This window comes from Spirillospora sp. NPDC048819, from assembly GCF_040650055.1.
In the GTDB taxonomy this organism is placed as follows: domain Bacteria; phylum Actinomycetota; class Actinomycetes; order Streptosporangiales; family Streptosporangiaceae; genus Spirillospora.
Window position 1 is genome coordinate 1 of sequence record NZ_JBEZGN010000033.1, and the last position, 114,391, is coordinate 114,391.

At 70.8% G+C, this 114,391-nt stretch carries 101 protein-coding genes and 1 rRNA gene (1 of these 102 cut by a window edge); 56 read left to right on the plus strand and 46 right to left on the minus strand.

What is annotated here, in order from left to right; genetic code table 11:
- Positions 1-93, plus strand: a 5S ribosomal RNA gene (gene rrf, locus AB0C35_RS33605); the annotation flags it as partial.
- A gap of 50 nt (positions 94-143) precedes the next feature.
- Here the strand turns inward: rrf and AB0C35_RS33610 are convergent.
- From AB0C35_RS33610 to AB0C35_RS33620, 3 genes are all read right to left on the minus strand, one after another.
- Positions 144-599: a GNAT family N-acetyltransferase gene (locus AB0C35_RS33610; RefSeq protein WP_358465000.1), complete on the minus strand. Its 456-nt coding sequence runs from the start codon at positions 597-599 to the stop codon at positions 144-146.
- 202 nt (positions 600-801) lie between these two features.
- On the minus strand, positions 802-1,692 hold the full coding sequence (locus AB0C35_RS33615) for a MarR family transcriptional regulator (RefSeq protein WP_358465003.1): 891 nt from the start codon (positions 1,690-1,692) through the stop codon (positions 802-804).
- Positions 1,693-1,770: 78 nt separating this feature from the next.
- The gene (locus AB0C35_RS33620; RefSeq protein ID WP_358465006.1) at positions 1,771-2,289 is read right to left on the minus strand and encodes a DUF523 domain-containing protein; all 519 of its coding nucleotides are present in this window, start codon (positions 2,287-2,289) and stop codon (positions 1,771-1,773) included.
- A gap of 207 nt (positions 2,290-2,496) precedes the next feature.
- Between AB0C35_RS33620 and ctaD the strand changes: the two genes are divergently transcribed.
- The 3 genes from ctaD (at position 2,497) to AB0C35_RS33635 (ending at position 5,722) form a co-directional block, all read left to right on the plus strand.
- Positions 2,497-4,158: a cytochrome c oxidase subunit I gene (ctaD, locus tag AB0C35_RS33625; protein WP_358465009.1), complete on the plus strand. Its 1,662-nt coding sequence runs from the start codon at positions 2,497-2,499 to the stop codon at positions 4,156-4,158.
- A 216-nt stretch (positions 4,159-4,374) separates the two neighbouring features.
- Complete coding sequence (locus AB0C35_RS33630; RefSeq protein WP_358465012.1) at positions 4,375-4,620, plus strand: hypothetical protein; 246 nt, start codon at positions 4,375-4,377, stop codon at positions 4,618-4,620.
- Between the two features lie 10 nt (positions 4,621-4,630).
- Entirely contained in the window at positions 4,631-5,722 is a 1,092-nt protein-coding gene (locus tag AB0C35_RS33635) for a transposase (protein WP_358465015.1), read from the plus strand.
- On the opposite strand, the gene AB0C35_RS33640 is transcribed toward AB0C35_RS33635, so the two are convergent.
- The 4 genes from AB0C35_RS33640 to AB0C35_RS33655 all read right to left on the minus strand — a co-directional run bounded on the left by AB0C35_RS33640 (position 5,686) and on the right by AB0C35_RS33655 (position 10,099).
- On the minus strand, positions 5,686-6,504 hold the full coding sequence (locus tag AB0C35_RS33640) for an SDR family oxidoreductase (protein WP_358465018.1): 819 nt from the start codon (positions 6,502-6,504) through the stop codon (positions 5,686-5,688). The two genes, AB0C35_RS33635 and AB0C35_RS33640, sit on opposite strands and share 37 nt — an antisense overlap.
- A 154-nt stretch (positions 6,505-6,658) precedes the next feature.
- Positions 6,659-8,233: an NAD(P)/FAD-dependent oxidoreductase gene (locus AB0C35_RS33645; RefSeq protein ID WP_358465021.1), complete on the minus strand. Its 1,575-nt coding sequence runs from the start codon at positions 8,231-8,233 to the stop codon at positions 6,659-6,661.
- A gap of 2 nt (positions 8,234-8,235) precedes the next feature.
- The gene (locus tag AB0C35_RS33650; RefSeq protein WP_358465024.1) at positions 8,236-9,237 is read right to left on the minus strand and encodes a diiron oxygenase; all 1,002 of its coding nucleotides are present in this window, start codon (positions 9,235-9,237) and stop codon (positions 8,236-8,238) included.
- Between the two features lie 79 nt (positions 9,238-9,316).
- Positions 9,317-10,099 (minus strand): TetR/AcrR family transcriptional regulator, encoded by a 783-nt coding sequence (locus AB0C35_RS33655; RefSeq protein ID WP_358465027.1) that lies wholly within the window; start codon positions 10,097-10,099, stop codon positions 9,317-9,319.
- A gap of 189 nt (positions 10,100-10,288) precedes the next feature.
- Between AB0C35_RS33655 and AB0C35_RS33660 the strand changes: the two genes are divergently transcribed.
- The 3 genes from AB0C35_RS33660 to AB0C35_RS33670 all read left to right on the plus strand — a co-directional run bounded on the left by AB0C35_RS33660 (position 10,289) and on the right by AB0C35_RS33670 (position 14,911).
- Positions 10,289-11,071: an ABC transporter ATP-binding protein gene (locus AB0C35_RS33660; protein WP_358465030.1), complete on the plus strand. Its 783-nt coding sequence runs from the start codon at positions 10,289-10,291 to the stop codon at positions 11,069-11,071.
- On the plus strand, positions 11,068-13,578 hold the full coding sequence (locus AB0C35_RS33665) for an FtsX-like permease family protein (RefSeq protein ID WP_358465033.1): 2,511 nt from the start codon (positions 11,068-11,070) through the stop codon (positions 13,576-13,578). Before AB0C35_RS33660 ends, AB0C35_RS33665 begins: the two co-directional genes overlap by 4 nt.
- Before the next feature lie 121 nt (positions 13,579-13,699).
- Positions 13,700-14,911 (plus strand): pyridoxal phosphate-dependent aminotransferase, encoded by a 1,212-nt coding sequence (locus AB0C35_RS33670; RefSeq protein WP_358465036.1) that lies wholly within the window; start codon positions 13,700-13,702, stop codon positions 14,909-14,911.
- A 48-nt stretch (positions 14,912-14,959) separates the two neighbouring features.
- Here the strand turns inward: AB0C35_RS33670 and AB0C35_RS33675 are convergent, their stop codons facing one another.
- A complete protein-coding gene (locus AB0C35_RS33675) occupies positions 14,960-17,011 on the minus strand; it encodes an ATP-dependent DNA helicase (RefSeq protein WP_358465290.1) in 2,052 nt (683 codons plus the stop codon).
- 221 nt (positions 17,012-17,232) lie between these two features.
- On the opposite strand from AB0C35_RS33675, the gene AB0C35_RS33680 reads away from it, so the two are divergent.
- A complete protein-coding gene (locus tag AB0C35_RS33680; protein ID WP_358465039.1) occupies positions 17,233-18,186 on the plus strand; it encodes a DUF4192 domain-containing protein in 954 nt (317 codons plus the stop codon).
- 1,422 nt (positions 18,187-19,608) lie between these two features.
- Here AB0C35_RS33680 and AB0C35_RS33685 read toward each other — a convergent pair.
- Positions 19,609-20,088 carry a hypothetical protein gene (locus tag AB0C35_RS33685; protein ID WP_358465042.1) on the minus strand — a complete coding sequence of 160 codons (480 nt, stop codon included), beginning with the start codon at positions 20,086-20,088 and terminating at the stop codon, positions 19,609-19,611.
- Positions 20,089-20,344: 256 nt separating this feature from the next.
- On the minus strand, positions 20,345-20,716 hold the full coding sequence (locus tag AB0C35_RS33690; RefSeq protein ID WP_358465045.1) for a hypothetical protein: 372 nt from the start codon (positions 20,714-20,716) through the stop codon (positions 20,345-20,347).
- 175 nt (positions 20,717-20,891) lie between these two features.
- Between AB0C35_RS33690 and AB0C35_RS33695 the strand changes: the two genes are divergently transcribed.
- The 4 genes from AB0C35_RS33695 to AB0C35_RS33710 all read left to right on the plus strand — a co-directional run bounded on the left by AB0C35_RS33695 (position 20,892) and on the right by AB0C35_RS33710 (position 25,525).
- Positions 20,892-21,701, plus strand: coding sequence for a polysaccharide deacetylase family protein (locus AB0C35_RS33695; protein WP_358465048.1), 810 nt, complete (start codon positions 20,892-20,894; stop codon positions 21,699-21,701).
- A gap of 36 nt (positions 21,702-21,737) precedes the next feature.
- Positions 21,738-22,265, plus strand: coding sequence for a DUF1707 and DUF4870 domain-containing protein (locus AB0C35_RS33700; protein WP_358465051.1), 528 nt, complete (start codon positions 21,738-21,740; stop codon positions 22,263-22,265).
- Between the two features lie 542 nt (positions 22,266-22,807).
- The gene (locus AB0C35_RS33705) at positions 22,808-24,175 is read left to right on the plus strand and encodes an FAD-binding oxidoreductase (RefSeq protein WP_358465054.1); all 1,368 of its coding nucleotides are present in this window, start codon (positions 22,808-22,810) and stop codon (positions 24,173-24,175) included.
- A gap of 84 nt (positions 24,176-24,259) precedes the next feature.
- Complete coding sequence (locus AB0C35_RS33710; protein ID WP_358465057.1) at positions 24,260-25,525, plus strand: class I SAM-dependent methyltransferase; 1,266 nt, start codon at positions 24,260-24,262, stop codon at positions 25,523-25,525.
- A gap of 71 nt (positions 25,526-25,596) precedes the next feature.
- Here the strand turns inward: AB0C35_RS33710 and AB0C35_RS33715 are convergent, their stop codons facing one another.
- Together AB0C35_RS33715 and AB0C35_RS33720 are read right to left on the minus strand one after the other, a co-directional pair.
- The gene (locus AB0C35_RS33715) at positions 25,597-26,091 is read right to left on the minus strand and encodes a cupin domain-containing protein (RefSeq protein WP_358465060.1); all 495 of its coding nucleotides are present in this window, start codon (positions 26,089-26,091) and stop codon (positions 25,597-25,599) included.
- Positions 26,092-26,215: 124 nt separating this feature from the next.
- Positions 26,216-26,587: a DUF4267 domain-containing protein gene (locus AB0C35_RS33720; RefSeq protein WP_358465063.1), complete on the minus strand. Its 372-nt coding sequence runs from the start codon at positions 26,585-26,587 to the stop codon at positions 26,216-26,218.
- Between the two features lie 88 nt (positions 26,588-26,675).
- On the opposite strand from AB0C35_RS33720, the gene AB0C35_RS33725 reads away from it, so the two are divergent.
- A complete protein-coding gene (locus AB0C35_RS33725) occupies positions 26,676-27,248 on the plus strand; it encodes a TetR/AcrR family transcriptional regulator (RefSeq protein ID WP_358465066.1) in 573 nt (190 codons plus the stop codon).
- 74 nt (positions 27,249-27,322) lie between these two features.
- Positions 27,323-28,357, plus strand: coding sequence for an ATP-dependent DNA ligase (locus tag AB0C35_RS33730; protein ID WP_358465068.1), 1,035 nt, complete (start codon positions 27,323-27,325; stop codon positions 28,355-28,357).
- A gap of 67 nt (positions 28,358-28,424) precedes the next feature.
- On the opposite strand, the gene AB0C35_RS33735 is transcribed toward AB0C35_RS33730, so the two are convergent.
- Positions 28,425-29,315, minus strand: coding sequence for an alpha/beta hydrolase (locus tag AB0C35_RS33735; RefSeq protein ID WP_358465070.1), 891 nt, complete (start codon positions 29,313-29,315; stop codon positions 28,425-28,427).
- A 177-nt stretch (positions 29,316-29,492) separates the two neighbouring features.
- On the opposite strand from AB0C35_RS33735, the gene AB0C35_RS33740 reads away from it, so the two are divergent.
- Both AB0C35_RS33740 and AB0C35_RS33745 read left to right on the plus strand, forming a co-directional pair.
- On the plus strand, positions 29,493-30,869 hold the full coding sequence (locus AB0C35_RS33740) for an aspartate aminotransferase family protein (protein WP_358465072.1): 1,377 nt from the start codon (positions 29,493-29,495) through the stop codon (positions 30,867-30,869).
- A gap of 133 nt (positions 30,870-31,002) precedes the next feature.
- Positions 31,003-32,250 carry a cytochrome P450 gene (locus tag AB0C35_RS33745; RefSeq protein ID WP_358465075.1) on the plus strand — a complete coding sequence of 416 codons (1,248 nt, stop codon included), beginning with the start codon at positions 31,003-31,005 and terminating at the stop codon, positions 32,248-32,250.
- Positions 32,251-32,378: 128 nt separating this feature from the next.
- Here the strand turns inward: AB0C35_RS33745 and AB0C35_RS33750 are convergent, their stop codons facing one another.
- Positions 32,379-33,923: a long-chain fatty acid--CoA ligase gene (locus AB0C35_RS33750; RefSeq protein WP_358465078.1), complete on the minus strand. Its 1,545-nt coding sequence runs from the start codon at positions 33,921-33,923 to the stop codon at positions 32,379-32,381.
- Between the two features lie 244 nt (positions 33,924-34,167).
- On the opposite strand from AB0C35_RS33750, the gene AB0C35_RS33755 reads away from it, so the two are divergent.
- Positions 34,168-34,761 carry a hypothetical protein gene (locus AB0C35_RS33755; RefSeq protein ID WP_358465080.1) on the plus strand — a complete coding sequence of 198 codons (594 nt, stop codon included), beginning with the start codon at positions 34,168-34,170 and terminating at the stop codon, positions 34,759-34,761.
- A 181-nt stretch (positions 34,762-34,942) separates the two neighbouring features.
- Positions 34,943-37,411: a leucine--tRNA ligase gene (gene leuS / locus AB0C35_RS33760; RefSeq protein ID WP_358465083.1), complete on the plus strand. Its 2,469-nt coding sequence runs from the start codon at positions 34,943-34,945 to the stop codon at positions 37,409-37,411.
- 98 nt (positions 37,412-37,509) lie between these two features.
- Here the strand turns inward: leuS and lexA are convergent, their stop codons facing one another.
- Positions 37,510-38,208 carry a transcriptional repressor LexA gene (lexA, locus tag AB0C35_RS33765; RefSeq protein WP_358465086.1) on the minus strand — a complete coding sequence of 233 codons (699 nt, stop codon included), beginning with the start codon at positions 38,206-38,208 and terminating at the stop codon, positions 37,510-37,512.
- Between the two features lie 176 nt (positions 38,209-38,384).
- Between lexA and AB0C35_RS33770 the strand changes: the two genes are divergently transcribed.
- From AB0C35_RS33770 to AB0C35_RS33780, 3 genes are all read left to right on the plus strand, one after another.
- The gene (locus AB0C35_RS33770) at positions 38,385-38,720 is read left to right on the plus strand and encodes a LysM peptidoglycan-binding domain-containing protein (protein ID WP_358465089.1); all 336 of its coding nucleotides are present in this window, start codon (positions 38,385-38,387) and stop codon (positions 38,718-38,720) included.
- 427 nt (positions 38,721-39,147) lie between these two features.
- Entirely contained in the window at positions 39,148-39,621 is a 474-nt protein-coding gene (gene nrdR / locus AB0C35_RS33775; protein ID WP_358465092.1) for a transcriptional regulator NrdR, read from the plus strand.
- Positions 39,622-39,743: 122 nt separating this feature from the next.
- The gene (locus AB0C35_RS33780) at positions 39,744-42,554 is read left to right on the plus strand and encodes a vitamin B12-dependent ribonucleotide reductase (protein ID WP_358465095.1); all 2,811 of its coding nucleotides are present in this window, start codon (positions 39,744-39,746) and stop codon (positions 42,552-42,554) included.
- A 63-nt stretch (positions 42,555-42,617) separates the two neighbouring features.
- On the opposite strand, the gene AB0C35_RS33785 is transcribed toward AB0C35_RS33780, so the two are convergent.
- Positions 42,618-43,313, minus strand: coding sequence for a DoxX family protein (locus AB0C35_RS33785; protein WP_358465098.1), 696 nt, complete (start codon positions 43,311-43,313; stop codon positions 42,618-42,620).
- A gap of 180 nt (positions 43,314-43,493) precedes the next feature.
- Complete coding sequence (locus AB0C35_RS33790) at positions 43,494-44,459, minus strand: pirin family protein (protein WP_358465101.1); 966 nt, start codon at positions 44,457-44,459, stop codon at positions 43,494-43,496.
- A gap of 120 nt (positions 44,460-44,579) precedes the next feature.
- Between AB0C35_RS33790 and AB0C35_RS33795 the strand changes: the two genes are divergently transcribed.
- From AB0C35_RS33795 to AB0C35_RS33810, 4 genes are all read left to right on the plus strand, one after another.
- Positions 44,580-45,038, plus strand: coding sequence for a helix-turn-helix domain-containing protein (locus tag AB0C35_RS33795; protein WP_358465104.1), 459 nt, complete (start codon positions 44,580-44,582; stop codon positions 45,036-45,038).
- Positions 45,031-45,399, plus strand: coding sequence for a DUF4180 domain-containing protein (locus tag AB0C35_RS33800; RefSeq protein WP_358465107.1), 369 nt, complete (start codon positions 45,031-45,033; stop codon positions 45,397-45,399). The genes AB0C35_RS33795 and AB0C35_RS33800 overlap by 8 nt, the downstream gene beginning before the upstream one ends.
- 125 nt (positions 45,400-45,524) lie before the next feature.
- Positions 45,525-46,574 (plus strand): biotin/lipoate A/B protein ligase family protein, encoded by a 1,050-nt coding sequence (locus AB0C35_RS33805; RefSeq protein ID WP_358465110.1) that lies wholly within the window; start codon positions 45,525-45,527, stop codon positions 46,572-46,574.
- Positions 46,575-46,711: 137 nt separating this feature from the next.
- On the plus strand, positions 46,712-48,136 hold the full coding sequence (locus AB0C35_RS33810) for a TerD family protein (RefSeq protein ID WP_358465113.1): 1,425 nt from the start codon (positions 46,712-46,714) through the stop codon (positions 48,134-48,136).
- An 87-nt stretch (positions 48,137-48,223) separates the two neighbouring features.
- On the opposite strand, the gene AB0C35_RS33815 is transcribed toward AB0C35_RS33810, so the two are convergent.
- From AB0C35_RS33815 to AB0C35_RS33825, 3 genes are all read right to left on the minus strand, one after another.
- Complete coding sequence (locus AB0C35_RS33815) at positions 48,224-48,856, minus strand: endonuclease (protein WP_358465116.1); 633 nt, start codon at positions 48,854-48,856, stop codon at positions 48,224-48,226.
- A 70-nt stretch (positions 48,857-48,926) separates the two neighbouring features.
- Positions 48,927-49,622, minus strand: a complete 696-nt coding sequence (locus tag AB0C35_RS33820; RefSeq protein ID WP_358465293.1) for a ribonuclease HII — start codon at positions 49,620-49,622, stop codon at positions 48,927-48,929.
- Between the two features lie 108 nt (positions 49,623-49,730).
- Positions 49,731-50,639: a haloalkane dehalogenase gene (locus AB0C35_RS33825; RefSeq protein WP_358465119.1), complete on the minus strand. Its 909-nt coding sequence runs from the start codon at positions 50,637-50,639 to the stop codon at positions 49,731-49,733.
- Between the two features lie 155 nt (positions 50,640-50,794).
- On the opposite strand from AB0C35_RS33825, the gene AB0C35_RS33830 reads away from it, so the two are divergent.
- The 3 genes from AB0C35_RS33830 to AB0C35_RS33840 all read left to right on the plus strand — a co-directional run bounded on the left by AB0C35_RS33830 (position 50,795) and on the right by AB0C35_RS33840 (position 55,368).
- Positions 50,795-53,428, plus strand: a complete 2,634-nt coding sequence (locus AB0C35_RS33830) for an AAA family ATPase (RefSeq protein WP_358465122.1) — start codon at positions 50,795-50,797, stop codon at positions 53,426-53,428.
- 55 nt (positions 53,429-53,483) lie between these two features.
- Positions 53,484-54,569, plus strand: coding sequence for a winged helix DNA-binding domain-containing protein (locus AB0C35_RS33835; RefSeq protein ID WP_358465125.1), 1,086 nt, complete (start codon positions 53,484-53,486; stop codon positions 54,567-54,569).
- Positions 54,570-54,645: 76 nt separating this feature from the next.
- Positions 54,646-55,368, plus strand: a complete 723-nt coding sequence (locus tag AB0C35_RS33840) for a histidine phosphatase family protein (RefSeq protein ID WP_358465128.1) — start codon at positions 54,646-54,648, stop codon at positions 55,366-55,368.
- A gap of 15 nt (positions 55,369-55,383) precedes the next feature.
- Here AB0C35_RS33840 and AB0C35_RS33845 read toward each other — a convergent pair whose 3' ends face one another.
- From AB0C35_RS33845 to AB0C35_RS33890, 10 genes are all read right to left on the minus strand, one after another.
- Positions 55,384-56,232 (minus strand): biotin-dependent carboxyltransferase family protein, encoded by an 849-nt coding sequence (locus AB0C35_RS33845; RefSeq protein WP_358465131.1) that lies wholly within the window; start codon positions 56,230-56,232, stop codon positions 55,384-55,386.
- Entirely contained in the window at positions 56,229-56,843 is a 615-nt protein-coding gene (pxpB, locus tag AB0C35_RS33850) for a 5-oxoprolinase subunit PxpB (RefSeq protein WP_358465134.1), read from the minus strand. Before pxpB ends, AB0C35_RS33845 begins: the two co-directional genes overlap by 4 nt.
- Positions 56,840-57,592 (minus strand): 5-oxoprolinase subunit PxpA, encoded by a 753-nt coding sequence (locus tag AB0C35_RS33855; RefSeq protein ID WP_358465137.1) that lies wholly within the window; start codon positions 57,590-57,592, stop codon positions 56,840-56,842. The genes pxpB and AB0C35_RS33855 overlap by 4 nt, the downstream gene beginning before the upstream one ends.
- Positions 57,593-57,624: 32 nt before the next feature.
- Complete coding sequence (locus AB0C35_RS33860; RefSeq protein WP_358465140.1) at positions 57,625-57,993, minus strand: hypothetical protein; 369 nt, start codon at positions 57,991-57,993, stop codon at positions 57,625-57,627.
- Complete coding sequence (locus AB0C35_RS33865; protein ID WP_358465142.1) at positions 57,990-60,128, minus strand: SseB family protein; 2,139 nt, start codon at positions 60,126-60,128, stop codon at positions 57,990-57,992. Before AB0C35_RS33865 ends, AB0C35_RS33860 begins: the two co-directional genes overlap by 4 nt.
- A 61-nt stretch (positions 60,129-60,189) precedes the next feature.
- Positions 60,190-62,397: an SseB family protein gene (locus AB0C35_RS33870; RefSeq protein WP_358465145.1), complete on the minus strand. Its 2,208-nt coding sequence runs from the start codon at positions 62,395-62,397 to the stop codon at positions 60,190-60,192.
- Positions 62,398-62,496: 99 nt separating this feature from the next.
- Positions 62,497-64,035: a hypothetical protein gene (locus AB0C35_RS33875; protein WP_358465296.1), complete on the minus strand. Its 1,539-nt coding sequence runs from the start codon at positions 64,033-64,035 to the stop codon at positions 62,497-62,499.
- Between the two features lie 153 nt (positions 64,036-64,188).
- Positions 64,189-64,437, minus strand: coding sequence for a hypothetical protein (locus tag AB0C35_RS33880; protein ID WP_358465148.1), 249 nt, complete (start codon positions 64,435-64,437; stop codon positions 64,189-64,191).
- A gap of 140 nt (positions 64,438-64,577) precedes the next feature.
- Complete coding sequence (locus AB0C35_RS33885; RefSeq protein ID WP_358465151.1) at positions 64,578-65,372, minus strand: cytochrome b/b6 domain-containing protein; 795 nt, start codon at positions 65,370-65,372, stop codon at positions 64,578-64,580.
- A complete protein-coding gene (locus tag AB0C35_RS33890) occupies positions 65,326-65,997 on the minus strand; it encodes a molybdopterin-dependent oxidoreductase (protein WP_358465153.1) in 672 nt (223 codons plus the stop codon). The genes AB0C35_RS33885 and AB0C35_RS33890 overlap by 47 nt, the downstream gene beginning before the upstream one ends.
- 128 nt (positions 65,998-66,125) lie before the next feature.
- Between AB0C35_RS33890 and AB0C35_RS33895 the strand changes: the two genes are divergently transcribed.
- From AB0C35_RS33895 to AB0C35_RS33905, 3 genes are all read left to right on the plus strand, one after another.
- Entirely contained in the window at positions 66,126-66,707 is a 582-nt protein-coding gene (locus AB0C35_RS33895) for an HhH-GPD-type base excision DNA repair protein (RefSeq protein WP_358465156.1), read from the plus strand.
- Between the two features lie 346 nt (positions 66,708-67,053).
- Entirely contained in the window at positions 67,054-69,237 is a 2,184-nt protein-coding gene (locus AB0C35_RS33900; RefSeq protein WP_358465159.1) for a SpoIIE family protein phosphatase, read from the plus strand.
- 252 nt (positions 69,238-69,489) lie between these two features.
- Positions 69,490-71,175 carry an RNA polymerase sigma factor gene (locus AB0C35_RS33905; RefSeq protein WP_358465162.1) on the plus strand — a complete coding sequence of 562 codons (1,686 nt, stop codon included), beginning with the start codon at positions 69,490-69,492 and terminating at the stop codon, positions 71,173-71,175.
- Positions 71,176-71,259: 84 nt separating this feature from the next.
- On the opposite strand, the gene yaaA is transcribed toward AB0C35_RS33905, so the two are convergent.
- The gene (yaaA, locus tag AB0C35_RS33910; RefSeq protein ID WP_358465164.1) at positions 71,260-72,003 is read right to left on the minus strand and encodes a peroxide stress protein YaaA; all 744 of its coding nucleotides are present in this window, start codon (positions 72,001-72,003) and stop codon (positions 71,260-71,262) included.
- An 11-nt stretch (positions 72,004-72,014) separates the two neighbouring features.
- Between yaaA and AB0C35_RS33915 the strand changes: the two genes are divergently transcribed.
- Positions 72,015-72,836: a GNAT family N-acetyltransferase gene (locus AB0C35_RS33915; protein WP_358465166.1), complete on the plus strand. Its 822-nt coding sequence runs from the start codon at positions 72,015-72,017 to the stop codon at positions 72,834-72,836.
- 113 nt (positions 72,837-72,949) lie between these two features.
- On the opposite strand, the gene AB0C35_RS33920 is transcribed toward AB0C35_RS33915, so the two are convergent.
- The 3 genes from AB0C35_RS33920 to AB0C35_RS33930 all read right to left on the minus strand — a co-directional run bounded on the left by AB0C35_RS33920 (position 72,950) and on the right by AB0C35_RS33930 (position 75,272).
- Complete coding sequence (locus AB0C35_RS33920) at positions 72,950-73,180, minus strand: hypothetical protein (protein ID WP_358465168.1); 231 nt, start codon at positions 73,178-73,180, stop codon at positions 72,950-72,952.
- A gap of 119 nt (positions 73,181-73,299) precedes the next feature.
- Complete coding sequence (locus tag AB0C35_RS33925; protein ID WP_358465170.1) at positions 73,300-74,373, minus strand: ABC transporter permease; 1,074 nt, start codon at positions 74,371-74,373, stop codon at positions 73,300-73,302.
- Positions 74,370-75,272 (minus strand): ABC transporter ATP-binding protein, encoded by a 903-nt coding sequence (locus tag AB0C35_RS33930; RefSeq protein WP_358465173.1) that lies wholly within the window; start codon positions 75,270-75,272, stop codon positions 74,370-74,372. Before AB0C35_RS33930 ends, AB0C35_RS33925 begins: the two co-directional genes overlap by 4 nt.
- 228 nt (positions 75,273-75,500) lie before the next feature.
- Between AB0C35_RS33930 and AB0C35_RS33935 the strand changes: the two genes are divergently transcribed.
- From AB0C35_RS33935 to AB0C35_RS33945, 3 genes are all read left to right on the plus strand, one after another.
- Positions 75,501-77,591 carry a DNA topoisomerase IV subunit B gene (locus tag AB0C35_RS33935; RefSeq protein WP_358465176.1) on the plus strand — a complete coding sequence of 697 codons (2,091 nt, stop codon included), beginning with the start codon at positions 75,501-75,503 and terminating at the stop codon, positions 77,589-77,591.
- A 295-nt stretch (positions 77,592-77,886) separates the two neighbouring features.
- On the plus strand, positions 77,887-79,026 hold the full coding sequence (locus AB0C35_RS33940; RefSeq protein WP_358465179.1) for a histidine kinase: 1,140 nt from the start codon (positions 77,887-77,889) through the stop codon (positions 79,024-79,026).
- Positions 79,027-79,042: 16 nt separating this feature from the next.
- The gene (locus AB0C35_RS33945; protein WP_358465182.1) at positions 79,043-79,708 is read left to right on the plus strand and encodes a response regulator transcription factor; all 666 of its coding nucleotides are present in this window, start codon (positions 79,043-79,045) and stop codon (positions 79,706-79,708) included.
- Between the two features lie 58 nt (positions 79,709-79,766).
- Here the strand turns inward: AB0C35_RS33945 and AB0C35_RS33950 are convergent, their stop codons facing one another.
- Positions 79,767-80,333, minus strand: a complete 567-nt coding sequence (locus tag AB0C35_RS33950; RefSeq protein WP_358465185.1) for a thioredoxin family protein — start codon at positions 80,331-80,333, stop codon at positions 79,767-79,769.
- Between the two features lie 53 nt (positions 80,334-80,386).
- Here AB0C35_RS33950 and AB0C35_RS33955 point away from each other — a divergent pair, with 53 nt between their 5' ends.
- From AB0C35_RS33955 to AB0C35_RS33965, 3 genes are all read left to right on the plus strand, one after another.
- Complete coding sequence (locus tag AB0C35_RS33955; RefSeq protein WP_358465188.1) at positions 80,387-80,749, plus strand: nuclear transport factor 2 family protein; 363 nt, start codon at positions 80,387-80,389, stop codon at positions 80,747-80,749.
- Positions 80,750-80,897: 148 nt separating this feature from the next.
- On the plus strand, positions 80,898-81,815 hold the full coding sequence (locus AB0C35_RS33960) for an alpha/beta fold hydrolase (protein ID WP_358465191.1): 918 nt from the start codon (positions 80,898-80,900) through the stop codon (positions 81,813-81,815).
- A complete protein-coding gene (locus AB0C35_RS33965) occupies positions 81,806-82,669 on the plus strand; it encodes an SDR family NAD(P)-dependent oxidoreductase (protein WP_358465194.1) in 864 nt (287 codons plus the stop codon). The genes AB0C35_RS33960 and AB0C35_RS33965 overlap by 10 nt, the downstream gene beginning before the upstream one ends.
- Positions 82,670-82,828: 159 nt before the next feature.
- Here AB0C35_RS33965 and AB0C35_RS33970 read toward each other — a convergent pair whose 3' ends face one another.
- Both AB0C35_RS33970 and AB0C35_RS33975 read right to left on the minus strand, forming a co-directional pair.
- Complete coding sequence (locus tag AB0C35_RS33970) at positions 82,829-83,401, minus strand: G5 domain-containing protein (protein WP_358465196.1); 573 nt, start codon at positions 83,399-83,401, stop codon at positions 82,829-82,831.
- 146 nt (positions 83,402-83,547) lie between these two features.
- Positions 83,548-86,031 carry a DNA topoisomerase IV subunit A gene (locus AB0C35_RS33975; protein ID WP_358465199.1) on the minus strand — a complete coding sequence of 828 codons (2,484 nt, stop codon included), beginning with the start codon at positions 86,029-86,031 and terminating at the stop codon, positions 83,548-83,550.
- Positions 86,032-86,230: 199 nt separating this feature from the next.
- On the opposite strand from AB0C35_RS33975, the gene AB0C35_RS33980 reads away from it, so the two are divergent.
- The 5 genes from AB0C35_RS33980 to AB0C35_RS34000 all read left to right on the plus strand — a co-directional run bounded on the left by AB0C35_RS33980 (position 86,231) and on the right by AB0C35_RS34000 (position 91,234).
- Positions 86,231-87,394, plus strand: coding sequence for a lactate 2-monooxygenase (locus AB0C35_RS33980; protein WP_358465298.1), 1,164 nt, complete (start codon positions 86,231-86,233; stop codon positions 87,392-87,394).
- A gap of 35 nt (positions 87,395-87,429) precedes the next feature.
- Positions 87,430-88,698, plus strand: a complete 1,269-nt coding sequence (locus tag AB0C35_RS33985) for an alpha-amylase family glycosyl hydrolase (RefSeq protein WP_358465202.1) — start codon at positions 87,430-87,432, stop codon at positions 88,696-88,698.
- A gap of 91 nt (positions 88,699-88,789) precedes the next feature.
- On the plus strand, positions 88,790-89,449 hold the full coding sequence (locus tag AB0C35_RS33990; RefSeq protein ID WP_358465205.1) for an ABC transporter ATP-binding protein: 660 nt from the start codon (positions 88,790-88,792) through the stop codon (positions 89,447-89,449).
- A gap of 40 nt (positions 89,450-89,489) precedes the next feature.
- Positions 89,490-90,632 (plus strand): histidine kinase, encoded by a 1,143-nt coding sequence (locus AB0C35_RS33995; RefSeq protein WP_358465208.1) that lies wholly within the window; start codon positions 89,490-89,492, stop codon positions 90,630-90,632.
- Entirely contained in the window at positions 90,629-91,234 is a 606-nt protein-coding gene (locus AB0C35_RS34000) for a response regulator transcription factor (RefSeq protein ID WP_358465211.1), read from the plus strand. Before AB0C35_RS33995 ends, AB0C35_RS34000 begins: the two co-directional genes overlap by 4 nt.
- Here the strand turns inward: AB0C35_RS34000 and AB0C35_RS34005 are convergent.
- From AB0C35_RS34005 to AB0C35_RS34020, 4 genes are all read right to left on the minus strand, one after another.
- The gene (locus AB0C35_RS34005; protein ID WP_358465214.1) at positions 91,231-91,920 is read right to left on the minus strand and encodes a class I SAM-dependent methyltransferase; all 690 of its coding nucleotides are present in this window, start codon (positions 91,918-91,920) and stop codon (positions 91,231-91,233) included. The two genes, AB0C35_RS34000 and AB0C35_RS34005, sit on opposite strands and share 4 nt — an antisense overlap.
- Before the next feature lie 39 nt (positions 91,921-91,959).
- The gene (locus AB0C35_RS34010) at positions 91,960-92,709 is read right to left on the minus strand and encodes a glucose 1-dehydrogenase (RefSeq protein WP_358465217.1); all 750 of its coding nucleotides are present in this window, start codon (positions 92,707-92,709) and stop codon (positions 91,960-91,962) included.
- Between the two features lie 83 nt (positions 92,710-92,792).
- Complete coding sequence (locus AB0C35_RS34015; RefSeq protein WP_358465220.1) at positions 92,793-93,374, minus strand: TetR family transcriptional regulator; 582 nt, start codon at positions 93,372-93,374, stop codon at positions 92,793-92,795.
- Between the two features lie 33 nt (positions 93,375-93,407).
- Positions 93,408-93,986 (minus strand): hypothetical protein, encoded by a 579-nt coding sequence (locus tag AB0C35_RS34020; protein WP_358465223.1) that lies wholly within the window; start codon positions 93,984-93,986, stop codon positions 93,408-93,410.
- 327 nt (positions 93,987-94,313) lie between these two features.
- On the opposite strand from AB0C35_RS34020, the gene AB0C35_RS34025 reads away from it, so the two are divergent.
- The 8 genes from AB0C35_RS34025 to AB0C35_RS34060 all read left to right on the plus strand — a co-directional run bounded on the left by AB0C35_RS34025 (position 94,314) and on the right by AB0C35_RS34060 (position 101,855).
- Positions 94,314-95,249, plus strand: a complete 936-nt coding sequence (locus AB0C35_RS34025; RefSeq protein WP_358465226.1) for an STM4015 family protein — start codon at positions 94,314-94,316, stop codon at positions 95,247-95,249.
- A gap of 70 nt (positions 95,250-95,319) precedes the next feature.
- Positions 95,320-96,249 carry an STM4015 family protein gene (locus AB0C35_RS34030; protein ID WP_358465229.1) on the plus strand — a complete coding sequence of 310 codons (930 nt, stop codon included), beginning with the start codon at positions 95,320-95,322 and terminating at the stop codon, positions 96,247-96,249.
- Positions 96,250-96,321: 72 nt separating this feature from the next.
- Entirely contained in the window at positions 96,322-97,251 is a 930-nt protein-coding gene (locus AB0C35_RS34035) for an STM4015 family protein (RefSeq protein ID WP_358465232.1), read from the plus strand.
- 78 nt (positions 97,252-97,329) lie between these two features.
- A complete protein-coding gene (locus AB0C35_RS34040) occupies positions 97,330-98,409 on the plus strand; it encodes an STM4014 family protein (RefSeq protein WP_358465235.1) in 1,080 nt (359 codons plus the stop codon).
- Positions 98,406-99,197, plus strand: coding sequence for an STM4013/SEN3800 family hydrolase (locus tag AB0C35_RS34045; protein ID WP_358465301.1), 792 nt, complete (start codon positions 98,406-98,408; stop codon positions 99,195-99,197). Before AB0C35_RS34040 ends, AB0C35_RS34045 begins: the two co-directional genes overlap by 4 nt.
- A complete protein-coding gene (locus tag AB0C35_RS34050) occupies positions 99,194-100,477 on the plus strand; it encodes an STM4012 family radical SAM protein (protein ID WP_358465238.1) in 1,284 nt (427 codons plus the stop codon). Before AB0C35_RS34045 ends, AB0C35_RS34050 begins: the two co-directional genes overlap by 4 nt.
- Positions 100,477-101,370 (plus strand): STM4011 family radical SAM protein, encoded by an 894-nt coding sequence (locus AB0C35_RS34055; RefSeq protein ID WP_358465304.1) that lies wholly within the window; start codon positions 100,477-100,479, stop codon positions 101,368-101,370. Before AB0C35_RS34050 ends, AB0C35_RS34055 begins: the two co-directional genes overlap by 1 nt.
- A 98-nt stretch (positions 101,371-101,468) precedes the next feature.
- Positions 101,469-101,855: an ATP-binding protein gene (locus AB0C35_RS34060; protein WP_358465241.1), complete on the plus strand. Its 387-nt coding sequence runs from the start codon at positions 101,469-101,471 to the stop codon at positions 101,853-101,855.
- A gap of 91 nt (positions 101,856-101,946) precedes the next feature.
- Here AB0C35_RS34060 and AB0C35_RS34065 read toward each other — a convergent pair whose 3' ends face one another.
- The 3 genes from AB0C35_RS34065 to AB0C35_RS34075 form a co-directional block, all read right to left on the minus strand.
- Positions 101,947-103,014: a DUF6745 domain-containing protein gene (locus AB0C35_RS34065; protein ID WP_358465244.1), complete on the minus strand. Its 1,068-nt coding sequence runs from the start codon at positions 103,012-103,014 to the stop codon at positions 101,947-101,949.
- A gap of 12 nt (positions 103,015-103,026) precedes the next feature.
- Complete coding sequence (locus tag AB0C35_RS34070; protein ID WP_358465247.1) at positions 103,027-103,353, minus strand: hypothetical protein; 327 nt, start codon at positions 103,351-103,353, stop codon at positions 103,027-103,029.
- A gap of 90 nt (positions 103,354-103,443) precedes the next feature.
- Entirely contained in the window at positions 103,444-104,868 is a 1,425-nt protein-coding gene (locus AB0C35_RS34075) for a threonine/serine exporter family protein (RefSeq protein ID WP_358465249.1), read from the minus strand.
- Between the two features lie 141 nt (positions 104,869-105,009).
- Between AB0C35_RS34075 and AB0C35_RS34080 the strand changes: the two genes are divergently transcribed.
- Positions 105,010-107,103, plus strand: coding sequence for a RecQ family ATP-dependent DNA helicase (locus AB0C35_RS34080; RefSeq protein WP_358465252.1), 2,094 nt, complete (start codon positions 105,010-105,012; stop codon positions 107,101-107,103).
- Between the two features lie 464 nt (positions 107,104-107,567).
- The gene (locus AB0C35_RS34085; protein WP_358465255.1) at positions 107,568-108,593 is read left to right on the plus strand and encodes a LysR family transcriptional regulator; all 1,026 of its coding nucleotides are present in this window, start codon (positions 107,568-107,570) and stop codon (positions 108,591-108,593) included.
- Positions 108,594-108,612: 19 nt separating this feature from the next.
- On the opposite strand, the gene AB0C35_RS34090 is transcribed toward AB0C35_RS34085, so the two are convergent.
- Positions 108,613-109,536, minus strand: a complete 924-nt coding sequence (locus AB0C35_RS34090; protein ID WP_358465258.1) for a sugar kinase — start codon at positions 109,534-109,536, stop codon at positions 108,613-108,615.
- 168 nt (positions 109,537-109,704) lie between these two features.
- Here AB0C35_RS34090 and AB0C35_RS34095 point away from each other — a divergent pair, with 168 nt between their 5' ends.
- Positions 109,705-112,188, plus strand: a complete 2,484-nt coding sequence (locus tag AB0C35_RS34095; protein WP_358465261.1) for a GNAT family N-acetyltransferase — start codon at positions 109,705-109,707, stop codon at positions 112,186-112,188.
- 6 nt (positions 112,189-112,194) lie between these two features.
- On the opposite strand, the gene AB0C35_RS34100 is transcribed toward AB0C35_RS34095, so the two are convergent.
- Positions 112,195-112,524, minus strand: a complete 330-nt coding sequence (locus AB0C35_RS34100; RefSeq protein WP_358465264.1) for a hypothetical protein — start codon at positions 112,522-112,524, stop codon at positions 112,195-112,197.
- Positions 112,525-112,667: 143 nt separating this feature from the next.
- On the opposite strand from AB0C35_RS34100, the gene AB0C35_RS34105 reads away from it, so the two are divergent.
- Both AB0C35_RS34105 and AB0C35_RS34110 read left to right on the plus strand, forming a co-directional pair.
- Positions 112,668-113,261 (plus strand): DUF5998 family protein, encoded by a 594-nt coding sequence (locus tag AB0C35_RS34105; protein ID WP_358465267.1) that lies wholly within the window; start codon positions 112,668-112,670, stop codon positions 113,259-113,261.
- A gap of 19 nt (positions 113,262-113,280) precedes the next feature.
- Positions 113,281-114,391, plus strand: the 5' portion of a protein-coding gene (locus AB0C35_RS34110; RefSeq protein ID WP_358465307.1) for a nucleotide pyrophosphatase/phosphodiesterase family protein. Its footprint extends 2 nt past the window's final position; the window shows 1,111 of its 1,113 coding nt (coding positions 1-1,111); the start codon lies at positions 113,281-113,283; the stop codon is cut by the window's right edge — 1 of its three bases falls inside, at position 114,391.

Sequence of the window (114,391 nt, forward strand, 5' to 3'; positions counted from 1 at the left end):
ACACCCGGTCCCATCCCGAACCCGGAAGTTAAGCCCTTCAGCGCCGATGGTACTGCATGGGAGACTGTGTGGGAGAGTAGGACACCGCCGGACTCATATTGCAGAAAGGGCCCCGCCGACACCGGCGGGGCCCTTTCTCATTTCTACGGTCGCCACATGTATCGAATGTCGGGCTCGTTCTCTTCGTTGTGGCGTCCATCGGTCCACTCGACGGCGACGAAGCCATGCCGCTCATAGAAGCGTCGCGCCGGCCCGTTGACCTGGAACGTCCACAAGTGCAGGCCGTCCGGGCGTTGCCGCTTGGCCAGGTCAACGAACCGGTCGCCGAGGCCCTGACCACGCCATTGCGGGTCTAGATAGAGCTGCTCCAACTCGCTGTGATCGAGGACGAGGAGCCCGACGAGGCCGCCGTCGGCGACCGCGACCCAACTCTCGTGCGCTGGGACGACCACGCTTGCGAACCATTCTCTGACCTGGGCGTCGTCATGGGGACGCTGCACGGTCGGTAATGCGGCGGTGAAGGAACGCAACCATACGTCGGCCATCTCGGCCGCATCCGAGTCTCCGGCACGGCGAATGACGACATGGTCGGTGCCCATGTCCACGACTCTGACAGGCAACGCCTTGTGACGCATCGGGGTTTGCGCGAGCAGTCAGGTGCATGGTCGCGTTGCCCCCTCAGAGGGATGCCCCTCATTCGGGAGAAGGCGGTGCCTTGTGCGGTGAGGGCGGGTGAGGGCCCTGAGCTGGGGGCCATCGGGGCCCGCCCTCGTGTGGGATGCCGGGTTGCGTTGTGCGGAATCAGACGTCCTGGCGCAGGCGGTCGGCCCGTTCCATGACCGTCGTCAGGACGCGGTGGGCGACGGCCAGATCGTCCGGGGTGAGACCGTCGTAGAGCTGGGCGGCGGTGCCCTGGACGGCGGTGGTCAGCCGGGTGTGCAGGTCCTCGCCTTGGGCGGTCAGGGTCACCGGGTCTCCGCCGTTGATCAGTTCTCGCTGCTCCAGTTCGTTGAGCAGCCGGTCCGCGGCGGCATCGTCCAGTCCGAGCTGAGGCTGGTCGCAGAGGTGGTCGCGCAGTGCGGTCCGGCTGGCCCACGGGCCTCGGACGGCTATCACCTTCAGGGTGATGTGCTGGTTCGAGGTGGTTCCGGTGTCGTGAAGTATCTGTTCGTGCAGTTTGCGGACGGCGCCGTGCGCCTCGGAAATGTCCTGTCCGGTGAGTACGGGTGTCTCGGTCATTGGTTCGTTCCTGTCTGAGGGATCGAGCAGTGCCTGCAGGGTGCGGACGAGCTCACGGTTGCGGGGGCCGGCGCTGCCGCCGATCGGTGCGGTGAGCTCGTCCTGGAGGGCGTGTACGACGGTCACGGCCTCTTTGATGACAGCCAGGCCCTTGTCGGTGAGGGTGAGTCGCAGCGCCCGCGGGTCGGCGGGATGTTGGTCCCGGACGACCATTCCGGCGCTCTCCAGTGCGCGGATGAGTTTGGAGACATAGATCGGTTCGAGCCCGGCGAAGTCGGCGAGCTCGCGCTGGCTGGGCCGGGTGCCCGACTGGGAGAGGCCGTACAGCGAGCCGAGCAGCGTGTACTGGGCGTGCGTGAGGCCGAGCGGTGCGACGGCGCGGTCCACCGCGGCCCGCCACCGGGTTGTGACCTGCCACAGCAGCCGCCCCGTGGCGGCGTCATCCAGCATCATGAAGCATAGTTTACTTGGAAATAGTGGCCATGGAAACTATTGGATTCGATCGTTGACGGGTGGCGCTCAGGTTCCGGGTCATGCGGGCAAGGGGCCGCTCGGCGGAGTCGTCTCCAGGCTTCGCAGGAGGGAATCGACGGCGGTGAGGTCCTTCTCGCTGAAGACCTGGATGCCTGCGCGTTCGAGGAGTGCCGTCGTGACGCCGTCCCCGGCGACGGGCGTCCCCGTGAAGGTGCCGTCGTAGATGCGGTGGCTGGCGCAAGATGGGCTGCCCTCTTTGAGGAGGGCGATACGGGCACCGGAGCGCTGAGCGGCCGCGAGGGCGAGTTCGGCGCCGCGCAGGAACTCGGCCGTCACGTCCTCGCCCGCGTCCGTGAGGACCTGGGCCGTCCCGTCGAGGACGGCGTGTCCGTCGCCGCCGACGATCTCGGCGGGTGGGCGAGGGACGGCCAGGCCGCCCGACACCTCGGGGCAGAACGGGACGAGGCGGCCCTCGGCGCGCCAGCGTTCGAATAGGCCGCCGGCGACCGGCCTGGCCGCGCCGTCGTAGCGGACGGGGCGGCCCACCAGGCAGGAGCTGACCAGAATGCGTTCCACATCCTCCAGCCTATGCGGGCGATTCCGTGTGCCCTTCCGCGCGGGGCTGCGGCTACCGGTGCACGTCGCACCGGACCATCGAAACCATCGGCACCATGGCCGGCTGGCGCGGAGGACGGTACCACCGGGCTGTCTGACGGTGATGGCTTGCGCCCTTCGAGCGTCCGGCGAATAGTGGGGGAATCCCCCGTCTGCAGGGAGCACGGCATGGTCCTCATCGGCCGTCCACTTCCCGAGGCGACCCGCACGCGTCGCCCGCGCGGCCCAGTCCTGGTGTCCTGGCTGACCACCACCGACCACAAGGTGATCGGTTACCTGTATCTGGTCACATCGTTCGTCTTCTTCCTGCTGGCCGGTGTGATGGCCATGGTGATCCGCGGGGAGCTGGCGGAGCCCGGTCTGCAGTTCGTGAGCAACGAGCAGTACAACCAGATGTTCACGATGCACGGCACGATCATGCTGCTGCTGTTCGCGACGCCGCTGTTCGTCGGGTTCGCGAACGTGATCATGCCGCTGCAGATCGGGTCGCCGGACGTGGCGTTCCCGCGGATGAACATGCTGAGCTACTGGCTGTTCCTTTTCGGCGGGCTGATCGTGATGGCCTCGTTCATCTCGCCGGGCGGCGCCGCGAGCTTCGGCTGGACGGGATACGCGCCGCTCAGCAGCGAACTCCGGACACCCGGCGTCGGCGCCGACATGTGGATCATGGGGTTGGCGCTGTCGGGGTTCGGGACGATTCTCGGCGGCGTCAATTTCATCACCACGATCGTCGGGATGCGCGCCCCGGGAATGACGATGTTCCGGATGCCGATCTTCACCTGGAACGTCTTCTTCACGAGCCTGCTGGTGCTGATGGCGTTCCCCGTCCTCGCCGCCGCGCTGCTCGGGCTGGAGGCGGACCGCCGGCTCGGCGCGCACATCTTCGACCCGGCGAACGGCGGGGCGCTGATGTGGCAGCACCTGTTCTGGTTCTTCGGGCATCCCGAGGTCTACATCATCGCGCTGCCGTTCTTCGGCATCGTCACCGAGGTCATTCCCGTCTTCAGCCGCAAACCGCTGTTCGGCTACTTCGGGATGGTCGGCGCCACGATGCTGATCGCGGGACTGTCAATGGCGGTGTGGGCGCATCACATGTTCACGACCGGCCGGGTCCTGCTGCCGTTCTTCTCGTTCATGTCGTTCCTGATCGCGGTGCCGACCGGCGTGAAGTTCTTCAACTGGGTCGGGACGATGTGGCGGGGGAGTCTCAGTTTCGAGACGCCGATGCTGTTCTCCGTCGGGTTCCTCGTGACGTTCCTGTTCGGCGGGCTTACCGGCGTCATCCTGGCCTCACCGCCGCTGGACTTCCATGTCCAGGACTCCTACTTCGTGGTCGCGCACTTCCATTACGTCGTCTTCGGGACGGTCGTGTTCGCGATGTTCGCGGGCTTCTACTTCTGGTGGCCGAAGATGACGGGGAAGCTGCTGCACGAGGGTCGGGGAAAGGTGCACTTCTGGACGCTGTTCATCGGCTTCCATACGACCTTCCTCGTCCAGCACTGGCTCGGGGCCCAGGGCATGCCGCGACGCTACGCCGACTATCCCGAGGAGTTCCTGACGCTGAACCGGGTGTCCAGCGCCGGGGCCTTCCTGCTGGGCGTGTCGACGTTGTTCTTCCTCTACAACATCTACCGGACGGCCAGGCACACCGCCCCGGTGGAGGCCGACGACCCCTGGGGGTACGGCAATTCGCTGGAATGGGCCACGTCCAGCCCGCCGCCGAGGCACAACTTCAAGTCGATCCCGCAGATCCGCTCCGAACGCCCGGCCTTCGACCTGCACTACCCCAAACGCCACCACCTCGAGGTGGCGGAGGGAACCGGCCGGTAGGAGGGGCCCTCGTTACCGGCCGTTTCCGAGAAAGCCCCGGCCTTCAGGCCGGGGATGAATCGGACTCCTGCGGAGCAGGTCAGGGATAGCATCCGCCCACGGGCGGATGGTCGTGGCGTGCGCGATGCGCCTGTAGTCCCGGGGGGTGAGGTGATGCCGACCACCCGGCGGTGACGTTGAGTGATTCCGTCGGTGGTCGCCGTTATTGTCCTGATCATGCCCTCCGCCACCCCTGCGGCCCCTGTGGCCTCCGGCCCGGCCCCTGAGCAGGAGGATCCGGGTCATGCCCGGTACACCTACCGGGCCCGGCTGTCGGGCACGGCCGAACGGGCGCTGCTGGCCGAGTGGGACCGCTGCCGGTGGGTGTGGAACATGTGTGTGGAGACCTCCAAGGCCGCGCACGCCGCGCGGGAGAAGATCGGCCCGCGGGCTGTGCAAGCTGCTGACCGGGTGGCGCGCTGAGCATCCGTGGTTGCGTGCTGGGGCGGCGGTGCCGCAGCAGCAGATCATCCGGGACTTCGGGAAGTCCCGCGCCAAGGCGTTGAAGGACATCCGGGATCGGCTGCCAATGCGGCAGCGGGCCGGGATGCCGAAGTTCAAGGCCAAGGCGCTGGCCGCGCCGACACTGAACTACAACCGGTGCGGGTTCCGCCTCAAGGGCCGGGTGCATCTGGCGGGCGGGATCGCGGTGCGGGTGGTGTGGTCGCGCGACCTGCCCGCCGACCCGGCATCGGTGCGGATCTACCGCGACAGCCTCGACCATTGGTACGTCAGCTTCGTGGTCCCCGCCCAGCCGGTCCCGCTGCCCCCGGCGAACACGATGATCGGGGTGGACTGGGGCGTGCGCGAGATCGCCACCACCACCTCCGGCCGGCACGACCTGCCGCACCCCCAGAAGAAGGCTGCCGACGGCCTGGCCCGCTACCAGCGCAAGATGGCCCGTCGCCGCCCCGTTCAAGGCCAGAAGGCGTCCAAGGGGTATCAGCGCGCCACCAAGCAGGCCGCCCGGGCGGCCAAGAAGGTCAGCCGTCAGCGGCAGGACCATGCCCGCAAGTGGGCTAAGCGGGTGGTCCGGGATCATGATCGGGTGGCGGTCGAGGACTTCCGTCCCAAGTTCCTGACCAAGACCACCATGGCGCGCAAGGCCACCGACGCCGCGATCGGCGCGACCAAGCGGGCGCTGGTGGAGATGGGCCGCAAACACGCCCGGGACGTCCGGCTGGTGGACCCCCGGTGGACAACGATGGACTGCGCGGCATGCGGTGCGAGAGCCAAGCACCGCATGCCGCTCGGAGAACGTACCTACACCTGCACCACCTGCGGCACATCCCGGCCACGGGACAAGAACTCCGCGCACGTGATGCTGGTCAGGGCCGGTTTCGTCCCTGCTGGTGCCGAGGGCATAAGACCAGATGGCCCGCCGGGGCCACCAGGCCGCCTGAGCCAGAAATCCCCACACAGCACCACCCGAGAAGGACAGGACCTGGACACGCTCCAGGCCTCCCCTCCCTTCAGGGAGGGGAGGATTCAATTGCCGGAACGGATGCGGTCGACGGCTATCTGAGCGACGCGGACGGCGGCGCCCGGGTTGAGGCGGACGCCGCGCCAGGCGATGCGGCCGTGGGCGGGGGCGACGATGAGGGCCTGGTTCTTTCCGACGCCGCGCATGATGTCGCGGGCCAGCTTCTCGGCCGTGTACAGGCGCGGGGACGCCTTGGCGATGTCGCCGGTGGCGTCTCCGCTCATGGGCGTCTCGGGCAGGTCCGGGTTGACGTTGTGGAGCAGCGGGGTGTCGACGAAGCTCGGGCACACGACGCTGACCTTGACGCCGCGTCCGGCCGCCTCGGCGCGCAGGCCGAGGGACAGGCCCACGACGGCGTGCTTGGTGGCGGTGTAGGGGATGCCGATCGGCATCGGGACGAGGCCGGCGAGCGAGGCGGTGTTGACGATGTGCCCGCGGCCCTGCTCCAGCATGATCGGGTAGGCGGCGTGGACGCCGTGCACGACGCCCTTGAGGTTGATGTCGATCGCGCGGTTCCAGTGGTCGAGGGTGAGTTCCTCGGCCAGGCCGCCGACGGCGATGCCGGCGTTGTTGAACACCAGGTCGAGGCGGCCGTGGTCGGCCTTCACGCCCTTGTACAGGTCGGCGACGGCGTCGGCGTCGGTGACGTCGAGGTGCGCGGAGGCGGCCTTGCCCTTGCCGAGGGTGTTCAGCTTGTCGGCGACCTGCCCGGCACCCTCGGCGTTGATGTCGGTGACCACGACGGTGTCGCCGCGCGCCACCAGGGACGTGGCGATCGCACGGCCGATGCCGGATGCGCCTCCGGTCACGATCGCGATGCTCATTCGGGTGCTCCGCTCGATGTTCGGTACCGGCATGTTCGACGCCGGAACCGCGGGTTTCTGCCGGGCGGCCGGAACCCGCGGCCATTAATTGGATTTGGTGTTTAATTGCGCGGAATTCTACGGGGTGCGGGGGCGCCGCCGATACACGTCCCGCCTACAAAACCGGGCTCACGGTCTCGTCCCGCGGCTCGGCTTCGTCCCGCCGCCCGATCTGGAAGTCCGCCGGGTCGAGCCTGCGGGTGCGCAGCCAGAAGGCGATGGTGGACGCCGGCCACGCCGCCCGGTTGACGCCGCTCCGGTCCAGGTACCAGCTGTCGCAGCCCCCGGCCACCCACACGGCACCCGAGGATCGGCGCTGCACCCACGCGTTGAACGAGTCCTGGACGGACGGCCGCACGGAGATCCGGGTGCCGCCGGCGCCGTCCAGCATCGCCAGGCATTGCAGGACGTACCGGACCTGCGCCTCGATCATGAAGATCATCGAGTTGTGGCCGAGACCGGAGTTGGGGCCGAGCAGCAGGAACAGGTTCGGGAAGCCCGCCACCGTGACGCCGAGATGCGCCTCGATGCCGTCCTTCCAGGCGTCCTGGATCCGCAGCCCGTTCCGTCCGACGATGTGCGCGCCGTCGAACGCGTCGGTCACGTGGAAGCCGGTGCCGAAGATGATCGCGTCGACCTCGTGCTCGCGTCCGTCCCGGGTGACGATCGAGTGCTCACGGACCTCGGCGATGCCCTCGGTGGTCAGCTCCACGTTGGGCCGCGTCAGCGCCGGATAGTAGTCGCTGGACACCAGCGTCCGCTTGCAGCCCATCGTGTAGTCCGGGGTGAGCTTGCGGCGCAGGTCGCGGTCGGGGACCTGGCGGGCGAGATGCCACCGCGCGAGCGAACTCGCCGCCTTCAGCAACCTCGGGTTCTTGAATCCGAGGACGAAGCTCTCCTGCATCAGGTAGACGCCGTTGCGGTACCCGCGCTGGACGAGCGGGACGCGGCGGAACAGCGCCCGTTCCAGCCCGGTGATCCCGCGGTCGGGCTTCGGGATGATCCACGGCGGCGTCCGCTGGAACACCGTCAGCTGCCTGACCCGCCTGGCGATCTGCGGGACGAACTGGATCGCGGACGCGCCCGTACCGATCACCGCGACGCGCTTGCCGGTCACGTCGTAGGAGTGGTCCCACTGGGCGGAGTGGAACGTCCGGCCCGCGAACGAGTCCAGGCCCGGCAGGTCGGGGATGCTGGGGTGGTGCAGCGGCCCCATCCCGGCGACGAGGGCCCGTCCCCGGACGGTCTCGCCGTCGCCGGCGGTCACCACCCAGGTGTCGGTGGCGTCGTCGTACTCGGTCCCGGTGACCTCGGTGTTGAACCGGATGTGCTGCGCCAGGTCGTACTTGTCGACGATGTCCTTGATGTACTGCAGCAGCTCCGCCTGCTTCGGGAACATCCGCGACCAGTCGTTCTTGTGCTCGAACGAATAGGAGTACAGCAGCGACATGATGTCGCAGGCGCACCCGGGGTAGGTGTTCTCCCGCCACGTCCCGCCGACGTCGTCCGCCTTCTCCAGGATGACGAAGTCGTGGACGCCGGCCTTCTTCAGCCCGATCGCCATGCCGAGGCCGGAGAAGCCCGTCCCGATGACGACGACCTTGTACGGGCCGCCCGGCCCCGCCGCGGGCGTGACCACGGCGGAGCCGGCCTTCGCGGCGGTATCCCGGCCGGCCTTCGCGTCGGCCATGCTCAGGCCGCCTTGGGGGCCTTGATCTCACGGCGCTGCTTCGGCTCGTCCCAGATGCCGAACGCCTTCCACACCTGCTTGCCGGCCGGGCCGACCACGCCGAGCTCGGCCATCAGGTCACGGATCTTGCCGACCGAGTTGGAGATCTCCGCCTGCGACACCTCGTTCTTGTACGCCTGCCGGACGACGTCCTTCGGGATGCCGAAGTGCCGCACCATCGGCCCGGGCGGGGACAGCATGATCCGCGCCATCACGCCGAGGACGACCGGGGTCGCGATGCCGAGGACCCGGCGGCGCATCGGGTTCATGTTCGGCACCCGGTGCTTGAGGTAGTGCCGGGCGAACGAGATGTGCCGGGCCTCCTCCGCGATGTGGATCTTCATGATGGTCTCTTCGAGCGGGTGCTTGATGTGCCCGCCCTTGAGGGACTTGCGCTGGACGTAGTCGATCGGGTCCTCGCCGCCGAGCACGAACACGAAGAACATCTCGGTGCTGACCAGCGGGATCCACGGGGCGGCCTGCGCGATGAAGCTGAGCGACCGCGGCATGCCGCGGATCGGCATCTTCGTCCGGTTCACGAACTCCTGGAACATCATGCCGTGATGACATTCCTCGGTCGTCTCGTGGTAGACGTACCGGAACTCCGGCCGGCCGTTCGGCAGCCGGTAGGCGTAGTTGAGCAGCCCGCGCTTCAGCAGGTTCTCGAACTGCAGGCCGATCTTCATGGCGGTGGCGACGCGCCACAGCCCGATCTGCGCCTGGATCTCCGGCGGCTGCGACTGGTACCACGCCGTCTCGCCGAGCCGGTCGAACGGCGGCAGCACCCAGCGGGGGTCGTTCTTGTCGACCTTGAACTCCGGGTCGTCCCAGGGGATGTCGACGTACGCTTCCCAGTGCTTGTCCACCGACGCCTTGTTCAGGCGGTCGATGACGCCCAGATACGACTTCTTGTCCTTGACCTGTTCGCGAACCTCGTCGGCGAGCTCGGTGGGGGCTTTGGGCATGTCGGTCGCTCCCTCGGGGTCGTGCTGTCGGACGGGGCCGACGGTGCTACGGGGGGTGGAATCAGGGTCGGGTGGGATTTCAGGGCTTGGTCGCGGCACGCGGCTCGGTGACGTCCGCGTCCGCCGGTTCGGGGCCGGCCTCTTCGGGGCGCGGCGCTGCGGACCCGGTCTCGGTCGCCGGGCCGGGGGCGGTGGTGGGCATCGGGGCGCGGGTGGGTGTTCCCTGCTCCGGGACGATCAGCTGCGCGACGTCCTTGACCTGGCGCAGCACCGCTGCCTGGTGGCCGTCGACGTCGTCGTCCAGCGCGTTCTGGACCGACAGGCCGACGAACATCGCGTACAGGCCGCGCAGCATCGTCGGGACGAAGTCGGCGGGCAGCGTGTTCTCGGGGAACAGCTTCTCGAACGTCTCCAGGATGACCTGGAGGATCCGCTCGTTGAGGTCGCGGCACAGGGGCCGCAGCTCGTCGTCGGTGCGGGCCGCCACCGCCAGCTCCATGAGGGCCTTGGCCGGACGGCCGCGGAACACCTCCCACAGCAGGTCGAGCGCGCCCGACACGTTGCGCCGTTCGGCCGGCAGCACCGCGAACGCGGTCTCGTACGCCAGCCGCTGCGCTTCCAGCAGATGCTCCAGCGCGGCCGCGACCAGCACCATCTTGGTCGGGTAGTGGTGCTGCTGCGCCCCGCGGGACACGCCGGCGCGGCGCGCCACCTCGGTGGTGGACGTCCCGGACCAGCCGAGGTCCACCAGGCACTCCATGGTGGCCTCCAGGAGGCTGGCCTGCGTGCGCGACCGGCGTTCCTGCTGCGTACGGCGGCTGGAGGGGCCGCGCCGATGACGTCGGCGACTGCTTACTGACACGCCTCAGACGGTACGAGCGAACAAACAAGCAATCAAGCCTGCATGTATGTTGGGCGCATCACAGTTGGACAACGAGTCGAAGTACTGCGGTGGTCGTAGACGCGTTGCCCGGAGTGCTGCGGACGGCGCAGTGCCAGAGCCTCTCCTGGCCCGACGACGGGCGCCATGACGGGCCGCGACGATCCCGGCATGGGAAACGCAGCAGAAGCAAGGCGAACGATCAACGAGGACCCGGGCGTCGCGAAGGGCGGCGCCCGCACGGTCCACCTCACCAAGGTGTACGGGTCCGGTGACATGGCGGTGCGCGCGCTCGACGACGTCAGCGTCGTGCTCCCCGAAGGACGGTTCACCGCGATCATGGGTCCGTCCGGCGCCGGCAAGTCCACGCTGATGCACTGCGTGGCGGGGCTGGAGGACGCGACGTCCGGCAAGGTCTACGTCGGCGGCGAGGAGCTCGGGGCGCTGTCGGACCGGCGCCTGACCCGGCTCAGGCGCGAGCGGATCGGGTTCGTGTTCCAGGCGTTCAACCTGCTCCCGACGCTCACCGCACGCGACAACATCGTCCTGCCGATGACGCTGGCCGGCACCGCCCCGGACCAGGAGTGGCTGAACACGGTCATCCGCGTCCTGAAGCTGGGCGACCGGCTCTCGCACCGCCCGTCGGAGATGTCGGGCGGGCAGCAGCAGAGGGTGGCGCTGGCGCGCGCGCTCGTCACCCGCCCGCAGATCGTGTTCGCGGACGAGCCGACCGGCAACCTCGACTCCCGCACCGGCGCCGAAGTACTGGACCTGCTCCGCAACGCCGTGGACAGCCTGGGCCAGACGGTCGCGATGGTCACCCACGACCCGGTCGCCGCCGGACACGCCGACTCGGTGGTGTTCCTCGCCGACGGCCGGATCGTCGACGTCATGGACGCGCCCACACCCGACCGGGTGCTGGACCGGATGCGGGGACTGGGGGACCACCGATGATCGGGCTCGTCTTCAAAGAACTGTGGGGACGCAAACGCCGCATGGTCGGCTCCCTGCTGGCCGTCTTCCTCGGCGTGACGTTCCTGACCGGAACGCTCGTGCTCGGCGACACCCTCGCCGGCAGCATCGACGGGTACTTCTCCAACGCCTACGGCAAGACCGAAGTCAGCGTGCGGAACTCCACGAAGGTCAGCGACGAGCCCTGGGGCTCCCGGGGGCAGATCGACGCGTCCGTCCTCGGGAAGGTCCGGCAGGTGGACGGCGTCGCGAACGCCGAACCGGTCATCCAAGGCTCAGGACAGCTGCTCGCCAAGGACGGCACGGTCATCCAGTCACGCGGCCCCCGCACCGCCGGCAACTGGATGACCGATCCGAAGCTCAACCCTTACCGGCTCGCAGAAGGCCGGGCGCCCCGCGCGCCGAACGAGGTCGTCATCAACAAAATGTTCGCCGACGAGGGCAACCTGACCGTCGGGGACCGGACGTCGGTGCTCACCCCCGAACGGATTCCCGTGACGGTCGTCGGCATCAGCATGTTCGGTGAGGAGGAGGCCTTCGGCGAGACGTCGTTTACGGCGTTCACGCTCGAAGGCGCCCGCGAGCACGTCGCGAAGACGCCCGACCGCATCAGCGGCGTCTCCATCCTCACAGAGGACGGCGTCAGTCCGGACGAGCTGGCGTCCCGCGTGCAGAGCGTCCTGCCCGCCGGAACCGAAGCCGTCACCACCCAGGCGCAGGTCGAGGAGGGCATGAGCGAGGTCGAAAGCGGCTTCCTCACCATCTTCCGCACCGTCCTCGGCGCGTTCGGCGCGGTGGCGCTGCTCGTCGCCGCGTTCAGCATCCACAACACGTTCGCGATCACGATGGCGCAGCGGACCCGCGAGTCGGCGCTGTTGCGCGCGCTCGGCGCCGGACGCCGCCAGGTCGTCACCATCGTCGGCTTCGAGGCCCTGGTGATCGGCGGTGCCGCCACCCTCGCCGGGCTCGCCGGGGGGCTGGGATTCGCGGCCCTGCTCCGGCTGCTGTTCACCGAGTTCCGGATCGGCATCGCCATGGAGGGCCTCACGGTGTCGGCGACCACCCTCCTGATCGCGGTTCCGGTGGGGCTGCTCGTCACGTTCTTCGCGGCGCTCGGTCCCGCGGTGAAGGCGTCCAGGGTGCCGCCGCTGGCCGCGCTGCGCGAGGTGTCCGCCGAGTCCGCCGGCCCGTCCGACACCCGCGTCATCGTCGGCGGCGTCTTCGCCGCGGTCGCGATCGGGACCGTCGTGTTCGGCGCCCTCACCGAGCAGATGGCGATGGCGGGAGCGGGCGCCATCGTGACCGTCGTCGCGATGGTCGCGCTCGGCCCCGTCGCGGCCCGCCCGGTGGCCAGGCTCCTCGGCGGGCCCGCGGCACGGCTGCGCGGCGTCCCCGGGACGCTCGCTCGCGACAACGCGTCCCGCAGCCCGCAGCGCACCGCCGGGGCCGCGACCGCCCTGATGATCGGCGTCGGCGTCGTCACGCTGATGACGGTGTTCATCGGGTCGCTGGGCGCGTCCCTGGAGAACAGCGTCGCCGGATCGTTCAAGGGCCGGATCGTCGTCAACGCCGGCGGCAACGAGACCGGCGGGTTCAGCACCGCGCTCGTCCGGGACGCCGCGGAGCTGCCGCAGGTCGGCGAGATCGCGGGCGTCGGCAACGGCAGCCTGCGGGTGGACGGCGACCCGTCGACGGTCAGCGTCGCCGACCCGTCCGCCCTCGGCCGGGTCCTCGACCTGGACGTCACGCAGGGCGGCCTGGCCGACGCCGGCACGTTCGCGGTGTCGAAGAGCGTCGCCGACGAGAAGGGGTGGAGCACCGGGTCACAGGTGGGCGTCACGTTCGCCGACGGCGCCTCACAGCGCCTCACCGTCGGCGCCGTCTACGAGAACACCGACCTGACCGGCGACTACCTCGTGCCGCGCACCGTGTGGAACGCGCACACCAGGCAGCCTCTGGACAACGCGGCGTTCGTCGAACTGGCGCCCGGCGCGTCGGAGGCGGACGCGCGGCAGGCGCTGACGGCGCTCGCCAAACCGTACGGCGCACCGGAGGTCCAGACGCGCGACGACTACGTCGCCGCCCAGACCGAGGAGATGACGGGGTTCATCACCGTCGTCTACGGGATGCTCATCCTCGCCATCGTCATCGCGCTGATGGGCATCGCGAACACGCTGTCGCTGTCGGTCCACGAGCGGACCCGCGAGCTGGGACTGCTGCGCGCGGTCGGCGGGACCCGCCCGCAGATCCGGTCGATGGTCCGCTGGGAATCGGTCATCGTCGCGCTGTTCGGCACCGGCGGGGGCCTCGGCCTCGGGGTGTTCCTCGGGTGGGGCCTCGGCTCCGCGCTCGGCAACCCGTTCGCACCGGGGGCCGTGCAACTCGCGGTCATCGCGCTGGTCGGCGCGGTCGCGGGCGCCCTCGCCGCGATCCGCCCGGCCCGGCGCGCCGCGCGCCTGGCGATCCTGTCCGCGATCTCCGCCCCGTGACGCCCCCGGACCCGTCCCCCCGCAGCCACGCGGGGGGACGGCTCTTTCCGGGCCGGTTTTCGGGGCGGGGCCTTTCCCGCCCGGCCGCATTCGTGCGGGCGGCCGTCGATATGGTGAGTCCATGCAGGTCAACCAGTCGGGCAAGCTCACCAACGTCTGTTACGACATCCGCGGGCCGGTGCTCAAGCGCGCCAAGCAGCTGGAGGCCGAGGGGAACAACATCCTCAAGCTGCACATCGGCAACCCGGCACCGTTCGGGTTCGAGGCCCCGCCCGAACTCCTCCACGACATGATCCGCAACCTGCCGGAGGCGCACGGCTACAGCGACTCCAAGGGCATCCTGCCCGCCCGCCGCGCCGTCGTGCAGCGGCTGGAGGACGACGGCGTCTCCGGCGTCGACGTGGAGGACGTCTACCTCGGCAACGGCGTCTCCGAGCTGATCGTGATGACCCTGCAGGCGCTCCTCAACGACGGCGACGAGGTGCTCATCCCGGCCCCCGACTACCCGCTGTGGACGGCGTCGGTCTCCCTGTGCGGCGGGACGCCCGTCCACTACCTGTGCGACGAGGACGCCGGCTGGGAGCCCAGCGTCGACGACATCGAATCGAAGATCGGCGACAGCACCAGGGCGATCGTCGTCATCAACCCGAACAACCCGACCGGCGCCGTCTACTCGCGGGAGGTGCTGACGCGCATCGTCGAGGTCGCCCGCCGCCGCAACCTCATCATCTTCGCCGACGAGATCTACGACCGGATCCTCTACGACGACGCCGAGCACGTCCCCATCGCGTCCCTGAACACCGACCTGCTCTGCCTCACCTTCGGCGGCCTCTCGAAGAACTACCGCGTCGCCGGGTTCCGCGCCGGCTGGGTCGCGCTGTCCGGCCCGAAAGGACACGCCGAGTCCTACATCGAGGGCATCGACATCCTCGCCAACATGCGGCTCTGCCCCAACGTCCCCGGCCAGCACGCCATCCAGGCCGCACTCGGCGGCTACCAGAGCATCGAAGACCTCGTCCTGCCGACCGGACGCCTCGGCGAGCAACGCGACCGCGCCTGGAAACTGCTGAACGACCTGCCCGGCGTGAGCTGTGTCCGCCCCATGGGCGCCCTGTACGTCTTCCCGCGCCTGGACCCCGAGATGTACCCGGTCGAGAACGACATGCGCTTCGCCCTCGACCTCCTCGAACAGCAGAAACTTCTCGTCGTCCAGGGGACGGGCTTCAACTGGCCGTCCACCGACCACTTCCGCGTCGTCACCCTGCAGTACGCCGACGACCTCGAAGAGGCCGTGGGCCGCATAGGCGAGTTCCTCAACACCTACCGCCGCTGAACCCTGTCCTGCCGCCGAGCCGTTGCGTCCCTACTGGGCAGGGGACGGTTATGGCGCGTCCGTCGCGGCGGTGTCGAGGCGGCGGAGGGCGCCGCGGACCGTGTCCGGGGCCGTGGTGGCCCAGAACGGCGGCAGTGAGTTCTTGAGGAAGCCGCCGTAGCGTGCCGTGGCGAGCCGAGGGTCGAGGACGGCCACGACGCCCCGGTCGTCCATGGAGCGCAGGAGACGCCCCGCGCCCTGCGCGAGCAACAGCGCGGCGTGCGTCGCCGCGACCGCCATGAAGCCGTTGCCGCCGCGCGCCGCCACCGCCCGCGACCGCGCCGAGGACACCGGATCGTCCGGACGCGGGAACGGGATGCGGTCCATGATGACGAGCTGCAGCGACGGGCCGGGGACGTCCACGCCCTGCCAGAGCGACAGGGTGCCGAACAGGCAGGTCCGCTCGTCCTCGGCGAACTGCTTGACCAGCAGCGACGTGGAGTCGTCGCCCTGGCACAGCAGCGGATGCGACAGGTGGTCCTTCAGCTCGTCCGCGGCCTGCCGGGCGGCCCGCATCGAGGAGAACAGGCCGAGGGTGCGCCCGCCCGCCGCCTCGATCAGCTCCGTGATCTCCGTCAGGTAGGCGTCGGCGAGACCGTCCCGTCCCGGCTGCGGCAGATGCCGCGCGACGTACAGGATGCCCGCCTTCGGATGGTCGAACGGCGAGCCGACGTCCAGCCCGGACCACACGACCTCGGTCTCCTCGCCCTTCTCCGTTGCGGTCTGCGCGAGACCTTCGGCGGCCGTTCGCGCGTCCTTCGAGGTGCTCTCGCCCAGCGGCGGCAGCCCCCACTGGCGGGCGAGCGGCTCGAACGACCCGCCCAGCGTCAGCGTCGCCGAAGTCAGGATCGCGGTGCGCTGCTCGAACAGCGTCGTCCGCAACAGCCCGCCGACCCCGATCGGCGCCACGTGCAGCGCCGGCGGACGCTTGGGCCGGCCGTCCTGGACGAACGGCTTCTCCAGCCACACCACATCGAAGCGCTGGGCGATCTCCGGCTGGAACGCCTCCAGCATCCTCACAGCCGTTTCATGCAGCTCTTCCAGCGACGACCGTGCCGCCTTGCGCGCGGCCATGTCGCCTGGGTCGGACTCCTTCTTGTCCGGCCCGAGCGCGGTGATACAACCATGCGCAGCGTCCCGTACGACAACGAGGGTGTTGCCCAAGGCGGGCGACAGGACGTCCATACGCCCGGCGGGCATGTCCTCCAGCAGAAGACCGAGCCCCTCCGCGGCCTCCTTCAACCGGTCGGCCGTGGCTTCCTCGATGAGACGCCCGCACCGGCGAGCCGCCACCTCCACCGCCGCCGCGCTGAGGTCCCCCGTCGCGACCGACGTGACGCGGTCGACCAGCTCATGTGCCTCGTCCACGACCACGACATCGTGCTCGGGCAGGACCTGGAACTCCTCCAGCGCGTCGATAGCCAGCAGCGCATGGTTGGTGACGACGATGTGCGCCTCACCCGCCTCCGCGCGGGCCAGCTCGGCGAAGCATTCCGTGCCGTGCGGGCAGCGCTGAGCACCCAGGCACTCCTTCGCGGTGACGGCCACCTGCCGCCACGCCTGCTCGCCCACCCCCGGCACCAGCTCGTCACGGTCGCCGGTCTTGGTCTCGTCGGCCCACTCGTTCAGCCGCTTGACCTGCCGTCCGAGCGACGACAGCTGCTGCGGGTCGAACAGGCTCGGGCCCTCGTCCTCCTCCGGAACACCCGTCTGGACCCGGTGCAGGCACAGGTAGTTGCGGCGGCCCTTGAGGATCGCGAACTTCAGCTCCGTCCCGAGCTGCGGCCCGAGCGCCTCCGCCAGCCGCGGCAGATCACGGTCGACGAGCTGGCGCTGCAACGCGATCGTCGCCGTCGACACGACCACCGTCGTCTGCTTCTCGACCGCATGCCGAATTGCGGGGACCAGGTAGGCCAGCGACTTTCCGGTACCGGTGCCGGCCTGCGCGGCGACATGCTCCCCGGACTCGATCGCCTTCTCCACCGCCCGCGCCATCTCCACCTGCCCGGGGCGCTCGGCGCCCCCGATGGACGCGACGGCTGTGGCGAGAAGGGTCGCCATGTCCGGAATCTGGGTATCGCTGCCGGTCAGCAGATCAGGGGCGGGCACGTCGCCCAACGCTACCGTCCGCGGAGGACACCCGCGTCCAGTCCCGTCAGCCGACACCCGCCATCGACCGATACTCCACCAAACCCCCGTAGAACATCCACCGCACGACCTGCAGTTATCCACAATCTGCGGGGCGGTATCGGCCACGCGGCCCGCCTGCCACCGTCGAGGGCATGACACCTTTGGTGATCCGATCGGCCCAAGACGCCATCGCAGCCGTCCCGTACCTGCTCGGCTTCCACCCGTCCCGCAGCCTCGTCGTGATCGGCTTCGAGGGACGCGCCCACGGCACCTGCGCCGTCCGGCTCGATTTACCGTCATGCGATGCCGCCGGGCGGGTGGCCGCCCTCCTCGCCGGCAACGGCTTCGCGCGGTCCCTCGTCCTCGGCTACGGACCACCCGGCGAGGTCGGCGAGTCCGCCGCGGCCATGCAGGCGGCGCTGAGCTCCGCGGGCGTCCCCGCCGCCGAGGCGATCCGCGTCGCCGACGGCCGCTGGTGGTCGCTCACCTGCGACGACGACTGCTGCCCGCCCGAGGGCACCCCCTACGACGTCTCCGCCAGCGTCCTCGCCGCCCAGGCGACCTACGCCGGCCACGTCGCGCTCGCCGACCGCGCCGAACTCGTCCGCTCCGTCCAGCCGCTCGACGGCCCCGCCCGCGCCGCCATGCGCGAGGCCACCACCCGCGCGGAAAAACGCCACACCACCGGCGACGACCTCGCCTACGTCCTCACCCTCCTCACCCGCCCGACCCCGACCGACGACGAGGTCGCCCGGCTCGGCATTCTCCTCACTGACCTGCGGATCCGCGACGAGGCCTGGATCCGCATCGACGAGGAGTCCCCGGGCGCCGACATCGCCTTCTGGCGTAACGTCCTCCGCCGCGTCGAGGAACCGTACGCCCCCGCCCCGGCGTCCCTCCTGGCCTTCGCCGCCTACTCCGCCGGCGACGGCGGCCTGGCCAACGTGGCCCTGGAACGCGCCCTGGACGCCGACCCCGCCTACTCCATGGCCGTCCTGCTCAGAGAAGTGATCAACGCCGGCATCCCACCCTCGAAGGTCCGCCTGCACATGACCCCCGACCAACTAGCAGCCGCCTACTACGACCAACACCGAGAAGCCGGCTGACCCTCCCACCCCAACCAACCCCACACACCGCCCAACCCAGACGTGCCGAGCGCCCCCGGCAACGCCGCGCCCACCACCCCCGTCGCGCCGCTGAAACACGGGACCCAACCACGCACGCCGCGCCCAACCACGGACGTCGGCCCGCCCGTGCACGCCGAGGCGCCCGGGACGCCGCGCCCGACCAGCACGCCCGGGTACGCCGGGCCGACGTCCGACCGCGCGCGCCGGGCGGCACGCCGGGCTCAGCCGCATGCGCCGGGCCGAGCGGGGGACGCTGTGTCCGACCGGGTGCGCCGGACGGACCGGGGACGTCGCGTCCACCGGTTGCGCCGTGCTGACCGTTGACACCGCGCCGACCGCGCTGGCCGTGCCGCTGAAACACGCCGCGCCCGGCCGCGCACGCCGTGCCCAGCCAAAAGACGTCGGCCCGTGCCCGTGCATGCCGAGCGGAGCGGGACGCCGCGCCCGCCGCGTCCGCCCGCGCACGCCGCGTCCGACGGGGAACGCCGCATCCGACCGCGTGCGCCGACGGAGCGGGAGGCCGCACAACCCGGGGCACGCCGGGTCCGACCACATGCGCCGGGCCGGGGGGACGCCGTGCCCGACAGGGTGCGCCGGGCGGACCGGGAAGTCGCATCGACGGGGGACGCTGTGCTGACCGTCAACGTTGCGCCGACCGCGCCCGCCATGCCGCTGAGACCCGCCGCGCCCGACCGTGCATGCCGCGCCCGGCCGTGCATGCCGCGCCCGACCGTGCATGCCGCGCCCGACCGTGCACGCCGTGCCCGACCGTGCACGCCGTGCCCGACCGTGGACGTCGGCCCGCCTGTGCACACCGAGCCGCCCGGGACGCCGCGCCCGACCGGCACGCCCGGGTACGCCGGGCCGACGTCCGAACCGCGTGCGCCGGGCGGAGCGGGACGCCGCACCCACCGGGCAGGACGGGCCGGGCGGCACGCCGGGCTCGGCCGCATGCGCCGGGCCGAGCGGGGGACGCTGTGTCCGACAGGGTGCGCCCGGACGGACCGGGAGTGTGCCGCGTCTACCGGTGGCGCTGTGCTGACCGTCGACACCGCGCCGACCGCCTTGGCCGTGCCGCCGAAACACGCCGCGTCCGCCCGCGCCCGCCGCGTCCGCCCGCGCACGCCGCGCCCACCCACCCGCGCACGCCGCGCCGACCCGCGCACGCCGCGTCCGACGGGGAACGCCGCGTCCGACGGGGAACGCCGCGTCCGACGGGGAACGCCGCGTCCGACGGGGAACGCCGCGTCCGACCGCATGCGCCGACGGAGCGGGGAGGCCGCACAACCCGGGGCACGCCGGGTCCGACCACATGCGGCGGGCCGAGGGGACGCCGTGCCCGACCGGGTGCGCCGGGTGGACTGGGGGACGTCGCGTCGATTGGGGACGCTGTGCTGACCGTCAACGCCGCGCCGACCGCGCCCGCCATGACGCTGAGACACGCCGTGTCCGACCGTGCACGCCGCGCCGAGCGGGGACGCCGTGCCCGACCAGTAGGCCGGGGTACGCCGGGTCGACGTCCGACCGCGCGCGCCGGAGGAGCGGGAGGCCGCCTTCACCGGACGCGCCGGGCGGCACGCCGGGCTCGGCCGCATGCGCCGGGCCGGGCGGGGGCGCGGTGCCCGACAGGGTGCGCCGGGCGGACTGGGGGGCGTCGCGTCGATTGGGGACGCGGTGCTGACCCGTCAACGCCGCGCCGGCCGCGCCCGCCTTGCCGCTCGGACCGGCTGACGTCCGACCGTGCACGCCGCGCCCGGCCGCGGACGTCAGCCCGCCTGTGCACACCGAGCCGCCCGGGCAGGCTGAGCCCAACCGGGTGCGGCGGGCGGACCAGTGCGCCGTGCCGAGCGGGACGCCGCGCCCGACCAGCACGTTCGGCACGCCGGGACGGCGGGTGATGCTGCGTCCGACTGCGCGGCGGGGCAAGGGGGACGCCGGGCCCGATACGGGACGCCGGGTCGACGGGACGCTGTGCTCACCGGGGGGCGCCGGGCCGAGCGTAGGTCGTGCTTGTTGGGCGCGCCAGGCCGTGCGGGCACGTCGGTCGGGTTCGACCGCGTGTGTCGGGCCGCCTGGGGGACGCCGCGTCCGGTTGCGCGCCAGGCCGAGGGGACCCCAGGCCTATCGGCATGCCGGGTTAGGGGGCTACGGCTTCGCCGGGGGTGCCGGGGTCTATGCGGCGGTCGGGGTTGCGGGCGTTCCAGGCGCGCATGCGGGGCGGGTAGCCGACGATCTGGACGTCGTAGATGGGCAGGCCGAGGTCGCGGGCCACCTTGCCGATGACCTTGGGGGAGCCGACGCGGCGGCGGGTCCACTCGCCGTCGTGCGCGATGGCGACGGCGGTGGTGTCGGTGGCGAAGGTCTCCGGTTCGACGAAGAACTCGACGCCGCGGCGGCTGCGGGCGAAGGCGATCAGCGCCTCGATGTCGGAGTCGGTCGCCTCGCGGTCGAGCCTGGTCACCGTGGACCCGCGGTTCTTGCGGATCCCGAATCGGTCCCGGAACCTCATGCCTGCCCCGTCGTCTGGTGCCGGCCCCCGGAACCGTTCCGGGGGTCAGTGGCGGTCTATGACGATAACGGCTGCGCGGCCTCCGCTGGTTCCCGACACAGCGGCGGCATCCCCGGCGAGCGCGGCGCGGCGTCCTAGACTGGCCGACCTTGGGGGATCGGCAGCTGGGGGGTTGATGGACGGGCCGATGCTGGTCCGGCGGGGGGCGGCCGGTGTGCTCGCGGCCGCGGTGTTCGGGGGGCTGAGCACGCTGGCCCCGGTCGACGAGCGGGTGCGGCTGACCGCGGCGCGGAGCGAGACTCCCGCGCCCGAGCCCAAGGCGCCGAGGCCCGAGCCGAAGCCGCCGCCGCCCGACTGCACCCGCGTGAAATGCCTGGCGCTGACTTTCGACGACGGGCCGGCGGAGAGCACCGGGGAACTGCTGGACATCCTGGCGTCCCGCAACGTCAAGGCGACGTTCTTCCTGATCGGAGAGAACGCCGCCAAGTACCCCGGGCTCGTACGGCGTGAACATGAGGCCGGGCACGAGGTCGCCGACCACAGCTACACGCACGCCGACCTCGGGAGGGCCTCCAAAAAGAAGATCATCTCCGAGTTGACGCGGACGCAGGAGGCGATCCGGCGCGCGTCCGGCGTCACGCCCGATCTGCTGCGGCCGCCGTACGGGTCGACGTCCGAACGGCTGACCAGGATCGCGCGGCGAATGGGAATGGCGCAGATCCTGTGGACGGTCGACCCGCTCGACTGGCGGCACCGCGACACCGAGGACATCGAGCGCCGGGTGCTGGAGTCGGTGAAGCCCGGCCACATCGTGCTGCTGCACGACATCCATTCGACGACCGTGCGCGCCGTCCCGGAGATCATCGACCGCCTCGCAGCGAAGGGCTACGTGTTCGTGACCGTCTCCGAACTGTTCGGCGGGAAACTGGCACCGGGGGAGGAGTACACGCAATCGAACTCAGGGGAGGGTCAGGGTCTTCCCTGATGCTGCGGGACGGCCGCGGCGCGGACCATGAGAGACATGGACAACAGCTACGCGGTGGGGGATCTGAGGGTCTCGGACGCCGAACGCGAACCGGTCATCGAGCGCCTTCAGGACGCGTACGCCGAGGGCCGGATCGACCACGAGGAATTCGACCTGCGCATGCACCTGGCGATGACGGCCAAGACGCGCAACGATCTGGGCGCGCTCACCCGCGACCTCGCCCCCGTGCCGAAGCAGGCGCGCAACCCCGTCGCGTGGGACGGTGAGCCGCCGACCGGTGAGGACCGCATGCTCGCTTCGGCGGCGCATGCCATCGCCGTCCCCACGCTGTTCGTCGGGCCGCTGGTGCTGATGCTGCTGAGCGGCAAGCGGTCGGAGTACGTCCGGCGGCAGGCGGCGGAGGCGGTGAACTTCCAGGTGACGCTCCTGCTCCTCACCATCGTCACGTTCGGCGTGGGCGGCATCGTCTACGCGGTGGCGTGGATCCTGTCGGCCATCGCGGCCGTCTACGCGTTGACCGGCAACACCTTCCGCTACCCGTGGATCCTCCGCCTGGTGAAGTGACTTGACCGGCGGGCCACCGCCCGGTGGGTGGTCTGTTCTGGCGGACGGTGGCGGCGGTGGGCGGGCGGTGTGTCGCTCATTGCGGCGAGGCGTCGTGTCGTTGGGCTCGCCGAGTGAGCTGGCGGGTGCGGTGCGGTGTTCGGCTGGCTCGCCTTCGGTGTCGGTGGTCCCTCGGCTGGTGAAGTGGCTGCTGGGCGAGTCGTCGCGGGGTGGGCGTTTGCCGGCCTTCGTGGTGATCAGTGCGTTGGCGCGCCTTCGGTCGTCCGCGGGTCCTTTGGCTGGTGAACGGACTGTGCGGTGAGTTGTCGCCTGGTGGGGGACGGGACGCGGGGTTTCCGGGGGCCGGGGCGGGTTTGTTGGTGTGGGGCTTGGGGGAGATGTTGACGTGGCCGCCTCGTTGCGGTTCTGTCGCCTCCAGGAGATGAAACGACGCCCATGTATGCGCCCGTGGTGTTATTCCCCTCTCGACCTGTGACTCCCGCAACGTCCGAATTATGTGGACCGTGCATAGGATGATCGATTAACTGTGTCCGGGAGGGTAGATGACGGAGCTTGCGGTCAAGGGTGATCACCAGCGGGCGGTCGAGGCGCTCAAGAGGTCCTACGAAGCGATCCCGGCGGGTACGCCGGTGCGGCTGGCGAAGCGGACCTCGAACCTGTTCCGGTGGCGCGACCCCTCGGACGCGCCCGGGCTGGACGTGTCCGGGTTCGACAAGGTGCTGAGCGTCGACGCGGCCGAGCGGACCGCGCAGGTCCAGGGCATGACGACGTACGAGGCCCTGGTCGACGCGACGCTCCCGCACGGGCTGATGCCGACGGTCGTCCCGCAGTTGAAGACGATCACGCTGGGCGGTGCGGTGACGGGGCTCGGCATCGAGTCGACGTCGTTCCGGGACGGGCTGCCGCACGAGGGCGTCCTGGAGATGGAAGTCCTGACGGGTGACGGCAGGATCGTCACCGCGACGAGGGACAACGAGCACGCGGACTTGTTCTACGGGTTCCCGAACTCCTACGGGACGCTCGGCTACACGCTGCGGCTGAAGATCGAGCTCCGGCCGGTCGGCCCGTACGTCCGGCTGCGGCATCTGCGGTTCCGGGACGCGGCGGAGCTGACGAGGGTGATGGGCGAGATCACCGAGTCCGGGAAGTTCGAGGGCGAGGCCGTCGACTTCCTGGACGGGACGGTGTTCGGCGCGGACGAGCAGTACATCACGCTGGGCTTCTTCGCGGACTCGGCGCCGTACACGTCCGACTACACCGGCCAGCAGATCTACTACCGCTCGATCCAGGAGCGGTCGGTCGACTTCCTGGCGATCCGCGACTACATCTGGCGCTGGGACACCGACTGGTTCTGGTGCTCGGGCGCGTTCGGCGTGCAGAACCCGGCCGTCCGGCGGCTGTGGCCCGACAAGTACAAGCGGTCGGACGTGTACCGCAAGCTCGTCGCCTACGACCGGCGGTACCACTTCGTCGCGCGGGCGGAGCGGTGGCGTGGGCTGCGGCCGCGCGAGGACGTCATCCAGGACATCGAGGTGCCGGTCGAGCGGCTGCCGGAGTTCCTGGAGTTCTTCCACGACAAGGTGGGCATGAGCCCGATCTGGTTGTGCCCGCTGCGCGCGAAGGAGCGGTGGCCGCTGTACCCGCTGGAAGTGGGCCGCACGTATGTGAACGTGGGTTTCTGGGGGACGGTCCGGCTCCCACCTGGGCAGATTCCCGAATACCACAACCGGCTCATCGAACGTAGGGTCGCGGCCCTTGACGGACACAAGTCTCTCTATTCGACTGCCTTCTATAGCAGGGACGAGTTCTGGCGGTACTACGACGGGGAGACCTACCGGCGGCTCAAGGGAAGCTACGACTCCGGCGGGCGGCTGCTGGATCTCTATGACAAGTGTGTGCGCGGGCGCTGACCATGCGTCCGCCGTTTCGGGGGAGTGCCCGACGGTGGCCGATCATCGCCGGCCCGGCCGGGCGGAGAGACAGGAGGGAACAAGATGACGCTGGCCAGGGTCTTCGAGCGGCTTGCCGGGGCTGAGGCGCCAGTGGAGTTCACGGCGTACGACGGATCGCGGGCGGGGGTGCCCGGGGCCGACATCCGGTTCGATGTCCGTTCGCCGTACGCGGTGTCGTACCTGCTGCACTCGCCGGGGGCGCTGGGCCTGGCCCGCGCCTACGTCACCGGCATGATCGACGTCAGCGGCGACATGATCACGGCGCTGACGACGATGCAGCAGGTGCTCGGCGACGTGACGGCGCGGGACAAGGCGCGGATCGTCCGTGGTGTGCTCGGCGACCCGCTGCTGCGTGCTGCGATCTCGCGCCGGCTGGACCCGCCTCGGCAGGAGGCGCCGTTCAGCCGCATCCCGTCATGGCTGCGGCACTCCAAGCGGCGGGACGCGAAGGCGATCTCCCATCACTACGACGTGTCGAACACCTTCTACGAGTGGGTGCTCGGCCCCTCCATGGCCTACACGTGCGCGTGCTACCCCCGAGAGGACGCGACGCTGGAGGAGGCGCAGTTCTTCAAGCACGACCTGGTGGCGAAGAAGATCGCGCTGAAGCCCGGGATGCGGCTGCTCGACGTCGGCTGCGGCTGGGGCGGCATGGTGATGCACGCCGCGCAGGAGTACGGCGTCAAGGCGCTCGGTGTGACGCTGTCGAAGCAGCAGGCCGAGTGGGCGCAGAAGGCCATCGCGGACCGCGGGCTGTCGGACCTTGCGGAGGTCCGGCACATGGACTACCGGGACGTGACGGAGACGGGCTTCGACGCGATCAGCTCCATCGGGCTCACCGAGCACATCGGCAAGGCGAACCTGCCGTCCTACTTCTCGTTCCTGTACGGGAAGCTGAAGAAGGGCGGCCGGATGCTGAACCACACCATCACCCGTCCGGACAACATCGCTCCGTCCCGCAAAGAGAACGGGTTCATCAACCGTTACGTGTTCCCGGACGGTGAACTGGAGGGCCCCGGCTACGTCCAGATGCAGATGAACGACGCCGGGTTCGAGATCCGCCACCAGGAGAACCTGCGCGAGCATTACGCGCGGACGCTCACCGGGTGGTGCGAGAACCTCGACGAGCACTGGGACGAGGCGGTCGCCGAGGTCGGCGAGGGCACGGCCCGCGTGTGGCGCGTCTACATGGCGGGCTGCGTGCTCGGCTTCAATCAGAACTGGATCGAGCTGCATCAGACGCTCGGCGTCAAGCTGCACGACGACGGCACGAGCAACATGCCGCTGCGTCCCGACTGGGGATCGTGACGGCGGAACCCTGGCTGCACTGAGGCGGCCCGGCCGGACACCCCGGCCGGGCCGCCTCTTCTGCGGCTCCGCTAGGGCCGGGCGTCGTCCCAGGCCGGGCTGCTGAGGAAGTAGGTGTCGTAGAGCTCCTGGACGTCCAGGAGGCTCTCCGGAGGCACCTTGCCGTAGGCGATGCGCTCCAGGTGGCGGAAGTATTCGAAGCGTTCGACGCCCGGGGTGATGACGATGAGGATGTCGGCGTCCTCGCCCGGTGCGGCGGCGAAGGCGTGCGGCAGGCCGGGCGGCACGACGACCAGGTCGCCGCGCTCGGCGGTCACGACCTGTTCGCCCGAGAGCAGCTGTGCGGCGCCGTCGAGCATGTAGAACAGCTCGGCGGAGCCGTCGTGGCGGTGTGGTCTGGCGCCGTCGGCGCCCCCTGCCAGGGTGACCCGCTGGGTCGACAGGGCGCCGCCGGTCGAGCTGCTGTCGGCCAGCAGCCGGATGGTGGTGGGGGCCCGGCCGATCACCTCGGCCTCGGCGGAGCGGACGACGACGGACTCGTCGAAGTCCGGTGCGATCGATGACATCGTGGTTCCTCCTGTGCCAGGACGTGCGATCGGTCGTGCGGAGCAATGCCCGCCGGTGCGGTGATCACGAGTGCACCACGCGGTGCGTGGACGGCGCATCCCCGGGCGGTGGGCGGCCGGCGTTCTATACGGCGAAGAGCAGGGCCGCGCTGACGAGCACGGTCACGGCGGTGGCGAAGTGGATGCCGAAGGCGACGGCCTTGGTGCCGCCGTGGCGCAGGACGATGACGGTGTCACCGAGCGGCGCGAGGGCGACGGCCAGCATGTACCAGCCCACGGCGCTTGCGTCCGCGAAGGCGATCAGGGTGAGGCCGAGGACGCCGAAGGTGATGTCGCGCACTCCCTTGATCTCCAGGTAGGCGGCGTCCCCGTCCTGCTTGGCGGGGACCCCGTAGCCGGCGGCCGCCGCGCGGGGTGCCCACAGGAACCGCGCACCGATGAAGACGATGAACAGGCCGAGGACGATGGCCAGGCCGTAGGCGGTGGGCGTCAGCATGATTCACTCCAACTTCTAGCAGTGCTAGGAACAGAATCGACGCTAGCATAGTGATGGCAGATTCGCTAGCAGTGCTAGACTCGATGCCATGTCGATCCAGGCGCGCCGGGAGCGCGAGCGGGCGGAGCGGGAGAAGCTGATCGTGACGGCCGCGCGGGAGCTGGCCGAGGCCGAAGGCTGGGACGCGGTGACCACGCGGCGCCTCGCCGCGGAGATCGAGTACAGCCAGCCCGTCCTCTACAGCCACTTCAAGGGCAAGGGCGCGATCATGGCGGCCGTGGCGGTCGAGGGGTGCGCCGAACTCGCCGTCGAGATGCGGAAGGCCCGCACCGCGGCCGCCGGCCCGGCCGAGGCCGTCGCCGACGTCGCCGCCGCGTACGCGGAGTTCGCCGAACGCTGGCCGGCCCTCTACGACGTGATGTTCACCCACGCCGTCGACCTGCCGTTCGCGAGCCCCGACGCACCCGCCGCTCTGCACGAGGCGTTCGGCGAACTGCGTGAGACCGTCCGCCCGATCGCGGGTGAGGACGAGATCGAAACGCTGGCCGAGACGTTCTGGAGCGGCCTGCACGGCCTCCTCACCCTCATGCGCAACGGCCGCCTCCGCCGCGAACAGCACGAGCACCGCCTCGCGATCCTGATCCGGCGCTTCTCGGCCTGACCCCCGGGCGCCTCAACCGCGGGTCAACATTCGGCCCACCCGTATATCGGGCCAGGCCGGACGGGGTACGGCTGATGAGGACCGTCGAGTTCGGGGGGCGCGAGGCGATGCACATCCGGTCCCCGGTGAAGCCGATGCTGGCCGCGACCATCGACCACATCCCCCCGCCGCAGGCGTGCCCGGGCGGCTGCCGGTACGAGCCGAAGTTCGACGGGTTCCGCGCGGTCGCGATCGTGGACGAGGGCGGCGCCGTCCTCCTGTCGTCGCGCCGCCGGACCCGCCTCAACGACGGGTTCCCCGAGATCGTGGCGGCGGTCGCGGAGCAGCTCGCGCCCGGCACGGTCGTCGACGGCGAGATCGTCCGCTGGGGGGACGACGGGCGCCTCGACTTCGGCGCGCTGCAACGCCGCCACGTCGCCGGACGCCGCCGCGCCGAGTTCGCGCGTGAGGAACCCTGCCACTACGTCGTGTTCGACGTCCTGGAATCGGACGGCGTGGACCTGCGGCCCCGTCCGCTGCGGGAACGCCGCGCCGTCCTGGAGGCCCTGCTCGGCGGAGCCCCGGCGTCCGCGCGGGTCATCGTCACCCCGCAGACGTCCGACCCCGAGGAGGCGCTGCTGTGGTTCGACGCCCTCGCCGTGCAGGGCGTCGAGGGCCTGGTCGTCAAGGACGCCGACGGCCCCTACCTGGAGGGGCGCCGCCGCTGGTGGAAGGTGAAGCGCCGCATCACCACCGAGGCGATCGTGGGCGGCGTGACGGGCACCAGGCAGGCCCCCGAGTCGCTGATCCTCGGCCGCTACGACGACGGCGGCCGCCTTCGCGTCGTCGCGCGGACCACCCCGCTCCCGCCCTCCGCCCGCGTGTCGCTCGGGGAGGTGCTGCGCAACGCCGGGGCCGATCACCCGTGGCCGGCCGAGCTGCCCGCCGGGTTCGCCGGCGGCCTGTACGGGGCGCATCCGCCGATCCGCTATGTCCGGACGGAGCCGGACGTCGTCGTGGAGATCAGCGCGGACGCGGCCGTCGAACGGGGCCGATGGCGGCACGCCGTCCGGTTCCTCCGGACACGGTCGGACCTGGCCCCGGGCGACGTCCCGATGTTCGGCGCCTGACGCAGGAACGCCCGCGCCTCCCCAGCCGGAGACGGCCCGCCGCGGGACGCGCCCCCGGCTTCCCGGCCTAGGCCAGCCAGTCGAGGATGTGGCCGTTGACCTCCTCCGGCCGGTCGAGCTGGAGGAAGTGGCCGGCGCCGGAGACGAGGCGGGTCCGCGACCCGGGCGGCAGGGCGGCCTGGACGGCGCCGAGGTCGCCGCCGGGCGCCACGACGTCGATGCCCAGGCAGCCGTCCTCGGCGCCGTGCAGGTACAGGACGGGCAGTTCGCCGACCGTGGTCGCCGCCTCCTGCTCGGCCGCGTAGCGCTTGACGAGCCGGGTGGGGTCGAGCATGGCGCGGTAGTACCCGATCGCCGCCGCGACATTGGCGGGGGTGGCCAGGCACTCCATGACATGGTCGACGTCCTCGGACCGGTCGCGGCCGTCGTCCGGGGACCAGTCGCGCCAGAGCCCCTCGACGAACGCGCGGCCCAGCGCGGCCTCGGCCAGCGGCGTCTGGAACACGAAGATGTAGAACGAGCGCTTGAGCTGCTCGTAGTCGAAGAACCCGGTCGCCATCACGGAGAGCGGCGGGACGGACATGGCGACGACCTTGCGCCAGCGCCCGGGGGCGGCGTTCGCGGCGCCGTAGGTGGCGAAGGCGCCCCAGTCGTGGCCGATGACGACGGCGTCGGATCCGCCGCCGAGGGCCTCGTGCAGGGCGATGGCGTCGGCGGCCAGGGCCCCGGTCTGGTAGGCGCCGTCCTCGGGGACCGGTGTGGGGGCGTAGCCGCGCATGAACGGCGCGACGGCGCGGTAGCCGGCGGCGGCGAGTTCCGGCATGAGATGCCGCCAGGTGTGGGCCGAGTCGGGGAAGCCGTGCAGGAGAAGTGCCAGGGGCCCGTCCTCGGGGCCCGCCGTCAGGTATCCGAAGTCCAGCCCGTTCGCGGTGACCGATCCGGTCGCGATGCCGCCCATGTCCGCCTCCTCGGTTCGCGGCGCACGCTACCGCGAGGTTCCGCCGAGGGAGGCAACTGGGGCCTTGCTTCTTCGGATATCGGTGTGTAGCTATGTATTTACAGCGAAATCCGTAGTCACTTAGCATCGACACAACTGGATCGATCGCATCAAGGGAACGTGATGATGGAGCCGGACGTGACCAGCCAGCAGAACGACGCGATGCAGAGGGCGGCGCGCGACCATCTGTGGATGCACTTCGCGCGCCACTCGGGGTCCCAGGGCGGCGGCGAGATTCCGGTGATCGTCCGCGGGGAGGGCCCCTACGTCTACGACTCGGCGGGCCGCCGCTACCTGGACGGGCTGTCCGGGCTGTTCGCCGTGCAGGCCGGTCACGGGCGCGAGGAACTGGCGCAGGCCGCCGCCAAGCAGGCCGCCGAGCTGGCGTTCTTCCCGCTGTGGTCGTACGCGCACCCGAAGGCGGTCGAGCTGGCCGAGCGGCTCGCCGGCCTCGCGCCGGACGGGCTCGGCCGCGTCTTCTTCACCACCGGCGGCGGCGACGCCGTGGAGAGCGCGTGGAAGCTCGCCAAGCACTACTTCAAGCTCACCGGCCGGCCCGCGAAGCACAAGGTGATCGGCCGCGCGGTCGCCTACCACGGCACCCCGCACGGTGCGCTGTCGATCACCGGGCTGCCCGGGCTGAAGGCCGCGTACGAGCCGCTGGTGCCGAGCGGTTTCCGCGTGCCGAACACCAACATCTACCGGGCCTCCGAGCACCGCGACGACCCCGAGGCGTTCGGGCGGTGGGCCGCCGACCGGATCGAGGAGGTCATCGAGTTCGAGGGCGCCGACACCGTCGCCGCCGTGTTCCTGGAGCCGGTGCAGAACGCGGGCGGGTGCTTCCCCCCGCCGCCCGGCTACTTCCAGCGCGTCCGGGAGATCTGCGACCGGCACGACGTCCTGCTGGTGTCGGACGAGGTGATCTGCGCGTTCGGCCGTCTCGGGACCATGTTCGGCGCCCAGCGGTTCGGCTACACGCCCGACATCATCACGTTCGCCAAAGGTGTGACGTCCGGGTACGCGCCGCTCGGCGGGATGCTGGTCGCCGACCGGCTGTTCGAGCCGTTCAGGCACGGGACGGAGATGTTCGCGCACGGCTACACGTTCGGCGGGCATCCGGTGTCGGCCGCCGTGGCGCTGGCCAACCTGGACCTGTTCGAGCGCGAGGACTTGACCGGGCACGTCCTGCGCAACCGGGACGCCTTCCGCGGCACGCTGGAGCGGCTCCGCGACCTGCCCATCGTCGGGGACGTCCGCGGCGACGGCTATTTCTACGGCATCGAGCTGGTGAAGGACCGCGACACCCGGGAGACGTTCGACGACGAGGAGTCGGAGCGGCTGCTGCGCGGCTTCCTCGACAAGGCGCTGTACGAGGCGGGCCTGTACTGCCGCGCCGACGACCGCGGCGACCCCGTCGTCCAGCTGGCGCCGCCGCTGATCTGCGGCCAGGGCCACTTCGACGAGATCGAGCAGATCCTGCGCTCGGTGCTCACGGAGGCGTGGGCCCGGCTCTGATCCGCCCCCGCCGTGCGGGGGACGGCTAGTGTGAGTGGCGTCACTCGGCCGATCAGTGTGCACTTGCGGCTTTACTTTGAGAGGCTGCCTGTAAACCGAATCGGGTTCGGAAAGCGACGAGGTGGTGGGCAGCGTGCTCAAGGTCGAGGACATCAACCTGACCGACTGGGATTTCTGGCGTCAGCCGCACGAGTACCGGCACGAGGCGTTCAAGGCCCTGCGCTGGCATCCCGAGCTGGTTCACTTCGAGGAACCCGACATCGTCATCATGCCGCAGGGGCCCGGCTACTACGCGCTCACCAGGCACGCCGACATCATCGAGGCGTCCCGGCGGCCGCAGGACTTCTGCTCCGGCAGGGGCGCCATCAGCATCCCGGACATGCCCGGCGACATGCACGAGTTCTTCGGCTCGATGATCAGCATGGACGACCCCCGGCACGCCAAGATCAGGCGGATCGTGTCCCGGGCGTTCTCCCCGCGCATGATCCAGCGGTTCGAGGACCAGGTCGAAAGCGTCGCCGAGCAGATCGTCGAGAACGTCGCGGCGGGCCGCGGCTCGGGCGACTTCGTCTCCGACGTCGCCGCCCGGCTGCCCCTGAAGATCATCTGCGACATGATGGGCATCGCCGAGGAGCACTACCAGACCGTCCTCGACGCCACGAACGTCATCCTCGCGGGCAACGACCCCGAGTTCGTCCCGTCCAATGACGCCGAGCAGATGGCGATGGCGCTGCTCGGCGCCGGCGAGACGCTCAAGAACCTGGTCGAGGACCTCGGCCGGCAGCGCCGCGAGAACCCGACCGACGACCTCACCTCGGCGCTGGTGAACGCCAACATCGACGGTGAGTCGCTGACCGACCAGGAACTCGGCTCGTTCTTCATCCTGCTGGTCGTCGCCGGCAACGAGACCACCCGCAACGCGATCGCGCACGGCCTCGACCTGTTCACCCGCAATCCCGACCAGCGGGCACTGCTCACCGAGGACTTCGACGCCCGCATGCCCGGGGCCATCGAGGAGATCGTCCGGTACGTGTCGCCGGTCATCTGGATGCGCCGCACCGCGACGTGCGACACCACGCTGAACGACCACCAGATCAAAGAGGGCGACAAGCTCGTCATGTACTACTGGTCGGCCAACCGCGACGAGTCGGTGTTCACCGACCCGGACAAGTTCGACATCATGCGCGACCCCAACCCGCACGTCGGGTTCGGCGGGCCCGGTCCGCACTTCTGCCTGGGCGCGCACCTGGCCAGGCGCGAGATCACCGTGATGTTCCGCGAACTGCTCCGCCGGGTGCCGGACATCCGCGCGTCCGGCGAGCCGGAGCGCCTGGAGTCCAACTTCATCAACGGAATCAAGCGCCTGCCCTACACGATCTGACCCACCGCGACCCGGGGCCTGCGCAAGGGGCGCCGGCCCGGTCGCCGAGCTCGCTCCGGAAGCGCTGATCCGCCGGCTCCGGGCACCCGGGTCCCGGCCTGTGCCGGGATCCCGGGGCCCTGAGCGTCTCAGCGCAGTTCGCGCTTGAGGATCTTGCCGGTGGCGGTCATCGGCAGTTCGTCGCGGAACTCGACGATCCGCGGGTACTTGTAGTTCGCGAACTGCTCCTTGCCCCACGCGACGAGGTCGTCCTCGGTGACGGTGGCGCCGGGCGTCCGGATCACGTACGCCTTGACCTCCTCGCCGTGCGACGGGTGCTCGACGCCCACGACCGCGGCCAGCGACACCTCCGGGTGGGTCATGAGGACCTCTTCGATCTCACGCGGGTACACGTTGTAGCCACCGCGGATGATCATGTCCTTGGAGCGGTCGATGATGTAGTAGTAGCCCTCCTCGTCGCGGCGGGCCACGTCACCGGTGCGGAACCAGCCGTCCTTCATCGAGTCCGCGGTCGCGTCGGGCCGCTTGTAGTAGCCCTTCATGATGTTGTGCCCGCGGATGGCGATCTCCCCGGGGCCCTCGCCCTCGACGTCCTTCCAGTCCTCGTCGATCAGCTTCATCTCGACGCCCCAGACGGGCAGGCCGATCGAGCCGGCCTTGGCCGGACGGTCCGGGCGGTTGAACGAGGCCACCGGCGACGTCTCCGACAGGCCGTAGCCCTCCAGGACGTCCACGTCGAACTTCTGCTTGATCCCCTTGAGGACCTCCATCGGCAGCGCCGAGCCGCCCGACACCGCGACCCGCAGGTTCTCCCGGATCGCCGCGATGTCCTCGTCGGACGTGTCGTCGGTCAGCAGCCCCCAGTACATCGTCGGGACGCCGGCGAAGATGTTCACCTTCTCCTTGACCATCAGCTCGATGGCCTGCTTGGCGTCGAACCGCGGCTGCAGGACGAGCGTCGCCCGCCGGTAGAGGCCGACGTTCATCACGCAGGTCTGCCCGAAGATGTGGAAAAGCGGCAGCGTCACCAGCGAGGTGTCGTGCAGGGTCCGGTAGAAGAGCGTGTCGTCCACCATCGCGTTCGCCAGCAGGTTGCTGTGCGTGAGCTCGGCGCCCTTCGGCTGGCCCGTCGTCCCGCTGGTGTAGATGATGACCGCGGTGTCGTTCGGCTCCGTCTGCACCGGGTCGAACGTGCTCGGCTGACCCGCAAGGGCCGCCCAGAACAGGTCGGCGCCCTCGATCGGCGACTCGGTCGCCGCCGGGTTCGCGGGCAGCAGGAAGAAGTGCTCGCATCCCGCGGCCTGCTCGAACCCGGCGTAGCCCATCTCGCCGAGGGGCAGCTCGGGCGTCCCCTCGAAGCAGAACAGCGCCTTGGCGTCGGAGTCCTCGAGGTGGTAGGTGATCTCCCGCGGTTTGAGCAGCACGTTCAGCGGGACGACCACCGCGCCCGCCTTGAGCACCCCGAAGTAGACCATCGGGAAGTACGGGAGGTTCGGGGTGGACAGCGCCACCTTGTCGCCCGGCCCGATGCCGCGCGACCGCAGCAGGTTCGCGACCTGGTTCGCGACCGAGTCGATGAACGAGTAGGAGAGCCGCAGGTCGCCGAATACGACCGCCTCGCGGTCGGGCGTCTCCCTGGCGGCGTCCTCCAGCAGCACGGACAGGTTGAGCATCTGTGGCACTCCTCGCGCGAAAGGTGACCGGTCGGTTAGTTACCGACGAGTGTATGAGCCGTTTCGCACATCCTCCTGCATCGGGATCGGCCCGCGCCATCCTTCGCGCCGCTTTGACGTGCGGTTTCCATGACGTGAATGGACCGCCCGGCCGGCGGATGCCCCACATGCCCGCCCCTGTCACCGTTACCATGTGCCGCTCCACCGAGAAAGGGTGCACCTCTTGATCATCTTTGGCTGGCGCGTGGTTTTCTTCACCCTGACCAGGGGAATCTTCCACTGCCCCGACTGCGGCGGCGACCGCGAATACCGGCGCCGGCAGGGGCGCAACTTCTTCACCCTGTTCTTCGTCCCGGTCATTCCCCTCACCAAGACCGGCGGTGAGTTCATCCAATGCGACACGTGCAAGGGCCGCTGGAACCCCGGCGTCCTCAACGTGCCGACCACCGCCCAGCTCGCCCAGATGCCCGCGATGCTCCTGCGGATGGCCATCGCCCAGGTCCTGCGTTCCGGCGACTACACCAACCCGTCCGCGCGCTCCCGCGCCGTCGCCGTCGTCCAGCAGGCGGGGGTGGCCGGATACGACGACGCCGCGCTGACCTCCGACCTCGGCCGCCCGTTCGACGAGGTCCGCGTCGAGATGTCCCGCGCCGCCTCGGCGCTCGCCCCCGAGGCGCGTGAGAGCATCCTGCGCGCCGCCGCCGAGATCGCGCTCACCGACGGGCGGCTCAGCGCCTCGGAGGAGGAGACCCTCGCCGCCGTCGGCGTCGACCTGGAACTCACCCGCGTCCAGGTGACCGGCGTCGTCTCCATGGCCCGCCAGGAGTCCGGCCATTAAGTCCCCGCGGGAGGGCTTGCGGTTGCGCTACTCTTGATGTATGTCAGCCAGGCTGCTCCTTATACGACCACGTTGACGAACTGACGTCAGCGTGGTGGCCCCTCCTGTGCGAGGGGCCATTTCATGTCGGCGGACGGCCTGGGGCCCTGCAATCAGCGAGCAAGAAACCGGAGTTGTAGGCGTGAGCAGCGACGAGCAGTACGATCCGCGGGCGATTCAGGACAAGTGGCAGGCCCGCTGGGCGCAGCTCGAACCGTTCACGGCCGACGAGAAGGACGAAGGCCGCGAGCGGCGCTACGCGCTGGACATGTTCCCCTACCCCAGCGGCGACCTGCACATGGGCCACGCGGAGGCGTTCGGCATCGGCGACGTCCCCGCCCGCTACTGGTTCCAGCGCGGCTTCAACGTCCTGCACCCCATCGGCTGGGACTCCTTCGGCCTGCCCGCCGAGAACGCCGCCATCAAACGCGACTCGCACCCCGCCGAGTGGACCTACGCCAACATCGAGACCCAGGCGTCCTCGTTCCGCCGCTACGCCGCGTCGTTCGACTGGTCGCGGCGCCTGCACACCTCCGACCCCGAGTACTACAAGTGGACGCAGTGGCTGTTCCTGCGCTTCTACGAGCGGGGCCTGGCCTACCGCAAGGGCGGCCACGTCAACTGGTGCCCCAAGGACCAGACCGTCCTGGCCAACGAGCAGGTCGTCGGCGGGCACTGCGAACGCTGCGGCACCCTGGTCGAAAAGCGCGTGCTGACCCAGTGGTACTTCAAGATCACCGAGTACGCGGACCGGCTGCTGGACGACATGGAGCAGCTGGAGGGCAAGTGGCCCGAGCGGGTCCTGCTGATGCAGCGCAACTGGATCGGCCGCTCCACCGGCGCCGACGTCGACTTCGTCATCGAGGGACGCGACGAGCCCGTCACCGTCTACACCACCCGCCCCGACACCCTGTTCGGCGCCACGTTCATGGTCGTCGCCGCCGACGCCCCGCTGGCCGAGGAGATCTGCGCCCCCGACCAGCGGGCCGCGTTCGAGGCCTACCGCGAGGAGGTCTCCCGCGAGAGCGAGATCGAGCGGCTGTCCACCGAACGCGAGAAGACCGGCGTGTTCCTGGGCCGCTACGCGGTCAACCCCGTCAACGGCGAGCGGCTGCCCGTCTGGGCGTCCGACTACGTCCTGGCCGAATACGGGCACGGCGCGATCATGGCCGTCCCGGCGCACGACCAGCGCGACCTGGACTTCGCCCTGAAGTTCGGCCTGCCCGTCCGCGTCGTGGTCGAGACCGGGCTGCCCGACCCGTCCGAGACAGGCGTCGCCACCCCCGGCGACGGCGCCATCGTCAACTCCGCGCCGATCGACGGGCTGACCAAGGCCGACGCCATCGCCCGCATCACCGAGATCCTGGCCGAGCGCGGCACCGGCCGCGCGTCGGTGAACTTCCGGCTGCGCGACTGGCTGGTGTCGCGGCAGCGGTTCTGGGGCTGCCCCATCCCGATCGTGCACTGCGACTCCTGCGGCGAGGTCCCCGTCCCGGACGACCAGCTGCCCGTGACGCTGCCCGAGGGCCTGCGCGGCGCCGACCTGGCCCCCAAGGGCACCTCGCCGCTGGCCGCCGCGTCCGACTGGGTCAACGTCGAATGCCCCAAGTGCGACGGCCCCGCCAAGCGCGACACCGACACCATGGACACGTTCGTCGACTCGTCCTGGTACTACTTCCGCTACTGCTCGCCCGGCTATGAGAGCGGCCCGTTCGACGTCGAGCAGGTCCGCAAGTGGATGCCCGTCGACCAGTACACCGGCGGCGTCGAGCACGCCATCCTGCACCTGCTGTACAGCCGGTTCTTCACCAAGGTCCTGTACGACATGGGCATGATCGACTTCACCGAGCCGTTCCGCCGGCTGCTGAACCAGGGCCAGGTGATCAACCAGGGCAAGGCGATGTCGAAGACCCTGGGCAACGGCGTCGACCTGGGCGAGCAGATCGGCGAGTTCGGCGTGGACGTCGTCCGGCTGGCCATCCTGTTCTCCGGCCCGCCCGAGGACGACATCGACTGGGCGGACGTGTCCCCGCACGGCATGTCCAAGTTCCTGTCCCGCGTCCACCGCATCGCCACCGAGGTCGCCTCCGACCCCGGCGCCGACGCCGCGTCCGGCGACACGGCCCTGCGCCGCGTCACCGCCCGCACCGTCGACGAGGCCACCACCCTGGTCGAGACGCAGCGGTTCAACGTCGCGATCGCCCGGATCATGGAACTGGTCACCGCGACCCGCAAGGCCATCGACTCCGGCCCCGGCGCCGCCGACCCGGCCGTCCGCGAGGCCGCCGAGACCATCGCGACGTTGCTGTCGCTGTTCGCCCCCTACACCGCCGACGAGGCCTGGGAGCTGCTGGGACGCACCGCCCCGGTCATCCGCGCGGGCTGGCCTTCCGCCGACCCCGCGCTGCTGGTGGCGGAGAAGGTCACCTGCGTCGTCCAGGTGGGCGGCAAGGTCCGCGACCGGCTGGAGGTCGCCCCGGGCATCGCCGACGAGGAACTGGAGCGGCTGGCCCTGGACTCCACCAAGGTCCGGGACGCCCTGGCGGGCGCCGAGATCGCGAAGATCATCGTCCGCGCCCCCAAGATCGTCAACATCGTCCCGAAGCGCTGACGCGCACGCGGAAGCGGCCGCCGAACACCACCGGCGGCCGCTTCCCTCTCACCAGGCTCCCCGCACGCGGCGCGCGGGGCGCCACTGCGCGGTGGTGATCACATCTTGCGGAGGACCGCCACGACGCGTCCCAGCACCGAGGCCTCGTCGCCGGGGATCGGCTCGTAGGCGGAGTTCTGCGGCATCAGCCAGATGTGGCCGTCGCGGCGCTTGAACGTCTTCACCGTCGCCTCGCCATCGATCATGGCGGCCACGATGTCGCCCTGCTCGGCCACCGGCTGCTGCCGGACGACCACCCAGTCGCCGTCCGCGATCGCGGCCTCGATCATCGAGTCACCGCTGACCTTCAGCAGGAAGTGGGTGCCCTCGCCGACGAGCTGCTTGGGGAGCGTGAAGACGTCCTCCACGGCCTCCTCGGCCAGGATCGGCCCACCGGCGGCGATCCGCCCCACCAGCGGCACGTACGCGGGCGCGGGCTGCGCGGAGGACGGCTGGCCCCCGGCCGCCTCGTAGGCCTCCGCGTCCGTCCGCACCGGCGTCGCCCCCGGCACCCGGACCTCGACCGCTCGCGGCCGGTTGGGGTCGCGGCGCAGGAAGCCCTTGCGCTGAAGCGCCCGGAGCTGGTGCGACACGCTGGAGGTGCTGGTCAGCCCCACGGCCTCCCCGATCTCGCGCATCGAGGGCGGGTATCCCCGGCGCTGCACCGAGTCGCGGATCACCTCCAGCACCATGCGCTGCCGCTGGGTCAGGCCCGTCTCGTCCATGGGCCCGTCGGGCAGCTCCCGGACCTTGCTCATCGCTCGTCGCCTCCCGGGCGCCTCGATCCGTCACTCCTTGTCATCGAACGCTATCGCGTCCCGGCCCGATGATCAAACAATTGTTCGAAGATGCGCTCGCTTTTTTCCGGCGTCCCCTGGTAGAACATCGTACAGGCGTTCGATCGAAAATGCATTCGACGTCGAGGAGGGGAGAGATGTCGGGTTCACCCCACAGTGACCGGGTCCCGATCCGCCTGACCCGCCGCGGCCGCACCGTGCTGGTCCTGTTCGCCGCCACCGTCGCACTCGTGGTCCTCTGGCTCACTGTCGGTCCCGGCGCCCTGGCCGGCGGGCGCGAGAGCCACCGGGGCCCGTCCACCACCGCCGAGAGCGTCGTCGTCGAACCCGGCGACACGCTTTGGGAGATCGCCTCCGACGCCGACCCGGGTACCGATCCCCGCCTCGTCGTCCAGCGCATCATCGACCTCAACGGCCTGGGCGGCGACCCCACCGTCCGGCCGGGCCAACAGATCCGCCTCCCCGCCCGCTGACTCGTCGGTGACCCCGTGTCGCGCCGCCCGGGCCGAGCGGGGCTCCAGGGCGGTCGACTCCGAAGCGCGTGCGGGGCCCGAGGGGCGGGCGGCCGGACCTCGGCTCCACGCCCTGCGGCGGGCGGCTCTGCCGGGACGGTGAGGGCGGGGGAGGGGAAGGCCGACGGGGGCTGACCAGCGCGTCTGTCGCCGCGGAGTGGGCCGCCGGAGACGGTCCGTGACGACACGCCCGGGACGAAATCCGGGAGGGCTCACGTGACCTGGGGGGACGCGCCGGATGTGACCTGAGAGGCAGTCGATCAGGTTGCGAACGCCTGCGGCGAGCCGTACGGTTGACCACAACATCTAGTAGTCACACCGATGTACTTCACCTATATGTGGCGTTGTTCAGAGGTGTGATGCGTTTCTGTCAGGGGAGGGATTGGACGTGCACTGCCCGTTCTGCCGCAACCCTGACACCAAAGTGATCGACAGCCGCTCCACCGACGACGGCGGCGCCATTCGGCGGCGCCGGTCGTGCGCGGAATGCGGCAAGCGATTCACGACGCAGGAGAATGTGCTCGTGATGGTGGCCAAGCGCAGCGGGGTCACCGAGCCGTTCTCCCGGGAAAAGATCATCGCCGGTGTGCGCAGGGCCTGCCAGGGCCGTCCGGTCGACGAGGATGCGCTCGCGAAGCTGGGACAGCGGGTCGAAGAGGAGATCAGATCCTCCGGCTCCGCCGAAATCCCCTCGCACGAGATCGGCCTCGCGATCCTGGGGCCGCTCGGCGAACTCGATGAGGTCGCCTATCTGCGATTCGCCTCGGTCTACCGGAGCTTCGAGTCGCTGGACGACTTCGCCAAGGAGATCGAGACACTGCGGAAGGCCGGTTCCTCGGGGGAGCCCGGCCCGCCCCGGTAGGGGCGGGTTCCGGAAAACACAAGCAGCACAAGTAAGAGCGGCCTCCGCTCGGGCATGGCCCGTGCGGCGGCGCGGTTGTTCCTGAGCAGGGCCCGGCGGGAGGGCCCGAGAGGGGGAAGGTCATGACGGAGACGGTGAGCGGCTCGGCGGCACGACGCGGCAAGGGGAGCCGCAAGGGCTTGAAGGTCGAGCGCATTTTCACCACGCCCGGCGTGCATCCGTATGACGAGCTGCGCTGGGAGCGTCGTGACGTCGTCATGACCAACTGGCGCGACGGCTCGGTGAACTTCGAGCAGCGCGGCGTCGAGTTCCCCGACTTCTGGTCGCTGAACGCCGTCAACATCGTCACGTCCAAGTACTTCCGCGGCGCGGTCGGCACGCCGCAGCGCGAGTGGAGCCTGAAGCAGCTCGTCGACCGCGTCGTGCGCATGTACGTCGACACGGGCCTCGAACAGGGCTACTTCGCCTCCGACCAGGACGCCGAGGTATTCGAGCACGAGCTGAAGTACGCACTGGTCCACCAGATGTTCAGCTTCAACTCCCCCGTCTGGTTCAACGTGGGCACCAAGTCCCCGCAGCAAGTGAGTGCTTGCTTCATCCTGTCGGTGGACGACACGATGGAGTCGATTCTGGACTGGTACAAGGAAGAGGGCGTCATCTTCAAGGGCGGCTCCGGCGCCGGCCTGAACCTGTCCCGGATTCGCTCCAGCAAGGAGTTGCTGTCGTCCGGCGGCACGGCCAGCGGGCCCGTCTCGTTCATGCGCGGCGCGGACGCGTCCGCCGGGACGATCAAGTCGGGCGGCGCGACGCGCCGGGCCGCGAAGATGGTCGTGCTGGACGTCGACCACCCCGACGTCGGGGAGTTCATCGAGACCAAGGCGCGCGAGGAGAACAAGATCCGCGCGCTGCGGGACGCCGGGTTCGACATGGACCTCGGTGGCAAGGACATCGGCAGCGTCCAGTACCAGAACGCCAACAACTCGGTCCGGGTGTCGGACGAGTTCATGCGGGCCGTCGAGTCGGACGACGAGTTCGGGCTGCGCGCCCGGATGACCGGCGAGGTCGTGGAGACGGTCAAGGCCAAGGAGCTGTTCCGGCTGATGGCCAAGGCCGCCTGGGAGTGCGCCGACCCCGGCATCCAGTACGACGACACGATCAACGACTGGCACACCAACCCCGAAACCGGACGTATCACCGCAAGTAACCCTTGTTCGGAATATATGTCCCTGGATAACTCGTCCTGCAACCTGGCGAGCATCAACCTGCTGAAGTTCCTCACGGACGAGGGGACGTTCGACGTCGCCAAGTTCGTCAAGCTCACCGAGCTGATCATCACGGCGATGGACGTCTCCATCACGTTCGCCGACTTCCCGACGGAGAAGATCGCGGAGACGACCCGCGACTACCGGCAGCTCGGCATCGGCTACGCCAACCTGGGCGCGCTGCTCATGGCGACCGGCCACGCCTACGACTCCGACGGCGGGCGGGCTCTGGCCGCGGCGATCACGTCCCTGATGACGGGTGTCGCCTACCGCCGGTCCGCCGAGATGGCCGGCGTCGTCGGTCCGTACGCGGGCTACGCGCGCAATGCCGAGGGCCACAAGCGCGTCATGCGCAAGCACGCCGCCGCCAACGACGGCATCCGCACGCTGAACAACATGGACAAGGCCATCCACGCCGCCGCCGCCAAGCAGTGGCAGGAATGCCTCAAGGCCGGCGACAAGCACGGCTACCGCAACGCGCAGGCTTCGCTGCTGGCGCCGACCGGGACCATCGGGCTGATGATGGACTGCGACACCACCGGGATCGAGCCGGATCTCGCGCTGATGAAGTTCAAGAAGCTCGTCGGCGGCGGGTCGATGCAGATCGTCAACCACACGGTGCCGCGCGCGCTGGAGCAGCTCGGCTACCAGCAGGAGCGGATCGAGGCGATCGTCGAGTACATCGCCGAGCACGGTCACGTGGTGGACGCGCCCGGGCTGCGGCCCGAGCACTACGAGGTGTTCGACTGCGCGATGGGGGAGCGGGCGATCAGCCCGATGGGGCACGTCCGGATGATGGCGGCCGTCCAGCCGTTCCTGTCCGGGGCGATCTCCAAGACCGTCAACATGCCGGAGAAGGCCGGCATCGAGGACATCGAGCGGGTGTACTTCGAGGGCTGGCGGCTCGGGCTGAAGGCCCTGGCGATCTACCGCGACAACTGCAAGGTGGGCCAGCCGCTGTCGGCCGCGGGCAAGAAGGAGGCGGCGGAGCCGGCGGAGACGGCGACACCGCGTCCGGTGCGCAAGCGGCTGCCGAAGCAGCGGCCGGCGACCGTCACCCGCTTCTCCGTCGCGGGCGCCGAGGGGTACATGACGGCGTCGTCCTACCCGGACGACGGCGTCGGCGAGGTCTTCCTCAAGCTCGGCAAGCAGGGCTCCACGCTCGCCGGTGTGATGGACGCCTTCTCCATGGCGATCTCCATCAGCCTGCAGTACGGCGTCCCGCTGGAGACGTGGGTGGAGAAGTTCACCAACATGCGGTTCGAGCCCGCCGGCATGACCGACGACCCCGACATCCGCATGGCGACGTCGGTGATGGACTACATCTTCCGGCGGCTCGCGCTGGACCACCTGCCCTACGAGGAGCGCGCGGGTCTCGGCATCCTGACCGCCGGGGAGCGCGCCATGCAGGCCAACGGTGAGGACCCGGCGGCCCTGCACGGGGACGATGTGGTCGACCACGAGTCGCTGGCCCAGACCGCCGAGATCACCAGGCCCGCGGCTGCGGGCTCGGCTCCGGCGGGCGAGGCGCACTCGTCGATGGAGGTCATCGAGAGCCGCCAGGGCCGCACCGCGGACGCGCCGCTGTGTCTCACCTGCGGCACGAAGATGCGGCCCGCGGGCAGCTGCTACGTCTGCGAAGGCTGCGGCTCCACCAGCGGCTGCAGCTAGAGGCGCGGATCGAAGCGGGGAGCCCGGCCGGGTGTGAGGGCCGGGCTCCCCGCCGTGTCCGCGCTAGACGGGGTTCGTGTCGGTGTTCTCGGGGGCGGTGCCGCCGTTCGGGCGGCGGCGCTTGGCGGGCTTGCGGCGGCCGGCGACGAGGGTGTCGTCCTCGGTGCCGGCGTTCTTGGCGCCGGTTTCGGTGCCGGGGGAGCCGGGCGGCGGGGTCTTCTCGTGGCGCGGGGACGGCGGCTTGCGGGCGGGCTTGGCGATCGGCTTCGTCTCCGCTTGGCGGAGCGATTCGACGAAGCTCTTCGCGTCGTCCTCGCCTTCGTCGTCCGCACCCTTCAGCCGCTTGCGCGCGATCCACTGGTCGAGGGTCAGCCGGCCGCCGCCGCCCGCGGCGAACAGGAGGCTGGCCATGCCGAGGACGAGGACGAGTTCGAAGCCGTTCTCGACCGCGGCGCCGTCCACGAGGAACAGGCCTTCGGTGGCGTGGACGAACACGAACGCGCCGGCCATGTCCAGGAACAGCAGGGCGCCGGTGACGGGGAGGCCCAGCCCGGCGATCAGCGCGGCGCCGCCCAGCAGTTCGACGAACGCGGAGTAGACGGCGGCGGCGGTGGGCAGCGGCACCCCGAGGTCGTCGAACGACCGGCTGGTCGCGGTGACGCCCGCCTCGATCTTCTGCCAGCCGTGTGCCATGAACACGACGCCCACGCCGACCCGCGCGAGGACCGCCGCGATGTTGTAGAGCGGCCGTGTGCGCATGCCATCGACTCCTTCAACGGGTGATTCGGCCCGGTTTTCGACGGAGAGTATGACGTCCGCCGGATGGATCGCGCGAACATACCAGGTGAACCGGCCCGAGGAAGGGACAATCGGTAACGGTGCACGGCAGCGCGACCGCCGCGGCGCCGGGGCGGCGGCGGTCTCGCGCGGCCGTGTTCGTCAGCGGGTGCGGCCGCGGGGTTTCAGGGGCGTGGCGGGCATGGTGGGCGCGGGCAGCGGGGCGCCGTCGTAGCCGTGCACGGTGCCGAAGCGGTCGCCCGCCATCCAGTCCTGCCGTGCCTGGGCGATCTCCTCGCCGGTCCGGCCGATGAAGTTCCACCACATGACGAGCTTCTCCTCGAACGGCTCACCGCCGAGCAGGACGAGGCCGCTGTCGCCGTCGGCCCTCAGCGGCAGTTCGCGGCGGCCGCTCCCGAGGTACAGCATCGAGCCGGGCTCGACGCGCATGCCGTCCACCTCGGTGATGCCGGACATCGTGAGCGCCGCGTACTCGAAGTCGGGCTCGACCGGCAGCCGCACGCGGGCCCCGTCCTCAAGGGCGAGGTCGGCGCCCATGATCGGCGTGAAGGCAGTGCCGGGCGAGGCGGTCCCGTCCAGCTCGCCCAGGATCACCGTGGCGTTGAAACCGGGCCCCTCCACGACGGGCAGGTCGGCGTGGTGCTCGAACGCGGGCTCGGTGTGCCGGTGCGAGTCGGGCAACGCCACCCACAGCTGGGCGCCGTGCAGGATCGGCGAGTGCGGGCGCGGTGATTCCTCGGAGTGCGCGATGGCCCGTCCCGCGGTCATCAGCCCGAGTTCCTTCGGCCGGACGGTCTGCAGGCTGCCGAGGCTGTCGCGGTGCAGGACCTCGCCGCCGTGCAGCCAGCTCACCGTCTGCAGCCCGATGTGCGGATGCGGCGGTACCTGCATGCCCGGTTCGTCGGCGATGTCGTCGGGCCCGTAGTGGTCGACGAAGCACCAGGCGCCCACCATGCGCCGTCCCAGGCTGGGCAGGAGCCTGCGGACGACCGTGGACTCGCCCAGGGGCACCCGCCGCGGCGGCAGGAGTTCGTGGACGGGGCGTCCCGCGGCATCGTCCCGCCCGCCGCATTCGACCGGCTTCGGCCGGACATCGAGATTGCTCACCGCGCCACCCTTCACTCGACCGCTGCTTCTACGATGCCCTACCGCTCGCGACCCCCGAACACTGCCCTGCTGTCCTGTTAAATTACGCATCCTTCCCTATATGGCCTATGCTGGGGAGTGATGAGGGAGAAAATGTACTCGGTCGAGGAGGTCGCCGACCATCTCGGCTTGCATGTGCGCACCGTGCGCGGCTACATCCGCGCCGGGCGGCTCAAGGCGGTGCGGATCGGCAAGCAGTACCGGATCGCCGAGGCCGACCTGGAGGAGCTGACCGGACGGGACCGTCCCGCCGTGTCCCGGCCCGCCGGGGCGGCGCACGTCGAGGTGTCGAGCATCGTGCAGATCGACGGCGTCGACCGTGCCGCGGCCGACCGGCTGGGGACGCTCGTGCTGGCCGGGGTGAACACCGGCGGGCCCGGCCCCGCGCTTCGCGTGCAGGTCGCCCATGACCAGGAGTGGAACCGAATGAAGATCGTGATACTGGGCGGCGCGGCCGCCACCGCCGACGTGCTGCGGATGCTCGAAGCCGTGCTCGGCGATGACAGCGGACTGTTCGTGAGGGAGGACGGCGATGACTGACGTGATGCAGGAGCGGGCCGGGGTGCAGGTTCTCGTGTGCGACCCGGCCGGCCCGCGGGTGACGACCACGCAGGACGCGCTGGACCTGATCGGCGCGGCCTTCCTCGGCGCGGAGGTGGTGGCACTGCCCGCGAGCCGCCTGGACGAGGACTTCTTCTCCCTGGGAACCGGCATCGCCGGCGAGGTCATGCAGAAGTTCGTCAACTACCGGCTGCGCCTGGCCGTCATCGGCGACATCTCCGGACACCTGGCCGCGAGCACCGCGCTCCAGGCGCTGGTCCGCGAGTCGAACTCTGCGGGGCACGTGTGGTTCCTCCCCGACCTGGAGGCGCTCGACGAGCGGCTGCGAGCGGTCGCCTGAGCGGCCGCGCGGGCTCCGCGACGGCCAGCCGGTGCGTTCGAGGAGCCCGCGCTGCCGTGCAGGTCGGAGGCGGTGGTTCCGGTCAGTGGAATCGGGGGTGGGCGCGCGGGGTTCACCTGTATGTGATGCACGGTGAGTACAAGGTTCCGGGCGGCAAGCTCGTCGTCGCCGACGTCGATGTCGTGGACGGCCTGCTCCGCGGGCCGAGGATCAGCGGTGACTTCTTCATGGAGCCCGACGAGGCGCTGGAGGCGATCAACGCCGTCCTGGACGGCCTGCCCGCGAAACTCGACGCCAGAGCGATCGGCGACCGTGTCCAGGCGGGGCTGCCGCGGGACACGGTGATGCTGGGGATCACCGCCGAGGCCGTGGGGATCGCGGTGCGGCGGGCCGTGGCGCGGGCGTCGGACTGGCGCGACCACGACTGGCGGCTGATCCACGAGCCGCCGCAGGAGCCCGTCCTGCACATGGCGCTCGACCAGGTCCTCGCCGAAGAGGTCGGCGCGGGACGGCGGCCGCCGACGCTGCGGGTGTGGGAGTGGGCGTCGCCCGCGGTCGTCATCGGCAGCTTCCAGTCGCTGCGCAACGAGGTCGACGCCGAGGCGGCCCGGCGGTACGGGGTGGAGGTCGTCCGGCGCATCAGCGGCGGCGGCGCGATGTTCATCGAGCCCGGCAACACGATCACCTATTCGCTGTACGCGCCGGAGACGCTGGTGGCGGGCATGTCGTTCGCCGAGAGCTACGCGTTCCTGGACGACTGGGTGCTCGGCGCCCTCGGCGAGGTGGGGATCAGGGCCTGGTACCAGCCGCTGAACGACATCACCTCCGACCAGGGCAAGATCGCGGGCGCGGCGCAGAAGCGGCTCGCCGCGGGCGCGGTGCTGCACCACGTGACGATGGCCTACGACATCGACGCCATGAAGATGGTGCGGGTGCTGCGGATCGGCCGGGAGAAGATCTCCGACAAGGGGACCGCCAGCGCGGTCAAGCGCGTCGACCCGCTGCGCCGCCAGACCGGGATGCCCCGCGAGGAGATCATCGACCGGATGATCGGGCACTTCAGGGGCCGGTACGGGCTGACGGGCGACCAGGTCAGCGAGGACGAGATGCGCCTCGCCGGCAAGTACGTGACGGACAAGTTCAGCACCCCCGAGTGGATCGCCCGCGTCCCGTGAGGCCGGCGAGGCGCCGATGACGCGGCCGGCCCGGACGGAACTCCGGGCCGTTTCCGTGCGTCGTTCCGTCATGGCAGGTCGCCGGGCTGCGCGACTGGCCATAGGTTGGGGACATCGATCGATGATGAGGAGCGTTCATGTCGATGCAGAAGGGCGCCAACACCGCGGTGCCGGTTCCCTCGGTCCGGGTCGAGCTCGGCTGGCAGAGCGGTCCGGGCGTACCGGACGCGGACGCGTCGGCGCTCCTGCTGGCGGAGACCGGCAGGGTCCGTTCCGACGATGACTTCGTCTTCTACAACCAGCCCGCGCACAACTCGGGCGCGGTCCGGCACGACGGCAAGCAGCGGGGGGCGACCGTCCTGGACGTCCTGTCGGTCGACCTGAACCGCGTGGAGCCCGCCATCGACAGGATCGTCATCGCGGCGTCCGCCGATGGGGGGACGTTCGGCGAGTTCCAGGGCTTGTACGTGCGCCTGGTGGACGCGGCGGCCGGGACGGAGGTCGCCCGGTTCGACAGCGAGGGCGCCACCACGGAGACGGCGTTCGTGCTCGGTGAGCTGTACCGGCGGCAGGGTGCGTGGAAGTTCCGCGCGGTCGGGCAGGGCTATGACTCCGGGCTCGGCGGCCTGGCCACCGACTTCGGGATCTCGGTCGACGAACCCGCCGAGGAGACCGCGCCGCCGCCTCCCGCGCCGCCGCAGCCCCAGGCGCCGCCACCGCCTCCCGGAGGCCAGTACGCGCCGCCCCCGCCTCCACCTCCGCCTCCCGGTGGGCAGTACGCGCCGCCTCCACCCGGACAGTTCGCGCCGCCGCCTCCTCCTCCGCCCCCGCCGGGCGGCCAGTACGCGCCGCCGCCCCCGCCTCCCGGCGGACAGTACGCGCCGCCTCCGCCCGCCGCCCCACCGCCTCCGGCGCAGCCGCAGCAGCAGGGCGGCACGGTCTCGCTCACCAAGAACGCGCCGTCGGTTTCGCTGACCAAGCACGGCGCGACGTCCGGTCACATGCGGGTCAACCTCAACTGGACCGCCCGTGAGGGCGTCGCCAAGGGATTCCTCGGCAAGCGCCGCCGCGGCCATGACCTCGACCTGGACCTGTGCTGCCTCTGGGAGCTGCAGGACGGCCGCAAGGGCATCATCCACGCGCTCGGCGACATGGGTGCGCTGGAACGCGCGCCGTTCATCAAGCTCGACAAGGACGACCGCACCGGGGCGATCGAGTCGGGCGAGAACCTCCACATCAACCTCGACCACACCGCCGACTTCAAGCGGATCCTGGTGTTCGCCGAGATCTACGACGGAGCCGACGACTTCCGCGGCCTGGATGCGATCGCGACCCTGTACCCGAAGGGCGCGCCGCCGATCGACATGCGCATCAGCGACTGTGTCGACGCGTCCCGTGACGCGGTCCTTGCGCTCATCGAGAACGTGGGCGGCGAACTCGTCGTCCGACGTGAGGGACGCTTCATCCTCCCGCCGCCCGGACGTCCGCGCTGGGGGAAGATGTCGGTCGACCAGGCGTACGGCTGGAATCTGGAGTGGGTCGCCGCACGCGGCAAGGACTGAACCCGTCCGTTGACGCAGGCTCCGACACGGGCCCGGGCGGTCGGCTGATTCCGGCCGACCGTCCTGAGCCCGGCACCGGCCGTCGGCTTACGCGGCCTTGACGGTGTCGGCCAGTTTCTTGTCTCGGGCCACTCTCACCAGGGCGGCGCTCAGCCGGGCCATGTCCTTGTCGGGGACCTTGGAGGCGAGTTCGGCGGCGTCGGTGGGGAGCCCCAGCCGTTCGGCGCCCTTCTTGACCTGGCCGTCGACGTAGGGGCGGAGCCAGGGCCAGATGGACTGGGCCTCGCGGCAGAAGATGTCCACGCCGGTCGGGCCGATGCCCGGGAACTCCTGCAGCAGCTCGGCGGCCTTCTCGGGGTCGCGTTCGGCTTCGATGGCGAGGCGCCGGAGGTCGCCCTTGTACTTGTCCTGGACGATCTGCGCCACGTCGCCCAGGCGGGACGCGGTGCTCTCGTCGTAGCGGACGTAGTGGCCGCGTCCGAGCGCGTCGACGCGTTCCTGCCACGTCAGCTTGCTCATCCCGCGTGCCGTCCCGCCGCCGGCGGCGAACAGTTCGCGTGCCGCGGAGAGAGCGATGTCCGACGAGATGCGCGCGCTCAGCAGGTTCGCCAGGACCAGCAGCTTGAACAGCGCGGCCGGCTGGTCCTTCAGCGGAATGCCGGCCTCCTCGGCGAACGTCTCGCCGGACTCGTGGAGCAGCTTCTTGACGACGGTGTCCATGGCATTTACCTCCCGCTTTCGCGCCTACCCGAGCCGGCGGACATGACTCCTGCCGGGACGCGGGGGCGAGTCACAGAAGGCTCAGCTGGCCCTCTCCGGCGAGCGGGTCGCGGTGTTTCTTCAGGTGCCGCCAGCGCGGAAGGTCGTCCAGGTAGGACCACGACATCCGGTGATGCGGTGTGGGTCCGGACTCCTGCAGGGCTTTCTGGTGGACGGGTGACGGATACCCGGCGCTGTCCGCGAACCCGTAGCCGGGGAACGCGCCGTCCAGGTCGGCCATCAGCCGGTCACGGTGAACCTTCGCCAGGACGGACGCGGCCGCGACCGTGACCGACCGCTGGTCGGCCTTCACCTCGCAGCGCACCCGCCAGGGCCGGCTCAGGAAATCGTGCTTGCCGTCCAGGATGACCACGTCCGGCGTGACGGGCAGCGCCTTCAGGGCGCGGACGGCGGCGCGCCGCAGCGCCTCCGTCATGCCGACCTCGTCGATCTCTTCGGGACCGGACGCGCCGATGGCGTGCCCGGCGAGCCAGCCGGGCAGCAGTTCGGCGAACGACTCGCGGTGGGGCCCGGTGAGGAGTTTGGAGTCGGTCAGCCCGATCGTCCTGTCGCCCCTGCCTTGCAGGACGGGCGGCGGGGTCAGGTCGGTGACCGCCGCGCACACGACGACCGGGCCCGCCCAGGCACCGCGTCCGACCTCGTCCACCCCGGCGATCCTGAGGGGACGGCCGCTGCCGGACGGCGCCGCCCGAAGCTCGTCCTCGATCTCGTAGCCCGCCACACGGGAGACGTCCCTGGCGACCGCCGGGGCGGGATCCAGTCCGGGCAGGGCGTGGGTGGAGTCGGTCAAGGAGTCTCCTTACGGGGATCCTGCTCAGGAGCGCACGAAGGCCGCGATCGCGTGGCCGAGGCGTTCCCCGCCGTCCTCCTGGAGGAAATGCCCGGCGCCCTCGATCGTAGGGTGCCCGATGCCCTGCGCGCCCGGGATCAGCTGCTTGAACAGCGGCGCCATCGGCCCGGTGATGGGGTCCTGGTCGCTGAAGGCCACGAGGAAGGGCTTGTCCCACGAGCGCAGGACGTCCCAGGCGTCGCGGTTGGGCTGCGCCTCGGGATCGTCGGGCTCGGCCGGGACGAGGGCGGGCATGGCGCGCGGAGCCGCCTTGAACGACTCGTCGGGGAACGGCGCGTCGTAGGCGGCGCGCACGTCGTCCGGCAGTGCGGTGCGGCATCCGGAGGCGACGCTCCGCGCGACGTCGAACTCGGGCGCGCTGCGGACCGACTGCCGGAACTTCAGCCACGTCTCCGGCATGGGGAAGTCCCCGGTGGGCAGGCCCGTGTTGGCCGCGACCACGCGCGAGAACCGCTCCGGGTGGGCGGTCACCAGCCGCAGGCCGATGAGGCCGCCCCAGTCCTGCCCGACCAGGGTCACGTCCTGGAGGCCGAGGGCGTCGAACACCAGTGAGCGCGTCCACTCGATGTGCCGGGCGTAGGTGTGGTCGCCCATCTCGGCGGGCTTGTCGGAACGGCCGAAACCGATCAGGTCGGGCACGACCACCCGCAGGCCCGCGTCCGCCAGGACCGGCATGACGTGCCGGTAGAGGAACGACCAGCTCGGCTCGCCGTGCAGGCACAGCACCACCGGGCCGTCGGAGGGCCCGGTCTCGACATAGGCCATGCGCAGGGCGACGTCGCCGTCCGGTGCGGGGACGTCGGCGTAGCGCGGTTCGTAGGGGAAGTCGGGGAGACCGGTGAAACGCTCCTCGGGCGTGCGCAGGATCCGCATGGGCCCCATCATGCCGAACATCGTTCTGGACAGGACGAGAGTCCTGGTCCCGGGTAGGGGTTTTCTCTGTTCCGCACCAGGCCGCGGTGTGGGGAGTCAACGAACCGCGCGCGGGGAGTCCCGTTCCGGGCGGTCCTGCGCTTTACTCGCTTCTGATGGCTTTGTTTGGCAGGTCGCGTTCCCGCCCGGCGAAGGACGCCGCGGCGCGGGATCTTTTCGAGCGCCTGCGGTGGCGTTACTTCCAGGTCACCCCAGGCGTGCGGTTCCTGGGCGGTGTGCTGTCGGTCGCGCTGGTGCTGTCGGCCACGGTCGTGGTGGACGGGCCGATCCTCGCCGCGGCGGCGTCCACGGTGATCCTGCTCGTGGCCGTCCATCTGACCTTGCGGTCGCCCACGGGGATGGCGGTCGTCGCGGTGATCGTGTCGTGGCTGGCGCTGTCGGTGCCACTGGGCGGCCTCTACCCGGACGAAGGGCGGCCGCCTTACCTGAACCCCGCGCTGCTTCTGGCGGTGCTCGCCCTGCCCGTGGCGGTCGTCGCGTTCCGTCTGCGCGGGTACACGCCGTGGCGCACCGCGCTCCTGGCCCTGGGCGCAGCCGGCGTGCTGACGGCGGCGGTGGCCCCCGTGCTGCCGGAGGCGAGCGTGGCGCCCGGCTGGGCGGCGGCCATCGGCCTCCTCGCCTACCGCTGGGACCAGGCGCGGCGCGCGGTGCCCGCCGAGGCGTACGAGACCGGCTGGGTACAGGAGCAGGCCGGCCCGAAGGGGGACGGTACGGCGGGTCCGCGCAGGAACCCGCCCGGCCCCGACAAGCGGGAACGGCCGAACCACCCCGATAGAGGGGACAAGGGAGACAAGCCGAGCAGGCCCGGCCGGTCCGACCGCCCCGGCGGATCCGACCAGCCCGGCGGATCCAGCCGGCGGAACCCGGTCGATGACGACGCCGCCGCATCGGCCGCCGCGCAGGCGGGCCACGGGCAGCGCGCCGCGGCGCAGGCGGCCGCCACCGCCGCCGACCGCGCAGGCCCGGCGGAGACTCGAACTGAAAAGGTGCCTGAGATATCCGTGGCCGAAGCACTCGCCGAGCTGGAGGACATGATCGGGCTCGAACCGGTCAAGCGGCAGGTCCGTTCCATCGCTGCGTCCATCGAGGCCGCGCACATGCGCGCCGCCGCCGGGGTCCCCACGGAGAAGCCGATGCGGCACTTCGTGTTCGTCGGGCCGTCCGGGACGGGCAAGACCACCGTCGCGCGCGTCCTGGCCAAGATTTTCTACGCGTTCGGGCTGCTGCCAGAGCGGACCGTGGTCGAGGCACACCGGGCCGACCTCGTCGGTGAGTTCCTCGGTGCCACGGCCATCAAGACCAACCGGCTCGTCGATTCCGCGCTCGGCGGGATGTTGTTCATCGACGAGGCGTACAGCCTGGCCAACTCCGCCGAGGGGCAGCCCGACCGGTTCGGTGACGAGGCCGTGCAGACACTTCTCAAACGCGCGGAGGACGACCGCGACAACCTGGTCGTCATCCTTGCGGGGTACGACGCGCAGATGGCCGAGTTCCTCGACTCCAACCCTGGGCTGGCCTCACGGTTCGGGACGCGCGTGCATTTCCCGTCCTACCGTCCGTCCGAACTGCTGCAGATCGCCGACTACCACACCGGGCTCCGCGAGGACCGCCTCGACCCGGAGGCCCGTCAGCGGCTCGCCGTGCGCTTCGAGGAGGTCGAACGGCGCGGCATCGTCGACGAACTGGGAAACGGCAGGTTCGTCCGGTCGCTGACCGAGGCGGCGGCGCGCGCGCGGGACGTGCGGGTCGTCGATGCCGTCTCCGCCTCGAAGGGGCCGGTCACCCCCAGCGCCGACGACCTGGTCACCCTGCGCGCCGAGGACGTCGAGACGGCGTTCGCCGAGGTCACCGAGCGGTACCGCGGCTACGCCGAGACGCCGACGCTGGACGAGGCGCTCGGCTCGCTCGACGCGATGATCGGGCTAGAACCGGTGAAGCGGCAGGTCCGGGAGATCGCCGCCCAGCTCCAGGTCGCCCGGATGCGGCACGACCAGGGCCTGGTCACCCGCCCGCCGACCCGCCACTTCGTCTTCACCGGGCCGCCCGGCACCGGCAAGACCACCGTCGCGCGCGTGCTCGGCCGCATCTTCGCCGCGGCGGGCCTCCTCGCCCGTCCCGAGGTGGTCGAGGCCCAGCGCGCCGACCTCGTCGGTGAGCACCTGGGCGCCACCGCGCTGAAGACGAACAAGGTCGTCGACTCCGCGCTCGGCGGCATCCTGTTCATCGACGAGGCGTACTCGCTGACCAACCCCGGCTACTCCGGCGGGGACGCGTTCGGCGCCGAGGCGGTGCAGACGCTGCTGAAGCGCGCCGAGGACGACCGGGATCGCCTCGTCGTCGTCCTCGCCGGCTACGAGGGCGACATGGACCGGTTCCTGTCGTCCAACCCTGGGCTCGCCTCACGGTTCGACGTCCGCGTGGACTTCCCGTCCTACGGGCCGGACGAACTGCTCCGCATCGCCCAGCTCATCGCCGACGAGGGCGGCGACCACTGGGAGGAACGCGCCCTCGACGACCTCGCGCTGGTCTTCCAGCGCGTCTGCGGAGCGGGCCGGATCGACGAGCTGGGCAACGGCCGCTTCGCCCGCTCCATGTACGAGAAGGCATGCGCGTGCCGGGCGTTGCGGGCGGCCGAACTCGGCGACGCCGCGACGGCCGACGACCTCACGCTCCTCACCACCGAGGACGTCCGCGACGCCTTCGCCGACCTCACCCACCGGCTGGCGTGAGGGGAGCCCGGGGGCATCGGCGCGTCCTGTCGGCGGCATGCGCTGTAATCGGGGCATGACCTCGGTGACGTGGGCCCAGGTGCTCGCCTGGCGGATGCGGCGGCAATTCATCGACTCCCCGGGCGACGCGTCGGCCGTGCAGATCACGCGACGCCTGGCCGGGGTGCAGGCGCAGGTCGCGTCGTCGGCGGCACTCGCGGTCGCGGTGCGGCAGGCGGCTCCCGAAACGGGCGCCGTGGCGCGGGCGCTGCTCGACGAACGGACCCTCGTCAAGACGTGGGCCGCCCGGGGAACCCTGCATCTGCTGCCCGCCGATGAGGCCGCCGCCTATCTCGTGCTGTCCGCCGCCGTGCGCAACTGGGAGAAGCCTGTCTGGCAGCGGAACTTCGGGGCCACGCCCGCCGACCTGGAGGCGATCGCCGAGGCGGCGAGGGACGCCCTCGCGGACGGGTCGATCCTCACACGCGAGGAGCTCACCACGGCCGTCGTCGACAAGACCGGCTCGCGGCATCTCGCGGACGTGCTCGGCTCCGGCTGGAGCACCCTCCTCAAACCGCTGGCCTGGTGGGGCGTCCTCTGCCAGGGGCCGCCGCAGGGCACGCGCGTGACGTTCACCTCGCCGGAGAGGTGGCTGCCCGGCTGGACGGGCCTGCCGCCCGTGGAGGACGCCGCCCGGACGGTGATCCATGCGTTCCTGGGCGCACATGGGCCCGCGACCCCCGACATGTTCGACAACTGGCTCATGCGCAAGCTGAACCGGAAGAAGGATGTCAAAAGCTGGTTCGCGGCCGCCGAGGACGGGCTCTCCACCGTCGAGGTGGACGGCGTGCAGATGTACGTGCTGCGGGAGCATCTTGATGAGCTTCTGGCCACAGAGCCCAGCACGTCCGTCCGGCTGCTCGGCGCGTTCGACCAGTACGTCCTGGGGGCCGGGACGTCCGCGACGTACCTGGTGCCCGCCGAGCGTCGCAAAGACGTGAGCCGCGCGGCGGGCTGGATCTCCCCGGTCGTCCTGCATGAAGGCCGCGTGGCGGGCGTCTGGGAGGCCAAGGGCGGTGACTTGGCCGTGACCCCGTTCGAGGACATCCCCGCCGCTCCGCTCAAGAACGAGCTGAGTCGCCTGGCGGCGCTGCTGAGCTGAGAGCCTCCGCACTGGGAGATGTGCGGCCAGCCCCGGTTCATGATGGGTTCAGGCCATTCGTCTAGGGTGCCGTTCCGTGGACCAGCGAGATGAGCAGGCCGAGCCGGCCGAGCGGGACGAACCGCTCGAGTACGGGCAGAAGCGGTACAAGGCGCCGGACGGCGCGGCCGAGCTTCTGCTGATCAGGCACGGCGCCTCCGCGCCCGCCCGTCCGGACCGGCCCTTCCCCCTCGTGGACGGCCAAGGTGACCCCGACCTCGCGCCAGAGGGACGTGAGCAGGCCGAGCGGGTCTGTGAGCGGCTCGCGGACGAACGCCTAGATGCCATCTACGTGACGACCCTGCGCCGCACGGCGCAGACGGCGGCGCCGCTGGCACGCCGGCTCGGGCTGGAGCCGCGCGTCGAGCCCGGCCTGCGCGAGGTGCACCTGGGCGAATGGGAAGGCGGGCTGTTCCGCAAGATGGTCGCCGAGAACGCCCCGGTAGTGCAGCGGATGTTCGCCGAGGAGCGCTGGGACGTCATCCCCGGTGCGGAGAACCACGAGGCGTTCGCGGCGCGCGTCGACGAGAGCCTCACGCGGCTGGCCGCCGCGCACGCGGGCGGGCGGGTCGCGGTGTTCACCCACGGCGGCGTCATCGCGCAGGCGCTCGCGTCCGTGACCGGGGCCAGGCGGTTCGCGTTCCTCGCGCCGGACAACGCGTCGATCTCCCTGCTGGTGAGGCTCGGCGACCTGTCGTCCATCCGCGGATTCAACGACGTCTCCCACCTGGACTGGTCCGTCCCCGCCCCCTTGACCTAGAGGCCGGAACCTGGGCTAGAGGCGGAAGCGGACGTGCTGGCCGGGACGTAGCTGCGCGGCGTCGGCGACGGCGGCCGAGGCGAGCACCGCGACCACGGGGTAGCCGCCGGTCGTCGGATGGTCGGCCAGGAAGATGATCGGCATCCCGCTGGGCGGTACCTGAAGTGCACCGGTGACCATGCCTTCGCTGCCGAGTTCGCCGGCGCGCGCGCGGACGATGGGCGGGCCGTCCAGCCGTACCCCCACACGGTTGCAGTCCGGCGACACCTCGTAGGGCGTGGACGTGAGCGTGGCCACCGCGTCCTCGGTGAACCAGTCGTCACGCGGACCCGGCAGGATCCGCAGTACCGGCGTCTCCGGCAAGGGCGGCGCGGGTGCGACGTCCACGGTGATCTCCGACAGCCCCTTGGCGGAACCCAGCGGAAGGCGGTCCCCGGATGACAGGGGCGCGGGGCCGAGCCCGGACAGAAGATCGGTCGAACGGCTCCCCAGAGTCTCGTCGACGGCGACGCCACCGCGGACGGCCAGGTAGCTGCGCAGCCCGGACGACGGCGTGCCCACCTCCACCAGCGCTCCGGCCGGGACGTGGGCGGGTGCGTGCGTCCCGTGGGCGCGGCCGTCGATGCTCAGCGGCGCCTGCGCACCCGTGACCGCGACCCAGGCGTGCCGGTGAAAACGCAGGGCCGCCCCGCCGAACGTCAGCTCCACGGCCGCGGCGCCCTCCGGGTTCCCGACGAGCCGGTTGGCCAGGCGGAAGGCGCGTTCGTCGGCGGCGCCGGAGCACGGGACGCCCAGGTGGGCGCGGCCGGGCCTGCCGAGATCCTGGACGGTCGCCAGCGGCCCGGGCCGGACGACCTCGATCAAGAAGGCCCCCCGGGAACGAAACGGACGCGCATGCCCGGCCGGAGCAGCGACGGCGGGTCGCGCGTCACGTCCCACAGCCGCAGCCCGCTGTGTCCGAGCAGCCGCCAGCCGCCCGGCGACGGGGACGGGTAGACGGCCGCGTACCGGTCCGCGATCGCGACCGAACCCGCCGGGACCGACGTGCGCGGCGACGCGCGGCGCGGCACCCGCAGCGCCGGGTCGAGGCCCGTCAGGTAGCCGAATCCGGGGGAGAAGCCCAGATAGGCGACCGTGTACGTGGCGGCGGAGTGCCGGCGGACGACCTCGTCCCGCGACAGCCCGGTGAGATCGGCGACCTCGTCGAGATCCGCGCCGTCGTAGGTCACCGGGACCTCCACCGGCTCCGCGTCGCCGTCGGGGTCCTCCGGCAGCCGCAGGTGCGGCAGCCGTGCTGCGAGGCCGGCCAGATCGGCCGAAGGGTCGGTCACCACCAGGACGGTCCGCTCCCCGGGGACGACGTCCACGACGCCGGGCAGAGGCTCGTTCCGCAGCGCGGCGTTCAACCGGTGCGCGGTCGCGAGATCCGCGGTCTCGACGAGCAGGGCCGCGTCACCGGCCCGCAGCACCTTCACGCGAACGGCTCCAGCGCGACGCCCGCCTCGGACAGCGCAGCCCGGACGGCCCGCACGAGAGCCACCGCGCCCGGAGTGTCGCCGTGCACGCAGACCGAACGGGCCTTCAACGCGACCTGGGTACCGTCCGCCGCCACGACGGTGCCGTCCACGGCCATTCGGACGACCCGCTCAACGACGGCGTTCTGATCGTGAATCACGGCCCCCGGCTCTTTGCGTGACACGAGTGCACCAGCAGGCGTGTAGGCCCGGTCGGCGAAGCACTCGGCGACCACGGTGAGCCCATCGGCGACGTCGTGCACCGCGGAACCCGGAAGGGTCAGTAGCGGAAGCGAAGGGTCGTACGCACGTACCGCCTCGGCGAGGGCGCGGGCCTGGACGACGTCACGGGCAGCCCGGTTGTAGAGCGCCCCATGCGGTTTGACGTAAGACACACGTCCGCCTTCCGTGCGCGCTATGCCGTCCAACGCCGCGAGCTGGTACAGGACCTCGGCGGTCAGCTCCGGCGCCGGCACGTCCATCTCGCGGCGTCCGAAACCGGCCAGGTCCCGGTACGACACCTGCGCGCCGATGGTCACCCCGCGCTCGACCGCCGCGGCGCACACCCGCCGCATGATCAGAGGGTCGCCCGCGTGGAACCCGCACGCCACGTTCGCGCTCGTGATCATGTCCAGCAGCGCCAGGTCGTCGCCCAGCTCCCAGATGCCGAACCCCTCGCCGAGGTCTGCGTTGATATCGATGACCGCCATGACCAAGACCCCCTGAAACCGATTGTCTCAGCTCAGACGGTCTCCTCGTGGACGTCCTCGACCTCGTGTTTGGACGCCCACGCCTGGTACACGCCACGGTCGAACAGCTCCAGGCCGAGCTGCTCCGCCACCGGCGCCTTGCCGCCGCTGTACTCGACGCGCAACCAGCCCTCGTGCTCGCCCAGCACGACGAACGGTTCACCGCGCCAGACGCAGTGGGTCGTGACGTACTGCAGGCGGTCGACGTCCGACAGCGGCACCACATGGATGTACCGGCCGGGCATCACCTGCCTGAAACCGTCGGTGTGCCGCGAGGCGTAGAGCCGCACCCGGTCACCGTCCGGGCTCGCCTCGTACTCGGCGCCGCGCCAGCCCGCGTAGAAGCCGTGCCGGATGCTCATGCCCGTCCCCCCGGCCTTTCCGGCAGCTTCACCAGCCATCTGCGCAGGTCGGCGTCGTAGCGCGCCACCAGCGCCTCCCTGCCGTCCGCGGCGAGGCGGTACAGCTCGGCGCCGTGCGGCAGCCGCTGACTCTCGATCTTGAACTCCGGGATGGCGGGACCGTCGCCCGGCGCGTACCCCGAACCGGGGAACGGCGCCTTCTCGATCACCCAGCCGCCCGGGATGATCCCCATGCTCCACTCGTCGATCCCGCCCAGCGGCCGCCGGAACAGCGGCGGCTTCACCGCCGGCCACCGGATCGCGTGGATCTCCTCGTCCGCGGGCGTGAACGGCGAACCCTCGTACACCAGCCCGAGGCAGCGGATCAGCGCGCCGGGAGTCGTCATCTCCCGGACGTCCTTCAGCCGGTGCACGTATCCGGCGACCAGGTCGTAGCCGCCCTCCAGGTAGTGCTGCACATGCTCGGGCCGCACCACCTTCTGCATCACCACGACCTGGGACGCGCCGTCCGGTGGTGTCCGGCCCTCATGGGCGGGCTCCTTGGCGGGAGCCTCCCGCTTCTCGGCGGCGCCGCTGCGCTCACGGCTCGCGACAGGGATGTCCTGTGTCCGCATCCGCTGCTCTCGCCCGACCGGTGCGCCCGGTGCACTTTGCGGACGGCTTGGCGCGTCCGTGCCTACACCCGGTCCGGCGTGCGGAGCGATCGGTTCGGCTCGTGTGTCGCGTACCCCGCTCTGGGACGTGCTCGTCCTGTCCTGCGTGTAGCCGGGGGCCGCCTGGGCGGCAGCGGGCCTTTCCGGACGACCGCCTGGCGCGCCCAACGGCGGGCTCTGCGGCGGCGGGCTCTGCGCGGGGCGCGGCGGCAGGCTCTGCGCAGGATCAGGTGCGTTCGGTGCGGTGCTTTGCGGGACGACCGGGGCGGCGCGGTGACGCGAGGCCGCCTCCGCGGCCTCGCGCTGGCCGTAGAGGGGCGCTACGGGGAGGCCCTGCGGGTCGCCGACGGTCTCCCGGGCCGCGGGGACCTCCGGACGCCGCGGCTGAGGGGGCGCCGCGGGACGGGGCGCGGGAGCGTCGCCGGCCGGGCGTGTGGGCGCCTGTGAGGCGACGGGGACGTCCGACGGTGCAGGAGATGCGGTCCGCGGCGGCGCGGGGCTCTCCGGCGGCCTGGGAGCGCCCCGGCCACCGGCGGAACCGCCGGACGGCTTGACGCCGCGGGTCCTCGTGCGGGACGAGGCCCCCGCGACATGGACGTCCGTCGGTGCCGGCGGCGTCGGGCCGGAGGGCGTCCGCGGCTCCTCCGGCTCGAACAGCGCGTTGGCGTCCAGGTAGGACGCGCTGGGCAGACCCGGGTTGACCGCGAGCTGCCAGTCCGGATGCGGCCAGCGCCGGGACAGCTCCGACAGCGACGCCTCCCGGTGGTGCACCGCCTGTCCTTGCAGGGAGCGGTCCATGGCCTCGGGAGAGGTGAACGCCAGGACGAACGTTCCGTCGCCGAACTGGGCGGTGGCGAACTGATGGTCGGCGCTCCCCGGGTCGCCGGGGGCGGGCAGATACAGAACCGCGCGTGCGAGGAGTTCCAGATAGCCGTGCTGGTCGCCGCGTTCACGCGCCTCCGCCAGCGCGGTCTCCAGCGTGGAACCCGCCGGCCGGGCGGGACGTGCGGCGGATCGGGTCTCCGCGTCGGGGACGGCCAGCGGGATGCCGAGCCCCGGCAGCGCCAGCGGACCGCCCTCGGGGCCGGACCGGCTCGCCTGGTAGACCAGTTCGAGCGGCGATTCGATGCGGTAGACGTCACGGAACGCGCCGACCAGCAGCCCCGCGAGGAGCGCGCAGGCCTCCAGTTGCTCAGCCGAGGCCCGGCCGCCGCGGTCGCGCAGCGTGAACTGGTGCCACCAGTTCTTGCGTTCCTCCTCGTCCGGGGGTTCCCAGCCGAGCGCCCTCAGCCGCCGCTCCTGCCGCGGGGCGAGCGGCCGGGGCAGGAACGCGCTGCTGACCGCTTCGGCGTCGAGCACGCCCTCCGCCCTCATCGCCTGGACGTAGGGCAGCCCACTGGGGCCCTGCACGATGAGGAACGACGTGACCGGCAGCCGGGAGAGCTCCAGCGTCAGCCGTTTGGCGAAGTCGTTCCAGTCCACTCGGGATCCACTTTCACGTCCATGGTGCGGGGGCCGTACTCGACGGTAGCCGAACGGTGCGTCACTCGGTCCGCGGAGCCGGAACGGCGTCGGCCCTCACCGGCGCCCAGACACCCCCGACTGCGTCGTAGACCGCGAGGGGCGTCTCGTCACCGTCACCGGTCCAGCGCCAGAGGCGAGCGCCGTGGGGCAGCCGTATCGGGACGCCGGCGGCCCGCTGCTCCGGGACGGCGGACTGCCTGCTCGTCGGCGCGCCCAGCGGAAGCGCCGCGCCCGCCTCCGCCTGAACACGCCCCGGTTCCGGACGCTCCGATTCGAGCCGCTCACGCTGAACGCCCTCGGACCCAAGCCGCTCGACCTGAACGCGCTCGGGCTGAAGATGCTCGCCCTGAAGCCGCTCGGCGTCGAGCCGCTCGGGTTGTACGCGCTCGGGCTGAACTTGCTTGGGCTGCACGCGCTCGCCCTGAGGACGCTCGGGTTCAAGCCGCTCGGGCTGGACGCCCTCAGCCTGAACGTGCTCGCGCTGAACGTGCTCGGGTTGTACTTGCTCGGGTTGTACGTGCTTGGCCTGAGGGCGCTCGGATTCAGGGCGCTCGGGTTGTACGTGCTCTGCCTGAGGACGCTCGGGTTCAAGTCGCTCGGGCTGAAGTCGCTCGGGCTGAAGGCGCTCGGGTTCAAGCCGCTCGGGTTCAAGTCGCTCGGCCTGAGGACGCTCGGATTGAACGCGCTCGGGTTGAGGATGCTCGGGTTCGAGCCGCTCGGCCTGAACAGGTTCGGCCTGAACAGGTTCGGCCTGAACACGTTCGGGCTGTAGAAGCTCGGGCTTGAGGTGCTCGGGTTGTGCGCGCTCGGATTGAGGACGCTCTGGCTGAACGGGCTCGGGTTGAAGCCGCTCGGGTTCGGGGTGTTCGCCCTGGATGGGCTCGGGCCGAAGCGGCTCGGGCTTCGGGTGGGCGGGCGGTTCCGGATGTGGCGGGTTCAAGGGCTCCGGTGCGGGGCTCTTCGAGCCTGCGATCATCGGCTCGGAGGGCTGCGGCTCGGCCGGTCCCGCTTCCGCGGCGGCGCCGGCGTCCACGGGCAGCGCGGGGTCCCCGGCTTCGAGTGCCGCCCGCAGATCGGCCGCAGTGAAAGGGTCGACCGCCGTATGGGCATCGTCGTCCGCGCTGTCCGCACTGGGGGCCGAACCATTGACCGCGGGGACCGAGCCGCCTGCGACGGGGTTGGGCCCAGCGAGTGCGTTCGGGTCGACCGTTCCGTACGGGTTGGGGACGTCCGGCTCAGCGGGCGGCGACACGTCCGGGCTTGCGTGCAGGCGAGGAATGACGGACGAGTCCAGGAGGACCTCGCTCGGCAGGCCCCAGTTGATCGCGAGACGCCATGCCGGGTCCGGCCAGCCGGCCGCAAGCCGTGCGAACGAGGTGCGCCGGTAGAGGCCGGGGTGCCGGTCGCCGGTGCGGGCCAGGGCGCCGGGAGAGGTGAACACCGTGACGTAGGTGTCGCTGCCGATGGCGGTGGTGGGGAACTCGGCGCGGTCGGGGTCCTCCACGGCGGACGCGGTCGCCGGGAGCACCAGGTCGGCGTCGGCCAGCAGCCGGAAGTACGTGGTGTTGTCGCCGTTCGCCTTGGCCTCGGCCAGGCGGGGTTCGAGCAGGTCGGCGTCCGCGCCGGGAAGGCGCTCCGCCTGCGGCGGCATCGAGGTCCCCGCAGGGGGCGTGCCCGCGGGCAGGGGATCGGCTCCGGCGAGTGGGCCGCCGGACGGTTCGCCGACCGGGCCGCCGGACGAGGAGCGGCGCTGGTTCACCCGCGACGCGTCGGCGACGTCGATGCCGAAGTCGAGCAGCTCGATCAGGCCGGTGCCGTGCCGGTGGAACGACTCGTACACGAGGTCGGACGGCCGCCGGACGCCCTGGACGTCGCGGAGAGCGGTGACCATCACCTCGGCCAGCCGCGAGAAGTCGACGTCGCTCACCGACAGCATCCCGCCGGGCACGCCGAACTCAGGAAGCTCCGTCCACCAGTTGCGCGGGGCGGGCTCGGCGGGCGGGCGCCAGCCCGCGTCGCTCATGACCTCCTCGTCGGCCAGCGTGAGCAGCAGCGGCCCGTCGAGGAAGTTGTTGCTGACGGCCTCGGCGTAGAGCCGGTCGGGCTCGCGCATGGCCTGGACGTAGTGGCGGCTCTCATCGCGTTCGCGCACGATGAGGATGGTGTCCCGTTCGAGACCCGCCAGTTCACGCCCCAGCCGCCGGGCGAACTCGGACCACTCCAACAAGATCACTCCCTACGACCGGGGGCCGGCCCCCGGGCCCCCGCGAGACCATGCCCGAGACCCGATGATTGTCGCCGGGGACGCCGCGCGCAAACCGGGAGTTCACTCGGGTGGGGGTTCGTGACGCAGCACACGCAGGGCCTCGCGCAGAGCCTCCGGGTCGTCCCCGCAGCGGTCGAGGACGTCGATGAGTTTGTGCAGGATCTCATGGCGTTCGTAGCCGACGTCGAGCAGCGATTGGGCGGTCTCCCACAGCTGCGGCGGCTCGCCGTCCCACAGCCGCTCCGTGAGGCGCTCGTGGGCCTCGATGTGCTCCTCGTCGGCGCCGGGATGCTCGAATTCCAGGACGACGCGGCGGTCGTCCGGGTCGGCGGGATCCAAGGTCGACAGGTCGATGAAGCCGTGCCGCCCCGACCGGCGGTGGGTGCCCGACAGGAACGGCAGGGCGAACGCCCGGCGCGACAGCGCCTCCAGGTCGCCGTCGGGCAGCAGCCGTCCGACGAGTTCGCGGTCGAGGCCGAAAGCGGACGGGTCGCGGTAGGCGTCGGCGAACTTCGCGGTGGCGTCCCAGAGGGCGTCCAGCGTGGCCCTGATGCCCTCTTCGGGCAGCCCTGTGCGCTTGCCCGCCCACCGCACCCACGCGGCCAGCACGTGGGGGACAGCGTCTTGTTCCGTCGGGGAAAGTAAAACCTTGCGTGGCAGCCAGTCGAGCAGGAACATCTCGCATTTGAGCGGGCTGACCCGCAGCGGCCGCCCGAAGTCGTGGGTGCAGCCGTAGTCGATGATGCGGTCGACGCACCGGCTGGCGGCCGAGCGGTCGGACAGGCCCTCCGCCTCGTCGGAGGCGAGGAACCGCGCGGCGATCGTCGCGCGCCTGTCGGGCCCGTACACCGGCGGCTGGGGCAGCCGGCCGCCCGGCGGCAGGATGTCCACCCGCGCCCGGACGAAGGCGTGGTAGGTGCCGAAGTTCTCGTTCACCGGCGGGTCGTCGGTGTCGTCGGTGAGGTCCAGGGCGCTCCACAGCAGCGCCTTGGTGTCGCGCGGATCGAGCTGCTCGAACCGCATCAGCGGGTTGTCGCGGCCTTCGCGGCGGCAATGGTCGAGGAGCGTGTCGACACGGGACGAGACCCAGGCGTCCCGGACCATCCCGCTCGTCGGCGGCCGTCCGGCGCGTGCGGCCGGGGCGAACGGGTCGCCCGCCGGCTGGACGGCCCCGGCCTTGTTGCGATCGACCAGGATGACCAGCGCGTGCCGTTCGGCTCCTCCGTAGCTGTAGGTGCAGACGATGGAGTCCTGGTCGCCGAAGACGTCCCTGGACACGTAGCAGTCCTCGGGGGCGACCATTCCGACGCGGTCCGCCCATCCCGGTCTGGCGACCCCGTTCTCCATCAGTTCGAGCGCCGCGCGCTCCGCCTTGGCCGCCTGCCGCGGCGTGCCCATGTAGGCCATGCCGGTGAGCAGCGCCAGCGCGGCCGGTGTCCCGGCCGTCCTGGCGTAGTCGACGAGGGCCTCGCCGATGACCTCCTCGACGTCGCCGTCCGGTACCCGGTGCCCCCACCAGGCCCCGAGGATCTCGCTGACGATGAGCTCGGCGTCCAGGGGGCTGCGCACGGCCAGCAGCTCGCGGGCGTGCTGCAGCATGCCGTCGAAAATCGCCGAGACCTCGTCCGGGGGCGTCGATCCGTCCCGGCCAGGGTCCCCGGAGGAGCGGTGGCGGCTGCGGGGACTCACGCTTCTAGCCTCTCAGATCCGGCGCGGGTCCGCGCAGTCCCTTCGCAGGACGCGGCCGACTGCTCAGCCGTCCACTCCGTCCGCCGGTGCGCCCCTGGAAGGCGGCTCCGACTTCAGCTTTCCGGTGAGATGTTCGCGCGCCATCCGTTCGACTCTGGCAGGCGTTGCTTCGAGCCCAAGATGGGCCATGCAAGCCTGGACGTCCGCCACGCACCGGTGCACCGCGTCCAAGGGAAAGGTCACGAACTCGTCGCCAAGCCGCTGTGTGAGCTCGTCGCGGGTCTCGCTCCGGTGATCGGCCAGTGCATGCATCTGCCCACACCTCCGCACGCGGGGTTCCGGCGGACGGGGACGCCGCCGGTCGAGACGGAGCGCGTACGGATCGACCCAGGCTCGGGAGCTTCCGCGTGAACCCGCCTCGATGTCCCATTCCAGCGGTTTTGGGAGGAGAGTCAAGACAAATCGGGGCGTCGTTTCGCAAAGTCTGGGCCGTCTTCCGCGGAGGCCCCGTCCGGATCGGCGTCCACCGCCCTGACCTGCGCCCTTCGCGATGATCGCTGCCAGTCGTCCGCCCAGCCCGCGTGGTGCCGCGCCGCCCAGTCGAGATCGACCCGCCCGGTCAGCATCCCGCTGAGCGCGCCGCGGTCCCGGAACGCCTCCCACAGGTGCCCCGCGGTCACCACGGCGATGAGGAGGAAGAGCCAGTCGTGGACGAACGTCGCGCCCGTCCGCCACCGGTCTCCCCAGGGGCCGGGGAAGGTCATGATCTCGCCGGTGCCGAGCATGATGAGGATCGCGCCCGCGGTGAACGCCGCGTTCAGCTTCTGCCCCGCGTTGAACTTGCCCACGGGGAAGACCCCGCGCCCGGCTCGCACGACCCTGCGGTCACTGCTCTTGAGCCAGGCCCAGTCGTGCGGAGCGAATCTGTTCATCCGCCGGAGGTCGGCCCTGAAGGCGCGGGACACAAGGCCGAGCACGATAGGCGCGGGCAGCGCGAACCCGCACCACACGTGGACGGTCTTGACCACCTCTCGGTAGCCCACAAGCGTCGACAGCATCGGCAGGTACAGCAACGCCGCGGTCGCCAGGCAGATCAGCATCAACACAGCGGTCACGTGGTGGATCGACCGCTCGGCACGCGTGAACCGATCCAACCGGACCCGCCCCAACGGGACGGCGTCCCGTTCCCGTTGGGGTACGTCACGTCGGGACATCGTCACGCCCGTTCGACCGCCCGACCCAGGCATGCACGTCGTATCCGAGGTTCTCCCAGTAGCCGGGAATGAGCTCGTCGGTCAGTTCGATGCCGTCGAGCCACTTCAGCGACTTGTAGCCGTACATGGGAGCGACGTAGAGCCGCGTCGGCCCGCCGTGATCGTGTGTGACCGGTTTGCCTTCCATCTGCGTCGCCACCAGGACGTCCCGCCGCCGCGCCTGTTCAAGCGTCAGCGACTCGGTGTAGACGCCGTCGAACGACGTGAATCGCACGGCACGGGCCTTCGGCGATACGCCGACTGCGTCCAGCAGATCGGGCAGCGCCACTCCGGCCCACCCCACGTCCGGTACCCGCCAACCCGTCACGCACTGGAAATCCCTCTCCAGCGCGGTCTGAGGCAACTTCGCAAGGTCGGCCATGCGGAACGCCTGGGGCTTGTCGACAAGGCCCTTGACGGTCACACGGTGGGTCGCGGCGCTGTGCCGCTCCACGCTCCCGGTGATCGAGTAGTAGCGAAAACCGCCCGCCGCCGGGAGGACGTCGCTGATCGGACCCACGGGTGCCAGGGCGCGACTCACCTTGTCCTGCACGGACGCTCCCACGGCGACCCCCGCCACGCCGAGGCCGAGCATCCCGAGCACCACCCGCCGTCCCACGGGACTGCCTTCTGGCCGCTCCTCCTCATTCACGTTCTCATTCGAGCACTGCGGCCCGCGCCATGCCAGGTTTCGGCCGCCTTCGTAAGACTTCGGACAGATCTGGGGGCGGCCTTAAGCTTGTGCCCATGGCCACGAAGGTTCATCTCGCACAGCGTCCGGAAGCCGACGAACTGCTCGGACGCAGCCCGCTGGCCGCGCTGGTGGGCATGCTGCTCGACCAGCAGATCCCGATGGAGTGGGCGTTCTCCGGCCCCTACACCATCGCCCAGCGGCTCGGCACCGACGATCTGGACGCGCACGAGATCGCCGCGCACGACCCCGAGCGGTTCGCGGCGGTGCTGTCGGAGAAGCCCGCCGTCCACCGGTACCCCGGGTCGATGGCCAAGCGGGTGCAGCAGCTGTGCCAGTACCTCGTGGAGAACTATGACGGGGACGCCGACAAGGTGTGGCAGGGCGTGGACAGCGGCAAGGAACTTTTCAAGCGGCTGCACGGCCTGCCCGGCTTCGGCAAGCAGAAGGCGCAGATCTTCCTGGCGCTCCTCGGCAAGCAGTACGGCATCCGGCCGGAAGGCTGGCGCGAGGCCGCCGGCGCCTACGGCGAGGAGGGCTCACACCGCTCCGTGGCCGACATCACCGGCCCGGACTCTCTGGCGAAGGTTCGGGCCTTCAAGCAGGAACAGAAGACCGCCGCCAAGGGAACCAAGTAGGGAACCCCTCATGGTGGTCGCCACCCTGGCGAACGCGCCCAACACTCCGATGAAGCCGAGTTGACGCCCCGTGATGCCCGGGAGCCGTAGCATCTCCTACTCGCCGTCCTGGCGGACCGCCTCCCGCGTCCTCAGCGACGGTGTCCGAATCCGGCGGGTTCGTCTGGAGCCGAAGGGAACGAGGATGTTCATCAGGGGTTCCGTACGCGACGAACCATCGGGATGATGAGTACCTGACTCCGATCGGTGTTGTGATGGAGGCGGGAGCGCTAGCCTGCTCCCATTCACTCATAGTGATGAAAACTAGCCGCGCGGTACGGGACCCTCTGGGGCGGAGGTGTTGTCCATGAGCACCGAGACGTCCGTTCCGCATCCTCGCGTCTCAGGGGTGGAGGGGCAGCCCATGGATGCGTCCGACGCCGCGCTGTACGCGACTTTGCTGACGGAAGCCCCCGGTGGGCTGGCGTTCTTCGACCGTGACCTGCGTTGCCGCAGGGCCAATGACGCGCTCGCGGCGCTTCTGGGCGTCCCCGTGGGTGATCTGCAGCGGGGCAGACCGTCCGAGGTCCTGCCCGAGCCGCTGGCGACGGCGTTCGAGACGGCCCTGCGCAAGGTTCTCGCCGAAGACCGCCCGCTGACCGACTTCGATCTGGTCGTCCCGGCCGGTGAGTCGTCCGGCACGCCCGGCCCGCCCGCTCCGCCTGCTCCACCCGTTCCGCCTGGGGCGTCCGGCGACGCCGCGGGCGTGGCCACGGCGATCGAGGAGCGGATCCTGGCCTGCACATGGCTGCCCGCCAGGGACGGCGACGGTGAGCGCCTGGGCGTCGTCCTGACCGCGCTGGACGTGACCGAGCGGCGCAGGGCCGAGGAGGTCATCCGCCGCAAGGAGCAGCGCTACCGCTCGCTCGTGGAGGCCAGCGCCCAGGTGGTGTGGGTCGCCGCCCCCGTGGGCGGCGTGATCGACGACGCGCCCGAATGGCGTGCGATCACCGGCCAGACGCCCGACGACTACGCGGTCGGCGGATGGCTGTCGGTGGTGCACCCCGAGGACCGTCCCCGGATCGAGGCCGCCTGGGGTGAATGCGTCGAAGAGAACCGGGTCTTCGAGACCAACTACAGGATCCGCACCAAGAGCGGCACCTACCGGCACTTCGACGTACGGGCCGTGCCCATCTGGCAGGGCGACGCGGTCATCGAGTGGGTCGGCGCCAACACCGACGTCACCGGGCAGCGCGAGGCCGAGGAGATGCGGGGGCGGCTGACCGAGCAGCTGTCGGCGGCCGCGCTGCGCACCGCGCGCCTGCAGCAGGCCACATCGATGCTGGCCGAGGCCCTGACCGTCTCCCAGGTCGTCCAGGTCATCACCGAAGTGGGACGGTCGGCCATCGGCGCCGACTACTCCGCCGTGGCGCTCCTGGACGACGACAAGCTGCGCCTCAGCATCGTGGCGCCGTCCCAGCCCGGCGCCGAAGGCGAGACCGGCCCCGTCTCCCGCGACGACATCAAGGTCAGTGACCAGACCGTGATGTCGGTGGCGGTGCGCGAGAGCCGTCCGTTCCTGGCCGAGCATCCCGACAGCCTCCGCCTGCAGCTGGGGCACGGCGAGAAGGATCTTTTCGCCCAGCACACCGAAGAACGCGCCTGGGTCGGCCTTCCGCTCCTGGCTGCGGGCGCCCCGATCGGTGCGCTCCGCTTCTCGTTCACCCGGCCCAGGGAGATCACCGAGGAGGAGCGCGTCTTCCTGGAGGCGCTCGCAGGCCAGTGCGCCCTGGCCGTCGAGCGGGCCCTGCTCTTCGAGCGCGAGCACAAGACCGCCGAGGAACTCCAGCGCAGCCTCCTGCCCAGCGACCTCCCGCAGCTCCCCGGCATGGTGCTGGCGGCCCGCTACAACCCGGCGACACGTCACGTCCAGGTCGGCGGCGACTGGTACGACGTGTTCCGCCTGGCCGATGACCGACTCGCCGTGGCGGTCGGGGACGTCATGGGCAAGGGGGTCCTCGCCGCGGCCGGAATGGGACGCGTCCGCAACGCCCTGCGCGCGCTGGCGCTGAACGACCCGCGCCCCGCCGCGGTCCTGGCCGGCCTCGACCGGCTGTTCAGCGCCACCGAGGACGAGGAGCAGTTCACCACGGTCGCGTACGTGGTCATCGACCCGGAGACCGGGCTCGGTGAGTTCAGCAACGCGGGGCACCCGCCACCCCTGCTGATCTCGCCGGACGCGCCCGCGCGCGTCAGCACGCGGGAGCCGGGAACGCCGCTCGGCTGGCCGAGCCAGCGACAGCAGACAAGTTTTTCCATCGAGACCGGCAACACTGTGGTGTTCTATTCCGATGGACTTGTGGAGAACCGTAGGCGTGGGGTGGACGCCGGGCTTGAGGAGCTTGTCGCCGTGGCGGCGGACGCCCCACCTGAAGTGGTAGGAGATCCCGAGAGACTCGTCGACTTCCTGGTCGATCGGATGCTTGCCGGGTACGAGCAGGTAGACGATGTGACCGTGCTTGCCCTGCACGTCCCGCCCAAACCCGTGTGAGGCCCGCCGGAGACGGCACGAAGACGGCCTGACACGTACGAAGGACCGTCCCGCGCCCTCTAAGGTGGAGAGTTACCGGGTAGGACTTCACAGGCGGAATGCGCAGCAGTGCCAGAATGCTTGACCCAGAGATAGCGGGTACGCTGCGGTCCCGCACCGGGAGGTCCTCTGTGTGTGGTCCCACCCAGTGTGAGGCCGGGCCCGTCAGGGCACTTGGGTCAACCAAGCCACACGTTCGTTCGAGAGGTATTTGTGTCGCCTGCTAGCTCGACCTCGAAAGCGTCAGATCTGCACGATCACGTCATCGCGCAACTGATCGAGCGTGGACGGTCCCAGGGTTACCTCGAAGCCGACGACGTACGACGTACGTTCGAGGAGGCCGACATCCCCGTGTCGAAGGCCTCCAGCATTCTGCGGAGCCTCAGCAAGGAGGGTGTGACCGTCATGGTGAGCGCTGCCGACTCCGCGGCGCCCAAGCGTCCCCGCAAGCGCGGGACGCCGCCGGCGCGCAGGCCCAGGACCGCCGCGGCGGCCAAGGAGCAGCCCGACACGGTGACCGCCGTCGTCGGCGACGACGCGGTTCCCGAGGAGCCCGCCGCCGAGCCGCGCCCGGCCGCCGCCAAGCCCGCGCCGCCGAAGCCCGCGCCGCCCAAGAAGGCCGCGCCCGCCAAGGGCGCCAAGTCCAAGAAGGCCGCGCCCGCCAAGAAGGGCGCCGTGCAGGCGGCCAAGGCGGCCCCGGTCAAGCCGGCCAAGAAGGCGGGCGACGACCCCGAGCTCGACGACGAGGTGGACGTCGATCTCGAGGACCTCACCGTCCTGGACGTCGAACTGGAGCCCGAAACGGCCGACGTCGCCGAGGCGGCGCCCGAGAGCGAGGACGACGAGGCCCCGGCCGCGCCCGCGCCCAAGGCGGTCCCCGCCGGCAAGCAGGCCGCGGAGGGCCCCGCGCCCGCCGCCGAGGAGGAGGGTTTCACCCTCGGCGACGACGACGAGGACGCCCCCGCGCAGCAGATCGCGGCCGCCGGAGCCACCGCCGACCCGGTCAAGGACTACCTCAAGCAGATCGGCAAGGTCCCCCTGCTGAACGCCGAGCAGGAGGTGGAGCTCGCCAAGCGCATCGAGGCCGGGCTCTTCGCCGAGGAGCGCCTCGCCGCCGACGGGCCCGCGATGTCCGAGGAGGACAACGAGGACTTCGAGTGGATCGCCGAGGACGGCCGCCGCGCGAAGAACCACCTGCTGGAGGCGAACCTGCGGCTGGTCGTGTCGCTGGCCAAGCGCTACACCGGACGCGGGATGCTGTTCCTGGACCTGATCCAGGAGGGCAACCTCGGCCTGATCCGCGCGGTCGAGAAGTTCGACTACACCAAGGGCTACAAGTTCTCGACGTACGCCACCTGGTGGATCCGGCAGGCGATCACCCGCGCGATGGCCGACCAGGCCCGCACCATCCGCATCCCGGTGCACATGGTCGAGGTCATCAACAAGCTGGCGCGCGTGCAGCGGCAGATGCTCCAGGACCTGGGCCGCGAGCCCACCCCGGAGGAGCTGGCCAAGGAACTCGACATGACCCCGGAGAAGGTCGTCGAGGTCCAGAAGTACGGCCGTGAGCCGATCTCGCTGCACACACCGCTCGGCGAGGACGGCGACAGCGAGTTCGGCGACCTCATCGAGGACTCCGAGGCCATCGTCCCGGCCGACGCGGTCAGCTTCACGCTTCTGCAGGAGCAGCTCCACTCCGTCCTGGACACGCTCAGCGAGCGTGAGGCGGGCGTGGTGTCGATGCGGTTCGGCCTGACCGACGGCCAGCCGAAGACCCTGGACGAGATCGGCAAGGTGTACGGGGTGACCCGTGAGCGCATCCGGCAGATCGAGTCCAAGACCATGTCGAAGCTGCGTCACCCGTCGCGGTCCCAGGTCCTGCGCGACTACCTCGACTGACCGTCACCCGAACCACCCGAACCACGTAACGGGGCCCCATCTCACCGGCGGGGCCCCGTTTCGTGTTCCGGCCGTGCCGTCGTCTCAGTCGTGCAGGATGACGTCGAGGTTCGGGCCGTTCAGCTCGACGGTGTGACCGAGGCCGGCGACGGCCTTCAGAAGCTCGTCCGGGGTCCGCGGCGCGGCGCCGGCCTTGAGCAGGTCGTGCGCGATCTTCCCGCGGGTCGCCTTGGCCATGTGACTCACCACGGACCGTTTCGGGGCGCCGCCGACGAGCCGCTCCCGGAAGACCCGCACGGCCACGGCGGGCTGCGGCGCCTTCCAGACGGACGCGTACGGTCCGGAGCGCATGTCGACGATCAGGCCGTCGTCCAGCCGGAGGGCCTCGCGCATCGCCGGCCGCCAGAACGTCCCCAGGCGGCCCGCAGGCGGCAGCGACACCGCCATGGCCAGCCGGTAAGGCGGGACGCGGTCGGTGAGCCTCAGCGCGCCCCACAGCCCCGAGAAGACGATGACCTGCTCGGCGGCGGCCGCCGCATCCAGGTCGGAGAGGTCCAGGTTGTCGTAGAGGACGCCGGTGTAGAGCCGCGCGACCGGGAGCGTGGGGGCTTCCCGCAGCGCCCTGTTACGGGCCAGCGCCTCTTCGGTCTGCCCTGGGGGCAGGCCGAGGATGCTCGGCGCGTCCTTCCGGCGGCACACCCGGGCCAGGCCCGCCAGAACGCGTTTGCGCACTGGGGTGAGCCCCGGGAAGCTCAGTGAGGCCAGGTCGAGGGGAGGACCGTCCCCGTCGGTAGCCTTCTTCTCCGACGGTGGCAGCAGGATGTGCACGTTCCCCCTCGATGGCGCGGCAGACCCGGAAGTCGGTACGAGTGATGACGCGGTGCCCGGAGCTGGATCTCGACGAGCTGGTCGCCGCGGCATGGCCCGCGCCGTCCACCCAGGATATTGGCGGCTGGGTGCTCCGGCATGCCGACGGGGTCACCAAGCGCGCCAACTCCGTCCTGCCTCTGGAGATCCCTGGGGACGTGGCACTGGCGGTCGAGCAGGCGGAGGGCTTCTACACCGCGATGGGTCTGGCGACCGTGTTCTCGCTGGGCCCGCAGACGCGGCCGGAAGGGCTGGACGCGTTCCTGGGGGAGCGAGGCTACGCCCTGGTCGACCCGACCCTCGCCATGGTCAAGGACATCGCCGGCCCGTACGAGCGTGATGGCGTGGAGATCATGGACGCGCCGTCCCGGGAGTGGCTCGACGTGTGGTGGTCGGTGGACGGCCGGTACGAGCATCAGCTGCCGATGGCGGAGAAGATCCTCACCGGAGTACCGGCGGGGTACGCGTCACTGGACGGCGTCGCCGTCGGACGCGGTGTGCCCCAGGGGGAGTGGCTCGGTGTCTACGCGATGGCCGTCGCACCTGAGGCGCGCAGGCGGGGCCTTGGACGACGCGTCCTGCACGCCCTGCTCGGCTGGGGACGTGAACAGGGGTGCGAGCGGGCCTACCTGGTCGTCGTCGAACGGAACGCGACGGCGCGGGCGATGTACGAGGCCGAGGGATTCACGCAGTTCAGCGGCTACCACTACCGAGTGAAGAATGTCACTTCGCCGGGCGGGGCGAGGAGGAATGGTGAGCCGCGTCACCCGGGAGATACTCTGAGTAACCAATAGATCACTCTATGAAGTCGTGTCCAATTGGCTCCGTTGGGAGCCGAAGGGGTGGAATGTGAACGGCGGCCACCGTCTCCGGTGACCGCCGATCAAGGCTCCTGCTATATAGAGGTTTACCGCTCCTCGGACGCAGCGGTCGCCGGGGTTTCGATGAGCCGATCGGACTCGTCCTGAATGTCCGCCCCGTTAGAGCGGAGCGCCTCTGCGTACTTGCGCCCGTGGTGGGCGCAGAACAGAAGGTCGCCGCCGCCTACAAGGACAGCACGGACGTAGGCCTGGGCGCCGCAGCGGTCGCATCGGTCGGCGACGGTCAGCGGCTTGGTTGGGGCAAGGGCTCCAGTCACGGCACCTTCCTCATGCTCGGGGTCGGTACTTAGGACAACATCTAACCCGACGCTGACGTTCCCAACCTGGTTCTTCGTACGCCCACAGCAGAATGGCCCAATTGGTGACCGAGGTCACATTAGGCGGCCTCCCAGCGGAACAGGCGCAGCGCGATCAACGCGCCGGCGACCGCCACGCCCGCCAGGATGCCGATTTCGGCCAATGCGGAGGTCGGCCCCAGGCCGCGGCTCATCACATTGAGCATGCCCTCGTTCAGGTACCGCAGCGGGAAGATGTACGACAGCGTCTGCATCCAGCCCGGCGTCTCTTCGAGCGGGAAGAACGAGCCGCCCAGGAACGCCATGGGCAGGACGATCAGCTGCGTCACCGCGTTCGCCGTCTCCTGGGACCTGGCCCACGCACCGATGATCATTCCGATCGACAGGAAGGCGAGGACGCCCGCGATCAGCAGCGGGATCGCCATCCACCAGGAGCCCTCCAACTGGAGCCCGAACATCGGCAGCTGCGCCACGAGCACGAACAACGCGAACTGCACGAGAGCGACGGCGACGCTGACCGCGACTCGCGCGGCGAACACGGTGGGTATCGGGGCAGGGGAGAGCTGGAGGCGGCGCAGGATGCCCTTGGTCCGCCATGTCACGAGCGTCTGGGAGGCCCCGAAGACGGCCGCCGACGCCAGTGCCCAGCCCAGCAGGGCGGGCGTGAAGAACTGGATGGCCTTGAGGGAGTCGTCCTCCACCCGCTCGGTGGACAGCGTGTAGGCGGGCGGCCTGCCGATGGCCGCCTGGTTCGCCGACTGGACGATCGAGTCCATCAGCGCCCGCACCGTCCCCGACTTGACCTGGTCCGCCGCCGAGTAGTGGACGACCAGCTCACCGCCGCGCTGCTCCACGGCGCCGTGCGCGTCGCCCTTCTCCACCTTGCGCAGCGCGTCGGCCCGGGCGGACGCCTTGGTGACCTTCATGACCTTGCCGAGTTCGGCACCGCCCTGCGCGACGGCCTGATCCAGCACCGGCACCTTGCCGATCGTCAGCACCTCCACCTTGGACGTCGTCTGGTCGCTGAAGATCCCTCCGAAGATGACCAGGAACATCAAGGGGAAGAGGACGGTGAAGAACAACGCGGTACGGTCCCGCTGGAAGCCCAGGTACATCGCCCGGGACAGGCTCTTGAAACTCTGGTAAGTGCTCACGCCCTGTACTCCCGTCCGGTGACGTCCAGGAAGACGTCCTCAAGGGTGGCGCCGCGGATCTGGACGCCGTCGAGCGCGTCCTTGGCCGCCATGGCCGCGACCACGGCCGATGGGTCGCGGGTGGAGATGGTCAGCGAGACACCGTCGTCGACGGCTTCGTCCGCGCCCGGCACCAGCCGCGCGTCCTCCACCGCGAGGACGCCGCTGGGCACGCTGATCCTGGCCGGGGCGTCCAGACCGCGCACCAGCACGGCCGGCGGTCCGAGCCGGAGGATCTGGCCCGCGTCCATGATGGCGACGCGGTCACAGAGGATTTCCGCCTCGTCCATGTAGTGCGTGGTCAGGACGATCGTGCGTCCCTCCGTGCTGATCTCGCGCAGGACGTCCCACAGGTTGCGGCGTGCCTGCGGGTCCAGCGCGGCGGTCGGCTCGTCCAGGAACACGAGCTCGGGGCCGTGCACGAGCGCGCACGCGATGGACAGGCGCTGCGCCTGGCCGCCCGAGAGCTTCTCGACCCGGACGTCGGCCTTGTCGTCAAGCCCGACCAGCTCCATCATCGCGTCGGCCTTCTTGGCGGGGACGCCGTAGAGGGAGCCGAACGTCCGCAGCTGCTCGCGCGTGGTCAGCCGCTCGAAGAACGACGACGCCTGCAACTGGACGCCGATCCGGGGCAGCAGCCGGGGGTTCCGCGGCCACGGCGACATCCCGAGCATCGACACGTCCCCCTCGTCGGCCTCCCGCAGCCCCTCGATGATCTCCAGCGTCGTCGTCTTCCCGGCTCCGTTCGGGCCGAGGATCCCGAAGAACTCGCCCTCCTCGACCCCGAACGTCACCCCGTCCACGGCCTGGACGTCCCCGTAGCGTTTGCGGAGGCCCGTGACCTCGATCGTTTGCGGCATGCGGAGGACGATAAGCGGGGTGCGGAGTACGGCACACCCACCCGAAGGTGGACGTTCAGGTCCAGAAGTCGGGGGCAGGGCGGCCCGGGGCCGGGGTAACCTGGCGAACCGTCCGGGTCCGCCGCCCAGACGTGCCGCAACGTCGGCGGCGGCGAGCCTGCCGGTGGATTGTCGGCGGCCGGGGGTACCCTGCTGCCGACCGTCCTACCCCCGAGGAGCACACGCACGTTGACCGCCGCGACCGTCGAAGCGACAACCGAAGATCCGCACGGCTACTCCGCCCGGCACCTCTCGGTGCTGGAGGGCCTGGAGGCCGTGCGCAAGCGACCCGGGATGTACGTCGGATCGACCGACAGCCGGGGCCTCGCACACTGCCTGTGGGAGATCGTCGACAACTGCGTCGACGAGGCCCTCGCCGGCTACTGCACCCACATCAGCGTGCTGTTGCACGCCGACGGGTCCTTCGAGGTGGCCGACAACGGCCGCGGCATCCCGGTCGACCTGGAACCCAAGACGGGCCTCGCCGGCGTCGAGCTGGTCATGACCCGGCTGCACGCGGGCGGCAAGTTCGGCGGGGTGTCCTACACGGCGTCGGGCGGCCTGCACGGCGTCGGCGCGTCCGTCGTCAACGCGCTGTCCGCCCGCCTGGACGTCGAGGTCGACCGCGACGGGCACACCCACGCGATCAGCTTCCGGCGCGGCCTGCCCGGCGAGTTCGCCGACGACGGCCGCCCGAACGCCCGGTTCAAGAAGAAGTCCGGCGTCCGGCAGGTCCGCAAGGTCGCCAAGAAGGTCACCGGCACCCGGGTCCGCTTCTGGCCCGACCTGCAGATCTTCCTGAAGGACGCCACGGTCGAGCAGTCCCTCGTCCTGGACCGGATGCGCCAGACCGCGTTCCTCATTCCCGGCCTCACCATCGACGTCCGCGACGAGCGCGGCGAAGAGGTCCTCGACGAGACGTTCCGGTTCGACGGCGGCATCGGCGAGTTCTGCACCTACCTGGCCAAGGACGCCCCGCTCGTCGACGTTCTGCGGCTGCGGGGCCGCGGCCACTTCACCGAGACCGTCCCCGTCCTGGACGACCAGGGCCACCTGACGCCCACCGACGTGGAACGCGACCTCGAGGTCGACATCGCGCTGCGCTGGGGCAGCGGCTACGACACCATCACCAAGTCGTTCGTCAACGTGATCGCCACTCCGAAGGGCGGCACGCACGTGCGGGGCTTCGACCGCGCCGTGCTGAAGGTCGTCAACGAGCAGCTCCGCGCCACCAAGCTGCTGAAGAACGGCGACGAGGACGTCCTGAAGGACGACGTGCTGGAGGGCCTCACCGCCGTGGTGACGGTCCGGCTGCCCGAGCCGCAGTTCGAGGGCCAGACCAAGGAGGTCCTCGGCACCTCCGCGGCCACCCGCATCGTCTCCCAGGTCGTCATGCGCGAGCTGCGGGAGATCTTCGAGAACCCGCCGCGCGGCCAGAAGCAGCCGCTGCGGGCCGTCCTGGAGAAGGTCGTCGGCGCGGCCAAGACCCGCATCGCCGCCCGCACCCAGCGCGACAACCAGCGCCGCAAGAACGCCCTGGAGAACTCAGCCCTCCCGGCCAAGCTCGTCGACTGCCGCACCGCCGACGACCGCAGCGAGCTGTTCATCGTCGAGGGCGACTCGGCCCTCGGCACCGCCAAGCTGGCCCGCGACTCGGAGTTCCAGGCGCTGCTGCCGATCCGCGGCAAGATCCTGAACGTGCAGAAGGCGTCCGTCGCCGACATGCTGAAGAACGCCGAGTGCGCCGCGATCATCCAGGTGATCGGCGCCGGCTCGGGCCGCACCTTCGACATCGACGCGTCCCGCTACGGGCGGATCATCCTGATGGCGGACGCGGACGTCGACGGCTCCCACATCCGCACCCTGCTGCTGACCCTGCTGTACCGCTACATGCGCCCGATGCTGGAGGAGGGACGCGTCTACACGGCCGTCCCGCCGCTGCACCGCATCGAGCTGGTCAAGCCGAAGAAGGGCCAGGAGAAGTACGTCTACTGCTACAGCGACGGCGAACTCACCCGCAAGCTGGTGGAGTTCGAGCGCAAGGGCCAGCGCTGGAAGGAGCCCGTCCAGCGTTACAAGGGCCTCGGTGAGATGGACGCCGATCAGCTCGCGGAGACCACCATGGACCCGCGCCACCGCATCCTGCGCCGCATCCGCATCGAGGACGCGGACGAGGCCGCCAAGGTCTTCGACCTGCTGATGGGCAGCGACGTGGCCCCGCGCCGCGCGTTCATCACCGCCGGCGCCTCCGAACTCGACGCCGAACGCATCGACGTGTGACCCCGCCGGGTGGACGCGGCGCGTCCACCCGGAGGTGGAGAACGTATGTCCAGCCGGACGCCGATCCCCGCGGAGCCGTCGGCTTCGTAGTGTCGGTGACCATGAACACCCTGGACACTGCGCCACCCGCCGCCGGAATGGTGGGCGTCATCTGCGCGGCGACCGTTCGCCCTTTCTTCTGCGGCGCGACGCCGGTCGTCTGGAACCTGGTCGCGCGGAAGATGGCCGTCCGGAGCATGGTCGTCGGATCACGGGCGCGGAGCCCGCATGGTCCCGCAGCGGTTGGCGTTCTACCGTGAAGTGCGGCCGCCCGTCGCCCGTGGAGCGGTACGCCACGGCGGTCATCGTCGGCGTCCTGCTGGCATGGGCGCTGTTCGCCTACGTGCGCGCCCTCTTCGACTCCGGGCATCCGCCGGCGCTGCACGGGCTCGGCCTGGGCATCGCCGTCCTGAACGTCGTCATGCTCGCCCTCCTGGTCGGGGGCATCCGTGTCGGCCGGACGGCGGAGTCACGGTGGCGGCCGGCATCGATCGTCCTGCTGGCGGGCGCCATCGCGGCCTCGGTGGCGTTCTACGGGATCGAGCCGGACTTCGCCGCGGCTTTGGTCATCGCCATGATCGCTCTGTGGGCGGTGTTCACCCGGCTGCCGCTGATCTGGGGATTCGCGGCGAGCGCCGCGACCATCGTCGCGGCGGCCGTCGTCGGAGAACTGTTCCGGGACGACGGCGCCGACCTCGGCCTGCTGATCGCCTTCATGGGCGTCACCCTGGGCGGCGCGGCGAGCCGCCGGGGCACCGCCGCGCAGGAGGCGACCCGCCGCGCGGAGGCCGCCAACGCCGTCCTCGCCGAACGGTCGCACATCGCACGGGAGATCCACGACATCCTGGCCCATTCCCTGTCGGCGCAGATCGTCCACCTGGAGGGTGCGAGGCTGCTGCTCTCCCGGGACGGCGACCGCGTGCAGGCCCTGGACCGGGTAGAGCGCGCGCGGAACCTCGCCCGCTCGGGCCTGGAGGAGACCAGACGCGCGCTGGCCGCGCTGCGTGGCGAAACCCCAGAACCCAAGGAGGTCATCGCCGAACTGGCCGAGGAGTTCTACGCCAGCACCGGCCGCCCATGCGACGTTCGGGTGACGGGTGTACCGCACGAACTGTCACCCCAGGCGGGACTCGCCGTCGTTCGCACAACGCAGGAGGCCCTGACGAACGTCCGCAAACACGCTCCCGGCGCGCGCGCACAAGTGACCCTGCGCTACTTGAACGACGAGGTCCAACTCGAAGTGACCGACAGCGGCGGCACGGAGACCATCGTGCAGCCGGACGGCGGCGGGTACGGCCTCGTGGGGATGCGCGAACGCGCCGAGTTGATCGATGGGATCCTCATGACCGGGCCGGACGGCACGGGATTCCGTGTATTCCTCAAAGTGCCGGTGTGACGGAAGACGGGACGCGGTGAGCGAGAAGACGAGGATCCTGGTCGTCGACGACCAGACCGTGGTGCGCGAGGGCCTGGTGCTCCTGCTCGAACTGCTGCCCGGCCTCGATGTGGCCGGGTCGTGCGGCGACGGGGAGCAGGCCGTGGCGATGGTCGCGGAGCTGAGACCCGACGTCGTCCTGATGGATCTGCGGATGCCGCGCGTGGACGGCGTGGAGGCGACGCGCCGGATCAAACAGGCCCATCCGGACGTCGAGGTCGTCGTCCTCACCACCTATGCCGACGACGAGTCGATCTTCGCGGCACTGCGCGCCGGGGCCCGCGGCTATCTCACCAAGGACGCCGGCGCCGACGAGATCGCCCGCGCCGTCGACGCCGTCCGCGGGGGAGCGGCCCAGCTCGACCCGGCCGTCCAGCGCCGCCTGGTCGAGGCGGTCGCGACGGACGAGCGTCCCCGCCGTCCCGCCCCCGCCCCCGGCGCCCTGCCCGACGGGCTCACCCGCCGCGAGGCCGAGGTGCTCGCCCTGATCGCGCAGGGACGCTCCAACACCGAGATCGCCGGTGACCTTTTCATCTCCGAGGCGACCGTGAAGACGCACATCAACAACCTGTTCGCCAAGGCGAACCTCCGCGACCGCGCCCAGGCCGTCACCTACGCCTTCAGGCACGGCCTGGCCGGCTGAACGACTCCGGCGTAACTCGGCCGGTGTTGTTCAAGCGGCGTGATTACCGCTGATGTAATTACACCGGCTCGTTTCCGGGCTTCCACTTGATCCCGCAGCCGAGACTCGGTGCGTGCGGCTCGGGGACGTCCTCGCCCGCGAGCACCAGGTCCAGCGCCGCCCTCAGCGAACTGCCGTCGGACGGCACGTCGTTCCTGGGACGCGCCCCATCGAACTCGCCCCTGTACGCGAGCTTGCGTTCCCCGTCGTACAGGAAGAAGTCCGGGGTGCAGGCGGCCTTGAACGCCCGTGCCGTCTCCTGGGACTCGTCCACCAGATACGGGAACCCGAACCCGGCGCGCTTGGCCTGCTCACGCAGATGGTCGGCGCCGTCGTCCGGATAGTTGGAGGTGTCGTTGCTGCACACGGCGACGGTGGCGAGTCCCCTGTCCGCGTACTCCGAGGTGAGGGCGCCGATACCGGTCTCGATGCGCCGGACGTACGGGCAGTGGTTGGACAAGAACACCACCAGCAGCGCGGAGGCCTCGGCGAAGTCCCCGTCGGACACGTTCTCGCCCTCGATGGACGGAAGCCGGAACGCGGGAACCGGTGAACCGAGCGGAACCATGAACGATGCGATCGCCATGGGTCCATCATCACGCATCACCAGACCAAGCGATCGCTTGCTAGTCTTCCTCCATGCCGACCCAGGATCACATGAAGCAGGCGCTTCAGACCTACGTCGACGCCTTCAACGCCGGCGACGCGCAGGCCATCATCGCCCTCTACGCCGCCGACGCGGTCGTCGAAGACCCGGTCGGCAACCCGCCGATCACCGGCCATGCCGCGATCGGGGAGTTCTACACGAACGCCATCGCCGGCGGTGCCAAGCTCTCCCTCGACGCGCCCATCCGCGGCTCCCACGGCGACCGGGCCGCCATGGCCTTCACCGTGGACGTCCCCGGCATGAAGATCCGCGCCATCGACGTGATGACCTTCGACTCCGACGGCAAGATCGCCCGCATGGAGGCCCACTGGGGCCCGGACGACATCGAGACGTGAACTCCCGCTGAGCGAGACGACGTGCTGTCGGCCGCCGGGCGACGTCCTGCAGAGTCGTGACGGACGGCCGACTCCCGACCGAAGGGACCGCAGCGTGGCCAACTGGAGTCATCGGTACGCGAGGATCAACGGTCTCGACGTTCACTATGTGGAGGAGGGAGAAGGGCCCCTCGTCGTCCTTCTCCACGGATTCCCGCACACCTGGTTCAGCTGGCGCCACCAGATCGGCCCGATCGCCGACGCCGGCTTCCGTGTGGTGGCCCCCGACATGCGCGGCATGGGCCAGACCACCGGCCCGAGCGATCACCGGGAATACAACGTGGACCGGATCGTGGCCGACCTCATCGGTCTGCTGGACCACCTCGGCGAGGAAAAGGCGATTTTCAGCGGCCTGGACTTCGGTCTCTTCTCGGCCTACGACCTCGCCCATCACCACCCGGGACGCGTCGCGGCGATCATCGCGCTGGAGAACCCGTTCTTCACACCGAGCAGGGAATCCCCCCTCACGCTGGCCGCCCGGCAGGCCGGGAGGCACTTCAATCACATCCACTACTTCAACGAACCCGGTGTCGCCGACCGCGACCTCGCCGCGGCACCCCGCGAGTTCTTGCGCAAGCTGTTCTACGCGCTCTCCAGCGACTACCACTATCTCGACGTCTGGAAGCAGCCGCCGGGCACGTCCTATATCGATGCCCTCCCGGAAACGCCGCCCCTTCCGTGGACATGGCTGACGGACGCCGAACTGGAGCTCTATGTGGCCGACTACAGCCGCAGCGGCTTCACCGGCGGCCTGAACTGGTACCGGGCCATGGACCTCTCCTGGGAGTACCGCAAGTCGTACGGAGACGAGAAGAACCCCGTGCCGTACTTCTTCATCGGAAGCGAGCAGGACGCCGACCTGGAGGGCTGGCACGGCGCCGATCCGCTGACCAAACTGGCGGAGCACCACGCCGACGTGCGTGAAGTGCGGATGATCAAGAACGCTGGTCACATGATGCAGATGGAAAAGCCCGGCGAGACCACCAGGACGATGCTGGAATTCCTCCAGGAGGGCAAATGGGCCTGACCGAAGACCGGGTGGCGGTGGTCACCGGCGCCAGCCGCGGCGCGGGAAAGGGCATAGCCCTGGCCCTGGGGGAGGCCGGCACCACGGTCTACGTGACCGGCCGCACACGCTCGACAAGCGACAGCGGGCTCCCTGGCACGGTGTTCGAAACGGCACAGGAGATAGACAAGCGAGGCGGCACCGGAATCCCGGTGATATGCGACCACTCACGGGACGAACAGGTGGCGGCCCTGTTCGAGCAGGTCGAGCGTGAGCACGGCGCCCTGGACGTCCTCGTGAACAACGCGTTCACGATTCCCTCGGACCTGCCCAAGAAGGGGCCTTTCTGGGAGAAGTCGCTGGCGCTCCAGGACATGTTCGACGTGGGAATGCGCTCCGCATACGTGGCCAGCTACTACGCAGCCCGGCTACTCATCAAGAACAGCGCCGGCCTGGTCGTCAACACCTCATCATTCGGCGGCCGCTGCTACATGCACGGCCCCGCCTACGGCGCCGGCAAGGCCGCCGTGGACAAAATGGCCCACGACATGGCCGTGGATTTAAAGCCCTACAACGTGGCCGTCATCTCGCTCTGGATGGGCCTCCTGAAGACCGAGCGAACCAAGGCCCTGTTCGAAGGCGCCCCCGACCGCTACAAGTCCTTCGCAGCAGGCGCGGAGTCCCCGGAGTTCACCGGCCGCCTGATCGATGCCCTCGCCCGCGACCCGAAACTGATGGAGCGAAGCGGCCAAGTCCTCATCGGAGCCGAGCTGGGCGAAGAGCTGGGCGTCCTGGACGTCGACGGCACCCGCCCCCACTCCCACCGCGAAACTCTGGGCGCCCCACCGACCTTCAACAAGGCCATCATCCAATAACCGACAACGGACGATGCGCACTTCCCAGGTGGCGATCAGAATTCACGTCGACTCTTCAGGCATTGGCGTCGTAGGCCCGGCCCAGCAGGCCGGCGAACGAGGCTTCTCCGCCGTGGGAACAGGGTAGCGAGCCGAAGCCGCGGCGGCCTTCCGCGGTGGTCAGCTGTCGCAGGCGGTGCCGTCGCCGTCGCGGTCCAGGTCGTAGATGTCGGAGCCGACTACGCGGACTGGGCCCTGTACGTAGGCCGGGCCGTTGCCGCTTCCGCCGGCGCAGTCGACGTCGCTGGCGATGGGCACGCAGGCGCCGCTGTAGTTCTCGTCGCATCGCCGGGCCTGCTTGGTGCCGACCGCGATGATCCGGGTCACCGGTTTTCTCGTGACCGTCTCACGCAGCAGCTTTCTGTCTGTTTCCGTGCCATCGGTGTAGGTGACCTCGTAGGTGAGGGTCATGACGCCGGCGACGCCGCGTCTCTTCACCTTTGTGGTGCCCTGGGCGAGGGTGGGGTCGTTCACCCTTGACGTCTTGTACGGGATCTTGCGCGTCTTCGTGACCCTGCGTTGTTCGACCGACGGGGTGGGCGTGGGCACCGCGCTGGTCGTGGGAGGTGCGCTCGCCGTGGAAGGTGTCGCGCTCGCCGGTGCATTGGCAGCCGCCGGTTCGGCCTGCTCAGCGCAAGCGCCGAGGGTGAGTAATGTGCTCATCGCCGCAATGGCCAGGACGAGGTGTCGCATGATTTCCCCCTAAGTAGGGACAAATCATCTTGCGGTCATCTGGCCGGGGCAATCGTGGGAAATACGGAAGAGGACGAGTGGCCGGGGTCGGCCGAGGAGTAGTGAATGGGTCCCGGACCGCTGGGGTGCGGCCCGGGACCAATTGATCATTCCTCGGTCGTGTCCTCTTCCGGGGGCTCGCCTATGGGGCCGCTTATGGCCACGATGGGCTTGTCGAGTTTTTCGCCGGAGCCGTCGCGGCGGCCCATGCTCACGTTGAGCATGGCCGGTTTGCCGTTGGCGGCCGAGGCGCGGAGGGGTGTCGGGGCCGCCCAGGCTTGGAGGAGGACGTCCTCGCCCTTGAGGAAGCGGTGGGCGCGGACGCCGCCGGTCGCGCGGCCCTTGGACGGGAAGTCGGCGAAGTCGGCGAGTTTGATCGCGCCGGTCTGGGTGCCGGGCAGGGCCGAGGACGCGCCCGAGATCGTGATCACGCGGGCTTCGCGGGCGGGGTCTATGGCGCCGAACCACAGGACGCGGGCGTCCGCGCCGAGTTTGATGCCCGCCATTCCGCCGGCGGTGCGGCCCTGGGGACGGACGTTCGAGGCGGCGAAGTGCAGGAGTTGCGCGTCGGTGGTGATGAAGACGACGTGCTGGTCTTCGGAGAGCAGCTGGACGGCCCCGATGACGCGGTCGTCGTCCTTGAGGGTGATGACCTCGAACTCGTCGCGGTTGGCCGGGAAGTCGGGGACCACCCGTTTGACCACGCCCTGGGCCGTGCCCAGGGCCAGGCCGCCGCCCTCTTCGGAGACGGCGGCTATGGCTACGACCGTTTCGTCCGGTTCGAGGTCGACGTATTCGGCGACCGGGGCGCCGCCCGCGAGGGACGGGGGCGTGGAGGTGGAGGGCAGGGTCGGCAGGTCGATGACCTCGATGCGGATCATCCGGCCCAGGGAGGTCACCGCGCCGACCTGGCCCCGGGCCGTGGCGGGGACGACCGAGGTCAGCACGTCGTGATTCGAGCGGGGGCCGCTGTCCGGAAGCGGGGACCCGTCGTGCGTGCGGGCCATGAGGCCGGTCGACGACAGCAGGACCGTGCAGGGGTCGTCGGCGACCTGCAGCGGGACGGCCGTCGCGGCGGTCTGGCCGGAGGATTCGAGGAGGATCGTCCGGCGCGGCGTGGAGAACTCCTTGGCGACCTCGCCGAGTTCCTTGGAGACGACGCCGCGGAGCTTCTTCTCCGACTCGAGGATCGCGGTCAGCCTGGCGATCTCCTTGGCGAGCTGCTCCTTCTCCTTCTCCAGTTCCAGCCGGTCGTAGCGGGTGAGGCGGCGGAGCGGGGTGTCCAGGATGTACTGCGCCTGGATCTCGGAGAGCTCGAAGATCTGCATGAGGCGCTGCTTGGCCTGGGCGGCGTCGTCGCTCTGCCGGATGACCTGGATGACCTCGTCGATGTTGAGCAGGGCGACGAGGAGGCCGTCCACGAGGTGGAGGCGGTCCTCGCGCTTCTTGCGGCGGAACATCGAGCGGCGGCGGACGACGTCGATGCGGTGGTCGACGTAGACCTGCAGCATGTCGCGGAGGCCGAGGGTGCGGGGCTGGCCGTCGACGAGGGCGACGTTGTTGATGCCGAACGTCTCCTCCATCGGGGTGAGCCGGTAGAGGTCGGCCAGGACGGCCTCGGGGTTGAAGCCGTTCTTGATCTCGATGACCAGGCGGAGGCCGACATTGCGGTCGGTGAGGTCCTTCAGGTCGGAGATCCCCTGGATCTTCTTGGCGTTGACCAGTTCCTTGATCTTGGCTTTGACGCGCTCCGGGCCGACGGCGTAGGGGAGTTCGCTGACGACGATGCCCTTGCGGCGGGCCGTGACGTTCTCGATGGACGTGGTGGCGCGGGTGCGGAACGTGCCCCGGCCCCCCTCGTAGGCGTCGCGGATGCCGTCCAGGCCGACGATCTTGCCGCCGGTGGGCAGGTCGGGCCCGGGGACGAAGCGCATCAGGTCTTCGAGGGACGCGTCGGGGTTGTCGATCAGGTGCCGGGCCGCGGCGATGACCTCGCCGAGGTTGTGCGGCGCCATGTTCGTGGCCATCCCGACCGCGATCCCGGACGCGCCGTTGACCAGCAGGTTCGGGAACGCGGCGGGCAGGACCTCCGGTTCGGTCTCCTGCCCGTCGTAGTTGGGGCGGAAGTCGACCGTGTCCTCGTCGATGGAGGCGACCATGAGCATCGCCGCGCGGGACAGCCGGGCCTCGGTGTACCGCATGGCGGCGGGCATGTCGTCGCCGCCGAGCGAGCCGAAGTTGCCGTGCCCGTCGACCAGCGGCATCCGCATCGCCCACGACTGCGCCATCCGCACCATCGCGTCGTAGATGGCGCTGTCGCCGTGCGGGTGCAGCTTGCCCATGACCTCGCCGACGACGCGGGCGCATTTGACGTGCCCGCGGTCGGGGCGGAGCCCCATCTCGTTCATCGAGTACAGGATCCGGCGCTGGACGGGCTTCATCCCGTCGCGCGCGTCTGGAAGCGCCCGCTGGTAGATGACCGAGTAGGCGTACTCGAGGAAGCTGCCGCGCATCTCGTCGGAGACATCGACGTCGACGATGTTCTCTTCGAAGTCCGGCGGTGGAGGGGCTGGGGATCCGCGTCGTGCCATGCCCCACATTGTGGCCGGTCCCAAGGACAACTTGTGCCCGCCCCACCGGGTGTGGCGTCCGACATGGCGGATCGATGTCGTTCCGTCACCTCCGCGGACCTGGCAGAGTGAGCAATGCCGGCCGAACGAAGTTCGTCATGTGAATGGTGGCGGGTGGAGCCGGCGGACGGTGGTTTCGATCCCGCAGGCGGAGGTTCAATTGGGCGCGCTGGCCGACCACCAGAACTCGATCTATCTGCAGGGGCTCGGCGACGTCGTCCCCGCCCTGCCCACGGACCTGACGAAGCTGGAGGGTCTCGCCGAGCGGTCGCTGTCGGCGCAGGCGTTCGGCTATGTGGCTGGGTCGGCGGGCAGCGAGTCGACCGCGCGGGCGAACCGGGCGGCGTTCGAGCGGTGGCGGATCGTCCCGAGGATGCTCAGGGACGTGGCCGACCGCGACCTGTCGGTGGAGGTTCTGGGCACCGCGATGCCGTCCCCGGTCCTGCTCGCGCCCATCGGCGTGCAGTCGATCTTCCATCCGGACGGTGAGCTGGCCGTCGCGCGGGCGGCGGCGGCCGAGGGCCTGCCGATGGTGCTGAGCACGGCGTCGTCGTACACCATCGAGGACGTGGCGGAGGCGAACGGCGGCGGGCCCCGCTGGTATCAGCTGTACTGGCCGAAGGACCGCGATCTCGCCGTCAGTTTCCTGGAGCGGGCGAAGGCGGCGGGTTACACGGCGCTCGTCGTCACTCTGGACACGTTCACGCTGGCGTGGCGTCCACGTGACCTCGACCAGGCGTATCTGCCGTTCCTGCGCGGTATCGGGGTCGCCAACTATTTCAGCGACCCGGTCTTCCAGAAGGCGGTCGGCGGGCCCGTCACCGACGCCAACCGTGACATGGCGATCCTGCACTGGGTCGCGAACTTCGGTAACCCTCGCCTGACCTGGGACGACCTGATCTTCCTGCGGGACCACTGGGACGGGCCCATCGCGCTCAAGGGCATCCAGCATCCCGACGACGCACGCCAGGCCGTGGACGCCGGCATGGACGGCGTCATCGTCTCCAACCATGGTGGACGCCAGGTGGACGGGGCCATCGCCTCGCTGGACGCGCTGCCCGGTGTGGTCGACGCCGTCCGCGACCAGGCGGCCGTGCTCTTCGACAGCGGAATCCGCACGGGAGCGGACGTCGCCAAGGCCATCGCTCTCGGCGCCAAGGCGGTGCTGGTCGCGCGCCCGTACGCGTACGGGCTGGCGCTGGGCGGTCAGGCGGGCGTCCAGCACGTCCTGCGGTGCCTCCAGGCCGAACTGGAACTGACCATGGCCCTCGCGGGCGTCAGCCGGCCGGGCGAGCTGAATCCGGAGACGCTTGTGCGGACGTGACCGTACCCGCGCGCATTCCGGGTAGGGGAGTGCGCATGCGCTGGCCCGATCACGTCATCTGGTGGCACGTCTATCCCCTCGGATTCGTCGGGGCGGTACCGGACGGGACGTCGGCGAAGCCTCGGCTGGGGCGGCTCGACGGCTGGCTCGACCATCTCGTCGGGCTCGGCTGCAACGGGATCGCGCTCGGTCCGGTGTTCGCGTCGGAAACCCATGGCTATGACACCGTCGACCACTATCGCGTCGATCCCAGGCTCGGCGGCGAGGACGACCTGCAACGACTCATCGACGAGGCGTCGCAGAAGGGGATCCGTGTCCTGTTCGATGGCGTCTTCAACCATGTCGGACGGAGCTTCGCGCCGTTCGCCGACGTCGCCGCCAGGGGCGAAGGGTCCCCGTACAGGAAGTGGTTCCACCCCGGGCTGCAGACGTTCGAGGGGCACGACCGTCTCGTCACCCTGAACCATGCCGAACCCGAGGTCGCCGACTACGTCACCGATGTCATGACCCACTGGCTGGAGCGCGGCATAGACGGTTGGCGTCTCGACGCCGCCTACGCAGTCCCGCCGGAGTTCTGGCGGACGGTCATAGACCGCGTCCGCGCGCGCTTCCCCGAAGCCTGGTTCGTCGGCGAGGTCATCCACGGCGACTACGCGAACGTGGTGGAACAGTCCGGATTCGACTCGGTCACCCAGTACGAACTCTGGAAGGCGATCTGGAGCTCCCTGAACGATCACAACTTCTTCGAACTGGCCCACGCCCTGGGCCGGCACGACGGGATGCTCGAAACGTTCACGCCGCTGACGTTCCTGGGCAACCACGACGTGACCCGCATAGCGAGCCGCCTGGACGACGAGCGACAGACCGCCCATGCGCTCGTCGTCCTGCTGACCATCGGCGGAGTCCCGTCCATCTACGCCGGGGACGAGTTCGGATTCCACGGCGTCAAGGAGGAACGGGAGGGCGGCGACGACGCCATACGGCCCGCCTTCCCTGCAAGGCCGGAAGAGACGCCTGGCCATGGCGAGAGCCTTCACAGGCTCCATCAAGAGCTGATCGGCCTGAGAAGGCGTCATCCATGGCTGGTCCACGCTCACACCACAGTGGACACCTTGACCAATACGGCACTCTCCTACACAGTGGGCCACGGCACAGAGCGGCTCGCGGTCGTCCTGAACCTGGACGAAGAGCCCGCCAGGGTGGACCTGCCCGACGCCGACTGGACGTGCGTAGCCGGTGAGGCCGCCTTCTCGGAGAAAGGCGTCACCGTCCCCCCGGCCGGATGGGCGATCGCCGAACCATGACATTCGTCATGGGGCACCCCTGCGATCCTCACGGCCGTTTCCTGATGCCTGTGACTGCACGTCCGCGCCGGGCCCGGCGAGCATGGATGTCATGAAGGCACCCGTGATCGAGGTACGCGACCTGGACCTGAACGAGTCCGTGCGGAACGTCTCGTTCACCGTGGCCGAAGGGGAGGTCTACGCGCTGCTCGGGCGCCACGGGTCGGGCAAGACGACCCTGCTGGAGATCCTCGCGGGCCTGCGGCGTCCGGCCGGCGGGTCGGTCCGCCTCCGCGGCGCCGACCCCTACACCGACCGTGACGCCGCGCGGGCCGGGGCCGTCTGGCGCGACGGCGGACTGTTCCCGGGCCTGACCGTCGCCGAGATCGTCGACACGTGGCGGCGCTGGACGCTCGACCCGCTCACCCGCGTCGAGGCCCTGCGCCTCGCCCGTCTCACGGACCTCGCCGACGTCGCGTTCGAGCGGCTGACGGCGGGACAGCGGCGCATGCTCGACCTGGCGCTGGCCCTCGTCGGACGGTCGGACGTGCTCTTCCTCGACGAGCCCACCGCCGGGCTCGACGAGGCGGACGCCCGCGAGGCGTGGTCGGTCCTGCTGATGCTGGCCGCGCACGGGGTCAGCGTGGTGCTCACGACCCGCGACCCGCGCGAGGCGTGCCGGGCCGACCGCGTCGGGATCCTGGACGACGGCCGCCTGCGGATCCGGGACGACGCCGCCGGCCGCGCCGCCGCCCGCCTCCACGCCGCCTGACCGCCGCGCGCCCCCCTTGACGGCCGCATACGCTGGGCGCGTGCAGCCCAGCATCCCGCGTCCCACCGTCATCGCCGCGATCCTCGTGGGAATGACGATGATGACGCTGTCCGGGCTCCTGCTGCCCGCACTCTGGTACGAAATGTTCGACCGGCAGGACGCCGGACGGCTGATCCTCGCCCTCACCGGCGTCGCCGCCGTCTTCGCCCTGTACGCCCGGCTCCTGTGGCAGAACCTGATGCGCCGCACCGCGCCGGGCCACCGGTTCGGGCTCGCGGCGATCGCGCTGATCTGCTGGGCGATGCCGCCGCTGCTCGGCACCGGCCAGGGCTGGGGCAACACGCTCCTGGTCCCGGCGGGGCTGATCGCCGTCGTCCTGCCCGTCCGCGAGGCGGTCGTGGCGACGGCGGCGGCGACCGTCCTGACCCCCGTCTACGGCGTGATGCTGGAGCTGCCCGCGCTGACCGTCCTGTACGAGGTGGCCGCCATACCGCTCGCCGCCTTCTCCGGATACGTCACGGTCTGGCTGTTCCACGTCGTCCAGGAACTCCGGGAGGCCCGCGCCGAGCTGGCCCGGTCGGCGGTGGGGGAGGAGCGGCTCCGCTTCGCCCGCGACCTGCACGACGTCCTCGGCCACAGCCTCCAGGCGGTCGCGCTGCGCGCCGAGGTCGCCGAGCGGTTCCTGGAACGCGACGACGGGCGCGTCCGCAAGGAGCTGACCGAGATCCAGACGATGGCGCGGGACGCGGTCCGGGACGTGCGCGAGGTCGTCCGCGGCTACCGGGCCACGTCCCTGCGGACCGAGCTGGACGGCATGTCGGCCGTGCTGCGCGCCGCCGGGCTCCGCTGCGAGCGCCCCGAGGTGTCGCCGGCGCTGCCCGCCCATGTGCACGAGCCGCTCGGCTGGGTCGCCCGCGAGGCCGCCACCAACGTGCTGCGCCACTCCAGCGCCACCTGGTGCGAGATCACCGTCCGGGCGGGCGCCCACCGCATCCGCATCGAGATCGTCAACGACGGCGCCGCGCGCCGCACCGCCGGGGACGCCGGCAGCGGCCTGGCGGGCCTCGCCGAGCGGATCACCGCGGCTGGCGGCGAGTTCACCGCCGGCCCGGTCGGCGACGGGACGTTCCGGGTGACGGCCGCCGTCCCCGTGGTGCCCGTCCCGGCGGAGGGAGAGGCATGATCCGCGTGCTGCTGGCCGACGACCACCTGCTGATCAGGGAGGCGCTCGTCCTGCTGCTGGAGACCGAGGACGGCATCGAGGTCGCCGCCGACGTCGGCCGCGGCGACGAGGCCGTCGACCGGGCGCTCGCCCTCAAGCCGGACGTGGCCGTCCTCGACATCGACATGCCCGGGCTGGACGGCCTCGCCGCCGCCGAACGGCTCTCCCGCGACCTGCCCGGCTGCCGCCTCGTGATCGTGACCGCGCACGGCCGTCCCGGCAACCTGCGCCGCGCGATGGCCGCCGGCGTCCGCGGCTTCCTCGGCAAGGACGCTCCCGGCGCGCGGCTCGCCCAGGTGATCCGGCAGGTCGCCGCCGGCGCCCGGTACATCGACCCGCAGCTCGCCGCCGACGCCCTCGCCGCCGAGGAATGCCCCCTCACCCCCCGCGAGCTCGACACGCTGCGCGCCGCCGCCGACGGCGCCCCGGTCTCCCGCATCGCCCGCGGCCTGGGCCTGTCGGAGGGGACCGTCCGCAACTACCTGTCGTCGGCCGTCACCAAACTCGGCGCCGACAACCGCCACGCCGCCGCCCGGGCCGCCCGCGACCGCGGCTGGATCTAGCGGCGGGCGAGGACGAGGCTGCCGCGTTTCGTGACGGGCAGGGGTGTGCGGAGGCGGCCGGCGGCCTCGGCGGCCTCGGCGCGGGGCACGCGGCGCGCGATCAGGTAGTCGCGGACGGCGTCGCGGTCGGGGAGCGTGATCAGCGGCGCGTCCCAGCGCTCCACCTCGACCTCGCCGAAGACCTCGCAGACGCGGTCGGGGGCCTCCTCGGCGTCGAACGGGGTGGGTTCGGGACGCCAGAGGGGCGCGAGTTCCGGGCTGTCGTTCCGGCAGATCGCCGAGGCGAGCAGCAGCCCACCGGGGGCCAGGACGCGGTGGGCCTCGCGGAGCGCGAGCCGGGGATCGTCCAGGTGGTAGAGCATGTTCACGGCCACGGCGGCGTCGAACGTCCCGTCCCGGAACGGCAGCCGCCGCGCGTCGGCCCGCACGCGCGGCCCAGGATGGGCGCGCAGGAGGGCGGCGGACGCGTCCAGGCCCACCAGCCGGAACGGCGGCCTGTGGGGGAGGGCGTCGCTGAGGGCGCCCTCCCCGCAGCCGATGTCCAGGACGCGTGAGGGCCCGGCGGCCAGGAGCTTCGAGGCGACGTGGTCGTGCAGGCTCCGCGCCCCGATCAGGTACTTCCGGGTGACCCTGCTGGCGAGGCGGAAGCGCTCCGGGTCGGAGTCGTAGTCGGGCGTGAGGGCCATGGACTGAGTCTGCCCGGTGGGCCGCCCCGGAAAGCGTCGTCAGGCGGTGGCGCCGCCGTCGACGACCAGGTCGTGGCCGGCCACGTGGGACGCGGCGTCCGAGGCCAGCCACAGGATGCCCGCGGCGACCTCGGACGTCTCCGCCACACGCCCGGACGGGGCCGCGGTGCGCATCCGCTCCGCGCGCTCTTCCCTGCTCTCGCCGGGCAGGAGCGACATCGGCGTGTCGCTGGCCCCCGGGCTGACGGCGTTGACGCGGACGCCGTCGGCGAGGTGGTCGAGGGCGGCGGTGCGCGTCAGGACGCCGACCCCGGCCTTGGACGCCGCGTACGCCGCGAGGGAGGGAAGGCGGCCGTGCGTGCCGATGTTGGACGAGACGTTGACGATCGCCCCGCCGCCGTGGCCGCGCATGTGGGCGATCTCGTGCTTCATCGACAGGAACACGCCCGTGAGGTTGACCGCGAGGACCTCGTCCCAGGCGGCGGCGTCGATGTCGGCGACGGGGCCGACCGCGCCGAGCACGCCGGCGTTGTTGACCGCGACGTGGAGGCCGCCGTGGCGCGCCACCACGGTCTCGACCATCCGGGCCGCGGACGAGGCGTCGGTCACGTCGGCGACGACGTGGTCGGCCCGGTCCGAGCCGATCTCCTTGACGGCGTCGGTCAGCGCGGTCTGGTCCCGTCCGGCGAGGACGACCGTGGCGCCTTCGCGGGCGAAGGCGTGCGCGGTGGCGCGGCCGATTCCGCCCGCGCCACCGGTGATGAGGGCGATCTTGCCGTCGAAGATCATGGTTCGTCTCTCCAGTATCTAGATCGATTGTTCTTGAATTTGGGCCGTAGAGAGCCCCGCCGGACGGGCGGGGCGGGGAACGGTCAGTCGAAGAGGGTCAGCGCCTGGCGCGTCGCGTCCCTCAGCCGGTTGTCGTCGGCGGGGCCGCGGCCCAGGACCCGCATGCCCTGGAAGAGGACGAGCAGGAGGCGGGCCAGCCCCCGCGGGTCCTTGTCCGGGGTCAGCTCGCCCTGGGCTTGGGCACGGGTCAAAGCAGAGGTGAGGGACGCCTCCAGGAAGCTCCAGCTCGCCTCGACCAGGCGGGCCGCCTCGGTGTCCGCGGGGGCGAGCTCGACCGCCGTGTTGACCACCATGCAGCCGCGCCGCGGCCGGTCGTGCGCCGCCTCCGCCGCATAGCGCTCGATCAGCGCCCGCAATGCCGGCAGGACGGGCCCGGGCTGTGACAGCGCCTCGGCGATCTTCGGGTCGGTGGACCGGAGATAGCGGTCGAGCGCCTTGATGTACAGCTCGTGCTTGCCGCCGAACGTCGCGTAGATGCTGGCGCGGGCGACGCCGAGATGCGCCACGAGATCGGCCATGGAGGTCGCCTCGTACCCGCGCTCCCAGAACAGCTCGAGCGCACGCTGCAGCGCGGCGTCCGGGTCGAACTCCTTCGTCCGTGCCATGGAAAGGACCTTAGACCGTTCCAGAACGAACGGTCAAATATCGGCGCGCTCGGGCCGTGCCGGGACGACCGGGCGGTCGAGGTCCAGGGCGTCCAGCACCGAACCGTCCGTGGCGAGCGCCTCGATGACCGGTCCCCGCCGGGCGCCCCACACCACGGCGACATGCCCGTGCGCGGGGACGTCCAGGATCCGCTTGCCGACCCGGATCCGCGCGACCTCCGCCGACGCCCGCAGGCGCGCCTCGTTCACCCACTTGGCGCCCCACGGCAGCAGACGGTTGGAGTTGCGGACCATCCGGCCCGACCCGTACTTCAGCAGGTGCCGCCCCATCTCGCCGGACGAGCGCCGGGCGAGGGGCTCGTCGGGGGCCGAGCCGCCGGCGCCGCCCAGTTCCCTCCACTCGCCGTCGCGGCGGTGGAACGTCCAGCCCTCGATGAACGCGGCGGCGGTTTCGTCCAACTGGTGTAGGAACGTGACAACGGCGACGTCGCCGTCCATGTCGAGCCCCAGGGGAAGGAAGTCCCGTCCTGCCTCGAAGGCGGCGGGAGCGGGGACGGGCATGCCGTCCTGGAGGAGCCGCAGGCACTCCTCGTGCACCTCGTGGTCGTTCATGTTCGGGGACCTCTGATCGTGCAGGCAGGGCAAAGGGCCCCCGCAAGAGGGCCCCGAGTTCGATTCACTCTAGAGGTCCGGCTCGTCTGGTTTCACCCGTCTGAGGTACCTCCGTCAATGCTTTGCCACACGTCCGTCACCTGGCCGTTACACGCGTCCGCGACCAGGTCAGCGCATGCCGGTACCGGTGCCCGCGAGATCACCTTCGGTGATCGGCGGCCCCGCCGGCCGGTGCGCGGCGGAACCCCGTGATGATCGGGAAAACGTCCGCGTTCTGTCGTCCGCACCTGATAGGACTCTTCCTCTACAGGTTCGCGAAGAGGACTCATGGACATCTATCAGCATCTTGAGGGGTCCGCCGGCCGGCCTCTCGAGGGGTACGCCGGGTTGCCGGTGTTCCGGTTCGACGAGGAGACGGGGCCGGACGACGAACTCCCTCCCGCGGCCGGGACGGCCTGGTACGTCGGGGCACCCGACGGCGGAAATTCGTTCGGCGACGTCTTCGCGCGGTTCCTGCGGGCGGTCGACACCACCGAGATCACAGCGCTGATCATCGGTTACTGGGATGATTTCGACCCGGTCAAGCCGCTGACGGAGGCCGCCGCGTCCTTCCCGAAGCTGCGAGCGCTGTTCCTCGGCGACATCGTCTACGAGGAGCAGATGATCTCGGTGATCGAGCATTCGGACATCTCGCCGCTGTTCACCGCGTTCCCCGGCCTGGAGCGGTTCGAGGTCCGCGGTGCGGCGGATCTGGTGCTCGCCCCGATCAAGAGCGAGCGCCTGAAGGTGCTGCGGTTCGAATCGGGCGGGCTGCCCGCCCGGATCGTCCGGGCCGTGGGGGCGAGCGAGCTGCCGAACCTGACGCACCTCGACCTGTGGCTCGGGAGCGAATGGTACGGCGGCGACGCGACCATGGCCGACCTCGCTCCGGTGCTCGGTGGCGAGCGGCTGCCCGCGCTGCGTCATCTCGGCCTGGAGGACTCCGAGACCCAGGACGAGGTCGCGGCGGCGGTCGCGGGCGCGCCGATCGTGGCGCGGCTGGAATCGCTGAGCCTGGCCATGGGCACCCTCACCGACCGGGGCGCCGAGGCGCTGCTGTCCGGCCAGCCGCTCACCCACCTGCGCAAGCTCGACCTGCACCACCACTACCTGTCCGACGCGATGGTCGAGCGGGTCAAGGCGGCTCTTCCCGGCGTCGAGGTCGACCTGAGTGAACAGGACGAACCCAACGCCGAGTGGTTGTTCGCGGCCGTGACGGAGTGATGAGGGTCGCGCAACTCTGTGCACCTTCCCTGATAGGACATGATGTCGGCCATTTCGCGAAAGGGGCTCGATGGGCGTCTATGAGCATCTAGAGGAGTACGCCGGCCTGCCGGTGTTCCGGTTCAACGAGGAGACGGGGCCGGACGACGAACTCCCTCCCGCCGCCGAGACGGCCTGGTACGTCGGGTCGTCCTTCGACGAGGAGCCGTTCGACGACGTCTTCGCACGGTTCGTCGAGGCGGTCGACACCGCCGAGGTCACGGCGTTGATCATCGGCTACTGGGGCGCCTCCTACGACGCCGGCGCGGCCGACCCGGCGGCGCTGCTGTCGAAGGCCGCCGCCTCCTTCCCGAAGCTCACGTCCCTGTTCCTCGGCGACATCACCGGAGAGGAGTCGGAGATCTCCTGGATCGAGCATTCCGACATCTCTCCGCTGTTCGCCGCGTTCCCCGGCCTGGAGCGGTTCGAGGTCCGCGGTGCGGCGAGTCTGGTGCTCGCCCCGGTCAAGAGCGAGCGCCTGAAGGTGCTGCGGTTCGAGTCGGGCGGGCTTCCGGCGGGGGTGGTCCGGTCCGTGGGCGCCGGCGATCTGCCGAATCTGAGGCATCTCGACCTGTGGCTCGGGGTCGGGGATTACGGCGGTGACGCGACGGTCGCCGACCTGGGGCCGATCTTGTCCGGGGAGCGGCTGCCCGCGCTGCGCCACCTCGGCCTGGAGGACTCGGAGATCCAGGACGAGATCGCCGCGGCGGTCGCGGGCGCGCCGGTCGTGGCGCGGCTGGAGTCGCTGAGCCTGGCCATGGGGACTCTCACCGACCGCGGTGCGGAGGCGCTGCTGTCCGGTCAGCCGCTCACGCACCTGCGCAAGCTCGACCTGCACTACCACTACCTGTCCGACCCGATGATCGAACGGGTGCAGGCGGCGCTCCCCGGCGTCGAGGTCGACCTGGGCGAACAGCAAGAGCCGGAGGATGACTGGTTCATCGCAGCGGTGACGGAATGATGCCGGAAACCGGGGCGGTCCGCCGTCCGTCCCTGCCAGGACATCGCGTCGACGATCTTGCGAAAGGGACCCATGGGCGTTCAACAGCGTCTTGAGGAATATGCCGGCCTGCCGGTGTTCAGGTTCAACCACGAGACGGGGGCCGACGACGAGCTCCCGCCCGCGGCCGAGGTCGCCTGGCACGTCGGGACGGACTTCGACGAGGAACCGTTCAGCGACGTCTTCGCGCGGTTCCTCCGGGCGGTCGACACCCATGGGATCACGGCGCTGATCATCGGCCACTGGGGCGGTGACTACGACACGCACACCTCCGACCCGGTCGCACTGCTGGTGGAGGCCGCCGGGTCCTTCCCGAGCGTGCGGTCGCTGTTCGTCGGCGACGTCACCTGGGAGGAGGCGGAGATCTCCTGGATCGAGCACTCCGACATCTCGCCCCTGCTGGCCGCGTTCCCCGACCTGGAGAGCCTCGGGGTTCGCGGAGCACAGGGTCTCGCGCTCGATCCGATCAAGAGCGAGATTCTGAAGGTGCTGCGTTTCGAGTCGGGGGGCCTGCCCGCGCGGGTCGTCCATGCCGTGGGTGCGAGCGAGCTGCCGAACCTGGAGCGACTGGATCTGTGGCTCGGTGTGGAGGACTACGGCGGCGATACGACGGTGGCCGATCTCGGGCCGATCCTGTCCGGGGAGCGGCTGCCCGCGCTGCGTCACCTGGGCCTAGAGGACTCCGAGATCCAGGACGAGGTCGCGGCGGCGGTCGCGGGCGCGCCGGTCGTGGCGCGGCTGGAGTCGCTGAGCCTGGCGATGGGCATGCTCACCGACGAGGGCGCGGAGGCGCTGCTGTCCGGTCAGCCGCTCACGCACCTGCGCAAGCTGGATCTGCATCACCATTTCCTGTCCGGCGCGATGATGGAGCGTGTGAGGGCGGCGCTTCCCGGCATCGAGGTCGATCTGCGCGAGCAGAAAGAGCCGGGAGGTCATGAGTTTCACCCTGCGGTGACGGAATGACACGGGAGGCGGGATGGTCCGCCGTCCGTCCGGAACGCCGCCACCGGGCCGGGCGGGCGGCATGAACGCAGGGCCGCAATGACGTTCGTCGTGGTCGGGACACCCGGCGACCGGCGTCCCGAACTGTTCGCGGCGGCGTGCCGGTCGTCCGGGCTGCCCGCGCCGCGTCTTGTGCCCTGGACGGACGTACTGCGCGGCGCAGAGATCGTCCTTGAGCCGGGGGAGCTGCTCCGGATCGACTCGCCGGGCGAGGACCGTGAGGCGGACGCGCTGCTGCGCGGCGCCGGCCACCCCGCCCGCGTGGGCGGCGGCGCACGCTGGTACCGGACGTTCACGGCGGCGCTGCGACGTCTGGCGGCCGTGGCCTCGGCCTCCGGGGCGCGGCTCCTCGGCGACACCGAGGAGATCGGGATCATGTTCGACAAGCGGCTCTCGCATGCGCGGATGCTGGCGGCGGGCGTCCCCGTCCCGCCCGCGCTGCCAGATGTCGATGGCTATACGGTGCTTCGTGCGCGGATGGACGAAGCGAGGGAGCGGCGGGTGTTCGTCAAGCCGGCGCACGGCTCGTCCGCGTCCGGGGTCGTCGCCCTGCAGACCGCACCCGGCCGGGTGAGGGCCGTCACGTCGGCCGTGAGGACGCCGGACGGCCTGTTCAACTCGCTGCGCGTCCGCGCGTACGAGACCGAGGACGAGGTCGCGGCGCTCATCGACGCGCTCGCGCCGGACGGCCTGCACGTGGAGCGGTGGCTGCCGAAGGCCATGGCCGGAGGGCGGGCGTTCGACCTGCGCGTCGTCGTCATCGGCGGTGAGCCCACGCACGCGGTCGTCCGGACGAGCCGCCATCCGATGACGAACCTGCACCTGGGCGGCGCCAGGGGAGACCTGGACGCGGTACAGCGGGCGCTTGGCGAGGACGGCTGGAAACGGGCTCTGGACGTGTGCGCGTGGGCCGCCTCCTGTTTTCCGGGCAGTCTGATGGTCGGTGTCGACCTGCTCGTCGGAATTGGGCTGAAGCGGTTCGCGGTCGGCGAGGTGAACGCGTTCGGTGATCTGCTGCCCGGCCTCACCGGCCTGCCCGGCGGCGCCGCCGAAGGCGTGGACACCTACACCGCCCAGGTCAGGGCCGTCCTCGCGGGGAGCCGTGCGTGCGCGACATGAACGAGGTCGTCGGCAGCCATGATCTGCTGCTGGTGACGCTCGACACGCTCCGCTACGACGTGGCCGCCGAACTGGCCGCGGCCGGGGAGACGCCCACCCTCGCCGGGCTGCTTCCGGATGGCCGGTGGGAGCGCCGCCACACGCCGGGAAGTTTCACCTACGCCGCGCACGCCGCGATGCTGGCGGGGTTCCTGCCGACGCCCGCGTCCCCCGGGCCGCATCCGCGGCTCTTCGCCGGGACGTTCGCGGGCAGCGAGACGACCACCGGCGGGACGTGGACGTTCGACGCCGCCGACCTGCCGTCCGGGCTCGCCGCCGCCGGGTACCACACGGTCTGCGTGGGCGGTGTGGGGTTCTTCAACAAGCTGACGCCGCTCGGATCCGCGCTCCCGTCGCTGTTCGCCGAGAGCCACTGGGAGCGCGAGTTCGGAGTGACCGACGCGGAGTCGCTGCCCAAGCAGATCGACCGCGTCGCCGAGATCGTGGCGCGGCTGCCCGCCGACCGGCGCCTGTTCCTGCTGGTGAACGTCGCGTCCCTGCATCAGCCCAACTGGTTCTACCTGGACGGTGCGACGCCTTCAGCCGGGGACACCCGCGCCAGCCACGCCGCGGCACTCCGGCATGTCGACGCCCACATCGGCCGGTTGTTCGACCTGATGCGCCGTCCCTGCTTCGTCATCGTCTGTTCCGACCACGGCACGGCGTATGGGGAAGACGGCCACACCGGGCACCGCATCGGCCACGAGGTCGTGTGGACCGTTCCGTATGGAGAGTTCGTTCTGTCATGACGCCCTATCAGGGGTACGTGTACGCCTATCCGCACAAGACCGCCTACAGGCCGCTGGATCCGCCACCGCAGTTGCGCGATGTGTGGGCGGGGGAAACGATCGACACGCTCTTCCTCTACCTCCATGTGCCGTTCTGCGAGATGCGGTGCGGCTTCTGCAACCTGTTCACCCGCACCGGCGCCCCCGAAGAGCTGACCGGCGCCTACCTGGACGCACTCGACCGGCAGGCCACGGCCGTACTGGACGCGCTCGGCGGCGACGTCTCGTTCGCCACCTCGGCGTTCGGCGGCGGCACCCCGACCTACCTCACCGTGCCTGAACTGGAACGGCTCTGCGGCATCGCCGGACGGTTCCCGGGATTCGGCGCGATTCCCCTGGGCGTGGAGACGTCACCGGCGACGGCCACCACCGACCGTCTCACCATCCTCGCCGAACGCGGCACCACCCGGATCTCCATCGGCGTGCAGAGTTTCCTGGACGAAGAGGCGCGCGCGGCCGTCCGTCCTCAGAAGCGCGCAGAAGTCGAGGCGGCGCTGGACCGTATCCGCGCGGTGGGCTTCCCGACCCTCAATATCGACCTCATCTACGGCATCGACGGCCAGACACCCGCGACGTGGATGCACTCCCTGAACGCCGCCCTTGCGTGGCGCCCGGAGGAGATCTACCTCTATCCCCTCTACGTCCGTCCGCTGACCGGCCTCGGACGTCGCGCCCAAGACTGGGACGACCAGCGCCTCACCCTCTACGGGATCGGCAGGGACCATCTCCTGTCCGAAGGCTACGAGCAGGTGTCGATGCGGATGTTCCGCCTTCCCGGCGACGTGGCCAACGGCACCGAGTACTGCTGCCAGACCGACGGCATGGTGGGGCTGGGCTGCGGGGCCCGCTCCTACACGTCCCGCCTCCACTACTCGTTCGAGTACGCGGTCGGGGCAGGCCAGGTGCGGTCCATCATCGACGACTATGTGCGCGAGGACGACTTCACGACCGCGCGTGTGGGCCTCGAACTGGACGGCGACGAACGCCGCCGCCGGCATCTCGTCCAATCGCTGCTGCAAGCGCCCGGGCTCGACCGGGCCGAGTACCGCGCGCGCTTCGGCACTGACCCGCTCGACGACTTCCCCGCCGACCTCAAGGCGTTCGACGACCGCGGCTGGCTGGAGATGTCCGACGGCGCCCTGCGGCTGACTCCGGACGGGCTCGCCCACTCCGACGCCATCGGTCCCGCACTGTTCTCCCGCCGCGTCCAGACGCTGATGGCCTCCTACGAGGCGCGCTGATCGTGCACCTGACGATCCTCTACCGCGGGCCGCTGGCCAGTTGCGACTACGACTGCCCGTACTGCCCGTTCGCCAAGCGCCGCGACACGCCGGAACAGCTCCGCGCCGACCGGGCCGCGCTGGAACGCTTCACGGAATGGGTCTCCCGCCAGGACCATCGCGTCTCGGTCCTGTTCACGCCGTGGGGTGAGGGGCTCGTCCGGTCCTGGTACAGGCGCGCCCTCACCGACCTGAGCCACCTCCCGCACGTCGACCGTGTCGCGATCCAGACGAACCTGAGTCACCGCGTGTCGTGGACGTCCGGCGCCGACCTGTCCCGCCTCGCGCTGTGGGCGACCTACCATCCCGGCCAGGTGCCCTACGAGCGCTTCCTCGGCAAATGCCGCGACCTGGCGGCGCGCGGCGTGCGGTTCAGCGTCGGGATCGTCGGGCAGCCCGAACACCTCGACGCCGCCCGCCGCCTCCGCGCCGACCTGCCCGCCGGGACGTACCTGTGGGTCAACGCCGCCGAGGGACGCGTCTACGACGACGCCGAGGCCGCCTCGTGGACCGGCATCGACCCCCTGTTCCCGGTCAGCCGGCACCCTCATCCCAGCCGCGGCCTCCCGTGCCGCACGGGGGAGAGCGTCGTGTCCGTCGACGGTGACGGCACGGTGCGCCGCTGCCATTTCGTCCCGGCGGTCCTGGGCAACCTCTACGACGGCTCGTTCAGGGACGCCCTCGCGCCGCGCCCGTGCCCCCTCGACACGTGCGACTGCCACATCGGCTACGTCCACCTTGAGCCAGTCGGCCTCTACAGCACGTTCGCGGGAGGCATCCTCGAACGCATCCCGGCCCTCCTCGGCGTGCATGATCCGGCGGCGCCGGCCATCGGGGAGGAGAACCGTCGGTGACCCCCGGCGCGAACCGGAAACGGCATTGAGTCCAGATGCCGTGCACGACCGTCTCAGAGAGCGCATGCTTGCGATAGCCGGTGAACTTAGGCGGTTCCGTGGACCATAGACAACGACCCCATTTCGTCCTCGCGCTCGAACCGGTCGACGCGGCCGTGCGCGCGGCGCGCGACTCCGTGCGCGCCGCCCTGGAGGGCTGGGACCGTGAGGACGCCAACGGCGACCTCGAACTCATCACCAGCGAACTCGTCACCAACGCGATCCGCCACGCGAACACCATCACGCTCGTCATCTACCTGCCCGACGACAAGACCGCCATGGTCGAGGTGTGGGACGACAACCCGGACGGGCCGACCGTGCCCATCGTGGACTTCCAGGCCGAAGGCGGCCGCGGCCTCATGCTCGTCGGCGCGCTGTCACATTCCTGGGGGTGGCGCTCCACCTCCGACGGAAAAGTCACCTGGGCGCAGACCGCGACCCCTTGAAGGCGGGAGCGGGCGGGTGTCCCTTGGTGACTGGGGAAGTGCGACCAAGGGACACCCGCCGGGGCCGGGACGGATCCGGCCGTCCATAGGCTCAGGTCTGCTTCTCGGGGTGGTAGTCGGCCTCGTCCACACCGAACGTCCAGGCGACGCCCGCGCGCGCTGTGCGGATGTTCGGCGGGACGCGCAGGTAGTAGGTGCGGTGGGTGCCGTCCGGTTCGGGTGTCGAGTTGATCACCTCCACCATGACGAAGGGCTCGTCGCCGGGCAGGTCGATCGACCACAGGACACCGGTCTCGTCCTGATGCAGGGGACGCGCACCGGTCTCGGCCAGATAGCGGTCGTAACCGAAGATCTCCAGCATCACCCGGCGCAGCTCGGCGTTCTCTTCCGAGGTGATGCGGGCGGCCGTCAGGTCGGTCAGGGTTTCGATGAAATCGTGCGGGATCGGCATGCCGCGCCATGCGTGCAGCGCGAACCCGTCCGGGTAGGCGAGGGCCGGGCCGTCGCCTCTGTGCAGCCGCCCCGGCTCGTCACGATGCAGGTCGCAAGGGCGCTCCGACAGGATCACCATCCGCTCGTACGGCCACCACCAGCCGGCGGAACGGGCGACCTCCGCGAGACCGGCGAGCGGGCCGTCCAGCCGCCCGAGGGTCTCGAACAGCGCCAGCCACGGCGCGTCGTGCTGCCCGAGGACCGCGTCGAGCGTCGCGCCCCGCAGCACGGACGAGGCCGCCTCCGCCCGCGGCGACGGCTCGGGCCCGTCCAGTGCCAGGTCACCGATGGCGCCGCGCACGCGCGTGACGAGTGCCTGCACCTGGTCCCACAGCAGACCGCCCGTTTCGGCCCACACCCGCGGCCACTGCTCCGGCCCCTGTTCGGAGCAGGCCGCGGTGCGTTCCGCCTCCCACGGACGCGTCCTCACCTCGGTCAGGACGCTTGCGCCCGCGTCGCCGCGTCCGTTCAGGACGGCCGCCGCGACGGCACCGCGCGCGGGGGAGGGCATCCACACGTACCGCTCGGGGGCGTCCAGCCCCGCGGCCGCGTAGGCGGCGGCGACGCCCGCCTCGGCCCGGTCACGGTCGGCCGGGCCGGTGCCGAACGCCACCGACTGCCAGTCGGCGACCACGAAGTGGGGTTCGCGCATTGTTCCCGTGAGCATCGCGATCCTCCCTCAGTCGGCCACGACGCGGACGGCGCCGGGCACGTACTCGCGCTGGCGGACCACCCGGTACCAGCCCTTGGGCAGCGAGATCGCCGCGTGCTCCTCATGGACCAGCCGCCCGCCGGCCGGCAGGTGAAGGTGGTCGGGAGTGAACGGATCGGGGACGCGCAGCAGCGACCCCGGCGCGGCCAGAGCGTGCGCGTGCCCTGTGGCCTCGCCGAGCGCGAGGACCATGCGCCCCCGGCCGTCCCGCGGGGCCGGCGGCAGGCACCGCACGGACTGCGGAACCGCCTCCTCGGGCACGGGCAGGATCAGGATGTCTCCCTGTCGGTACATGCGGCGAACGTAACGTCCGCCACCGACAGAATGAGCACCGACGAATGAGCACCCGCCGGACGAGCACGAGGACCGGCGGAACGGCTCGCGTCAGAAGCCGCGGGTGCGGCGGGCCGCGGGGCGGGCCCAGTTTCCGGACGCGCTCAACCCGACGTGCTGGAACGCGCGGATGAATTCACCACCGAGGTTGACGCCGGCGCCCAGCGCGAGGGCCACCGACACCGCGCCGATGAGGCTGAGCACGCCCGTCTCCGGTGATCCGGTGTTGAGTTCCACCATGCCCCGGTAGAGCGCCGTCCCCGGGAGAAGGGGACCGATGGCCGGGACCACGTAGGGCATGACGGGATTCCCGTGCCGGCGGGCGAGCCAGTTCGCCGCCACACCGACGACGGTGGCCGCGACGGCCGCAGCCAGCACGGGCGGAAAACCCCATCCGCGCGTCAGGACGTACAGCACCCAGATCAGGGCGCCGCCCAGGGCCGCGGCGGCCAGTACGTCCCGCGGGACGGCGAGGGACACCGCGAAGGTGAGCGAGATCATGGCGGCGGCGATGATCGCGACCGGCTCCAGCGTCGCCGGCGCCGTGGGCAGATGGCTGACGTCGATCGGCGCGCCCAGGCTGACCGCGAGGTAGACGACCGCGCCGAGCCCCGCGACGAGCGCCGCGATGATGAAGAAGACCTCCAGGACCCGGGCCCCGGCGCTGACCAGGTCGCCGGTGATGCCGTCCTGGATGCTGGCGACCAGGGGGCGTCCCGGCAGCAGCGCCAGGATCGCGCCGGTGACGATCGCGGCGGCCTGGCCCGGGTTGCCCACCGACACCACGATCGCCGCGGCCGCGGCGCCGATCGCGGCGGCGACCGCCAGTTGGAAGAACTCCGCGATGCCGCGGCGTGCCAGGACGGCGCCGGTGCGCTCGCCGACGAGGGTGGCGCCGAACGCGGTGACCGCCACGACCAGTCCGCCGCCTGCCAGCACACTGCCGGAGGCGCTGACGAGTCCCAGTGCCACGACCAGCAGCCAGGCCGGGTACGGGGCACGGCCCCGCTTGATGTCCGCGAGCCTCTTGTGAGCTTCGTCAAGTTCCAGCATGCCGATGGACGCGTCCTGGACGAGCTTGTGCAGCGCGGTGAGCCGCCAGAAGGCCGGAGTGCGGCGGCGGATGGCCCGCGTCCCCGTCATCGGCGGCGCGCCCTTCCCCGGATGGGCCGACACCAGGATGCTGGTCAGCGTGACCTGGACCTCGCAGCGGGGCAGCTCGTAGGCGACGGCCAGTCCGAGCATCGCCTCGTTCACCCGCTCGGTCGTCTCGCCACTGGCCAGCAGAAGTTCACCGACGCGCAGGACGAGGTCGATCGCCCGCGGGTCGACGGCCTCGCCGGGCTCCTCCTCGGGCGGTTCCGCCGGGACGCCGTCCATCAGGACCTGCCACGTCCGCCTCAGGCGTTGCGCCGCGTTCGACTCCCGCAGCCGTTCGGCCGCAACCGGCCCCAGCACGCGCTCCGCCGCGCCCATCCCCCGCCCGTGCCCCTTCGCCGTCGAACCGATCTTGATTGGCAGGCTACCCGCGGCCCCCGTGTCCCCAACCGCTGTGCCCGCCATCCACAGAACACGATTCTGGTGCGTTGTCTTCCAAACCGCTGGTACCAAGGACGCATGAGCACTTCAGACGGACTGCGGGACGAGGCCGAGCGCTGCCTGCGCTCCCTCGCGGGCGACCACGCACGGCTCCGCGACGACCAGTGGACGGCGATCCGCGCCCTCGTCGTCGAGCGGCGCCGCGCCCTGGTCGTCCAGCGCACGGGCTGGGGCAAGTCCGCCGTCTACTTCGTGGCCACCCGGCTGCTCCGCGAGCGCGGCGCGGGCCCCACCGTGATCGTCTCGCCGCTGCTGGCGCTGATGCGCAACCAGATCGAGGCCGCCGGCCGCGCGGGCATCAACGCCCGCACGATCAACTCGTCCAACACCGGCGACTGGGAGCGGATCTTCGACGAGGTCGAGGAGGGCGCGGTCGACGTCCTCCTCGTCAGCCCCGAACGGCTCAACAACCCCGACTTCCGCGACCTCGTCCTGCCCAAGCTCGCCGCCGGGGCCGGACTCGTCGTCGTCGACGAGGCGCACTGCATCTCCGACTGGGGCCACGACTTCCGCCCCGACTACCGGCGGCTGCGCACCCTGCTGGCCGAACTGCCGCCCGGCATCCCGGTGCTCGCCACCACCGCGACCGCCAACGCCCGCGTCACCCAGGACGTCGCCGAGCAGCTCGCCGGCGACGACGCCCTCGTCCTGCGCGGCGCCCTCGAACGCGAGTCGCTGCACCTCGCCGTCGTCGCGCTCCCCACCGCCGAGCAGCGGATCGCCTGGCTGGCCGAGCACCTCGCCGACCTCCCCGGCTCGGGGATCATCTACACGCTCACCGTCGCCGCCGCCCACGAGATCACCGGCCACCTGCGCGACCGCGGCCACGAGGTCGCCGCGTACTCGGGCCAGACCGAGCAGGCCGAGCGCCTCCAGGCCGAGCAGGACCTTCAGGACAACAAGCTCAAGGCCCTCGTCGCCACCAGCGCCCTCGGCATGGGCTTCGACAAACCCGACCTCGGTTTCATCGTCCACGTGGGCGCCCCGCAGTCCCCGGTGGCCTACTACCAGCAGATCGGACGCGCCGGCCGCGGAGTCGACCGCGCCGAGGTGATCCTCCTGCCCGGCCGCGAGGACCGTGACATCTGGGCCTACTTCGCCAGCCTCGCGTTCCCACCCGAACTCGTCGTCCGCAACACCCTCGACATCCTGGAGACCGCGGACCGCCCCCTCTCCACCGGTGCCCTTGAACCCCTGGTCGACCTCAACCGCGCGCGCCTCGAAATGATGCTCAAGGTCCTCGACGTGGACGGCGCCGCCCGCCGCGTCAAAGGCGGCTGGACGGCCACGAACCAGCCCTGGACCTACGACCGCGAACGCTACGAACGCGTCACCGCGGAACGCCGCCGCGAACAGCAGGCGATGCTCGACTACATCTCGACCCCCGCCTGCCGGGAGGAGTACCTGCGCCGCCAGCTGGACGACCCCGCCGCCGCCCCCTGCGGCCGCTGCGACAACTGCACGGGCCGCCACTGGCCGGCCGACGTCAGCCGGGAGAGCACGACCCAGGCCCGCGACCGCCTCCACCGCCCGGGCGTCGACATCGCGCCCCGCCGCATGTGGCCCACCGGCGTGAAGGACGACCTGGGCGTCTCCGGCCGCATCAAGCCCGACCTCCAAGCCGAGACCGGCCGAGCCCTGGGCCGTCTCACCGACATCGGCTGGGGCAACCGCCTGCGCGACCTGTTCGCCGCCGACGACTCCGACGTCCCCGCCGACCTGGTCGACGCCGTCGTCAAGGTCCTCGCCGCCTGGGACTGGCCCGCCCGCCCCACCGGCGTCGTCACGATCGGCTCCCGCTCCCGCCCGCGCCTGGTCGGCACCTTCGGCCACCGCATAGCCGAGATCGGCCGCCTGCCCTACCTGGGCGAACTGGCCCCGATCGGCGAACCCGTCCCGCGCCGCCACAACAGCGCCCAGCGCCTCAGCTCCGTCTGGCACACCCTGACCGTCCCCACCGACCTGGCGGCGGCCCTCCGCGAAAACCAGGGCCCCCTTCTCCTGGTCGACGACCGAGTCGAAACCGGCTGGACGATGACCGTGGCCACCCGCCTCCTGAAGCAGTCCGGCGCCACCCAAATCCTCCCCCTGACCCTCGCAACCCCCAACTAACCCCCCACCACCCCACAGCCCCGCCCCCGGGTGGTGCGCCGGGGGCGCCGCTTTGGTGGCGTGGTGCCTGGGCGGTGGTGCGGCCGGGGATCGTCCGGCGCCCGCGCGCCCCCGTGGGCGCGGGCGGGACGATCGGGCCGGCCCGTGCGCGCGGCCCCGCGCACGGGCCGGCGTCCGGCCCCGGCGCCGCGGCGGAGAAGTGCCGCGGCGAACGGGAGTCAGGGGCGCCGGGCGGCGGCCCCGGCGGCCGGCACCGCCGGGGCACGCCCGGGAGCGCCGCCGTCCTTGCTGGGACGGATGACGGCGGCGGGGAGTGGCTCGCACGGGAAGTGTTCTAGAGGTTAGAAAACTCTGTCCAGTTGTTTAGGAGTACATCTTGAGATAAGTTCAGCGGGAAATGTCATCATTTCCCGCCCAGCTGACCAATCGGCCATTTGACCGGACAGGTAGTAATGTCGCTCTCCGTGTCACCGACCTTTGAGGCGCTCCTGGAATGCCCGTCCGGGCTCCTGGACATGACGTTCGATCAGCTGCGGACGCTCCTGGTGGTGCACGAGACGGGGTCCGCGCTGAGGGCCGCCCGCGTCCTCGGCCGTGAGCAGTCCAGCGTCCAGAAGCAGCTCGACACGCTGAACCGCAACAGCCAGATGCTCTGCGGCGAGGTCCTGACGGTCCGCCAGGGCCGCGGCAAGGATTTCCTGTTCACCCCGACCGGGGAAACCACGGTCGAACTGGCGCGCAAGACGTTCGAGAAATGGCTGGAGTCCATTCACTGGAGCCGGCGCCGCCTCGGCAGGATGCTCACCGTCGGCACCACCGAGTTCACCCTTCCGATCGTCTCCCGGGCCTGGAACCGCGTATCGGAGGAGTTCCAGCAGCGGGAGGTGGAGTTCAAAGTCGCCCACGTCCGCACCAAGGACCTGTGGTCGCGCCTGGAGACCCGCCAGGTGGACCTCATCTGCGGCAGCATCGTCAGCACTCCGGAGGGCGACCTCCGTTTCAAGGAGTACGAGGTCATCGAGTACGCGCGCGGCCAGGCGCTGCTGCTCACCAACCTGCCGGTGTCCGAGCTGCCGGACACGCCGGTCGAGACGAGCCGCCTCGCCGGCGTCCCGCTGGTGGTGCCGCCCGCCGGGCTCGTCGCCGACCTGCTCGCCACCTGGTACGGGGCGAACTTCCGCGATCGTCTCACCGTGGTCGCCGACATCGACGACGTGCATTACGGCCTGTCCCTGCTGCGCTCCGGCTTCGTCCGCGGCTGCATGATCGTCACCGGTTCGATCGGGCGCGGCATGGCGGCTCAGGACGACCCGGACGCCGTCCCGCTGCGCGCCATCGGCCTCCACGACGATCTGGAGCCGAAGGCCGAGCTCATGACCGGCGCCTTCGTCCGCCGCGCCGACCTGGAACGCTACGACGCGGGCCACCCCCTCAACCGCCTGTGGGCGGCCGTGCGGGAGGACGTCCGGACCTACAGCCCGGTCGCCTGACCGGGCCCCGCGCCGGGTGTCAGTTGATCTGGTTGTCGACGACGTCGAGAGTCGGGCGGGCGCCCAGATGCTTCATGGCCTGCGCGCCGAGGCGGCAGCCGGCGGTGAGGGCGTCGGCGGGCTGCTTGCCGTCCAGCCAGGGCGGGAGGAAGCCCGCGACGAAGGCGTCGCCGGCGCCGGTGCCGTCGGCGATCTTCTCGACGGGTTCGGCGGCCACGGTGACGGGTTCGGGGCGGCCGTTGGTGTACCAGAGGGCGCCGTCGGCGCCGGTCTTGATGACGACCTGCGGGTACCAGGCGGTGAGGACCTTGGCGGCCTGCGCGGGGGTGTCGCGGCCGGTGAGGATCTCGGCCTCTTTGGCGTTGACGACGAGGAGGCGGGCGCCCTGCGTCCATTCGAGGAACGGCTCGGCGCCCATCCGCTTGAGGGGGGAGGACGAGCCGCCGTCCACCGAGACCGACATCTGCGCTTTGCGGGCGAGGTCCAGGGTGTGGATGGCGGCCTTCCGGGAGCCCTCGTTGATCAGGGCGTAGCCGGACAGGTGCAGGTGGGTGCCCTGGGAGAAGAGATCCCTGCAGCGCTCGATGTCCTCGGGGAGGAGGGCGGCGTTGGCGCCCGGGTCGGACAGCATCGTCCGGTCGCCTTTGTGGGTGACCATCACCACACAGGTGCCGGTGGGACGGTCGCCGTCCATCACGAGGCGGGCGTCGACGCCGTACCCCATGAGTTCCATGTCCCGGTTGCGGCCCGCGATGTCGGAGCCGCGGCGGCCGACGAAGGCGACGTCGACCCCCTCCACGGCGAGCCACGCGGCCACGTTGGCGCCCGAGCCGCCTCCGTGGATCGTCACGGCGGCCGGCGTGTCGCTCCCCTTGGCCAAGGGGTAGGCGGCACGCGCCACGGTGTCTGTCATCAGATCGCCGACCACGACCACGCGCGTCATGGAGTCATCACCTCGATCAACACGGCCCGCGCGAGCGGCAATTCAGGGCGTGTGGACGACCGTAACAGCTCTTGAGCCCCGAATAGGTCTCGAACGCGCAGCGAAAGCAAGGAAGCCGAATTTTTCCTGGCGCGGGCGCCAGCGGGCCCGTGCCTTACCCTCGGGTACGTGACCGAGCGTTACCCGGATCAGTGGGAGGCCGACGTCGTCCTCAGTGACGGCGGGACGGCCCATCTGCGTCCTATCCGGCCCGGTGACGACGGGTTGCTGCGCGAGTTCCATGCGCGGCTGTCACCAGAGTCGATCTACTACCGGTTCTTCTCGCCGCGCCCGCACCTGTCGGACCGTGATGTCGAGCACTTCACGACCGTCGATCACGACCGGCGGGTCGCCTTGATCGCCACGATCGGGGAGGTGATGGTGGCGGTCGTCCGCTATGACCGGCTGGCCGACAGGCCGGAGACGGCGGAGGTCGCGTTCCTCGTGGAGGACGCGCACCAGGGGCGCGGCGTCGGCCCGGTGCTGCTGGAGCACATCGCTGCGGCGGCGCGGGAGCGGGGCGTGCGCCGGTTCGTGGCGAGCGTCCTGCCCGACAACCGGCGGATGACCCGGGTGTTCAGGGAGGCCGGGTACCGGGCGGAGCAGCGGTTCGAGGAGGGCGTGATCGAACTCGTCCTGGACCTCGAGCCGACCGAGACGTCCGTGGAGGTCATGACGGCCCGCGAGCACCGGGCGGAGTCGCGGTCGATCCAGCGGCTGCTGTTCCCGCGTTCGGTGGCGGTGATCGGGGCGAGCCGGGCCGAGCACAGCGTCGGGCAGACGGTGCTGCGCAACCTGCTGGCCGGGGACTTCACCGGGCCGGTGTATCCGGTGCATCCGACGGCGGTGGCCGTGGCGGGGGTGCGGGCGTACGCGTCCGTTCTGGAGATTCCGGACGACGTGGATCTCGCGGTCGTCGCGGTGCGCGCGGACGCCGTCCACGAGGTCGTGGAGCAGTGCGCGAGCAAGGGCGTCCGGGGTTTGATCGTCGTGTCGTCGGGCTTCGGTGAGATCGGCGATGAGGGACGTGTCCGCCAGGAGGAGCTGGTGCGGCTCGCGCGCGCCTACGGGATGCGCGTCGTCGGGCCCAACTGCCTCGGCATCGCCAACACCGACACCGACGTGCGGCTGAACGCGACGCTGGCGCCGACGATGCCGGGACGGGGGCCGGTGGGGTTCTTCTCCCAGTCCGGTGCACTCGGCATCGCGATCCTGCAGCGGACGGCCGAGCGCGGCCTCGGTCTGTCGACGTTCGTCTCCGCGGGGAACCGGGCGGACGTGTCGGGCAACGACCTCCTGCAGTACTGGGAGGAGGACCCCGCGACCAAGGCCGTCCTGCTGTACCTGGAGTCGCTGGGCAACCCCCGCAAGTTCGCCCGGCTGGCGCGCAGGCTCGGCCGCCGCAAGCCGATCGTGGCGGTCAAGAGCGGCCGCAGCACGCAGGGCGTCCCGCTCGGGCACGCGGCGCGCGCGCTGACCCTGCCCGACCACGCCGTCAGTGCGCTGTTCGAGCAGGCCGGCGTGATCCGGGTGGAGGACCTGTCGGAGCTGTTCGACGTGGCGCAGGTGCTGGCCTACCAGCCGCTTCCGGCCGGCGACCGCGTCGCGATCATCGACAACTCCAACTCGCTCGGGCTGCTGGCGCAGGACGAGGCGGTCGCGCTCGGGCTGGACGTCAGGCCGCGCATCGACCTCGGTCCGCGCGCGGACGCCGACGACTACGAGGCGGCGCTCGCCTCGGCGCTGGCGGACGACACCGTCGACGCGGTGGTGGCGCTGTTCACGCCCCCGACGATCGGGGGCTATGACGTGCGCGTCCCCGAGAAGATCCTCCGGCTCGCCGCCGGCAGTGCGAAGCCGATCGTGGCGACCTATCTGGGCACCGAGGGCATGCCCGCCGACCTGCGCGTCACCGGGCCAGACGGGATGGCAGCGGAGGGTTCGGTGCCGTCCTACACCTCGCCGGAGGACGCGGTCCGGGCGCTGGCGTACGTCATCCGGTACGCGCAGTGGCGGCAGCGTCCCGCCGGGCACACCCCGGAGCTGGACGGCGTCGACCGCGACCGTGCGCGGGAGCTGGTCGCCGAGTGGCTCAGCGCCGGCGACGCGGACGACGCGGGCGGCCGGGACGGCCGCGGCGGCCCGGTGGAGGCCACGCCGAAGCAGGCGGCCGAGCTGCTGTCCTGCTACGGCGTCGAGATCACCGAGGGCGGGGACGCGGACGGGGTGCCGGCCTGCATCGTGATCAGGGAGGACCATTCGTTCGGCGCGCTGGTGTCGTTCGGCATCGCCGACGAGACCGCCGCGCTGCTGGACGACCGCGCCTACCGGCTGTCGCCGCTCGCGGACGTGGAGGCGGCGGAGATGATCCGCGCCATCCGGACGGCGCCGCTGCTGCTCGGCCACCGCGGCGCGGAGCCGGTGAACCTGAAGGCCTTGGAGGAACTGCTGCTGCGCGCGTCCCGTCTCGGCTACGACCTGCCCGAGGTGGCGCGCCTGGAGCTCAACCCGGTGGTCGCGGACGCGTCCGGCGTCACCGTGCGCCAGGTCACGCTGACCTTGGAGCGCCCGCTGGGGCCGCGTCCCGAACTGGGGCCGCGCCGCCTGTCCTGACGCCCGTCACGTGGGAAAACCGGGCGGGTTCGGCGGGCCGGGCTCCGGCGTGGGCGGGATCGGGTCGGGTTCAGGGCCCGGCGGAACCGGGTCCGGGTCGGGTGCGGGAGGGCTCGGCTCGGGCGGGGGGCCCGGCGGCGTGGGTTCCGGCGGCGGGCCGGGCGGGACGGGCTCGGGCGACGGCCCCGGCGGGACGGGCCCCGGCGGCCGCGGCGCGGGTCCGGGGGACGGGCCGGGCGGTGGCTCGGTGGGCGGCACCAGCGGTTCGGGGGCGGGCGCCGGATCCGGGGTGGGCGGCGGGACCGGCTGCGGTGTCGGAAGCGGCTTCTCGTCCATGCCGGACCCGTACCCGCATGCCGGTCCCGTACCCTGCGGCGTCCCCTGCCGTGCGGCCGGTTGCGCGCCCCGCGATCGCGTGAATGACCCTGCGCCGGGATCGTCATGTGCACGTCCGGCCCTGAACAGGGCAGGATGGGGCCATGAGGGAAACCCGAGCGACGGTGAGCGGGCTGCGCACGGCGATCGAGCGCAGCGGTTACTACCCGGCCCTGGTCGCGGACGCGGTCGAGTCGGCCGTTGGGAACGAGCCCGTCGTCGCCTACGTGGTCCACCATGAGGCGACGTTCGACCCCGCGATGGAGGTGCGGCGGCATGTGACCGTGCTCGTGCTGTCGGCGAGCCGGCTGCTGGTGTGCCACACCGACGAGCACCCGCCCGGAGAGGGCATGGCCCGTCCGCACGCGTCCACGACCACCGAGGCCGTCAAGCTGGAACGCGTCCAGTCGGTCGCGGTGACGCGCGTCGTCCCGGACCCGGCGTCGTACGTGCCGGGCGTCCCGCCGACGGAGGTCGTGCTGACCATCGGCTGGGGCGCCATCGCCCACATCGATCTCGAACCCGCGACGTGCGGTGACGAGAACTGCGAGGCCGACCACGGCTACACGGGCAGCGTCACGGCCGACGACCTCTCGCTGCGGGTCAGCGAGGCCGCCGACGGCGGCGAGGCCGTCGGCCATGTGCTGGCGTTCGCCGAGGAGCTGTCCGCGGCGGTGTCCGAGAAGCCGGCCCGGTGACCGTGTGACGGCCACGAGCATGGAGCCGCCCGTCCCCCGGTACGGGACGGGCGCGCTCGCCGATCTTCCGCTGTCGGTGCTGGCGTCGCTGGGCGTCCCGGACGCCGTGAACGTCCTGGACCTGCCCGCGCTGCCGCGCGCCTGCGTCCTGCTGATCGACGGTCTCGGCTGGGAGCAGCTCAAGGCCCACCCGGACGAGGCGCCGTTCCTGAACGCCATGGAAGGCGGCCCGATCACGGCCGGGTTCCCGGCGACGACGGTCACCAGCCTGGCCTCGCTGGGGACGGGCGCCCCGCCGGGCGCGCACGGGCTGCTCGGCCTGCAGATGGCGGTTCCCGCGACCGGCAGGCTGCTCAACTGCCTGCTGTGGAAGGAGGACGACGCCGATCCGGAGACGTTCCAGCCCGTCCCGACCGTGTACGAGCGGGCGGCGGCGGACGGCGTCGAGGCCGGGTACGTCTCGCTGCGGCAGTACCGCGGGACCGGTCTCAGCCGCGCCACCACCCGCGGAGCCCGCTATCTGAGCGCCGAGAGCCTCGGCCAGCTCGTCGGGCGGGTCGAGCTGGCGCTGCGCCGCGGCGACCGCTCGTACGTCACCGCCTACCACGCCGACCTGGACGCGACCGGCCACCGTTTCGGTGTCGGTTCCCATGACTGGCGGCACCAGCTGCGGTTCGTGGACGTCCTCGTCCAGCAGATCGCGGCCGTTCTGCCGCCCGGGTCGGCGCTTTACGTTACGGCCGACCACGGCATGGTCAACCCTACGGATCGTGTCGACGTCGACACCGTTCCCGAGTTGCAGGAGGGCGTGGCCCTTCTCGGTGGGGACGCACGTGCCCGGTATGTCTACAGCGAGCCCGGCGCCCACGGCGACGTGCTCGCCGCCTGGACGGCCATGCTGGGCGATCGGGCCTGGGTCCTCCCGCGCGAGACGGTCGTGGAGGGCGGCTGGTTCGGCCCGCTCGGCCCCGGGATGGCGGAACGCGTCGGCGACGTGGTCGCGGTCCCGCACACCGAGCTCGCGATCGTGGCGTCCGAGCGGGAACCGTGGCTGAACCGGATGGTCGGCATGCACGGATCTCTCGTCCCCGCCGAGCAGATGGTGCCGCTGCTGACCACGATCCGGCCCT

Excerpts from the sequence above, each read along its gene's own strand:
- AB0C35_RS34030 (WP_358465229.1), top strand. The coding sequence starts at position 95,320 with ATGGGCGTCTATGAGCATCTAGAGGAGTACGCCGGCCTGCCGGTGTTC.
- AB0C35_RS34100 (WP_358465264.1), bottom strand. The coding sequence starts at position 112,524 with ATGGACGAGAAGCCGCTTCCGACACCGCAGCCGGTCCCGCCGCCCACC.
- AB0C35_RS33985 (WP_358465202.1), top strand. The coding sequence starts at position 87,430 with ATGCGCTGGCCCGATCACGTCATCTGGTGGCACGTCTATCCCCTCGGA.
- AB0C35_RS33670 (WP_358465036.1), top strand. The coding sequence starts at position 13,700 with ATGCAGGTCAACCAGTCGGGCAAGCTCACCAACGTCTGTTACGACATC.
- AB0C35_RS33630 (WP_358465012.1), top strand. The coding sequence starts at position 4,375 with ATGCCCTCCGCCACCCCTGCGGCCCCTGTGGCCTCCGGCCCGGCCCCT.
- AB0C35_RS33645 (WP_358465021.1), bottom strand. The coding sequence starts at position 8,233 with ATGGCCGACGCGAAGGCCGGCCGGGATACCGCCGCGAAGGCCGGCTCC.
- AB0C35_RS33660 (WP_358465030.1), top strand. The coding sequence starts at position 10,289 with ATGGGAAACGCAGCAGAAGCAAGGCGAACGATCAACGAGGACCCGGGC.
- AB0C35_RS33855 (WP_358465137.1), bottom strand. The coding sequence starts at position 57,592 with ATGGCGGTCATCGATATCAACGCAGACCTCGGCGAGGGGTTCGGCATC.
- AB0C35_RS33950 (WP_358465185.1), bottom strand. The coding sequence starts at position 80,333 with ATGGCGATCGCATCGTTCATGGTTCCGCTCGGTTCACCGGTTCCCGCG.
- AB0C35_RS34020 (WP_358465223.1), bottom strand. The coding sequence starts at position 93,986 with ATGAACGACCACGAGGTGCACGAGGAGTGCCTGCGGCTCCTCCAGGAC.
- AB0C35_RS33825 (WP_358465119.1), bottom strand. The coding sequence starts at position 50,639 with ATGCGGATCCTGCGCACGCCCGAGGAGCGTTTCACCGGTCTCCCCGAC.
- AB0C35_RS34080 (WP_358465252.1), top strand. The coding sequence starts at position 105,010 with ATGAGCACTTCAGACGGACTGCGGGACGAGGCCGAGCGCTGCCTGCGC.
- AB0C35_RS34005 (WP_358465214.1), bottom strand. The coding sequence starts at position 91,920 with ATGGCCCTCACGCCCGACTACGACTCCGACCCGGAGCGCTTCCGCCTC.
- AB0C35_RS33815 (WP_358465116.1), bottom strand. The coding sequence starts at position 48,856 with ATGGACACCGTCGTCAAGAAGCTGCTCCACGAGTCCGGCGAGACGTTC.
- AB0C35_RS33700 (WP_358465051.1), top strand. The coding sequence starts at position 21,738 with ATGGACAACAGCTACGCGGTGGGGGATCTGAGGGTCTCGGACGCCGAA.
- AB0C35_RS33860 (WP_358465140.1), bottom strand. The coding sequence starts at position 57,993 with ATGAGCATCCGGCACGGCTTCTACGCGGGCTGGCGCGGCGCCGAGTAC.
- AB0C35_RS33895 (WP_358465156.1), top strand. The coding sequence starts at position 66,126 with ATGGCCACGAAGGTTCATCTCGCACAGCGTCCGGAAGCCGACGAACTG.
- AB0C35_RS33695 (WP_358465048.1), top strand. The coding sequence starts at position 20,892 with ATGGACGGGCCGATGCTGGTCCGGCGGGGGGCGGCCGGTGTGCTCGCG.
- AB0C35_RS33665 (WP_358465033.1), top strand. The coding sequence starts at position 11,068 with ATGATCGGGCTCGTCTTCAAAGAACTGTGGGGACGCAAACGCCGCATG.
- AB0C35_RS33965 (WP_358465194.1), top strand. The coding sequence starts at position 81,806 with ATGGGCCTGACCGAAGACCGGGTGGCGGTGGTCACCGGCGCCAGCCGC.
- AB0C35_RS33640 (WP_358465018.1), bottom strand. The coding sequence starts at position 6,504 with ATGAGCATCGCGATCGTGACCGGAGGCGCATCCGGCATCGGCCGTGCG.
- AB0C35_RS33955 (WP_358465188.1), top strand. The coding sequence starts at position 80,387 with ATGCCGACCCAGGATCACATGAAGCAGGCGCTTCAGACCTACGTCGAC.
- AB0C35_RS33615 (WP_358465003.1), bottom strand. The coding sequence starts at position 1,692 with ATGATGCTGGATGACGCCGCCACGGGGCGGCTGCTGTGGCAGGTCACA.
- AB0C35_RS33610 (WP_358465000.1), bottom strand. The coding sequence starts at position 599 with ATGGGCACCGACCATGTCGTCATTCGCCGTGCCGGAGACTCGGATGCG.
- AB0C35_RS34040 (WP_358465235.1), top strand. The coding sequence starts at position 97,330 with ATGACGTTCGTCGTGGTCGGGACACCCGGCGACCGGCGTCCCGAACTG.
- AB0C35_RS34075 (WP_358465249.1), bottom strand. The coding sequence starts at position 104,868 with ATGGGCGCGGCGGAGCGCGTGCTGGGGCCGGTTGCGGCCGAACGGCTG.
- AB0C35_RS33805 (WP_358465110.1), top strand. The coding sequence starts at position 45,525 with ATGCACGGTGAGTACAAGGTTCCGGGCGGCAAGCTCGTCGTCGCCGAC.
- AB0C35_RS33710 (WP_358465057.1), top strand. The coding sequence starts at position 24,260 with ATGACGCTGGCCAGGGTCTTCGAGCGGCTTGCCGGGGCTGAGGCGCCA.
- AB0C35_RS33650 (WP_358465024.1), bottom strand. The coding sequence starts at position 9,237 with ATGCCCAAAGCCCCCACCGAGCTCGCCGACGAGGTTCGCGAACAGGTC.
- AB0C35_RS33780 (WP_358465095.1), top strand. The coding sequence starts at position 39,744 with ATGACGGAGACGGTGAGCGGCTCGGCGGCACGACGCGGCAAGGGGAGC.
- AB0C35_RS33915 (WP_358465166.1), top strand. The coding sequence starts at position 72,015 with ATGGCGCGGCAGACCCGGAAGTCGGTACGAGTGATGACGCGGTGCCCG.
- lexA (WP_358465086.1), bottom strand. The coding sequence starts at position 38,208 with ATGAGCAAGGTCCGGGAGCTGCCCGACGGGCCCATGGACGAGACGGGC.
- AB0C35_RS33730 (WP_358465068.1), top strand. The coding sequence starts at position 27,323 with ATGAGGACCGTCGAGTTCGGGGGGCGCGAGGCGATGCACATCCGGTCC.
- AB0C35_RS33770 (WP_358465089.1), top strand. The coding sequence starts at position 38,385 with ATGTCGGGTTCACCCCACAGTGACCGGGTCCCGATCCGCCTGACCCGC.
- AB0C35_RS34105 (WP_358465267.1), top strand. The coding sequence starts at position 112,668 with ATGAGGGAAACCCGAGCGACGGTGAGCGGGCTGCGCACGGCGATCGAG.
- AB0C35_RS33885 (WP_358465151.1), bottom strand. The coding sequence starts at position 65,372 with ATGCCTGGGTCGGGCGGTCGAACGGGCGTGACGATGTCCCGACGTGAC.
- AB0C35_RS33725 (WP_358465066.1), top strand. The coding sequence starts at position 26,676 with ATGTCGATCCAGGCGCGCCGGGAGCGCGAGCGGGCGGAGCGGGAGAAG.
- AB0C35_RS33720 (WP_358465063.1), bottom strand. The coding sequence starts at position 26,587 with ATGCTGACGCCCACCGCCTACGGCCTGGCCATCGTCCTCGGCCTGTTC.
- AB0C35_RS33680 (WP_358465039.1), top strand. The coding sequence starts at position 17,233 with ATGACACCTTTGGTGATCCGATCGGCCCAAGACGCCATCGCAGCCGTC.
- AB0C35_RS34050 (WP_358465238.1), top strand. The coding sequence starts at position 99,194 with ATGACGCCCTATCAGGGGTACGTGTACGCCTATCCGCACAAGACCGCC.
- AB0C35_RS33880 (WP_358465148.1), bottom strand. The coding sequence starts at position 64,437 with ATGCATGCACTGGCCGATCACCGGAGCGAGACCCGCGACGAGCTCACA.
- AB0C35_RS33735 (WP_358465070.1), bottom strand. The coding sequence starts at position 29,315 with ATGGGCGGCATCGCGACCGGATCGGTCACCGCGAACGGGCTGGACTTC.
- AB0C35_RS34070 (WP_358465247.1), bottom strand. The coding sequence starts at position 103,353 with ATGTACCGACAGGGAGACATCCTGATCCTGCCCGTGCCCGAGGAGGCG.
- AB0C35_RS33930 (WP_358465173.1), bottom strand. The coding sequence starts at position 75,272 with ATGCCGCAAACGATCGAGGTCACGGGCCTCCGCAAACGCTACGGGGAC.
- AB0C35_RS34065 (WP_358465244.1), bottom strand. The coding sequence starts at position 103,014 with ATGCTCACGGGAACAATGCGCGAACCCCACTTCGTGGTCGCCGACTGG.
- AB0C35_RS33715 (WP_358465060.1), bottom strand. The coding sequence starts at position 26,091 with ATGTCATCGATCGCACCGGACTTCGACGAGTCCGTCGTCGTCCGCTCC.
- AB0C35_RS34000 (WP_358465211.1), top strand. The coding sequence starts at position 90,629 with ATGATCCGCGTGCTGCTGGCCGACGACCACCTGCTGATCAGGGAGGCG.
- AB0C35_RS33800 (WP_358465107.1), top strand. The coding sequence starts at position 45,031 with ATGACTGACGTGATGCAGGAGCGGGCCGGGGTGCAGGTTCTCGTGTGC.
- AB0C35_RS33705 (WP_358465054.1), top strand. The coding sequence starts at position 22,808 with ATGACGGAGCTTGCGGTCAAGGGTGATCACCAGCGGGCGGTCGAGGCG.
- ctaD (WP_358465009.1), top strand. The coding sequence starts at position 2,497 with ATGGTCCTCATCGGCCGTCCACTTCCCGAGGCGACCCGCACGCGTCGC.
- AB0C35_RS33900 (WP_358465159.1), top strand. The coding sequence starts at position 67,054 with ATGAGCACCGAGACGTCCGTTCCGCATCCTCGCGTCTCAGGGGTGGAG.
- AB0C35_RS34035 (WP_358465232.1), top strand. The coding sequence starts at position 96,322 with ATGGGCGTTCAACAGCGTCTTGAGGAATATGCCGGCCTGCCGGTGTTC.
- AB0C35_RS33690 (WP_358465045.1), bottom strand. The coding sequence starts at position 20,716 with ATGAGGTTCCGGGACCGATTCGGGATCCGCAAGAACCGCGGGTCCACG.
- AB0C35_RS33875 (WP_358465296.1), bottom strand. The coding sequence starts at position 64,035 with ATGCTGCAGCACGCCCGCGAGCTGCTGGCCGTGCGCAGCCCCCTGGAC.
- AB0C35_RS33835 (WP_358465125.1), top strand. The coding sequence starts at position 53,484 with ATGACCTCGGTGACGTGGGCCCAGGTGCTCGCCTGGCGGATGCGGCGG.
- AB0C35_RS33830 (WP_358465122.1), top strand. The coding sequence starts at position 50,795 with ATGGCTTTGTTTGGCAGGTCGCGTTCCCGCCCGGCGAAGGACGCCGCG.
- AB0C35_RS33785 (WP_358465098.1), bottom strand. The coding sequence starts at position 43,313 with ATGCGCACACGGCCGCTCTACAACATCGCGGCGGTCCTCGCGCGGGTC.
- AB0C35_RS33975 (WP_358465199.1), bottom strand. The coding sequence starts at position 86,031 with ATGGCACGACGCGGATCCCCAGCCCCTCCACCGCCGGACTTCGAAGAG.
- AB0C35_RS33990 (WP_358465205.1), top strand. The coding sequence starts at position 88,790 with ATGAAGGCACCCGTGATCGAGGTACGCGACCTGGACCTGAACGAGTCC.
- AB0C35_RS33970 (WP_358465196.1), bottom strand. The coding sequence starts at position 83,401 with ATGCGACACCTCGTCCTGGCCATTGCGGCGATGAGCACATTACTCACC.
- AB0C35_RS34015 (WP_358465220.1), bottom strand. The coding sequence starts at position 93,374 with ATGGCACGGACGAAGGAGTTCGACCCGGACGCCGCGCTGCAGCGTGCG.
- AB0C35_RS33810 (WP_358465113.1), top strand. The coding sequence starts at position 46,712 with ATGTCGATGCAGAAGGGCGCCAACACCGCGGTGCCGGTTCCCTCGGTC.
- AB0C35_RS33750 (WP_358465078.1), bottom strand. The coding sequence starts at position 33,923 with ATGCTCAACCTGTCCGTGCTGCTGGAGGACGCCGCCAGGGAGACGCCC.
- AB0C35_RS33675 (WP_358465290.1), bottom strand. The coding sequence starts at position 17,011 with ATGGCGACCCTTCTCGCCACAGCCGTCGCGTCCATCGGGGGCGCCGAG.
- AB0C35_RS34090 (WP_358465258.1), bottom strand. The coding sequence starts at position 109,536 with ATGACGCGCGTGGTCGTGGTCGGCGATCTGATGACAGACACCGTGGCG.
- AB0C35_RS34010 (WP_358465217.1), bottom strand. The coding sequence starts at position 92,709 with ATGATCTTCGACGGCAAGATCGCCCTCATCACCGGTGGCGCGGGCGGA.
- AB0C35_RS34025 (WP_358465226.1), top strand. The coding sequence starts at position 94,314 with ATGGACATCTATCAGCATCTTGAGGGGTCCGCCGGCCGGCCTCTCGAG.
- AB0C35_RS34045 (WP_358465301.1), top strand. The coding sequence starts at position 98,406 with ATGAACGAGGTCGTCGGCAGCCATGATCTGCTGCTGGTGACGCTCGAC.
- AB0C35_RS33795 (WP_358465104.1), top strand. The coding sequence starts at position 44,580 with ATGAGGGAGAAAATGTACTCGGTCGAGGAGGTCGCCGACCATCTCGGC.